Origin of the sequence: Pseudomonas entomophila, assembly GCF_013523165.1 — a bacterium.
Classification (GTDB): Bacteria; Pseudomonadota; Gammaproteobacteria; order Pseudomonadales; family Pseudomonadaceae; genus Aquipseudomonas; species Aquipseudomonas entomophila_A.
In genome coordinates this window covers 282,165-390,089 of sequence record NZ_JAAMQI010000001.1, presented here as the reverse complement: position 1 = coordinate 390,089, position 107,925 = coordinate 282,165, and the positions used below count along the sequence as shown (strand labels likewise).

The window sequence follows — 107,925 nt, the reverse complement described above, 5'->3', positions numbered from 1 at the left end:
GATAATCTATCTGACTATCAGTCCAAACTCACAAGCACCCACACGAATTGCTTGATTCAAATTGTTAAAGAGCGGTTGGCTGAGAAGCTTTCGTCTCAACCGAGGCGCGCATTCTACGCTGTCCTCGTTGCCTGTCAAGCGTTTATTTTGAAGTTCTTTTCGGGAAACCCTAACAACTTCAACCACTTGACTCGCTGCGATCTCTCGAAGCGGGAGGCGAATCATACAGCGTTACAACCTGCTGTCAACTGCCTTTTTTCACCGCTTCCGGTCGAGACCGGAGCACTTCCCGCTTCGTCCTGATTCACGCAACCTGTTGATTAACAAGGCGTTTATCGTTCCGTCTGCGTTGGAAGTGGTGCGCATTATAAGGGGATCTGAAAGCCCGTCAACCCCTTACAGCAAAAAACTTCAGCCGGCTTCCTGCGAGCCGACGGTTTGCCTTCTCGCGCCAGCCGACACTATATTGCCTGCCCTGTCTTGAAGAACGCCTTTCGCTCATGAGTCCCGCCCATACACCTCTTTCTCGTCTTCTACTCCCTATCGGCATGCTGGTGTTCGCCATGGTGTCGATCCAATCCGGCGCGACCCTGGCCAAATCCATGTTCCCGCTCGTAGGCGCGCAAGGCACGACGACGTTGCGCCTGTTCTTTGCGAGCCTGATCATGCTGGTGCTGCTTCGCCCCTGGCGCGCACGCCTGAACGCCAGCGCCTGGCGCAGCGTCATCATCTATGGCATCGCCCTGGGTGGCATGAACCTGCTCTTCTATATGGCCGTGCGCAGCATCCCGCTGGGCGTCGCCGTCGCTCTCGAGTTCACCGGCCCCCTGGCCGTCGCCCTGTTCGCCTCACGCCGCCTGGTCGACTACGTGTGGATCGTGCTGGCGGTAGCAGGCCTGTTCATGCTCATTCCCCTCGGCGCAGGCCAAGGCAGCATCGATGTGTCCGGGGCCGCTTGCGCCCTGGGTGCAGGAGCATGCTGGGCGCTGTACATTCTGTTCGGACAGCGCGCCGGCGCCGAGCATGGTGTGCAGAGCGCAGCGCTCGGGGTGGTCATCGCCACGCTTTTCGTGGCGCCCATCGGCATCGCCCATTCTGGCGCGGCGTTGCTGGACCTGTCCCTGGTCCCCGTGGCCTTGGCCGTGGCCGTCCTGTCCACGGCCCTGCCCTACAGCCTGGAAATGATCGCGCTGACGCGCATGCCGGCGCGCACCTTCGGGATTCTGATGAGCGTCGAGCCGGTCGTGGCCGCCTTGGCGGGCCTGGTCTTTCTGGGTGAGGTGCTCAGCAGCGTGCAATGGCTTGCGATCGGCGCCATCATCACCGCGTCCATTGGTGCAACCCTGACCACCAAGGCGTCTCCTGTCCCCCCGGTGGCCGCCGATTGACGGGCGATATTTGTCATTTGAAAGCCCGTGAGTCATTGTAGAACCCTGGCGGTCTATGCAAACGGTCACAAAGCCGTCATCTTCGAAGGCTCTACTGACCGCGCACGGACGCCCAGGTTTTTCAGAGAGAACGATCATCCACGAACTCCAGGCCACAGGTCGGGCTGGGTAAGGACAGGAATGAAGCGGATTGTTATCGTCTTGGCCATGCTGGCGATTGCCGGATGCGCTGCCACAGCCAAGACAGAAGTCAAACGCGGCAAGAAAGGCCTGCACATCAACTGCAGTGGCCTGTCATCCTCCTGGGACCGCTGCTATGACAGAGCGGCCACCGCGTGCAGCAAGAAAGGCTACCGGGTGGTTGCCCGCTCTGGTGATACCGATCAAGAAGAAGGCGACTATCTCTTCGGCATCAACCCAGCGGGCTACACCAGCCGCAGCATGATCGTCATCTGCAAGTAGCCGATCGTTCGACGACGCATTGCGACGCCGTCGAACCCCCCACCTGTCAGACAGCCTGCGTGCGCGTCTCTAGCCATTGGCGTGCAGCACCCTCGACCCACGGCAGCAATCGCTCTCGCACCTGCGCATGGTAGTCATTGAGCCATTGCCTTTGCGCCGCGTCGAGCCGTTCGATCATCAGGCAGCGCGTATCGATCGGGCAGAGCGTGAGGGTCTCGAATCTCAGGAACTGCCCGAAAGCGCTCTCCCCTGCCTCACGGTTGATCACCAGGTTCTCGATACGCACACCCCATTCGCCCGGCCTGTAGGTCCCTGGCTCGATCGACGTCACCATGCCTGGCAGCATCGCCATGTGCGCTGCGGCGCGCGCCTGATACGCGATGACCTGCGGGCCTTCGTGGACGTTGAGGAAATAACCCACGCCGTGGCCGGTGCCGTGGCCGTATTCGACTTGGTCAGCCCACAGCGGGGCCCGGGCGATGGCATCGAGCGCGGGCGAGAGGATGCCCCGTGGAAAGACTGCGCGCGACAGGGCAATGACCCCTTGCAGCACGCGTGTGCAGTCCAGCTTCTGCGCCTCGCTCGGACGACCGATCGGCACCATGCGCGTGATGTCCGTAGTGCCTCCCTTGTATTGCGCACCCGAATCGATCAGCAGCAGCCCGTCACCCTCGATCACCGCGTGAGCACGCTCGGTGGCTCGATAATGGGGCATGGCGCCATTGGCATTGAAGCCAGCGATGGTGGCGAAGCTTGGCGACACGAACCCGGGTCGCTTGCGTCTGGCGGCCAGGAGCTGGGCATCGACGTCGAGTTCGGTGACGCCGCCTCGGCCCACCTGCGCCTCGAACCAGGCAAAGAATTCGCACAACGCCGCGCCATCCTGCTCCATCGCCTGCCGAATCTGCAGGCGCTCGGCCTCTGTCTTGCAAGCCTTGGCCAGGGTGGTGGGGTTGAGCGCCTCGACCTGCTGCACGGCGTTGTCCAGTCCGTCCAGCCAGGCGCAGGTGACCTTGGCAGGATCGAACAGCAGGTGACTGCCTGCTGGCAACATCGTCAGCGCCTGCGCCGCCTGATCATAGTCCTGGAGCGTGACCCCATCATCATTCAGCCGCTGGCGTACGATCGGATCGAGCTTGCCGGGCGCGACGAACAGCACGGCCTGGGTATGCCCGATCAGTGCGAAGGACAGAAACACCGGATTGTAGGGCACATCACTGCCGCGCAGATTGAACAGCCAGGCAATGTCGTCGAGCGTCGCGAGGAAGTGCCAGTCCGCCCTGTGCGCCTGCATGGCCTGGCGAAGTGACGACAGCTTCTCCTGACGCGTGGTACAGGCTTCGGGCGGCAGGTGTTCGACGATCATCGCGTCTGGCAATGCCGGACGCTCGCACCAGGCCTTGTCGAACAGGTCATGATGGGTCATCAGGCTGGCCTGCCGCTGCGCCAGGCGGTAGCGCAACTGGCGCGCCAGGGCCAGCGACAGCGCCCGGCCATCCACCGCCACCACCTGGCCGGGCTCAGCGTGCGCCACGAGCCAGTCGAGCGCGTCCGGCTGGCCCGAGGTCCACTTCATCAAGGTCACGCCAGTGCCGAGCAATTCGCTCTGCGCCTGCTCCCAGTAACGGCTGTCCACCCACACACCGGCGAACGTATGGGTGACCACCAGCATCCCCACCGACCCGGTGAACCCTGACAACCAGCGACGAGCCTGCCAGTACTCAGGCAGGTATTCAGACAGGTGAGGGTCGGCCGACGGCACCAGCAGGGCCTGCACACCGCGTTGACTCATCAATTCACGAACACGTGCGAGCCGGGCGGGAATGACAGAAGAGGTGACAGCCTCGGTATTCATGCGTACTCCTGAGCCACGTCGAAAGGTCGGCCCACGATGATAACAGCCTGCGCGCTGTCGCACCGTGCGCTCGACCTGACAGAGCGAATGAACCTCACGTGCGCCACCGAGTCAGCACTGGGTAGCCTGCGCTGCGCGAAAAACGCGAGGCCACGGGTGCGAAGCCACCTCGCTTGAAATTAAATGTTATAAAAAACCCCATCACACCTACGTATTTACACGCTTGCCGTGTCGCTGGCGGGTTGGTGATGGCTGTCGCCACACGTATGATTCTGGCAAACCTTTTGCAGACTGGGACGCTATGTCTTTGATAGTGCTATTGCTCCTGCCCTTTATCGGCAGCTGCCTGGCGGCTGTCCTGCCGCACAATGCGCGCAACACCGAGTCCCTGCTGGCGGGTGCAGTCGCCCTGGCAGGCACGGTGTACGTGGCGCTGCTCTATCCGCAGATCGCCCATGGCGGCGTCATCCGCGAGGAGATCCTCTGGCTCCCCAGCCTGGGCATGAACCTGATGTTGCGCCTGGACGGCTTCGCCTGGCTGTTCGCCCTGCTGGTGCTGGGCATCGGCACGCTGGTGTCGCTGTACGCGCGCTACTACATGTCGCCTCAGGACCCGGTGCCGCGCTTCTTCGCGTTCTTCCTGGCGTTCATGGGCGCCATGCTCGGCGTGGTCATGTCCGGCAACCTGCTGCAGATGGTGTTCTTCTGGGAGCTGACCAGCCTGTTCTCGTTCTTGCTGATCGGCTACTGGCACCACCGTACCGATGCACGTCGCGGGGCCTACATGGCGCTGATGGTGACGGGCGCAGGAGGGCTGTGCCTGCTGGTGGGCGTGTTGTTGCTCGGGCACGTGGTCGGCAGCTACGACCTCGATCAGGTCCTGGCCTCCGGCGATCGCATTCGCCAGCATGCGCTGTACCCGGTCCTGTTGCCGCTCATCCTGCTGGGCGCCCTGACCAAGAGCGCGCAGTTCCCCTTCCAGTTCTGGTTGCCCCATGCCATGGCCGCCCCGACGCCGGTGTCGGCGTACCTGCATTCGGCGACCATGGTCAAGGCAGGCGTGTTTCTGATGGCGCGCCTGTGGCCAGCGCTGTCCGGCACCGAAGAGTGGTTCTGGATCGTCAGCGGTGCCGGTGCCTGTACCTTGCTGCTGGGTGCATTCGCGGCCATGTTCCAGAACGACCTGAAGGGTCTGCTGGCCTACTCGACCATCAGCCATCTTGGCCTGATCACGTTGCTGCTGGGGCTCAACAGCCCACTGGCGGCCGTCGCGGCAGTGTTCCACATCCTCAATCACGCGACGTTCAAGGCCTCCCTGTTCATGGCCGCCGGCATCATCGACCACGAGAGCGGTACGCGTGACATCCGCCGCCTCAGCGGGCTGTTCCGCCTGCTGCCCTACACCGCGACGCTCGCCATGGTCGCCAGTGCTTCCATGGCCGGTGTGCCCTTGATGAACGGGTTCCTGTCCAAGGAGATGTTCTTCGCTGAAACCGTGTTCATCAGCGCCACGGCCTGGGTGGAGATCGCCCTGCCGATCATCGCCACGCTGGCGGGAATCTTCAGCGTGACCTATGCCCTGCGCTTCACGGTCGACGTCTTCTTCGGCCCTCCTGCCGAAGACTTGCCCCACACGCCCCACGAACCCCCTCGCTGGATGCGCGCACCGGTCGAACTGCTGGTGCTCACGTGCCTGGTCGTCGGGATCTTCCCGGCGCAATCGGTCGGCCCCCTGCTGGCCGCCGCGGCCTTGCCGGTCGTCGGCGGGACCTTGCCCGAATACAGCCTGGCGATCTGGCATGGCTGGAACCTGCCCCTGGTCATGAGCCTGGTGGCCATGAGCCTCGGTGTGGTGCTGTACCTGGTGCTGCGCAAGCAGTTCCGACGCGGGCGCCTGGCGTACCCTCCCCTGATCGAGCGTTTCAACGGCAAACGCCTGTTCGAGCGCGGCCAGGTTCACCTGATGCTGCTGGCGCGGCATGTCGAGAACGCGCTGACCAGTCGGCGCCTGCAGATGCAACTGCTGATGGTGGTGATCGTCGCGTTCTTCGCCGGGCTCTTCCCTCTGCTCGACAGCGGTCTGACCTGGGGCGATCGACCGAAGATTCCGGGCTCGAGCGTTTTCGTGGCGCTCTGGTTGATCGCCATCGCCTGTGCGATCGGCGCCGCCTGGCAGGCCAAGTATCACCGTCTGGCGGCCCTGATCATGGTCGGGGTCTGCGGGCTGATGACCTGCATCACCTTCGTCTGGTTCTCCGCACCCGACCTGGCCCTCACGCAACTGGTGGTGGAAGTGGTGACCACGGTGCTGATCCTGTTGGGCCTGCGCTGGCTGCCGCGGCGCCTGGAAGGGGTGCCTCGCGCGACCACCCACATCGACCGTCCCCGCTTGCGGCGTCTGCGCGACCTCGTGCTGGCAGGGCTGGTCGGCGGCGGCATGGCGCTGATCTCCTATGCCATGCTCACCCGCCCCACGCCCAACGATATCTCCTCGTTCTACCTGAGCCGGGCCTTGCCCGAGGGCGGCGGCACCAACGTGGTCAACGTCATGCTGGTGGACTTCCGCGGCTTCGACACACTCGGCGAGATCACCGTGCTGGTCGCCGTCGCGCTGACGGTCTTCGCCTTGCTGCGTCGTTTCCGCCCGCCCAAGGAAAGCATGCAACTGCCGTCACAGCAGCGGCGCATGGCCCCAGACGTGGTCACCGACCTGGTGAACCCGCGCCAGGCTGCCGACACCGCCCTGGGCTTCATGATGGTGCCCGCGGTCCTGGTGCGCCTGCTCTTGCCGATGGCCCTGCTGGTCTCGATGTACCTGTTCATGCGCGGCCATAACCAGCCGGGTGGCGGGTTCGTGGCAGGCCTGGTGATGTCGGTGGCGTTCATCCTGCAATACATGGTGGCCGGTACCCAGTGGGTCGAGGCCCAGATGAGCCTGCGCCCACTACGCTGGATGGGCACCGGGTTGCTGTGCGCCACGCTGACGGGCGTCGGCGCCCTGCTGTTCGGCTACCCGTTCCTCACCACCCATACTGCCCACCTGCATCTGCCGGTGCTGGGGGAGGTGCACTTCGCCAGCGCGCTGTTCTTCGACGTCGGGGTCTACACGGTGGTGGTCGGCTCGACCCTGCTGATCCTGACCGCCCTCGCCCACCAGTCGGTACGCGCCTACCGCCCAGGGCTTACCGCCAAGTCCCGTCCTGCAGGAGCTCGTTGATGGAAGAAGTCATTGCCGTCGCCATCGGTGTCCTGGCCGCCTCGGGTGTCTGGCTCATCCTGCGGCCTCGCACCTACCAGGTCATCATGGGGCTCTGCCTGCTGTCCTACGGCGTCAACCTGTTCATCTTCAGCATGGGCAGCCTGTTCATCGGCAAGGAGCCCATCATCAAGGACGGCATCCCACAGGACCTGCTGCACTACACCGACCCGCTGCCCCAGGCGCTGGTGCTGACCGCCATCGTCATCAGCTTCGCCATGACGGCGCTGTTCCTGGTGGTGATGCTCGCCTCGCGCGGGCTGACCGGGACCGACCACGTCGATGGCCGGGAGCGCGAGGAATGAGCGACATGAACCCCCTCATCGTGGTACCTGTCCTGTTGCCGCTGCTGACCGCCGCACTGCTGCTGCTGATCGGTGAAAAGCATCGTCCCCTCAAGGCCCGCCTGAACCTGCTGTCGAGCCTGCTGGGCCTGGGCGTGGCCATGACGCTGCTCTTCTGGGTACGTGCACATGGGCAAGCCGAATCGATCGGGGTCTACCTGCCCGGCAACTGGCCCGCGCCCTTTGGCATCGTGCTGGTGGTGGACCACCTGTCGGCCCTGATGGCCACGTTGACCGGGGTGATCGCCGTGTGCGCGCTGCTGTTCGCACGTGCCCGCTGGGATGCGGCCGGCGCCAGCTTCCATGCTTTGTTCCAGATCCAGCTGATGGGACTGTACGGGGCCTTCCTGACCGGCGACCTGTTCAACCTGTTCGTGTTCTTCGAAGTGCTGCTGGCCGCGTCCTACGGGCTGCTGCTGCACGGCTCCGGACGTGCGCGGGTCAGGTCGGGGCTGCACTACATCGCCATCAACCTGTTCGCCTCGTCCCTGTTCCTGATCGGCGCCGCCATCCTGTACGGGGTAACGGGCACCCTCAATCTGGCCGACCTGGCAGTGAAGATTCCTCTGGTACCGGAGGCCGACCGTGGCCTGCTGCATGCCGGCGCAGCCATCCTGGCCACGGCCTTCCTGACCAAGGCCGGCGTCTGGCCGCTGAACTTCTGGCTGGTGCCGGCGTACGCGTCGGCGAGCGCACCCGTCGCGGCGCTGTTCGCCATCATGACCAAGGTGGGGCTGTACGCCGTGTTGCGCGTCTGGACGTTACTGTTCTCGTCCCAGGCCGGCGCCTCGGCCTTTTTCGGCGGCCAATGGCTGGTCTATGGCGGGCTGGCGACACTCGCCGTGGCGGCCGTCTCGATGCTGGCAGCGCAGCGCCTGGAACGCATGGCTGCTCTGAGCATTTTGGTCTCGGCAGGCACGTTGATCGCAGCCATCGGGTTCGGGCAGCCGATCCTGACCGGAAGCGCGCTGTTCTACCTGGTCAGCTCGACCCTGGCCCTGTGCGCCCTGTTCCTGCTGGCCGAGCTGATCGAGCGTTCGCGTTCGGTCAACGAGATGCCCCTGGACGAGGAAGAAGGACCGATTCCTGCGCTGCTCGAGTCGCTGCATCCGCCCAAGGGCATCAACCTGGACGATGAGCAGAAAGCCGTGATCGGCCAGGTCATCCCGTGGACGATGGCGTTCCTGGGCTTTGGCTTCATCGGCTGCTCACTGTTGATCATCGGCATGCCACCGCTGTCCGGGTTCATCGCCAAGCTCGGGCTGATCAGTGCCCTGTTCAACCCGGCAGGGCTCGGAATGCCCACCGAAACGCCCTTGACCGCCAGCGGCTGGATGCTGGTGATCCTGCTCATCCTGTCAGGCCTGGCATCGCTGATCGCCTTCGGCCGCATCGGCATCCAACGCTTCTGGAAGCCGGAGGAGCGCCCCTTGCCTGTCCTGAGGCGGTTCGAGTGCCTGCCCATCGCCATCCTGCTTGCACTGTGCATAGGCTTGAGCCTGAAGGCGGAGCCGCTACTGCGTTACACCCAGGACACGTCGGCGCAGTTGAGCGCCCCCGAGAACTACATCCATGCCGTCATGAGCACACGCCCGATCCCAGGCCCCACCTCGCTCGACACGGAGGCCACGCCATGAAGCGGCTGTTCCCTGCGCCTTTGCTTTCGCTGGCGTTGCTGGTGTTGTGGCTGATGCTCAACGTGTCGATCAGCCCTGGGCAGATTCTGCTCGGCGTGGCCTTGGGCGTACTGGCCCCTCTGCTGCTGGCGCCATTGCGTCCACAGCAGGCGCGCATTCGCCGTCCAGCGGTCATCCTGCGCTTGCTGGGCCGTGTCGGCCTGGACGTCATCCTGTCGAACCTGCAGGTCGCACGCGGCGTGCTGCGCATGCGCAGGCGCCCACCCCGTTCGGTGTTCATTCACGTGCCGCTGGATCTGCGCGACACCCATGGCCTGGCAGCGCTGTCGATGATCACCACCGTGGTGCCTGGCACCATCTGGTGCGAATTGGCCCTGGACCGCAGCATGCTGCTGATGCACGTGTTCGACCTGAGCATGGAAGAGACTGCGTTCGTCGAGCACTTCAAACGCATCTATGAACGCCCACTCATGGAGATCTTCGAATGATCGGCTTGCTGCCCGGCGCCCTGATCGTGACCCTGTTCATCTTCATCATCGCCATGGCACTGGCGCTGGTGAGGCTCTTCCGTGGTCCGTCCGCCCAAGACCGGGTGCTGGCGCTGGACTACCTGTACATCCTGGCGATGCTGACCATGCTGGTGCTGGGCATACGCTACGCGAGCGACACCTATTTCGAAGGTGCCTTGTTGATCGCGCTGTTCGGTTTCGTCGGCTCGTTCGCCCTGGGCAAGTTCCTGCTGCGTGGAGAAGTGATCGAATGAATGAAACCGCGGTACTGCCCTTCTGGCTCGACCTGACGATCTCGGCCCTGCTGGTCACCGGTAGCCTGTTCGCATTGATCGGTGCGTTCGGCCTGGTTCGGCTCAAGGACTACTTTCAGCGCATGCATCCACCTGCCCTGGCCTCAACCCTTGGTGCATGGTGCATCGCGCTCGCCTCGATCCTGTACTTTTCCTGGCTCAAGGAAGCGCCCGTATTGCATGCCTGGCTGATTCCCGTGCTGCTGTCGCTCACGGTTCCGGTCACCACCTTGCTGCTGGCCCGCGCCGCCCTGTTCCGCAAGCGCGCTGCCGGCGACGATGTGCCTGCGGAAATCAGCGACGGCGACCGCAGCGGCAACTGAGCGCAGCGTGCGGTCTTGACGCTGCATCGGCCTATTCGCTGGCCTTGAACGTCGTCAGCTCGCCCTTGCGCCATTTGGCGACCTTGCCGGTGACGGTCTTGAGCAGCTTGGCCAGGCCCTCGCGCACTTGCTCATGGGCGGCGAACACCAGCACGGCGGTGTGGGCCTCGCGAAATACGATACCTTCGCCGTCTGCAGTCGACACGAAGGCGTAATCGCCCACGCCATAGACACTCAGCTTGATATCACGAAAGCGTATGTCCAGCTTGCCACCGTCACGGCTGGGCAACACCGCCGCGCGGAAGTGATCGCCTACCTTCAGTTCCAATCGTTGCTTGTCATCGACCACCAGCGCACTCTCGGTGTCGATTTCCGCCATGTAGAGACCTTCGGCGTTCTGCTCGGTCACGTACACGTAACGCCCTTGAAACAGCTTGACCAGTTTGGCCCGCAAATCACCCAGCACGAAGAGTGCATGGGTATCCAGAGTACTGACTGCCAATGAACAATTCCTCACATCATGTCTATCCCGTGCTTCGCGAACAGACGGACGCGAAGCGACGGCGCTTCAATCGAAGATAAGGGGTCGGCGCCCAATCGTCTGTACATATCGGCAACAGCGGACGCAGGAAAAGGGACTGGTGCCAGCCACGTGTGACGCTGTTCGGACGGTCGGCGACGCCTGGGTCCGATGTCGTCTCGTATGACATCGCGACGGCCGAAAAAGCTGCACTCGCCAGGCATTCGAAGTGCATCCAAAGGGCCTGGTCGTCGACAAGGGGGAGAATATGCACGAAAACAGCGAAACACGTCGAGTGACTTCGGGGATTTCTTGTCCGCCGGGCATTCTTGGCGCTCTGACGGAACGCGCGCTTGCCCCAATGAGCCCCAGGATGACGTGGTTTGTGTCGTATTGCCCAGGTGGCCTGGGCGCATCGAGGTGCCTGCGCCCGCCTGAAGAAGCACCTGTGCCGGCTTGGTGCATTGCCCCTTGATCGATCAAGGCTTGGCGGCCACGCTTCATCCATCACCTGCCACGGTCGGGTCGTGCGGCAGGCAGCTTGCGAAAGGCGCGCCGCGGCGAATCAGATCTGACGCTGGTGACGATCGAGCTGCTCGTGCCGCTCCTGGGCTTCGATACAGTACTTGGTCGTGGGGCTGATCAGCAGACGCTGCAAGCCGATCGGCTCGCCGCTGTCGTCACACCACCCGAAACTTTCGTCCTGGATGCGGCCCAACGCCATTTCGAGCTGAGGCAACAGCCGTTGATCGCGCTCGATGGCGTTGACCAGCCAGTGACGCTCCTCTTCGACCGACGCCACGTCGGCCGGATCGGACGGCGTGTCGAGGCTTTCAATGGTGGTGCGGCTCTGCTCGATGCGCTCATGGGTATCGACTTTCATCGACTGCAGCAGCTCGGTGAAGAACGCGAGTTGCTCGGCGTTCATGTAGTCATCGGCCGGCATGGCCAGCAACTGTTCCTTGGTCATCGATTTCTCTATGAAAATACGTGCATTTAGGCATTGCGGATGCCATCGGGGACCGCGCCCCGACAGCGGAATGAGTGGAGCGCCGTGCAGCGCTCCTTTACAGGGGGCGGCAGTCTAAGACGCCACGTCGTGCCCGGCAACCGAAATGAGGTGTAAATCGACCGAAGTGGTCAGCGGCTGCCTGCGCCGATCAGCACCAGGCCTGCTTCCTGTCGTGATGGCAGCGTGACTCCACCCAGCCTTTTACCTACCAGGCGACCGCCCAAGGAAGTCGCCAAGGCACGGGGTGTGAGCGCCTACCGGTGCTTGAATGCCGGCTCGCGCTTGTCCATGAACGCCTGCATGCCTTCCTTCTGGTCGTCGGTGGCAAACGCTGCATGAAACACGCGTCGCTCGAACCGCACGCCTTCGCTGAGCGACACCTCGAAGGCGCGGTTGACGCACTCCTTGATCATCATGCTGACGGGGAGCGATTTGCTGGCGATGCGCTGGGCCGTCTCCAAAGCGTCTTCCAGCAGGCGGGCCTGCGGCACCACCCGTGCGACGAGACCTGCACGTTCGGCCTCCTCGGCGCCCATCAGTCGACCGGTCAGGCACAACTCCATGGCCTTGGCCTTGCCCACCGCACGGGTCAGCCGCTGTGTACCGCCCATGCCCGGCAATACGCCCAGGTTGATCTCAGGTTGTCCGAAACGCGCCGTGTCGGCCGCCAGGATGAAATCACACATCATCGCCAGTTCACAGCCGCCCCCCAGGGCGAAACCGCTGACCGCCGCCACGATGGGCTTGCGTCGGCTGGCGACTTTGTCGGACTCGCTGAACAGGTCGTCCAGGTAGATACGGGGATAGTCCAGCGTGGCCATTTCCTTGATGTCGGCCCCGGCCGCGAAGGCCTTGTCGGAGCCGGTCAGCACGATACAACCGATGTCTGGGTCACGTTCGAAACGCTCGAGCACCTGGTTGAGCTCTTCGATCAGTTGCGCATTCAAGGCGTTGAGCGCCTGGGGTCGGTTCAGGGTGATCAGGCCGACGCGGCCCTGGACCTCGACCAACACGGTGTCGAACGTCATGTGCAAAGCTCCTCTACAGGTTGCGCGCAATGACCATGCGCTGAATGTCGCTGGTGCCTTCGTAGATCTGGCACACCCGCACGTCTCGGTAGATGCGCGCCAGCGGGAAGTCATTCAGGTAACCGTAGCCGCCCAGGGTCTGCAAGGCATCGGAGCACACGCCCTCGGCCATTTCCGAAGCGAACAGCTTGGCCATCGAGGCTTCCGTGAGCGCCGGACGGCCTGCATCACGCAGGGCGGCGGCGTGCAGGACCATCTGCCGGGCCACGGCGATGCGCGTGGCCATGTCGGCCAGGCGAAAGGCGACGGCCTGGTGCTCGAACAGTGGCTTGCCGAAACTCTGGCGCTCGCGCGCATACTCGCGCGCCACCTCGAACGCCGCGCGTGCCATGCCCACGGACTGGGCCGCGATGCCAATGCGTCCCCCTTCGAGGTTGGCCAGCGCAATGCGGTAGCCTTCTCCTTCCTCGCCCAGCCGGTTGGCCACGGGCACACGCAGGTCCTCGAACACCAGATGGCAGGTGTCGGAGGCATGCTGGCCGAGTTTTTCCTCGACCCGGGCCACGGTATAACCCGGCGTGTCGGTCGGCACGATGAACGCGCTGATGCCGCGCTTGCCTGCGCTGGGGTCGGTGACCGCAAAGACGATGACCACACCGGCGTGCTGGCCTGAGGTGATGAATTGCTTGCTGCCATTGATCACGTAGTGATCGCCTTCGCGACGCGCGCGGGTCTTCAGGCTGCTGGCGTCCGATCCGGCGTGGGGCTCGGTCAGGGCGAAGGCGCCAATCATGGTGCCCTGAGCCAACGGTGTCAGGAAGCGCTGCTTCTGGTCCTCGTTGCCGAAGGCCAGAATCGGCACGCACCCTACCGAATTGTGGACGCTCATGATCGTCGAACAGGCACCGTCGCCAGCGGCCACTTCTTCGACCGCCATCGCGTAAGCCACATAGCCGGTGTCACTGCCACCCCATTGCTCGGGCACCAGCATGCCGAACAGGCCAAGTCCGGCCATTTCATCGATGGCCTCGCGCGGAAAGCGGTGCTCACGGTCCCAGTGTTCGGCGAAAGGCTTGAGGCGTTCTTGGGCAAAGTCGCGCACGGCCTCGGCAATCTGTTGTTGTTCTTCACTGAGCAGCATGGGGTTCACCTCGTCTCAATACAGGCATTCGACGGCCATGGCCGTAGCCTCGCCGCCACCGATGCAGATGGCCGCCACGCCGCGCCGCAAGCCGTTCTGGCGCAAGGCGGACAGCAAGGTGACCAGAATGCGTGCCCCCGAGGCGCCGATGGGGTGACCCAGGGCGCACGCACCGCCGTGGACATTGACCTTCTCGTGAGGAAGCTGCAGATGCTTCATGGTCGCCAGCGTGACCACCGCGAACGCTTCGTTGATCTCGAACAGGTCCACCTCCTCCAGCGTCCAGCCAGCGCGCTGCATCAGGGCACGCACGGCGCCGATCGGGGCCGTCGGAAACAGCGCAGGCGCGTCGGCGAAGGCCGCATGGCCGTGGATGACCGCCAGCGGCCGCAGGCCCAGACGTTCGGCCTGCGTGCGGCGCATCAGTACCAAGGCTGCGGCGCCGTCGGAAATGGAACTGGCGTTGGCGGCCGTGACGGTGCCGCCCTCACGGAAGGCGGGCCGCAGTTCAGGAATCTTTTCCAGGCGCGCCTTGGGCGGCTGCTCATCATGCTCGACGCGCTTGGTTCGTTTGCCATCGGGTGCCTCGAGCGCCACGATTTCCGCAGCGAAACGCCCTTGATCGATCGCTGCCTGGGCGCGTGTCAGCGAGGCGATGGCGAACGCATCCTGGTCCTGCCGGGTAAAGCCGTTGTCCTGGGCGCAGTCTTCGGCGAAGGTACCCATCAGCCGCCCGGTGTCGTAGGCATCCTCCAAGCCGTCCAGGAACATGTGGTCGAGCACCCGGCCATGCCCCATGCGATAGCCGGCGCGCGCCTTGTCCAGCAGGTACGGCGCGTTGCTCATGCTTTCCATGCCACCGGCGACGATGATGTCGGCACTGCCTGCCAGAAGCGTGTCATGCGCCAGCATGACGGCCTGCATGCCGGAGCCGCACATCTTGTTCAGCGTCGTACAGCTCGTGTGCCGTCCCAGTCCGGCACCCAATGCGGCCTGTCGCGCAGGCGCCTGGCCCTGACCGGCAGACAGCACGCACCCGAACAGCACCTGATCGACACTGTCCGGCGCCACGCTGGCGCGCTCGACGGCAGCACGGATCGCCGCCGCACCCAGTTGCGGCGCGGTCAACCCGCTCAAGTCGCCTTGAAGACTGCCCATGGGCGTGCGCACGGCGCTGACGATGACGATGGGATCGGTTTCTCGGTTCACGGTAAGGGCTCCTGAATGATTAGCGGGCTGCCATGCGCAAGGCGCCGTCGAGGCGGATCACCTCGCCGTTGAGCATGCGGTTCTCGATGATGTGACGCACCAGCGCCGCGTACTCGTCGGGCCGCCCCAAGCGTTGCGGAAAAGGCACGCCTGCGGCCAGCGACGCACGGACATCGTCAGGCATGCCGGCCATCATGGGCGTCTCGAAAATGCCGGGGGCAATGGTCATGACGCGGATGCCATGACGCGCCAGTTCGCGCGCCGCAGGCAAGGTCATGCTGGCCACCCCACCTTTGGAAGCGGCATAGGCAGCCTGGCCGATCTGCCCATCGCTGGCGGCGATGGACGCCGTGTTGATGATGACGCCCCGCTCGCCATCCTCGCCAGGTTCGCCTTGGGCCATGGCCTCGGCGACCAGCCGCAGCAGGTTGAAACTGCCGATCAGGTTGATGCCGATCACCCGCGAAAAGCTGTCGAGCCGATGCGGACCGTGCTTGCCGAGCACCTTTTCGGCACCGACGATGCCGGCGCAGTTGACCAGCCCCTGAAGACTGCCGAAGGCCTCCATCGCCGTGGCGATGGCCGCGCGAACCGCGTCCTCCTCGCTGACGTCGGCCACGGCGAAACGCACGCGATCACCCATCGCCTCGGCCTCACGCGACAGCGCCTGGGCATCGACGTCGATCAGCATGACCCTGGCACCGGCCTCGACGAGCATGCGCGCGGTCGCCGCTCCCAACCCGGACGCAGCGCCGCTGACGACGAAATGCTGGTGTTCGATCTGCATGGTGGGGACTCCGCTGGCGACTGATGAACGGATGGTCGCGCCAGCCTCGTCCCGAAACAATGGCCAAATCCGCCAATCACATTGACCGATTTGGCCAAAGCGCCTTCAGTGCTGCGGATGACGCGCGAGCGCCTCTTCGGTCAGTTGGAACGCGACGGCCTGAAACGCGGCCGCGCGCTCGCTCTCGAGTGTGCGCCAGCGCTCGTGGTACTGCTCGCTGGTCAACGTACTGGCCAGATCGTCGAGCGCGCTGCCGCGTGCCGCGAATGTCTCGCGTATGGCTGCGAAAGCGTCAGGATGACTCGCTTCCAGGTATTCCCGCCAAAACGATCGACGGCTCACGTTGTCCGCCAGTTCCCATGAACGTTCCGCGGTGCGAACCGTCTCCAGCGCCTCGTCGAGGTCGATCGTGCTCACGTTGGCAACCTGTTCGAACAGCATGTGCGCAGGCTGCGCAGGAAGATCCAGGTCAGCGGCAAGACGAATCCTGTAGGCCAGGCTCACTTCGATTTCATCGACGCCCCGCCCCGAAGCGGTACGCGCAGCGATATCGCCCCGGACGTGCTGATTGAGCCGGTCCAGGCGGAACAAGCGCCTGCCCAGGTTCAACAACATCTCCTCGCGCTGCGGCCCTGTGGCTCGGTGAGCGTCGGACACCAATACCTGAAGCCGCAGCTCGGCAAACTGGTCAGCGGCGCAATCGACGCACGTTCGTGGCTCGTTGGCGCGGGTGAAGATGGCTGCCCGCAGATCGCTATCGGCATCAATGCGCTCGAGCAATTGCCACACCTGCCCCTGCAGGGCTTCACGTGCCTGACGATAATCCGCCGAGTGGGTCAGTTCGCTCAGCAAGGCGATGAATCCCGATGCGTCAGGCAGGGCGCTGACCCGATCCCACAAGGCGATACGCTGCGCTTGGTCGGTCATGGACAACTCGCTCAACCACAGCGCACGGATGTTGTCTGTATCGCCAGGCATGCTCCAGTCCGGGCTTACGACCGCAGGGTCACGGGCAGCCAGCCGCAGCAGGTCCCAGCGCGCGAGTGGATTGTCATCGACCAAGAATGCGCGGCGGTAGTTGAACGGTGTGTCCAACAGCCCCGGTGGCAATGCCTGGATTCGATTGGATCGCAGGTTGACGTATTCAAGGTGCGTGCATTCCAGCAGACCTGCAGGCCATTCTCGTAGTTGTGCATGAGCGAGCAGTAGCGTACTCAGGCGCTCGCGTGGATTATGACGCCAGGTGAACTGTCTCAATGGGTTGTAACACAGGTCGAGAAGGCGCAAATTGGGCAAGCCGAACACAGGGTCGACGAGCGACTGTGAGTAGACGATACGGTTGTTCGACAAGCGCACGCTACGCAGCATGGTCAAACGAGCGATCCCGGCAGGGATCTGTGTCAATCGGTTGTCTGACAAATCCACGTGCTGCAGTGTCCCGAAGGCGTGCAGGAACGAATCCGGCACCTCGTCCAAGTCCATGTACCTGAGTGTCAGCTGCGTGACATGGCCCAGGTCGGTCCGCTCAGGTAATGCCGGCAGTGCCCCGACCGGGTACTCGCGAAGGTCCAGCAGCATGCCCTCGACGCGCCCGTCGGCTGCGAACACGGTAGGGCCTTGCAACCGCCAGCAACGCCGTAGAGCGGCGCTCATGCGACGACGCACGGCACGGAGCCTGAATTCGGAGGGCCTGGCCGCCCATGCACTCAAGGCTTCGTCAAAGTACTGGTAGTTGAGTTCCTGATTGAGGAGCAGGTCGAACGCCGTGCCTGGCGAGCGCATCAGCAGGTTCAGGTAACTCTCCACCTGTTGATCCGTGAACCCCCAGTACAGTCGACGTATCCGAATGCGTAGCAATTGCGCTGTGTTCTCACCGGCCCTGCGGCCGCTGAGCAGATAACCGACGCGACCATCGGGCAAGCGTTGGCCTGGATTGAACCACCCAGGCTCGGACGGCCACCCTGCGAGCCGACGACAGGATGCCGGTTCCGCCGGCAGATGATCGAGCAAGCGCTGCCTTAAATCCTCGGCAGCGGTAGGCCCATGACAGTCAAGTGCGGCGAGCTCCTGCGGCGTCAGCAAGGCGACCAATACCTGGAAAATCGTACGCGGCGGCGCTACCGACTGCTCGTGCGCCAGCCCGCGTTCGTCGTAGAGATGAACGCCATCGTCCTCGTGCACCATCACCCACGGCGTCTCGGAGGTCGTACCGGGATCGAGCCGTGCCAGCAGAATGCCGTCGCGGCCATCGCGAAGCTCCAGGTTGAGGCGTCTGGGCCAGCGCACGCGCCGCAACAGCGCCAGCACCAGCTCACCCGTCCCCTGGGCGTAGGTGTTGTGCAGGTACAGACCTGCCAGTGCCTTGTTCAACCGCGCCAGTTGCAACAAAGCGCGTGCCCGGGTAGCCCAACGCAATGGGAGACGCCGTTCTGCGACCGCGACCGCTCGCTCGGTATCGGTGGCGCTCTCCAGTACCGCCTGCACGTAGACACGCGGCAAGCCGGGAAAATCGCGCTCGACCAGCGCATGCAAAGGGTCGGAAGCGGGCTCGCCCGTCATCAGGTAGTCGAACAGACGAAGACGTATCCAGCCCTGCTCTTCGATCAACGCGTCGCGCAGCCCGGCCGTCTCGAGCTGCGCCAGCGCAGGGTGCGCCTGGCACCAGTGCCAGAGCTCGACATCGCCGGGAAGCTCCGCGCGGGCCACGTCGGCGTAGAAGGCCTCGACTCGCTGGTCCGCAGCGACCGCCTGGATCGCCCATTTCAAGTTGCACGGCGCATGACGGTGCTCGACCAACAGGCCGCGCAGCTCATCCTCGTCCATCGCCGCGATGCGTAGGATGCGCCTGGCGCGCTCAGGCGTCAGTGGCGGGTCATGAGGCCACAACGTGTCCAGCAGGTTCGCCGTGTCGCTCCACTCGAGCGGGCAATGGTCGCGCAAGCGCCAGGAACGTTCGCCGTCGAACTCCACCACCGGTTCGAACGCGCCCTCGCCGCGTGGATGCCTCAGCCGCCAACCGCCCCCGGATTCAGGCTGGTGGATTCGATAGAAGCGGCCTTCGAGGCGAATCCAGTCGCGCGCGCCGTCACTGAAGCGGCCATCGTCCTGCAGCGCGGCATTGTCCGGCTGCTCGATGAAAGGCTCCAGGTCCCTGTGCCACAACAGTCGTCGCCCTTGTGACGTGCACACAGGCTCCAGCGCATCGACGAAGGCGCTTCGCGTGAAGCCCCGCGCAATGACACCGACGCCGACGGCTGTCGCAGCCGTGATCGCCACGGTTTCCGCTACACCCAACAGGTGCTGGAGCGCTTCATGCCGATGTCCACGCCGCCAATGCGCGATGCCTTCATAAACGTCGGACGCTATCTGCACGACCAGTTGCGCCAACAGAACGGCACCAATGGCTGGCACGAACAGACCCGCCAGGTTGAGCAGGTCCAGCCCAAGCGTCTCCCAGCGGTCCAGGCGCGCTTTCGCCGCGACACTGTCGGCATCGGCACTGCTGACCAGCAGAACCGCGGCGTCCGCCTTGACACGTTGCACCTGCTGCGCCGCCAGATGGTCGAACAGGCTCCCGCCGACGGTAGGGCCGTCGAGCTCCAGATCGCTGTACTGATCCGTCAGGCGCACCGTCAACCGCTCGAGAAACTCGGCACGCTGCGCCAGTTCGACGCCCTGGCTGAAGCGACGTCGGTAGGCTGGCGCCTTCAGCGAGGCGGCCAAGGCTGCATTCATGGCCTCCCAGCTGGTGAAACGGCGCAGTGGCTGGTCCGTCTCGGTAGGAACGTACAACACCACGCCATGATGCGCCCCTTCGGCCCCACGCAATTGAATGGCCAAGGCATCCTCGATCGACGCACCCAGCACCGTGAACGCTCCTGGATAGGCCGTGACGGCATGCTCATCGACCGGCGTCGGTGCGCCCATCAGTCGCTGCAACGCGGCCGCCTCATCGCCCGTGAGCCGTCCTTGCAACAGCGCCATCTGCACGCACAGTGCGAAGGCGGCGCGCTTGTCCTCGGCAAGCGCATGCTGCGCCTCGGACGTGAAAAACGCGTTCAGGTGCGCCTGGTACTGCGCCCCCAGGTCCAGGGCACGAACGGCGGCGGCACATGCATCGGCATCACCCGACAGGATGCGATCCTCCCCCTTGCGCGCCAGCCCAGTGCCTGCGTAGAAGGTGGCGCTCTCGTGGAAGTTCTGCATCAGCCGCAACAAGGCAGGTTGACGCAGCACAGTGAGCGTGTCGGTCGGTAAGCCAATACCCAACGGGGGCCTGAAAGCCCGTCGCACCTCGCACCACTCGAGGTCTGCCAGCGCGGCAGATTCGGACAGATGCGCCGTCACGGCCGCACTCACATGCGTTTCGGCGAAGCGGTCGATCGGGGTCAGCGCGGCCAGGCGCTCCTGCACGCGGTGCTGAGCCGTGTGGTGCGCCGCGAACAGGTCGCGTAACAGGTTGATCTGCGCAGGCGTCGCCTTGCGCAACCATTCAGGCAGGCGATCACGAATGAAATGATCGGTCGCATGCTGGATTTTCTCGGCGGTGCCCGGCGTGGGCGCGATGGGGACAGGCGAGAGTACGGAGAGAATGGACATCGAGGCACTCCTTCTGGGTAGGAGCCGCCACCGTCGACTACGGCTTGAGTGGATGGCAGACGGAAGCGGTTGCCAACCCGACGAGAGGCATTCTACTTACCGCATCCCTTCACAGTGTGTCGGTCGACAAGCGCTCACGTGGCGCAGGCCAGAGCCCGGTACTGCCCCGGGTTGCACCCGAACCACTTGCGAAAGGCCTTGTAGAACGAGCTGGCGTCCGCAAACCCGAGGCGCTCGGCCAGGTCGCTCATGCCCTGCCGCCCTTCACCCAACCAGGCGATCGCCAGTTCACGCCGAACGCTGTCCTTGAGGCTCTGGAACGAAGTACCTTCTTCGGCCAGTCGGCGGCGCAAGGTGGACGCAGACAAATACAGCTCGCGGGCCACCGCATCGGCATCTGGCCAGCGAGCGGGCTCGAGCTGCAGCAGTTGGCGACGCAGCCGGCGACTCAGGCTGTCCGGATCCCGGTATTTGACCAGGATATTGCCAGGCGCCTGGGCCAGGAACTGTTTCAACTCCGCCGTTCCACGACGAATGCCGGCTTCCAGGCCGTTATCGGCGATGAGCATGCGTGAGTGGGGCCGCTCGAACCGCAGGTTCTCGGAAAACATCACCCGATAGTCCTCGCAGAACGACGGCTCGGCACAGCGCAGGTCGATGGCCATGATCGGCAAGCGACGCCCTGCCAGCCAGCACAGTACACCGTGAATGAACATCCAGAGCGTGAAGTAGGTGAAGGCTCGCCGGGGTGTGGCCAATGGCTCGCCGAGCACGATTTCGACCACCCCGGCGTGGCGCACCAGGTGTGGACGCAGATCGGCCAGCATCAGCCGGAGGAACGCCAGAAGGGTATCGAGCCCCTCCCCCAGCGTTGGTTGGGCCATGCTGGCTCGACAGATGAACGCCAGGCTGCCATGGCGCAAACCGCGGCGATCCATGCCGAAGAACTCGTCGTCGCCTTGCCGAGCCAGCAGACGCCACAGGCTCGAGTAGGCCTGCACCGACACGCGCGCGGTCGAACGCTCGAGCGACGCAGGGTCGATACCGGCCTGCTGCAGCAGCGCATCGACGGACATGTGTGCGGTGCAGGCCTGTTGCAGCGCCTCACGGACCAGATGGATCGAAATGGTGTCTTTGTCGCTCATGGACACGGTTCAGGCCTGTACCCGTGGGGTGTGCACGCCGACACGCCGATCACGCAGCGTGAGTGCGCTTCACCCATTGGGCGAACGTGTCGATGAAGCCCTGCAGGAAGGGACGCGTTTTCTCGCTCAGGTTGTCCTGTTCGTCGAACAGATCGGCCACCCCACCGATGTAGGCCTCCGGCATCTGCATGCACGGCATGTCGAGAAAGACCAAGGCCTGACGCACGTTGTGGTTGGCACCGAAACCGCCGAGACCGCCTGGCGATGCACTTACCACGGCGCTCGGCTTGCCGTTCCAGGCACTGTCGCCATAGGGGCGCGAGCCGACGTCGAGGGCGTTCTTCAGGGCGCCGGTCATGGTGCGGTTGTATTCGGGCGTCACGAACAGCACCGCGTCGCTGGCCTTGACCGCCTGGCGAAACGCCGTCCAGGCCTCGGGCGCCTGGGCTTCGAGGTCTTCGTTGTACAAGGGAAGATCACCGATCTCCACGATCTTCAACGCCAGACTGGCGGGCGCCAGCGACGCCAACGCCTTGGCCACCTTGCGGTTGTAGGAAGCCTTGCGCAAGCTGCCGACGATCACTGCTACCGAGTACACCTGGCTCATGGACTGACACCTCTATGAACGGAAGGAAAGAAGTCGTTATAGCTGACCGCCCTGCACCTGCTTAAGTTTTTTTCCACCGCTGGAAAACTTCCCGCGCCGCCCGAGGGTCTATCGCTGCAGAAATTCAATTTATCTCGTAGAGGTTGTACGCTAAATGGCAGCAGTACTGGTCGGTCGGTTCCATGCACGGGACGCCGAAGGACGTATCTACCCAGTCCATCAATTCGAGGAGGCGCCTGCAGCCGTGGAAGGTGCTGCGGCCTCGTCGCCGGTGACCGTCTACCGTCTGGCAATCGGCGACCGCGTCAACCACTTGGGCGATGACCGTTTCGAACTGGCGCAGACAGGGGTCGAGCTGATCCGCGTGCCCTGACAAGGGGCCGCTCCCTGCGGCCCTGCCCCCGCTTCACCGCCTGCCCGAACGACGCAACGCGTCACCCCATCAGCGTCTGCCAGATCGCCGGCCCACCGGCCGCCTTGGCGATGGCGTCCAGCCGCGCCACGTGCGCCTGCTCCTCGTCCGCCGTTGCCCGAATGATCGGGCCTGGCACGCGATCGGCCGGCAGGCGACGAACCTCGGTAGCCCTGCCCTGCTGACCTGAAGCGTCGTCTTCGTTGCCATGCCCGGCCAGGGACAGGCTGGTCTGGCCACCGGTCATCGCCAGATAGACATCGGCCAGCAATTCCGAGTCGAGCAAGGCGCCATGCAATTCGCGCCCGGAGTTGTCGATGCCATAGCGTTTGCACAACGCGTCGAGGCTGTTGCGCTGCCCGGGGTGACGCGAACGCGCCATCATCAAGGTGTCGAGAATGCTGCAGTGCCGGCTGATGTCAGCGCGCTCCTGCTGCCCCGACAGGGCGAACTCGTTGTTGATGAAGCCTACGTCGAACGCCGCGTTGTGGATGACCAGCTGGGCACCCTGGATGAAGTCGAAGAATTCGTCGGCGACCTCGGCGAAGCGCGGCTTGCCGACCAGGAAGGCATCGGTGATGCCGTGCACGCCGATGGCGCCTTCGTCACTGTCGCGATCAGGCTGCAGATAGACATGGAAGTGGCGTCCGGTCAGGCGGCGACCGATGATCTCGACGCACCCGATCTCGATGATGCGGTGGCCATCGCCGACCGGCATACCGGTGGTCTCGGTGTCGAGAACCACCAACCTGCTCAACTGCTGTTCCACTGTAAGGCCTCCGTCGGCTGCAAGGAATAGAATCAGGAGGCGGCGTGACGCCGTGCACGCACTTCGTCGACGCCGCGGTTGGCCAACTGGTCGGCGCGCTCGTTGCCTTCGTGGCCAATGTGACCGCGCACCCACTTCCAGGTCACCTGGTGACGGTTGACCTGCTCGTCCAGCAGCTTCCACAGGTCGGCGTTCTTCACCGGCTCCTTGGCCGCCGTCTTCCAGCCGCGCTTCTTCCAGTTGGTCATCCACTCGGTGATGCCCTTCATCACGTACTGCGAGTCGGTAACCAGCAGCACCGCGCACTCGCGCTTGAGCGCCATCAGGCCCTGGATGGCGGCCATCAGCTCCATGCGGTTGTTGGTGGTGTTGGGTTCGCCGCCCCAGAGTTCCTTCTCGGCGCCTTTGTAGACCATCAGCACGCCCCAGCCACCTGGGCCCGGGTTGCCCTTGCAGGCGCCATCGGTGTAGATCTCGATGCTATCGCTCATGTACCGCTCAGTGTTCGATTGAAAAGTCAGGACCGTGGCCTGGTCAAGGCTCGCTGGAGCGGCGATTGGCCTTGGCCAACGGCAGGGGCAGCAGCGTGCCCATGGGTTCGCGCCGTGGTCGGCACAAGGGCCGCAGACCACTCACCATCTTGCGTGCGATGAGCAGGTAGACACCACCGCCAGCACATTGCCAGCCTCCAGCAGTGCGTTCCCAGCCCGCCAGCCGGTGCTGCCAGGCCGCCGAGGCGAGCGGCGGACGATAACACCCGAAGCGCCGTTTCTCCAGCGCGAACCCCAGCAGGCCCAGCCAGTCGGCGACCCGCGAAGGGGAAATGCAACGGGCGCGCCGCAAGGCGCCACGGGCGAACAGGTGGCCTGCGCCCCAGGCGCTCCACGGGTTGATCCCGACGATCAGCATGTGGCCACCCGGGCGCACGGCCTGCGCCGCCTCCCGCAGCAGGCCGTGAGGCGAAAGGCTGAAATCCAGCCCGTGCTGCAGCACGACCAGGTCGGCGGCATGCTCGCCCAGTGGCCAGGCCTGCTCTTCGCAGACGATGTCTACGCCAGGGAACGGTGCGCCCAGGCACACGTTGCGCTGGATCCGCGATGCGCCGGGGGAAGGCTCGGCGCAGGGCCCGTAATGAATGGAAAAGCCACCGAAGTAGCGGGTCAGCTCGTCATCGAGCAATCGCTGCTCTTCGCGCAACATCAATTGCCCTTGCGGCCCCTCGAACCAGTCGCGCGCCATCGCGATCAGCTCGATCCACTCGCGGTCGGCCTGGGCAAATGCCTGGTCGGTCATGGTGATCTCCTCGGATCGGTTGTCAGGTCTGGCCTCGTGTGAAGGCGCCAGCGCCGCACGGGTCGACCAGAGCCTGGCCGTCGCCCCTTCGATCACCCGGCAAACTTGGCGGTGCCTTCGACGGTCCATAAGATGACTGCCCTGCCCACCGTCAGGCGAATCGGACCTTGCTCATGATACAGATCGATGCGTTACCTGCTTTCTCGGACAACTATATCTGGCTGTTACAGGATACGGACACGCGCCGATGCGCGGTGGTCGATCCGGGGGACGCCCAGCCGGTCCTCGACTGGCTCGAGGCGCACCCTGGGTGGACATTGACGTCCATCCTGATCACCCACCATCACCACGACCATGTCGGCGGCGTCGAGCGCCTCAAGCAGGCCACCGGCGCTCAGGTCAGCGGGCCGGCCAGAGAAACGATCCCGGCGCGCGATCGCGGGCTGGTCGAAGGCGACCGTGTCGAGGCCCTGGGGCTGACGTTCACGGTCATCGAAGTGCCAGGCCACACCTTGGGCCATATCGCCCTGCACGCCGTCAACGGCCAGACGCCCATTCTGTTCAGCGGCGACACCCTGTTCGCCGGTGGTTGCGGGCGGCTGTTCGAAGGCACACCGGCCCAGATGCATGCCTCGCTCGAGCGCCTGGCCGCCCTGCCAGACGCCACGCAGGTGTATTGCGCCCATGAGTACACCTTGAGCAACCTGCGCTTCGCCCAGGCCGTGGAACCCGAAAATCCGGCCATTGCCGCCCGCCTGGCGGAGGTCGAGCAGTGGCGGGCTGTCGGCCGTATCACACTGCCTTCGACGCTCGCGCTCGAGCGGTCGACCAACCCCTTCCTGCGCTGCGCTGAAACATCTGTTAAACAAAAAGCGGACGAACGGGGCGCGATGGCCGGTGGCGATGCGAGCACCGTGTTTGCTGCCCTGAGGCGCTGGAAAGACAGCTTCTGAAAGCCTCAAGTTCCATCGGGTTATTGGTCAAAGGTTGACCAGACGGGACGCGGTTCCTAGAATCGCCGAAATTTTTTGCCCGGAAACCCGTCCCCGCCGATGTCTACTCGAAGCCGAAGGACCGTCCAATCCGCCGCCCTGACCCGCCTGGCACAGGCCGCTGCCCTGGCGCTGGCCGCCACGCTGGTGGGCTGCCAGAGCACCTCGCGGGTCAGCGAGGCCGACAGTGTCCAAGTGCCCAACTACCAGGCCAGGATCAAGCACAAGCCGGTGCTCATGACCGCCGCGCCCAAGCCGGTGGAGCAGGCACCTCAGGACGTCTGGGAGCGCATGCGCCGCGGCTTCGTACTGCAGGACAGCATCGGCGTCAATCCGCGCATCGAGCAGCAGCGCCTGTGGTTCTCCAGCAACCCGTCGTTCGTCGAGACCGCCGGGGAGCGTGGCAGCCTGTACATGCACTACATCGTCGAGCGGCTCGAGGAACGCGACATGCCGCTGGAGCTGGCCCTGCTGCCGGCGATCGAGAGCGCCTACAACCCCATGGCCTACTCCCGCGCCCACGCGGTCGGCCTGTGGCAGTTCATCCCCACCACAGGCAAGTATTTCAACCTGCGCCAGACCAACTTCTACGATGGCCGGCGCGACATCACCGCATCGACCAACGCGGCCCTGGACTACCTGAGCAAGCTGCACGACATGTTCAACGGCGACTGGCTGCTGGCCCTGGCGGCGTACAACGCCGGTGAAGGCACGGTAAGCCGGGCCATCGAGCGCAACCAGAAGCTCGGCCTGCCGACCGACTACTGGAACCTGCCGCTGCCGCAGGAAACCCAGAACTACGTGCCCAAGCTGCTGGCCCTGTCGCAGGTGGTCATGACGCCGGAAGCGTATGGCGTCAACTTGACCCCCATCGCCAACGAGCCCTACTTCGAGGCCGTGGTCATCAACGATCGGCTGGACCTGACCCGGGTCGCCGCCTTCGCCGACATCGACGAGGACGAGCTGATCCAGCTGAACCCGGCCTTCAAGAAGCGCATGACCGTCGACGGCCCGCAACGCCTGCTCGTACCGACGGCCAAGGCCGAACTGCTCAGCGCCAGCCTCTCGAATCTCAAACCCGAGCAACTGGTGTCGCTGCAACCCCGGAAAGGCGCTTTCGAAGCGGCGCTGGCCGAGGCGTCCGCACCGGTCGCCAAGACGCGCAGCTACCGCGTCAAGCGGGGCGACAACCTGGGCGCCATCGCACGCGCCAACAAGGTCTCGGTCAAGGACCTGCAACGCTGGAACCGTCTGCCAGGCAATCGCCTCAAGGCAGGCCAGGTCCTGGCGCTGCGCGGTGGCAGCGCTCCGTCGGCAGCAGCCAACCGCGTGGCGGCCTCCAAGCAGCGCACCACGCAGTACAAGGTCCGCAAGGGCGATTCGCTGTACATGGTGGCCAAGCGCTTCAACGTCGAGATGAAGCACCTCAAGCGCTGGAACCCCCGCAGCGGGCAGGCCCTCAAGCCGGGCCAGACCCTGACGGTCTACGTCAGCCGCTGAGACGCCGAGGCCTGGCGGATCCCCTCCCCAGGCCCACCTCGTGCGCCATATGAAAGCGGCCTTTTTCGAGGCTGAACAAGCTGTTACTGTAGCCCGATCGAAGCCCAAGCTGCCTGGATCGGATCGCCGACTTGATACGCCCTCTCCTGCTGCTCATCAGCCTGGCCTTGAGCTTTCCCGTCGTCGCGGCCGTCAGCGAAAGCCACGGCTACGCGCAATTCGGCACACTCAAGTACCCGGCCAGCTTCACCCACTTCGACTGGGTCAACCCCCGTGCGCCCAAAGGCGGCACCCTGCGTGCCATGGCCTTCGGCACCTTCGACACGCTCAACCCTTACACCTTCAAGGGCAGCAGCCCGGTCACCACGCCGAACTTCCTGCAATATGGCGTCAACGAGCTCAACGAGCCGTTGATGGTCGGCACGGGCCAGTACGACCCTTCGGGCGACGAGCCGACCTCCAGCTACGGCCTGATCGCCCGCTCGGTGGAGTACAGCGAGGACCGGAGCTGGGTGGTCTTCAACCTGCGACCGCAGGCGCGCTTTCACGATGGCCACCCCATCACCTCGGCAGACGTGGCGTTCTCGTACCGCACCTTGCTCAAGGACGGTCACCCGACCTATCGCACCAGCCTGCAAGAGGTGCAGCGTGTCGACGTGCTCGGCCCGCTGCGCATCCGGTTCGTGTTCAAGCGTGCAGACAACCCCCTGCTGATCCTGCGCCTGGGTGAAATGCCGGTGCTGCCCGAACACTACTGGAAAACCCGCGACTTCAAGGCGACCACCTTCGAGCCCCCCCTGGGCAGTGGTCCCTATCGCATCACCGACGTCGTGCCGGGGCGCCGCCTGGTGTTCGAGCGGGTCAGGGACTACTGGGGCAAGGACCTGGCCGTCAACCGAGGCAAGTACAACTTCGACCGCGTCGAGTACGAGTTCTATCGCGACTCGACCGTCGCCTTCGAAGCCTTCAAGGCCGGTGAATTCGACCTCTACATCGAGCACCAGGCCAAGAACTGGGCCAATGGCTATCGGTTCCCGGCCGTGCGTCGTGGCGAGGTGATCAAGGCGCAGATCCCTCACCGGATCCCGACGCAGACACAAGGGTTGTTCATGAACAGCCGCCGTGGCGCGCTGGCCGACCCTCGGGTGCGGCATGCCCTGGGGTTGATGCTCGACTTCGAGTGGGCCAACCGGACCTTGTTCAGCGACGCCTACCGACGCTCCACCAGCTACTACCCCAACAGCGAATTCGCCGCCACTGGCCTGCCCACGGGTCAGGAATGGCTGCTGCTGGCGCCCTACCGCGGGCAATTGCCAGACGCCTTGTTCACCCAGCCGTACAGGGTCGGCACGACCCACGGCCACGGGATCGACAGAGTCACGCTGCGCAAGGTGCTCGGCCTGCTCGCCGACGCGGGCTGGACCCTCAAGAACCAGCGCCTGGTCGATGCGAAGGGGCAGCCCCTGCGCCTGGAGCTGCTGCTGGTCAACCCCAACCTCGAGCGCATCTTCCAACCATACATGGAGAACCTGGCCAGCATCGGTGTACAGGCGCGCCTGCGCACCGTCGACCGCGCCCAGTACAAGCAGCGCCTGGATCAGTTCGACTTCGACATGGTCCTCATGACCCTGACCCAGACCCTCAGCCCAGGGCTCGAGCAGTGGCAGTACTTCCACTCCAGCCAGGCCACGATCAAGGGCAGCAAGAACTACGCAGGCGTCCAGGACCCTATCGTCGACCACCTGCTCGAGACCTTGCTGGCCGCCAGCACCCGTGACGAGCAGGTCGCTGCGGCCAGGGCGCTCGACCGCGTCCTGTCGTGGCACGACTACATGATCCCCAACTGGTACCTGGACACCCATCGCCTGGCCTACCGCAATCGGTTCGCCTTCGTCGCCACGCCGCCCTACACCCTGGGCCTGAACAGCTGGTGGCTCAAGCCTTCGGAGACCCCCCAATGATGCCCTTGCACCGTCTGCGCCAGTGGGCCGGCAGCCTGTTGCTGGCCTGCCTCGCCCTGCCGACGCTGGCCGCGCCCCAGCACGCCCTGACGCTTTACGACGAGCCGCCCAAGTACCCGGACGGGTTCACGCATTTCGGCTACGTCAATCCGGATGCGCCCAAAGGGGGTGTGTTCCGGCAGTCCGGCACGGGCAGCTTCGACAGCCTCAACCCCTTCAGCAACAAAGGCACCCCGGCCGAAGGCCTGGAGCTGGTCTACGACACGCTGATGCGCCAGAGCCTGGACGAGCCGTTCACCGAGTACGGGCTGTTGGCCGGCAGGATCGAAAAAGCCCCCGACAACAGCTGGGTGCGCTTCTACCTGCGCCCTGAAGCCAGGTTCAACGACGGCACACCGGTCACGGCCGACGACGTGGTGTTCTCCTTCAACACGCTGACGACCCAGGGCGCCCCGTTGTACCGCATGTACTACGCCGATGTGGCCGAGGCGGTGGCCGAAGACGCGCACCGCGTGAGGTTCATCTTCAAGCACAAGGACAACCGCGAGTTGCCGCTGATCCTCGGGCAGTTGGTCGTGTTGCCCAAGCACTGGTGGGCCGACCGCGCGTTCGACGGCACCAGCTTCGAGCCGCCACTGGGCAGTGGCCCCTACCGCGTGGCCGAGGTCAAGCCGGGCCGCTCGATCCGCTACGAGCGTGTCGAGAACTACTGGGCCAAGGACTTGCCGATCAACCGCGGCACGTTCAATTTCGGCCAGATGACCTTCGACTACTACCGCGACAATGCCGTGGCGCTGGAAGCGCTCAAGGCCGGGCAATTCGATTACTGGCTGGAGATGAGCGCCAAGAACTGGGCCACGGCCTACAACGTGCCGGCCGTGCGCGACGGTCGATTGATCCGCGAGGAGCTGCCCAACGGCAACCCGACCGGCATGCAGGGCTTCGTCTTCAACCTGCGTCGCCCCCTGTTCCAGGACGTGCGGGTCCGCCAGGCGCTGAACCTGCTGCTGGACTACGAATGGACCAACAAGCAGCTGTTCAACGGCGCCTATACCCGTACCGGCAGCTACTTCGAGAACTCCGAGATGGCCTCGCGCGGGTTGCCAGGCCTCGAGGAGCTGAAGATTCTCGATCCGCTGCGCGGGCAGATTCCCGAACCGGTGTTCACCACTGCCTTCCACAACCCGGTCACCGATGCCAGCGGCATGATCCGCGACCACCAGCGCGAAGCCTACCGACTGCTGCTCGAGGCCGGCTGGAAGATCGTCGACGACAAGATGGTCGATGCCCAGGGCACGCCCGTATCGATCGAGTTCCTGCTGGTACAGACCGAATTCGAACGTGTCCTGTTGCCCTTCAAGCGCAACCTGGCCGACCTGGGCATCGACCTGAGCATCCGCCGCGTGGACGTGTCGCAGTACATCAACCGCATGCGCTCGCGCGATTTCGACATGATGGTCGGCAGCTTCCCGCAGTCCTCATCGCCCGGCAACGAGCAACGCGAGTTCTGGTCCAGCAGCAGCGCCGACAAACCGGGCAGCCGCAACCTGATCGGCCTGCGTGACCCGGCCATCGATCACCTGGTCGAAGGCCTGATCAACGCCGACTCGCGCCAGAGCCTGATCGCCCACACCCGGGCGCTCGACCGCGTGCTGCTCTGGGGCTACTACGTCATCCCCAACTGGCACATCAAGACCTGGCGGGTCGCCTACAGCAACCGGGTCGGCCACCCCGAGCAGTCGCCGCCATACGACGTCGGCCTGAACACCTGGTGGATCAAGCCTGATGCCACCGCTGCCACGGCCCCGTCTCACCCGGCAGACGCCACTGCCGCTGCCGGAGCGCACTGACATGCTCGCCTACATCCTGCGCCGCCTGCTGCTGATCGTGCCGACCCTGTTCGGCATCCTGGTCATCAACTTCATCATCGTCCAGGCCGCACCAGGCGGTCCTGTCGAGCAGATGATCGCCAAGCTCGAAGGCTTCGAAGGCGCCACCAGCCGGATCGCCGGCGGTGGCGGCGAAGTGGCCGTGGCCGGCTCGAACTACCGCGGGGCCCAAGGCCTGGACCCGGCCCTGGTCGCCGAGATCGAGCACATGTACGGCTTCGACAAGTCGGCGCCCGAACGGCTGTGGATCATGATCAAGAATTACGCACGGCTGGACTTCGGCGAGAGCTTCTACCGTGACGCACGGGTGATCGACCTGATCGCCGAAAAGCTGCCCGTGTCGATCTCGCTGGGCCTGTGGAGCACGTTGATCATGTACCTGGTGTCGATTCCACTGGGCATCACCAAGGCCGTGCGCCACGGCAGCCACTTCGACGTGTGGACCAGTTCGGCGATCGTCGTGGGCTATGCGATTCCGGCGTTCCTGTTCGGCATCCTGCTGATCGTGGTGTTCGCCGGCGGCAGCTACCTGGACTGGTTCCCCCTGCGCGGCCTGACCTCGAACAACTTCGACGAACTGTCGCCCCTGGGCAAGGCGCTCGACTATTTCTGGCACCTGGTGCTGCCGATCACGGCGCTGGTGATCGGCAACTTCGCCACCATGACGCTGCTGACCAAGAACAGCTTCCTCGACGAGATCAACAAGCAATACGTGGTCACCGCCAAGGCCAAGGGCCTGAGCCGCTCGCGGGTGCTCTACGGGCACGTGTTCCGCAACGCGATGCTGCTGGTGATCGCAGGCTTCCCGTCGGCCTTCATCGGCATCTTCTTCACCGGCTCGCTGCTGATCGAGGTGATCTTCTCCCTTGACGGGCTGGGCCTGCTGAGCTTCGAGTCGGCGATCAACCGCGACTACCCCGTGGTCTTCGGCACGCTGTTCATCTTCACGTTGCTGGGGCTGGTGGTGAAGCTGATCGGCGACCTGACCTATACCCTGGTCGACCCTCGCATCGACTTCGACAGCCGGGAGCACTGACATGGCCCTTTCTCCCCTCAATCGACGCCGCTTCGAACGGTTCAAGGCCAACCGCCGGGGGTGGTGGTCGCTGTGGTTGTTCCTGATCCTGTTCGGGCTGAGCCTGGGCGCCGAGTTGATCGCCAACGACAAGCCGATCGCCGTCCACTATGACGGCCACTGGTATTTCCCGGCGTTCAAGCGCTACCCGGAAACCACCTTCGGCGGCGAATTCCCACTGGAAGCCAACTACAAGAGCCCCTACATCCGCGAACTGCTGGCGGCCAAGGACAGCTGGGTGCTGTGGGCACCGATCCCGTTCAGCTACCAGAGCATCAACTACGACCTCAAGGTCCCGGCTCCTGCCCCGCCCTCCACGGAAAACCTGCTGGGCACCGACGACCAGGGTCGCGATGTGCTGGCACGGGTGATCTACGGGTTCCGCATTTCCGTGTTGTTCGCCTTGACCCTGACCGCCCTCAGCTCGGTGATCGGCGTGATCGCGGGCGCGCTGCAAGGGTTCTATGGGGGCTGGGTGGACCTGGCCGGGCAGCGCTTCCTGGAAATCTGGTCCGGGCTTCCGGTGCTCTACCTGTTGATCATCCTGGCCAGCTTCGTGCAGCCGAACTTCTGGTGGCTGCTGGGCATCATGCTGCTGTTTTCCTGGATGAGCCTGGTCGACGTGGTGCGCGCCGAGTTCCTGCGCGGTCGCAACCTGGAATACGTGCGCGCCGCCCGGGCGCTCGGCATGCGCGATGGCGCGATCATGTACCGGCACATCCTGCCCAACGCGATGATCTCGACCATGACCTACTTGCCGTTCATCCTCACCGGGGCCATCGGCACGCTGACCGCGCTCGACTTCCTCGGCTTCGGCCTGCCGCCGGGCGCGCCCTCGCTCGGCGAGCTGGTGGCGCAGGGCAAATCCAACCTCCAGGCGCCCTGGCTGGGCATCAGCGCCTTCGCCGTCCTGGCGATCATGCTCAGCCTGCTGGTGTTCATTGGCGAATCCGCCCGCGATGCGTTCGACCCGAGGAAATGACATGCACGACCGCAACCTGATCGAAGTCCGTGACCTGTCGGTCGAATTCGTCGGCGGCGACCGCGTGCAGCGGGTCGTCGAAGGCGTGAGCTTCGACATCCGGCGGGGCGAGACCCTGGCCCTGGTCGGCGAGAGCGGCTCGGGCAAGTCGGTGACCGCCCACTCGATCCTGCGCCTGCTGCCCTACCCGTTGGCACGTCACCCCAGCGGCAGCATCCAGTACGGTGGACAGGACCTGCTGACGCTGGGCGAAAGACCCCTGCGGCAGATCCGGGGCGACCGCATCGCGATGATCTTCCAGGAGCCGATGACCTCGCTGAACCCGTTGCACAGCCTGGAAAAGCAGATCAACGAGGTGCTGTTGCTGCACAAGGGGCTCAGTGGCAAGCAGGCGACCGCCCGCACCCTCGAGCTGCTCGACCTGGTGGGGATTCCCGAGCCTGCCAAGCGGCTCAAGGCACTGCCCCACGAGCTGTCTGGGGGCCAGCGGCAACGGGTCATGATCGCCATGGCCCTGGCCAACGAACCGGAACTGCTGATCGCCGACGAACCGACCACGGCGCTCGACGTCACCGTGCAGCTGAAGATCCTCGAGCTGCTCAAGGACCTGCAGGCACGCCTGGGCATGTCGCTGTTGCTGATCAGCCATGATCTCAACCTGGTCAAGCGCATCGCCCATCGGGTGTGCGTGATGCAACAGGGGCGCATCGTCGAGCAGGCCGATTGCCAGGCACTGTTCAGCGCCCCGCAGCACCCCTACACCCAGATGCTGATCAATGCCGAACCGAGCGGCGACCCGGCCACCACCGAGGCCGGCCCGCCCCTGCTGGAGATACGCGACCTGCGCGTCTGGTTCCCGATCCGCAAAGGCCTGCTGCGGCGTACGGTGGATCACGTCAAGGCGGTCCAGGACATTCGCTTCAGCCTGCCTCAGGGCCGTACGCTCGGCATCGTCGGCGAGAGCGGCTCGGGCAAGTCGACCCTGGGCCTGGCGATCCTGCGGCTGATCGCCAGCCAGGGCCAGATTAGCTTCGACGGCCAGGACCTGCAGGGCATGACACCGAACCAGGTCCGCCCCCTGCGGCGGCAGATGCAGGTGGTGTTCCAGGATCCCTTCGGCAGCCTGAGCCCGCGCATGAGCGTGGCGGACATCGTGGGCGAAGGGCTGCGCATCCACGGTATCGGTGATGCCCAGGCGCAGCAGGCGGCGATCATCGAAGCACTGCGCGAAGTCGGCCTGGACCCTGAAACGCGGCATCGCTACCCCCACGAGTTTTCCGGCGGGCAGCGCCAACGCATCGCCATCGCTCGCGCGCTGGTGCTCAAGCCGGCGCTGATCCTCCTCGACGAGCCCACCTCGGCGCTGGACCGGACCGTGCAGCGCCAGGTGGTCGAACTGCTGCGCTCGCTGCAGCGCAAGTACAACCTGACCTACCTGTTCATCAGCCACGACCTGGCGGTGGTCAAGGCGTTGAGCCATCAATTGATGGTGATCAAGCAAGGCCAGGTGGTGGAGCAGGGAGACGCCGAGACCGTGTTCGCCACGCCTCGGCATCCGTACACCCGGCAGTTGCTGGAAGCGGCGTTTCTGGTGCCGGAGGCGGCAGAAACGCCGAGGTAGAACGTCACGCCGCGACGCAATGTCGGTCAGGGCGGCGAGGACGGCGGCAGCGACCGGCTGTCGCGACTCCAGTCCAGCAATAGGCTGTACGCCACCGCCAGCAACGTCGGCCCGATGAACAGGCCGATGAAGCCGAAGGCGAGCAGGCCGCCGAACACGCCCAGCAGCACGATGACCAGCGGCAGGTTGCCCCCGCGGCTGATCAGGTAGGGCTTGAGCACGTTGTCCACGCCGCTGATCACGAAGGTGCCCCAGATCGCCAGGAAGATGGCCATGCCGTAGTGCTCCTGCCAGACCAGCCAGACCGTGGCCGGTATCCAGGCCAACGGCGGCCCCATGGGCACCAGGCTGAGCATGAACGTGACGACCCCCAGCACCACGGCGCCCGGGATGCCTGCGATCAGGAAGCCGATCATGGCCAGCAGGCCCTGGGCGGCGGCCGTGCCGATCACGCCGTTGACCACGCGCTGGACCGTGCCGGCCACCAGCGTCAGGTAGTAGTCGGCACGCTCACCGATCAGCCGCTGCAGCAAGCGCAGCACGAAGGCCGCCAGGCGCGGCCCGTCGCGGTAGAAGAAGAACACGAACACGATGCTCAAGGTCAGCTCGAGGATACCGCCCCCGATCTGGGCGCTGCGCGCCAGCAGCCAGTTGCCGACCTGCCCCAGGTAGGGCTTGAGCGACGCCAGCAGTGCCGCGCCTTGCTGGTCGATCGTGTTCCACCCATCGACCAGCCGTTCGCCGACCAGCGGCACCCGGCCCATCCACGGCGGCGCAGGCGGCAGTCCTTCGACCCGGATGTCGCGGATGAAGAGCGTGGCATCGCGAATGTGGTCGGCCAGGTTGAAGCCGAGCCAGACCAGCGGGAGCACCACCAGCAAGGTCCAGACGCCTGTCAGCAGCCCAGCGGCCAGCGTTTCGCGACCGCCCAGCCAACGGGTCAGCACGCGCATGGCCGGCCAGCTGGCGAAGGCGAGGATGGCCCCCCACAGGAGCGCGGAAATGAATGGTGCCATGACCCAGACACCCGCGCCCAGCAGTGCCAAGAGCAGGATCTGGACCAGCAGGCGGTCGTTGTTGGGCAGGAGGGGCGTGCTCAGCGGATCAACTCCACGTGTAGGCCCTTGTCAGCCGTTCGGTTGGTTTCCAGTCGAGTGCCGCGCACGCCGGCGTCGATCAGCTGCTGACGCCAGGCCTCGGGCTGTTCACCGCCGAGCACGACCCGCAGCGTGCTGTCGAGGTTGAGGCTGCGCGCCAGCAACGCGATCCAGGCCGGGCGCACCGTGCCCAGCTCCGGGTAGTCCAGGTGGCCGATGTCGCGCAATTCGCGCAGGACCGTCGCTGGCGTCGGCAACAGCTCGCCCAGGGGGCTGTCGGCGACGAACTCTTCGACGTGCAGGTAGGCACGCCCATTGCCCCGCGTGACGCTGTAGAGCGACACCAGTGCGTCGGGCTGTTCGGCGGAGCGCCGTAGCAGGATGAACGCCTGGCGTTCGTCGCCCCCGTTGAGGCGTGCATTCTTGAACACCTCGTTGGCCCACAGGCTGGCTTCGCCACAGTCGCGACTCTGGCACCAGAACAAGGGATAGCCCCCCTCACGCTGCAACTGCTCGCGTGCGGCGGTGAACGCCTCGCGGGCAGTGCGTTCCTGGGGCAGCTCATAAGTGATCGAGCTGACCTGCCCCCGGCTTTCGACCTTGCCTTCCATGCGCAGACGACCGCTGATCTTGCGCAGTGCGCCCAAGGGATAGACGCGCTCCTGCTGCACGGCAGGCCGCTGGTCCACGACGCGTGCATCGGCTGGCGCGGGCAGTGCATCCGCCTGGCACACCGCTGCGGACACGGCCAGCGTCAGGCCTGCTGCCAGGTACTGTGCGCACGCTCTGCTCATCGATCGCCTGCCGGGGTCGGCTGGCCGTTCGGGCCGTATGGATTGTCTGACATGTACATGGTCGTCTCCCTGATGGACCTGGCAAGCCTCGACACTTGCCCGGCTCAAGTCAAGCGACCCGCAGGAATCGATTGAAACAGTCTGCAACAAGGCAGGCGCCCGCCTCGTCATCCAGGTGCAGGTGATGCCCTCCTGGCAACCACGCACAATCGAACGGCAATGACGTCAACCTCTCGGGTGCATGCGCCAGCAGGCCCTCGGTCGCGATGATCAACTGCGTCGGACAGGCGATACGCTGAACGAACGACAGGGCCTGGCCTTGTGTGAGCCGAACGGGCGAAGGCAAGGTCAGGCGGCTGTCGCTGCGCCAGCTGAAACCCTCGGGGACAGGCTCTAGACCACGCAATGCCAACAGCTCGGCGGCCTCCTGGCTGACCGGTATCTGAGCGTTCATGCGTGCCCTCACGCCCTCCTCGAAAGACGCATAGACCCGCTTGCGGCCTCGCTGCGGGCGCAGGCGGGCCTGCAAGGCCATGCCCAATCGACTGGCGGCCTCCTGTTCCGCCGTCACAGGCGGCAGTACGCCATCGATGAGCGCGAGCTGGCTGACCCGTTCAGGCAAGGCACCGGCCAGCTGTACCGCGATCACCGCACCCAACGAATGGCCCAGGAGGCCGAACCGCTGCCAGCCCAGGCAGTCGGCGGCCCTCACGACGTCCTCCACGTAGCCTGGCAGGTGGTAGTCAGCGCCTGCAGGCCGATGCCCGGAGCGTCCATGCCCGGCCAGGTCGAGCGCGACGATGCGCAGGCCCTCCAGGCGCGGCGCCAGGCGGGCGAAGCTGTCGGCATTGTCCAGCCAGCCGTGCAGCGCCAGGACCGGCAAGCCGTCTGGCGGCCCATACACCCGTGCCGCCAACGTCAGGTGACCGAGGTCCAGGCTCGACTCGCTCGACACCACGCTCATACCTGGCTCCAGCGATCGCACAGCCCCTTGATCAGGCTGGCCGTGTCCACCGGGCGCTCCAGCGGGAACATGTGCCCACCCGGTACCGTGTGATATTCGCCCTTGGGCATCGCACGAATAGCCAAGGCATGGCGAGGCCGTACCACACGACTCTGCCGCCCACCGATCATCGCCACCGGCACCTGCATCTGACGACCAGGCATGGGCAGCTCATGGGGCACGCTTCGATAGATGCCGATCTCGGTCGCAGGATCGAACCGCAGATGCCAGCCCTGCGCGGCCTGCGCCAGCCCATGCTTCAGGTAGGCCTCCAGGCACTCTGGGTCGAAACCTTGGAACAGCGCCTTGCTGGCAAAGTAACGACGCGCGGTCTCGGGGTCGGGGAACGACGCCCGTCGCCCCAGGGTACGCCCGGCAGGCGTGATGCGATCGATCAGGCCGATCTGCTTGGCCCCTCGAATCAACCAACGCTCGATGCGTGTGAACACTGGCGAGTCGAGCATGATCACGCCCCGGTACAGATCGGGTCGTCGCATGGCAGCGTGCAGGTGCAACACGCCGCCCAGGGAATGACCGACCCCCCACACTGGCGCTGGCTGGCCTTGCACATGGTGCAGCAACTCATCGACCAGACCGTGCCAGTTGTCATCCACGGGAAAGCGTGGGTCATGCCCCTGGCAGGCCACGTGGCTCACGCTGTAGTCCGGCGCGAGCGCGGCGAACAGCTTGCCGTAGGTCGCGGAAGGAAACCCATTGGCATGGGCGAAGAAGATCGGCTGAGGCATGGCCATCTCGGTTGTCGACAACGAAGGGCTCATTGTCGAAGGACCGCGCCACCCGAGCAACGTCTGGACAAGTCATCGTCAAGGGCGATCAGGTCAGGCGGATGATTTCACCGTCGAGCGCGACCGGCGCAAGCACGCCTGCAGATAGACCATCTGCTGATCGAGGGCCTCGTATGCCAATCGACGCTGCTCCGCGGACATCTCCAGACGTCGCACCAACAGGCAACTGGCTTGCAGCAGCTGGGCCATGCGTTGGCTGGCCTGGTACAACGCTTCGAACTCGTCATGTTCGGGAAACGCACGCACCAGCTGATCGAGCCGGGCAGTGGCGCTGTCACGCAGCACCCCGTACTCGGCGAAATCCAGGACGGTGTCGTCGCGCACCTTGTCCTTGGTGGTCTGCAGGTTCAGCGAGCGCACCAGCCTCAGGTCGTGAATGGTCATCGAAAGCCCCCCGGCTCATCCGTTGCCCGGAACGTTAGCAAGGGGAAAACGGCCACCACAACTGACAGAAGTGTCAGGTTGCTTTATCAGCCAGGCTGATGCAGCGCTCGCAGTGTCATGCCCCCGGCCAATGCCCAGGCACCCTCCAGCTCGGCCAGACTGGCCGTGGAAAAGCCCACGGGCTGCTGCACGTGACCGTGCTCGAGCAGACTGGCCAGCTCACCCACCAGCGGTTGATGACTGACCAGCAGCACATGCTCCAGGGCCAGCGCATCGAGCTGGCTCAGGACCTCGCGAGGGTCGCTGTCAGGCGTCAGCCAGGCCACGGTGCGAACGGGCACAGGGGTTGCCAAGGCTTGATGAACCAGCGCCGCCGTCTGCTGGGCACGTACATAAGGGCTGGCGATGATCGCCTGCAGCGGCCGTCCGATCAGAGGCTCGGCAGCCCGCAGCGCCTGTGCCCGCCCATGCGCGGTGAGCCGACGCTCGGCATCGCGCTCGGCATGCGGCTGGGCCTCGCCATGGCGCAGGATCCAGACGTTCACGGCTTCGGCCGGTGGCTGGACGTCGAGGTCCCGGGCGTGTGGGGCGCTTCGCCCTCGGGCGCCCGCGGTGTCGGCCAGTCGGCGAAGGGCCAGGGCTTGCTGTCGGTCTGGAACATGCCGAAGCGACCGATCTGCGCCAGGTACTGGCTCAGGCTGTCGCCCAGGTTCATCAGGCCGGCATTGGGCGCGCCATACACCAGGCGATAGATCAGTTGCGCCAGCACCAAGGCCGCCAGCAGCAGTTCGGCCAGTTGCCAGACGACGAGAAAGAGCAGCATCCACAGGACGCGCAGGAGGATCGATTCGTGCTGCTCGGGACGGGAAGAAGGGTTCACGGTAGGCTCCAAGGTCAGTTGAAATCGCGGGTGGAGATGAAATCGACATCGGTCTTGGGTTCGGCACGCATCAGCCACTCGATCACCTGGTCGAGGGTCCGGCCCTCGAAGAGGATCGCGTGCAGCCCGGCGACCAGTGGCATGTACACCTCGAGCGCCTCGGCCTTGGCCTTGAGCACCTTGAGCGTGTTGACGCCTTCGGCGACTTCGCCCAGACGGTTGACGGCGTCGTCCAGGCTCAAGCCCTGCCCCAGGGCATGCCCGACCTGGTAGTTGCGGCTCTTGGGCGACGAGCAGGTGACGATCAGGTCACCCACGCCGGCCAGGCCCATGAACGTCATGGGGTTGGCCCCCTGGCTGACCGCGAACCGCGTCATCTCGGCCAGCGCGCGGGTAATCAGCATGCTTTTGGTGTTCTCGCCCATTCCCAGCGCCACGGCCATGCCGGCGATGATGGCGTACACGTTCTTCAGCGCCCCGCCCAGCTCGACGCCATGCCGGTCGGTGCTGGCATAGACCCGGAAGGTACGCCCGTGCAACACGGCCTGGACGCGCTGACACAAGGCATCGTCCTCGCTCGCCACGACGGTGGCGGTCAGGGCATGTTCGGCGATCTCGCGCGCCAGGTTGGGGCCGGACAGCACGCCGATCCGCGCCTTGGGCGCGATTTCCTCGAGGATCTGGCTCATCAGCTTGAAGCTGTGCGCCTCGATGCCCTTGGTCAGGCTGACCAGCATGCGCCCGTCGAGCAGGCCAGCATGGGGCGCCAGCACGCTGCGCAACGCGCTCGATGGCAGGGCGACGAACACCAGGTCGCAGGCCTGCAGCGTGGCCAGCAGGTCGGTGACCGGCTCGACGCCGTCGCGCAGGCGGATGCCCTTGAGGTAGCGGGGGTTCTCGCGGTGCGTTCGCATGGCTTCGGCCTGCGCGGGGTCGCGCATCCACTGCAACACGCGTGCGCCGTTTTCAGCCAGCAGGTTCGCCACCGCCGTGCCGAAACTGCCCCCTCCCAACACCGCTACAGCTTGCTGTCCAGTCATGTTCCATCCGTCAAAAGCGCTGTCGATAGGTGATGAAGGCATTATACGGAGCCTGCACCACAGGGCCAGTGACAATCACCGCTGGCCGGCGCTGGCAAAAGCCGCCGCGTCGGTTAACATGCCCGCCCTCACACTGACCAAGATCACACCGTGCGCGCAGGTTTCTCTTCCCGATCCCTTCTGCTGGCCGCTGCCCTATGCGGGCCGGCGTTGGCCGATGACTTGTTCGTCGACGATCAAGCCCTGCCCGAGGTGCTGACCGCGACACGGCTGCGGCAGTCGCCGGCCACGGTACCGGGCAGCATGACCGTGCTCGACAGTGCGCTGATCCACGCCAGTGGCGCACGGGACATCCCCGAGCTGATGCGGCTGGTGCCGGGCATGATGATCGGCTACGGCGCCGGCAACCAGCCGACCGTCAACTATCACGGCAGCAACGTCAGCGACGCACGTCGCATGCAGGTGCTGATCGACGGCCGCTCGGTGTACCGCGCCGGGCTGGCGACGGTGGACTGGAGCGACATCCCCGTCGCCCTCGAGGACATCGAACGCATCGAAATCTTTCGCGGCCCGAACACGGTGAGCTACGGCGCCAATGCCTTGATGGCGGTGGTGAACATCCTCACCCGCGCGCCTGCCGACAGCCAGGGCACACGGATGAAGGTGACCCGTGGGCAGAACGGTATCGCCGACTGGTACGCCAGCCAGGGCCTGGGCTGGGACGGCGGCGATGCGCGCCTGTCGCTGTCGGGCGCGGCGGACGATGGTTTCGATCAGGACGCGTCCGGCCACGACTACCGCGACAGCCGACGCTTGAGCCGCTTCAACCTCAGCGTCAGCCAGGCCCTGGCACCCGGACAGCGTCTCGACTGGCAGCTCGCGGCCAAGCAAGGCAGCAACCAGCGGCCCTACACCTACCAGGCGGTCTTCCCCAACGTCGCCGCCGCCGGCAAGGACGCCGACGTCGAAGCCGACGACTACGCCGGTTCGGTGCGCTGGAACATCGCATTCGATGCGCGGCACAGCCTGCACGTGCAAGCTTCGGCGCAGCGTTTCGAACGGCGCCAGGTCTGGCGGGCCTGCGATGCCGCGCTGTCGTTCAGTCCGGAGCTGACCCGTCTCTGGCAGCTGGATCCAGGCTTTGCCGAGCAGGTGGCGCGCGGCATCGCCAACCCGCCGAGCAGCGCCGACCCCGAGCGCCAGGCGCTACGTGACCAGGTCAAGGACCAGTGGGACCATCAAGGGGGCGACCAGGTGGTGTGCGGCGATGTCGACCAGAGCACCCGCGAGTCGCGCTACGACCTCGAGCTGCAGGACACCCTGAGCCTGACCGACAGCCTGCGACTGCTCAGCGGCCTGGGCTACCGCTACGATCGCGCCGATTCGCGGACCTATTTCGATGGCAGCCTGGACGACCAGACCTGGCGGGCGTTTGGCCAGCTGGAATGGCGTCTCGATGACCGCTGGATCCTCCAGGGCGGCGCCATGCTCGAGGACAGTCGCCTGTCCGGGGAGTCGTTCACGCCACGCGTGGCGCTCAACTACCTCATCACCCCGCGCCATGGCCTGCGCCTGGTGTATGCCGAGGCCGTGCGCTCGCCGGACATGTTCGAGAACAACGTCAACTGGAGCTACCGGGTCAACCACCTGACCCCAGCCGCGTTCGGTCAGCGTCAGGCCGAGTATTTCGTCAAGACGCGTGGCCCGGGCGACCTGGACCAGGAGCGCATGCGCTCGCGCGAGATCGGCTATAACGGCTATTTCACCGCCCTGGACCTGAACGTCGACCTCAAGCTGTTCCATGACGAGATCACCGGCATGATCAGCGAGCCGCTGCGCAACAACCAGTACATTGCCAGCAACGCCAACCGCGCGCGGTTCACCGGGAGCGAAGCGCAGCTCGATTGGCAGGCGACCCTCGAAGACCGGCTGCGCGTGACCTATGCCTACGTCGACGCCTGGGCCAGCGCGCCTGCCGATCGCCAGCTCACCGCGCGCAACAGCGGCTCGGTCGCCTGGCTGCGCGACTGGGGCGATGGCTGGTCGAGCGGGGTGTTCTACCTGGGCGACGATGCCCTCAACGGCTACCGTTACGAACGTGCCGACCTGCGCCTGGCCAAGCGCCTGCGCTGGCAAGGCAACCGCCTGGAACTGGCTGCGCTCTGGCAGCAGCGGCTGGACGACGAACCGACCACGCTCGCGCAGAATCGCTACGACAGCCGCCGTCGCCTGAGCTTCAGTGCGGAGCTGCAGTTCTGATGAGGCGCTGGTGGTGTCTGGCGCTGCTGACGCTGGTCTGCCCGCTGGGTTCGCTTTCGGCACACGAAGTGCTGGTGGTGGGCGCGCGGGAAGAGCCGAGCATGCGGGCGTTCGCCGAGGCGCTGCAGGCGCGTCGCCCTGCCGACCACGTGCGCTTCGAAACGGTGACGCAACTGCCGCGCCCTGCCCGGCTCACGCCCGAGACGCGGCTGATTCTGCTCGATGCCGACGCGCTCGAGTGGCGGCTGGGCGAAAATGCCGGCCCCCCTGCCCTGGCCCTGCGCGTCAGCCGCGTCCAGGCGCAGCGCCGCCTGGGTGCGGCGCGGCCTGGGTTCCTCAGCCTGCTGTGGAGCGACCCACCCCTGGACAGGCAGTTGCGCCTGATACGCTACCTGCTGCCCACGGCGCGCCGCGTCGGCGTCCTGCATGGCAACGACAGCGGCTTTCTGCTGGCCGAGCTCAACCGCGCCGCCGCACCGCTCGACCTGGAAGTCGTGGCCCAGGCCTGGCAGCAGCCGACCGACAATCGTCCGCTGCAACAGATTCTGGCCAGCAGCGACGTGCTGCTCGGCCTGGATGACCCTGACGTCTACAACTCCAAGACCGCGAAGAACGTGCTGCTGAGCAGTTATGGCCGGCAACTGGCCCTGATCGGCCCCAGTGCCGGCTTCGTGCGCGCGGGCGCCCTGGCCACCACCTACAGTGACCAGCAGGACTGGCTGAGCGAACTCGATCAGTTGCTGGATCGGCCGCCGAGCCTGTGGCCCCGCAGCCATTACCCTGCCCGCTTCGGTGTGCTCGGCAACCAGCAGGTGGCGCGGGCGCTCGGCCTGGGCCCGATCGACACGAAGGCCGCCGGGCTGGCCCTGACCGAAGAAGGCACGTCGCCATGAGCTTGCGCCTGAACTGGGGCATCCAGACCCGTACCCAGCTCATCAGCCTGGGGCCAGCGCTGTTGCTGACCCTGCTGCTGATCGGCTTCTTCACTTTCGTGCGTATCCAGGATCTGCGCCAGGAGCTCAACCACACCGGGCAGCTGATCGCCAGCCAACTGGCACCGGCGTCGGAATACGGGGTGATCTCCGGCAACAGCCAGGTGCTCGACAGCCTGATGCGCGCTACCTTGAGCATCCCGCACGTGCGCTTTCTCGAGGTGCAGGACAGCCGCAATCACATCCTGACCTATGTCGAGCAACCGGACGCAGGCACCCCGCGACCGCAGCGCATCGAAGTCTTTCAGGCTCCGATCCGCCTCCAGCGCATCGTCCTGGACAACGATTTTCTCGGCCAGGGCAAATACCCTGCGCCGCAGGTCGGCGACGATTACCTGGGCCGGGTGATCGTCGGCATGTCCGACGATGCGTTCAACGAACGGCAGCAGGAGATCGTCATCAAGGCGATCATCCTGGCGCTGTGCGCGCTGGCCTTCACCTTCGTCCTCGCGCGACGTCTGGCCCGTAGCCTGGCACAGCCGATCAGCGACATGGCGCAAACCGTCAAGGCGCTCCAGCAGGGTGATTTCGATACGCCCTTGCCGGTGGCGGACGACAACGAACTGGGGCGCCTGGCCCGTCACATCAACAGCCTGGCCAGCGCCCTGGACCGTGCCAGCCGCGAACAGCAGCAAGCGATCGCCCAACTGGTCCAGGCGCGCGAGGAGGCCGAGCAGGCCAACCGGGCCAAGTCCGACTTCCTGGCCATGATGAGCCACGAACTGCGCACCCCCATGAACGGGGTGCTGGGCATGCTGCAACTGCTGCAGACCACCGACTTGACCCGCGAGCAGGCCGAATACACCACGGTGGCCAGCGAATCGACCGGCCACCTGCTCAAGGTCATCAACGACATCCTCGACTTTTCGCGCCTGGAGCGCACGAGCGTGCAGCTGGAAGCGGTCGCGTTCGCCCCGGGCGACCTGGTCAGCCGATGCGTGCACGCCTTCCAGCACCTGGCGCGGGCGCGCGGCCTGCAACTGGAGACGCACCTGGCCAAAGGTGTGGACGCCTTGCAGGTCATCGGCGATCCGACCCGTATCCGGCAGATTCTTTTGAACCTGATCGGCAACGCGTTGAAGTTCACCGAACAGGGGCACGTCACCGTCGAGGTGCAGTGGCGCCGGCTTACCTCCCAGGCCCTCGAGCTGACCTGCGCGGTGTGCGACACCGGCATCGGCATCGACCCGTCGCGCCTGGAGGCGATGTTCGTGGCCTTCCAGCAAGCCGACAGTTCGATCTCCCGGCGCTACGGCGGCACCGGCCTGGGGCTGTCGATCGCCCGTACGCTCGCCGAACGCATGGGCGGCCGACTGCAGGCGCAGAGCCACGAACACCATGGGTCGACGTTCACCCTGACGCTGCCCTTGCGCTGGGCCTCTCCCGACGTCGAACCGGGCGAGCCTGCCGAAGGCGATACCGCACCGGGCCAGGACCGCGAGGTGCTGGTGGTCGAGGACAATGCCGTGAACCAGACCGTGACCCTCGCCATGCTCCACAGCCTGGGCTACCACACCCAGGTCGCCGGTGACGGGCAGCAGGCGATCGATGCGGTCGAGCAGCGGCGGTTCGACGCGATCCTGATGGACTGCCGTCTGCCCGGCCTGGATGGCTTCGCAGCGACGCGCCGCATCCGGCACCTGCCCCATGGTCAGCAGGTGCCGATCATCGCCCTCACCGCCAGTGCTGCGCCGGGCGATCGTCAGCGCTGCCTGGACGCAGGCATGGACGATTACCTCGCAAAGCCCTTCCAACGTAGCGATTTACGACGTGTGCTCGACCGCTGGACGTCCACTCGAACTGCCGTGACTGGCGATAAATGCTAAAGTGCGGCAGTCTTAAAGACTGGACAGGATGCCCGTCGCACCTGAAAATACGTCTTTTCAGTGCACACTTGTACCTGATCACCGATCCACTGTGACTTTCACCACAACGCAATAGTCTACCTGTAGGCTGCCGACCCGATGCTCATTAGGCTCGGGCCAGGCCGGGAAGATTGCCCCCGCCACCTTGGGGATTATTGAGGAGCTCGCATGACCAAACAAAACGCCTTTACCCGGGAAGACCTGCTGCGCTGCAGTCGCGGTGAGCTGTTCGGCCCAGGTAATGCGCAACTGCCCGCCCCCAACATGCTGATGGTCGACCGCATCACGCACATCAGTGCCGAAGGTGGCAAGTATGGCAAGGGTGAGCTGGTCGCCGAGCTGGACATCAATCCTGACCTGTGGTTCTTCGCCTGCCATTTCGAAGGCGACCCGGTGATGCCAGGCTGCCTGGGCCTGGACGCCATGTGGCAGTTGGTCGGTTTCTTCCTCGGCTGGCAGGACCTGCCGGGCCGCGGCCGCGCGCTGGGTTCGGGCGAGGTGAAATTCTTCGGCCAGGTCCTGCCGACCGCCAAGAAGGTGACCTACAACATTCACATCAAGCGCGTGCTCAAAGGCAAGCTGAACATGGCCATCGCCGATGGTTCGGTCAGCGTCGACGGCCGCGAGATCTACACCGCCGAAGGCCTGCGGGTCGGCGTGTTCACCTCCACTGACAACTTCTAAGGGTTATTCGCATGCGCCGCGTCGTTATCACTGGTCTGGGCATCGTGTCGTGCCTGGGCAATGACAAAGCTACCGTCACCGAAAACCTGCGCAACAGCCGTCCGGGCATTCGTTTCAACCCGGAATACAAGGAAATGGGGCTGCGTAGCCAGGTGTCCGGCTCGATCGACCTCAACCTCGAAGAACTGATCGACCGCAAGGTCTTCCGCTTCGTCGGCCATGCAGCCGCCTACGCCTACCTGGCGATGGCCGACGCGATCAAGGATTCGGGCCTGAGCGAAGAGCAGGTGTCGAACCCACGAACGGGCCTGATCGCCGGCTCCGGCGGCGCGTCGACCCTGAACCAGATGGAAGCGCTGGACATCCTGCGCGAGAAAGGCGTCAAGCGCGTCGGCCCCTACCGGGTCACCCGCACCATGAGCAGCACGGTCTCGGCCTGCCTGGCCACGCCGTTCAAGATCAAGGGCCTGAACTACTCCATCGCCTCGGCCTGCGCCACCAGCGCGCACTGCATCGGCACCGCCATGGAACAGATCCAGATGGGCAAGCAGGACATCGTCTTCGCCGGTGGCGGTGAAGAAGAGCACTGGAGCCAGTCGTTCCTGTTCGATGCCATGGGCGCCCTGTCGAGCAAGCGCAACGACACGCCCGAGCTGGCCTCGCGTGCGTACGATGCGGACCGCGACGGTTTCGTCATCGCCGGTGGTGGTGGCATGGTCGTGGTCGAGGAACTCGAACACGCCCTGGCCCGTGGCGCGAAGATCTACGCCGAAGTCGTGGGCTACGGCGCCACGTCCGACGGTTACGACATGGTCGCCCCGAGCGGTGAAGGTGCCGTGCGCTGCATGCAGATGGCGCTGTCCACCGTCGATGCACCGATCGACTACCTGAACACTCACGGTACGTCCACGCCGGTCGGCGACGTTGCCGAGATGAAGGGCGTGCGCGAAGTGTTCGGCGACAAGGCACCGGCCATCAGCTCCACCAAGAGCCTGTCCGGTCACTCGCTGGGCGCTGCGGGCGTGCACGAGGCGATCTACTGCATGCTGATGATGGAGAACAACTTCATCGCCGGCTCGGCCAACATCGATGAGCTGGACCCTGCGGTCGCCGATCTGCCGATCGTTCGCCAAACCCAGGAAGACGCCAAGATCGATACGGTCATGAGCAACAGCTTCGGCTTCGGCGGCACCAACGCCACCCTGGTGCTCAAGCGCTGGCAGGGCCAGTAACACCGCCCTGGCGACACGCAACGCCCCGCCCGTTTCGCGACCTGAGCGCCCTGCTCACGCGAAGCAGGCGGGGCGTTCGCGTTTCCGCCTGCCTGCGCTCGGTCATTTGGCTTTGGGCAACAGCGCCAGGAAGTTGTCCCGCGCCACCCGACGCGCCACGGGTTCGGGCAGCGCATCGAGAAACACGTCGAAACCGTGCATCTGCTCGCCCAGGCTGTCGAAGCGCCCGACCACGTCCGAGCCCAGCAGGAAGCGATCAGGAAAGCGCGTGACCAGCTCGACCCAGGCCTGGCGAGGCTTGCCCTGCGCGTCCAGCAGATAAGGCTCGCGCACGCTCCACGACAGGTCGATGAACAGGTTGGCATGGTGCTCGAGCAATCGAGTGACCTCAGGCAGCAGGAAATCCATCTGCGTCTGGTGGCGGTGGATTTCCAGGCTGGCACCAGCGTGCGCCCAGATGAAGCGCGTCTGCGGATGCTTGCCCAATGGCCCTTCGATTTCAGCCAGGTACAGCGGGTTGCGCTCGCGCTTGGAGGTGATGTTCGAATGCACCAGCACGGGCAGGTCGCGCTTGGCGGCCAGCGTGTAGATCAGGTCCATCGCTTCGTTGTTGGCCCGTGGTGTATCACCGCTGGTCAGGGCCGTCAGGTCGTCATGGCGCGTGAAGACCTCGCCCAGGCCTTGCCAGAAACCCGGGTACAGGTCGAGCATGCGCTCGACATGGGCGGCCGCATTCTTGTCGACCGGATTGAAGCCACTCAGAAAGGGATGAAAGCGCTGACGCTGCGCAGGCGGCAGGCCTTGCAAGGCAGCGGCCACGTACACGTCCGTGGCGCTGTACCAGTACGCCGCCGCATCGTCCCCGGCGTAGTAACGAGGGCGCTTGGGTTCGTCCTCGTGCCACTTCTTCGCCACCGGGATGCCCGAGATCATCGAATGCTCGATGCCGGCGGCATCCATGGCCTTCAGCAGCGCCGGCATGCCTTCGCTTTCCTGGAAGAAATCCACGTAATGCAGGTGGGCGTCACTGTAGCGATACTCACGCCCGAGCGCCGGCTGGCACAGCACGATGGCCAGCGCCATCAAGGTCAGGTTCTTGCCACGCATGCCTCGCTCCTCAGGGGTCAACCGCTGGGATAGACCGAGCGAGGCACGCGTCGGTTCAGCAACGTCGGCAAGGCCGCTCGACGACAGGTTCACTCGACCAGGCCGGCTTCCTTGAGCGCCGTCAGCGCCGCCAGCCAGCGCGGCTGCGCACGGTAGTCGATACCGGCCGTGCCACGGCCGCGCATCCGCGCGATACGGGGCGAAGGACTGACGCCGAGACGCTGGGCGGCCGACAAGGCCAGCTCGGCCGCCGCACGGTCGTTACAGACCAGCCCCATGTCGCACCCGGCCGTGAGCGCGGCCTCGATGCGACTGGCCGCATCGCCGACCACGTGGGCACCGGCCATCGACAGGTCATCACTGAAAATCACGCCGTCGAAACCCAGCTCACCGCGCAGGATGTCCTGCAACCAGCGGCGCGAGAACCCGGCAGGCAGTGTGTCGACCTGAGGGTAGATCACGTGGGCCGGCATCACGGCGGCCAGTCGATCACCCAGTCGCGCGAACGGCAGCATGTCGACCGCCCGCAGCGTCTCGAGGCTGCGCTCGTCGGTCGGAATGGCCACGTGCGAGTCCGCCTCGGCCCAGCCATGGCCTGGGAAATGCTTGCCGCAGGCCGCCATGCCTGCCGCCTTCATCCCGTCAATGAAAGCACCGGCCAGCGCCACCACACGCTGCGGATCACCCTCGAAGGCGCGGGTGCCGACCACGGCGCTACGCTGGTGATCGAGGTCGAGCACAGGTGCGAAGCTCAGGTCCAGGCCTGCTGCCAGCACTTCGGTCGCCATCAGCCAACCACAGGCTTCGGCCAACGACGAGGCATTGGCGCATTCGCCGATGGCGCGCATGGCGGGCAAGCGCACGAAGCCCTGACGCAGACGCTGGACCCGCCCGCCCTCCTGATCGACGGCCAGGATCAGGTCAGGCCGTATGGCGCGAATGGACGCGCACAGTTCACGCACCTGCCGGGGGCTGTCGATGTTGCGTGCGAAGATGATCAGGCCCGCTACTTCGGGCTGACGCAGCAGGTGCCGGTCCTCGGCGGTCAGCCAGGTGCCGGCGATGTCCACCATCAGGGAGCCTTGCAGGCCAATGGGCATGTTGAATCCTTAGCGTGAAACGCAGCGTACGAAAATGAAGAGGCGCCCGCGCCGGTCGCGTGATGAAGCCGCGAACGGAAAAGCGCCGCCGCGCAGCTTATCCGAGCTGAACGGGGACGCCCAGCCCTGCAACGATGCGCGGCGCAGGGCTCAGGCCTTGGCAGGGGTCGACTTGCTGCGCGGCCGCACCTGGGCGGCGGCCATGGCCGGGTCGGTCACGCCGCTATCGGCGCGCATGCCAGCAGCAAGGAACGGCACCATCAGGCGCATCACCTGCTCGATCGAGGTATCGACCCCGAACTCGGTTTCGGAAATGGCGCGCAAGGCCTTGATGCCGGACATGCTGAAGGCGGCGGCACCGAGCATGAAATGCACGCGCCAGAACAGCTCGAGGGGAGGAATGCGCGGCGCGGCGTCGTTGACCAGTTGCATGTAACGACGGAAGACCTTGCCGTACATGTCCTCCAGATAGCGCCGCAAGTGGCCCTGGCTTTCGCTGAAGGCCAGCCCCAGCAACCGCATGAAGATCGACAGGTCATTGTTGCTGCGCGGCTGCACGGCCAGCGCCTGCTCGACCAGCATCTCGAGCAACGCTTCGAGACTGTCCTGACGCTCGGGGCGTGCCTGGCGCTGCTCCAGCTCACGTTCCAGGCTGGCGCAGAACGGGCCGAGAAAGCGCGAAAAAACGGCCTGGATCAGCGCCTTCTTCGAGCCGAAGTGGTAATTTACCGCAGCCAGGTTGACACCGGCCTTGCTGGTGATCAGGCGCAGAGACGTCTCCGCGAACCCTTTTTCCGCGAACAGCTGCTCTGCCGCATCGAGGATGCGTTCGACGGTTTCCGATTGAGCCATGACCTTTCCACCCGCAAACAGTTGTTTGAAACATACGTTTCATTCCCTGCCCCTGTCAAGGCCATGTGACTGCCAAGTCACCCATCGTCTGCACCTGTCGTCGCGCGCGGGCCTTCTCTCGAGCCAAGGATTCGGACGACCGTTCGCAAGTTCCTGCTTGCAGCGCCCTCACCCCTGTATATAATCCCAGTCACTGTATAAAAAGCCAGAGCCAACGCCATGCTGAAACTGACGCCACGCCAAGCCGAAATCCTGGCCTTCATCAAGCGCTGCCTTGAAGACAACGGATTCCCTCCCACCCGTGCCGAGATCGCACAAGAGCTGGGCTTCAAATCGCCCAACGCTGCCGAAGAGCACCTCAAGGCCCTGGCAAGGAAGGGGGCCATCGAGATGACGCCCGGCGCCTCTCGCGGCATCCGCATCCCCGGTGCCGAGACCAAGGAAGAACCCGGCCTGCCCGTGGTCGGGCGCGTGGCGGCAGGTGCGCCGATCCTGGCGCAGCAACACATCGAGCAGTCCTGCAACATCAACCCGGCCTTCTTCCATCCTCGCGCCGACTACCTGTTGCGGGTACATGGCATGAGCATGAAGGATGTCGGCATCTACGACGGCGACCTGCTGGCGGTCCACACCTGCCGTGAAGCGCGCAATGGCCAGATCGTCGTGGCGCGTATCGGTGACGAGGTCACGGTCAAGCGGTTCAAGCGCGAAGGCACCAAGGTCTGGCTGCTGGCCGAGAACCCGGACTTCGCCCCGATCGAAGTCGACCTCAAGGACCAGGACCTGGTGATCGAAGGCTTGAGCGTCGGCGTGATACGCCGCTGACAGGAGGCACCATGCAACCCACCGCACAATCGGCCAGGCCTACACAATTGCCTTTGTTCGAAGCCTTCTTGGCACAACCGGTACTGCCCGGTTTCAAGACCCGGGAGCCCGCCGCCCCCGAGTACCGGCCCGAGCACTTCAGTGAACTGGCCCTGCGCGGTGCGCAGGCCCATTGTCAGAGCCTGCTCGCGCCGATACTGCGCGAGCTCAGCGAGGAACAGGATGCACGCTGGCTGACGCTGATCGCCCCACCGGTCAGCCTGACCCATGCGTGGTTCAGGGACGCCGGGCTGAACCGCGAACGCATTCTGCTGTTGCAACCACGGGGCATGCAGAGCGCCCTGCAACTGGCGAGTGAGGCCCTGCGTCTGGGCCGCAGCCATACCGTGGTGAGCTGGCTCGGCAACGTCAACGCCAGTGCACGTCAACAGCTGATCCGCGCTGCCATGGCGGGCAACGCACAGAGCCTGAACGTTCGTTTCGGCTGACAGCCAGGCGCTCACAACCGTCGAGCGCTTTCTCAAGGCAGGTTCGGGGCGCGCAGCCCCTCACCCCGATACCTCAATGCAGGACGCGCGGCCCTTCTTCCTGCTCCAGCTCGCCTTCGACCAGGCGACCCGCCATTTGCACGCCAACGCTCAACATTGCCTTGGCCACTTCGACATGCTGACCTTGCAGGAAGACCTTGGCGTCCTCGGAGAAATCCAGAATGACCAGGGACCCTTCATCTTCGGCACGGCGCAGCTCGATGCGGCCATCCGGCAATTCGACAATTTCCAGAAACGACGTTGACATAAAAGACTGTTCTCCACGTAAGGCGGGCATTGTAGCAGCCAGCGTTGCCCTCAGCACTCACTGAGCGCGTCACGGAAACGTCGAACCACGTCTTTCAAACTGTGCCGCCAGTGCTCCAGATCCTCGCGCGACAGCGTCGGCGACGCAGGCTCGTCCAGGTTGATCGCCTGGATCAGAGGCTGGGTCACATCCCCTTTGGGCGCCTTTTTGGCCTGCGCCGGCAGGTAGAGACCGCGGTAGGTGCGCAACAGGCAGGCCAGCCAGGTCTCGGGGTTATGGGCCAGTTCGAGCAGCTCAGCCACTTCCGGGATGGCGAGGTCACGCAGCGCCGGCTCGGCCAGCAACGCGTCGACACGTGGCTCGGCGGACGACGTCAGGCGGTAGAAGCCGGCAATCTCCTGACACAATCCCAACAGGGCGCCATACAGATGGAAAACGGCCGCTTCCCGCTCGGCCTGAACCAGCCCCTGGGCGTTCATGGCGTGACTCGCCTGCGCCTTGGCCATGGACTCCAGGGCAAGGCCTGCGAAGAACAGCTTCTGATTGGTACGGGTATAGAGTTCCTGGGCCATGACGGTGCCCTCCTGGGGCCTTCGAGCGATGGTCCAGTGTCGGTGATGAGGCGGTGCGCCGGCAAGCGTGAATGCGACCTGTACGTGGTCAGGGCTGACCTTGGGTCAATCTGGGGATAATGAGCGAAGGAGGCAGCGGCTGGGCTCGACCTGCACGCCAAACAGACTGCCTGCATCGCCCGACATCTGCCGGGCCGGCATGAACGGCATGCGATGAAGCCGTGAAAGACGGCGGGCGGTCACGACGAGGTGACCGCCCCCAGGTTCAACGCTTGTCTTCGACCTTCCACGCACCACCGTCGTAGAACGCCTTCCACCCCGTGGGCTTGCCGTCGACCTCGGACTGCACGTACTGCTCCTTGGTCTTGCGGCTGTAGCGGATCACCGTCGGGCGACCTTCAGGGTCTTTTTGTGGCGCTTCACAGAGGAAGTGGTACTTGGGATCGATCTCGTCCTTGTGCGGGACGATTTCCATGACCAGTGGCGCACGGGTCTCGCGGTTCTTCGGGAACTGGCTGGCGGCCAGGAACAGGCCCGATGCACCGTCGCGCAGCACGTACGTGTCGTCGACCTTCTCGCACTTGAGTTCGGGCATCTTCACAGCGTCCATCTTCGGCGGCGCCGCCTCGCCGCTCTTGAGCAGCTTGCGGGTGTTCTTGCACGCCGGGTTGGTGCAGCCGAAGAACTTGCCGAAGCGGCCCGTCTTGAGCTGCATCTCGCTGCCGCACTTGTCGCACTCGATGCTCGGGCCTTCGTAGCCCTTGATCCGGTAGCTGCCCTCTTCGATCTCGTAGCCTGGGCAATCGGGGTTGTTGCCGCAGATGTGCAGCTTGTGCTTCTCGTCGAGCAGGTAGGCATCCATGGCCGTGGCGCAGATCGGGCACCGGTGCTTGCTGCGCAACACGCGCGATTCGGACTCGCCCTCGTCGTCCTCGGCGATCTCATCGCCCGGCACCAGGTTGACGGTGGCCTTGCAGCGCTCCTTGGGCGGCAGGCTGTAGCCCGAGCAGCCCAGGAACACGCCCGTGGACGCGGTGCGGATCATCATCGGGCGACCGCATTCCTTGCACGGGATGTTGGTCAGGGTCGGCAGGTTGGCGCGCATGCCGCTCTCGGCGGACTCGGCGTGCTGCAGCTTCTTGCTGAAATCGCCGTAGAACTCGTCGAGGACGTTCTTCCAGTCGCGCTCACCTTGCGCCACGTCGTCGAGGTTCTCTTCCATGCCGGCGGTGAAGCCGTAGTCCATCAGGTTGGCGAAGCTTTCGCCCAGCCGCTCGGTGACGATGTCGCCCATCTTTTCCGAGTGGAAACGGCGGTTGTGCAAGGTCACGTAGCCCCGGTCCTGGATGGTCGAGATGATCGCCGCATAGGTGGACGGGCGACCGATGCCGCGCTTTTCCATCTCCTTGACCAGGCTGGCTTCGGTGAAGCGTGCCGGTGGTTTGGTGAAGTGCTGGCTCGGGTCGAGCTGAAGCAGCTCGAGCGCCTCGCCCTTGGCCATGTCGGGCAGCACGTCGTCCTCGCCAGGGCGGCTTTGCTGCGGCAGCACACGGGTGTAACCGTCGAACTTGAGGATGCGCCCCTTGGCGCGCAGCTCGAAGTCGCCAGCGGCCACGGTGACGCTGGTCGACAGGTACTGCGCCGGCGGCATCTGGCAGGCCAGGAATTGGCGCCAGATCAGCTCGTAGAGGCGCTCGGCATCGCGTTCCATGCCGCTGAGCTTGCTCGGGTGCGTGTTCACGTCGGACGGGCGAATGGCTTCGTGCGCCTCTTGCGCACCTTCCTTGCTGCCATAGACCACGGGCGACTCGGGCAGGTACTGCTTGCCGAACTCGTGCTCGATGTAGTCGCGCGCCATGCTCACGGCGTCCACCGACAGGTTGGTGGAGTCGGTTCGCATGTAGGTGATGTAGCCCGCTTCGTACAAACGCTGCGCCATCATCATGGTCTTCTTCACGCCGAAGCCCAGGCGGTTGCTGGCCGCCTGCTGCAGGGTCGAGGTGATGAACGGTGCCGATGGCTTGCTGCTGGTCGGGCGGTCTTCACGCTTGACGATGCTGTAGCTGGAGGCCTTGAGCTTCTCCAGCGCGGCCATGGCCTGCGCTTCGTTCAACGGGCGGAAGGCTTCGCCGTTCTCGCGGGCCACATCGAAGCGCACCTTGGCGCCGCGCTCGGTCCCCAGATCGGCGTGGATCTCCCAATACTCTTCCGGGTTGAACGCGCGAATTTCGCGCTCGCGCTCGACCACCAGCTTGACCGCCACCGACTGCACCCGTCCGGCCGACAGCCCGCGGGCAATCTTGGACCAGAGCAGAGGCGAGACCATGTAGCCCACCACGCGATCGAGGAAGCGGCGCGCCTGCTGGGCGTTGACCCGGGCGATGTCCAGCTCGCCAGGTTGGGAGAACGCCTCCTGGATGGCCTTCTTGGTGATCTCGTTGAAGACCACGCGCTTGTAGCGACTGTCGTCGCCCCCGATGGCCTCGCGCAGGTGCCAGGCGATGGCCTCCCCTTCGCGGTCAAGGTCGGTCGCGAGATAGATGGTGTCGGCATCCTTGGCCAGGCGCCGCAGCTCGTCGATGACCTTCTCCTTGCCCGGCAGGATCTCGTACTTGGCTTTCCAGCCGTGATCCGGGTCGACGCCCATGCGGTTGATCAGCTGCTTGCGGGCCTTTTCCTTCGGCGACAGAACCGGCCCCTCGGCCGCGGCCTTGCCGCGCTTGGCGGCCGGCTCCTTGGACGCGCTGGCCGAACCGCTGGTGGGAAGGTCGCGGATATGGCCGATACTCGACTTCACCACGTACTGGTTGCCCAAGTACTTGTTGATGGTCTTGGCCTTGGCCGGGGATTCCACTATGACCAGCGATTTGCCCATGGATCGGATAATTCCTGAAAAGCTGAAAAGAAAAACGCGCCAGGTGCTCGACGCGGCACCGCTATATATAGTGGCAACAGAGTGAGGTCAAGCGCGGGAGTTCAACCGGTCGCCTTGCCGAGCGTCGCCAGAGGGCTCTCCTGCGGCTCGACCAGGGCGAAACGCGCCACCGATTCCCCGTCGACGTCCACCTGCTCCTGGAACATGCTCAAGGGCCGTACCCAGAAGCCGAAATCACCATACAACGCCTGGTAGAACACCAGCCACTCTTCGGTTTCAGAGTGTTGCGTCATGCCCAGCACCCGATATTCGGGCCCTTTGTAGTGACGATAGATGCCTGGCTGAATGTGCATGCTGCCTTCCCGTGAATCGGATCGAAAAAAAACCGGGGCATCAGGCCCCGGTCATGGTCACGCGGTGAGAGTCAGACGCGCTCGAACACCGTAGTGATGCCTTGGCCCAGGCCCACGCACATGGTCGCCACGCCCAGCGTACCGCCCTTCTGCTTCATGACGTTGAGCAGCGTGCCTGAAATACGGGCACCGGAGCAACCGAAAGGATGGCCCAGGGCGATCGCGCCACCGTGCAGGTTGACCTTTTCGTCCATCTGGTCGAGCACCTTGAGGTCCTTGAGCACCGGCAGGGCCTGCGCGGCGAAGGCTTCGTTGAGCTCGATGAAGTCGATGTCGGCGATGGTCAGGCCCGCGCGCTTGAGCGCTTTCTGGGTCGCCGGCACCGGACCGTAGCCCATGATCGCCGGGTCCACCCCGGCCACCGCCATCGAACGGATCACCGCCATCGGCTGGATGCCCAGGTCCTGGGCGCGCTGTGCCGACATCACGATCATGCACGATGCACCGTCGGTGATCTGCGAGGAGGTCCCTGCCGTCACGGTACCGCCCTTGGGGTTGAACGCCGGCTTGAGCGCCGCCAGCCCTTCGAGCGTGGTTTCCGGACGGATGGTCTCGTCGTAATCGAAGACCTTGAGGAAGCCCTGCTCGTCATGCCCCTGCATGGGGATGATCTCGTCCTTGAACGCGCCCTCGACCGTGGCCTTGTGGGCCAGCTGGTGCGAACGCAGGCCGAACAGGTCCTGCTGCTCACGGGTGATGCCGTGCATACGGCCCAGCATCTCGGCCGTCAGGCCCATCATGCCCGACGCCTTGGCTGCGTGCAGCGACAGGTGCGGGTTGGGATCGACGCCGTGCATCATGCTGACGTGCCCCATGTGCTCCACGCCACCGACCACGAACACATCACCGTTGCCGGTCATGATGGCCTGGGCGGCGGTGTGCAGCGCGCTCATGGAGGAGCCGCACAGGCGGCTGACCGTCTGCGCGCCGCTGGTGTGCGGGATCGGCGTCAGCAGCGAGGCCATGCGCGCGATGTTCCAGCCCTGCTCCAGGGTCTGGTTGACGCAGCCCCAGATCACGTCCTCGACTTCCTTGGGATCGACCTTGGCGTTGCGTTGCAACAGCTGGGTGATCAGGTGCGCCGACATGTCTTCGGCGCGGGTGTTGCGGTGCATGCCGCCCTTGGAGCGGCCCATGGGTGTGCGACCGAAGTCGACGATTACCACGTCTCTTGGATTCAGGCTCATACGTTATCTCTCGCTCAGTCTCGAAGGGTCGCTCAACCAAAGAACCGCTGACCGGTGCGGGCCATTTCGCGGAGTTTCTCGGTGGGTTGGTAAAGCGGCCCAAGCTCGGCATAGCGGTCGGCCAGGGCAACGAACTCGGCGACGCCGATCGAATCGATGTAGCGCAATGCACCGCCCCGGAAGGGAGGGAAGCCGATGCCGTACACCAGACCCATGTCGGCCTCGGCGGCGGTCTCGACGATGCCGTCTTCCAGGCAGCGCACGGTTTCCAGGCACAGCGGGATCATCATCCAGTTGACGATGTCGTCGTCGCTCAGCTCGCGGTGCTCGGTGACGATCGGCTGCAGCACGTCGAGGACCGAGGGGTCGGCGACTTTCTTGGGCTTGCCGCGCTTGTCGGTTTCGTAGGCGTAGAAGCCTTTGCCGTTCTTCTGACCCAGGCGCTTGGCATCGTACAGGGCGTCGATGGCCGTGCGCTGCGTGTCCTTCATGCGATCGGGGAAGCCCTCGGCCATGACGTCACGGCCGTGATGGCCGGTGTCAATACCGACCACGTCCATCAGGTACGCCGGGCCCATCGGCCAACCGAAGCGCTCCATCACCTTGTCGATGCGCACGAAATCCACGCCGGCACCCACCAGGCGGGCGAAGCCACCGAAGTACGGGAACAGCACGCGATTGACCAGAAAACCCGGGCAGTCGTTGACCACGATAGGGTTCTTGCCCATCTTGCGGGCGTAGGCGACGGTGGTGGCGACCGCGACATCGCTGGACTTCTCACCGCGGATCACCTCCACCAGCGGCATCATGTGCACCGGGTTGAAGAAGTGCATACCGACGAAGTTTTCCGGGCGCTTGAGCGCCTGGGCCAGCAGGTTGATGGAAATGGTGGAGGTGTTGGACGCCAGGATCGCGTCCTCGCGCACCTGCCCCTCGACCTCGGCCAGCACGGCCTGCTTGACCTTGGGGTTCTCGACCACGGCCTCGACCACGATGTCGACGTTGCCGAAATCGCCATAGGACAGCGTCGGGCGGATGGCGTTGAGGGCCTCGGCCATCTTCTCGGCAGTCAGACGACCCTTCTCGACGCGGTTGCCCAGCAGTTTGGACGCCTCGCTCAAGCCGAGCTGAATGGCCTCTTCGCGGATGTCCTTCATCAGGATCGGCGTGCCCTTGACCGCCGACTGATAGGCGATGCCACCGCCCATGATCCCGGCGCCGAGCACGGCGGCCTGCTTGACGTCATGGGCGATCTTGTCGTGGATCTTGGCCTTGCGCTTGAGTTCCTGGTCGTTGAGGAACAGCCCGATCAGGCTTTCGGCAACCGAGGTCTTGGCCAGCTTGGCAAAGCCTGCCGCCTCGATCTCCAGGGCCTTGTCGCGCCCGAAATTGGCAGCCTTCTGGATGCTCTTGATCGCCTCGACCGGTGCGGGGTAGTTCGGCCCGGCCTGCCCGGCGACGAAGCCCTTGGCAGTCTCGAAGGCCATCATCTGCTCGATGGCGTTGAGCTTGAGTTTCTCGAGCTTGGGCTGACGCTTGGCGTGGAAGTCCAGCTCGCCGCTGATGGCGCGCTTGACCAGGTCCAGGGCTGCGGCGCGCAGCAGGTCAGGGGCGACCACGACATCGACGGCGCCGACTTTCAGCGCGTCCTCGGCGCGGTTTTCCTTGCCGGCGGCGATCCACTCGATGGCATTGTCGGCCCCGATCAGGCGCGGCAGGCGCACGGTGCCACCAAAGCCTGGGTAGATGCCCAGCTTCACTTCCGGCAGGCCGATCTTGGCACTGCTGGACATGACGCGGTAGTCCGCCGCCAGGCACATTTCCAGGCCACCGCCCAAGGCGATGCCGTTGATGGCCGCCACGGTGGGCACCGGCAGGTCCTCGAAGGCATTGAAGATCCGGTTGGCGTCCAGGCTGCCGGCCACCAGGTCGGCCTCGGGCAGCTTGAAGTTCTCGACGAACTCGGTGATGTCGGCACCGACGATGAACACATCCTTGCCACTGCTGACGATCACGCCCTTGATGGAAGCGTCGGCCTTCACCGCCTCGACGGCCTGGCGCAACTCTTCCAGGGTCAGGCGGTTGAATTTGTTGACGGACTCACCCTTGAGGTCGAAGCGCAATTCGACGATGCCGTTTTCGAGCGCCTCAACCGTGATGGCTTTACCTTCGTAAATCATCCACTGATCTCCAATATGGAAGCTGAACGTTACGCGTCGATCGCTGGTGGGGCGGGGCCTTGCCTGCCGTGGCACCAGGTGCACCCATCGCCGCGCGAATCGGGTCATGGCAGAGCGTCTCACCGACAAACGCTCAATTCATACGCCCGTTTGACTTGGGGTGCGCACACATTCTCCGAAATGCGGAGGCTTGTCAAATGATGGCGGATGCAGACGGTTTGCGACCTTTTGGTCACTTTGCGTCTGGTAGGACACGATAGCGGCTAGGGGGCATTGCGCCAGGACGCGCAGGGAAATGGAGACAGGGTGCCGGGAACGTGTGAGGCGTGCGGTCTCGTGGTTGATGTCGTCTTTTTGCCGCTGATCGGGGGGTGTCGCCGACAGATCGAACAATCATTTCCTGAGTCTGGCGTGGAGGCAAGGGCCCCATCGCGGGCAAGCCCGCTCCCACAGAGGGGGTCGCAGCGTTGATTTGCCAAGACACCGCCGGCCCATGTGGGAATGGCCCAGCCGGGGCGCCGGACCGGTCGCGATCGGGCCTGGGCAGGTCGGTCGTGCAAGCGCTCAGGCTCAGGCCAGCGTGTCCAGCGCCCAGGCGATGTCCTGCAGCACCGACGCCTCCCCGCGCTCCGACCAGCACAAGGCGATCATGCGCGTATCCGCTTCGATCTTGTAGACGCTCTGAGGCAGCCGCGCCAACACCTCGTTCATCCGGGCGTCAGTGCACGGCTCACGCCAGCGGTCGAGCCAGGTCCCTGGCGCGACCTGCCAGTAGCACCACTGATCCTGGCGCCCCCGGCGGCGTGCGCGGTGATACTGCGGGCAGGGGCTGGGGGCGTCCCGCTCCATCCAGTGTGGCCATGACTGGGCGGCCAGTTGCATGGTCATCCCCCTGCGCCGGGCCTCCAGGCGCAGGCTCATCTGCTCGCTCTGCTTGCGCGACGGCCGCAACCAGGCGAGCGGGCTGAGAATCAGCGCGAGGATTGACACAACCAGCCATACCGTCATATCTGTACGTCCTACAATACGTTGTGAATGAGCGGGTTAGCCGGCTCGACCACGGTCAGCCAGACACCGACTCGACGAGAATCATTGCACTTGCCAGGAGCACCTACCATGTCTTACGCCCACTTGTTGGTCGCGGTCGACCTGACCGAAGAATGCGACCCAGTGATCAAACGCGCGATGGCCCTCGCCCAGCCCTCCGGCGCCAAGGTCTCCCTGGTGCACATCGTCGAACCCATGGCCATGGCCTTCGGCGGCGACGTTCCGATGGACCTGTCGCAGCTGCAGCAGCAACAGTTCGACCAGGCCAAGGCGCGCCTGGACCGTCTGTTCGACAAGTACCCTGGCATCGCCCGTGGCGACTCGCACCTGAAGTACGGCCAGCCGCGCCAGGAAATCCATGACCTGGCGACCCAGCAGGGCTGCGACCTGATCGTGGTCGGCAGCCATGGTCGCCATGGCCTGGCCCTGCTGCTGGGCTCGACCGCCAACGACGTCCTGCACGGCGCGCCGTGCGATGTGCTGGCGGTGCGACTGCTGAAGAACTGAACGCCTGTGGCCGGCCCGGCACCTGCCGGGCCGACGAACCGACTCAGGCCTCGAGCTCGGCCCAGCGCTCGACCAGACCGTCGAGTTCGGCCTGAAGCGCCTCGAGACGCGCCAGCACTGCCGTGGTCTCGCCGATCGGACGCTGGTAGAAGGCGGCGTTGCCGACCTCCTCCTGCACCTGGGCGATCTGCTGCTCCACGGCGTCGATCTGGCCAGGCAGCGCCTCCAGCTCGCGCTGCAGCTTGTAGCTGAGCTTCTTCTTGGCACCGGCCTCGACAGGCGCTGACACCGGCGCCTCGACGGCCTCGGCTGTCGGCTTGACCACCGCGCTGTTGAGTTCCGACTTGCCGGACTTGCTTTCGGCCACGCCCAGCAGCTTGGCCGAGCCACCTTGACGGATCCAGTCCTCGTAACCGCCGACGTACTCGCGCACGCGACCCTCGCCTTCGAACACCAGGGTGCTGGTCACCACGTTGTCGAGGAAGGCCCGGTCGTGGCTGACCATCAGCACGGTACCCTTGTACGCCGACAGGACCTCTTCGAGCAGTTCGAGGGTCTCGACGTCCAGGTCGTTGGTCGGTTCGTCGAGCACCAGCAGGTTGGCCGGCTTGCTGAACAGCTTGGCCAGCAGCAGGCGTGCCCGCTCACCCCCGGACAGCGCCTTGACCGGCGTGCGCGCACGCTGCGGGCTGAACAGGAAGTCGCCCAGGTAGCTCAGCACGTGACGGTTCTGCCCGTCGATCTCGATGAAGTCCCGGCCTTCGGCAAGGTTGTCGATGACCGTCTTCTCGAGGTCGAGCTGGTGACGCATCTGGTCGAAGTAGGCCACTTCCAGGCGCGTGCCGCGCTCGATCTTGCCGCTGGTGGGTTCCAGGTCGGCCAGCATGAGCTTGAGCAGGGTGGTCTTGCCGGTGCCGTTGGCGCCGAGCAGGCCGATCCGGTCCTGGCGCTGCAGGACCATGGAAAAGTCCTTGACCAGGTACGGGCCGCCCGGGTGGGCGAAGCTCACGTTCTCGAGCAGCATCACCTGCTTGCCGGATTTTTCCGCCGACTCGATCTGCAGGTTGGCCTTGCCCTGGCGTTCGCGGCGCTGGCTGCGCTCGACACGCAGTTCCTTGAGCGCACGCACGCGGCCTTCGTTACGGGTGCGGCGCGCCTTGATGCCCTGGCGGATCCACACCTCTTCCTGGGCCAGGCGCTTGTCGAACAGCGCATTGGCGGTCTCTTCGGCGGCCAGCATGGCCTCCTTGTGGACCAGGAAGCTGGCGTAGTCGCCGTTCCAGTCGATCAGCCCACCGCGGTCCAGTTCGAGGATGCGCGTGGCCAGGTTCTGCAGGAACGAACGGTCGTGGGTGATGAACAGTACCGCGCCATTGAAGCTGCTCAGGGCCTCTTCGAGCCAGGCGATGGCCCCGATGTCCAGGTGGTTGGTCGGCTCGTCGAGCAGCAGCAGGTCGGGCTCGGACACCAGCGCCTGGGCCAGCAGGACACGGCGACGCCAGCCGCCGGACAACTCGGCGAGGGTCTTGTCGGCCGGCAACTGCAAGCGGCTGAGGGTGCTGTCGACCAGCTGCTGCAGGCGCCAGCCATCGCGGGCCTCGAGCTCGGTCTGCACGCGCATGAGCTTGTCCAGGTCATCGTCGCCCTGGATGTTCTGGCTCAGGTGATGGAACTCGGCCAGCAAGGCACCGACGCCATCGAGGCCTTCGGCGACCACGTCGAACACGCTGCGACCGTCGGCCACGGGCAGTTCCTGCGGCAGCTCGCCGATCTTCAGGCCCGGCGCGCGCCAGACGTCGCCATCGTCGGGCTTCTGCTCGCCCTTGACCAGGCGCAGCATGCTCGACTTGCCAGTGCCGTTGCGGCCGATGATGCACACCCGCTCACCACGGGCGATTTGCCACGATACCTTGTCCAGCAGCGGCATCGCGCCGAAGGCCAGGGACACATCGCTGAATTTGAGCAGGGTCATGATTCTCTCCAGAAACCGGGCGCGCATTCTACCTGACTTGGGCGCGCGAGGCATTACGCCACGCTGGACGGCCAGGGCGGCTGAAACCTGCGGTAAAACCATTGCGCCAGATACCGGCACAATGCTTTCTTCCAGCCTGGGCAACCGGCTAAGCTAAGGCCCGACCCATTTCACAGTGCTGGCCTGGCCGTCACTTCCCTGCCTTCCCTGCCTGGACGTATCATGCGCAGCCGTTTGCTTACCCTCGCTTCATGCCTGCTTCTGACCGCCGTCGCCAGTGCGCAGGCCGCAGACCTCACCCTGCAGCGTCAGTACTACGACGAAGCCAAGCGCGCGCTGGCCAAGGGCGACAAGGGCCCGTACCTGCGCAATGCCCAGGCCCTGAGCGACTATCCGCTCACGCCCTACCTGGCCTACGACGAGCTGACCGCACGCCTGAAAAGCGCCAGCAACGAAGAGATCGAAGCCTTCCTCGCCGCCCACGGCGACCTGCCCCAGGCCAACTGGATGAAGCTGCGCTGGTTGCGCTGGCTGGCCGAGCGTGGCGACTGGGCGACCTTCGCGCGCTACTACGACCCGAAACTCAACTTCACCGAGCTCGACTGCCTCAATGGGCAGTACCAGCTCGGCCATGGCCAGCGTGCCGAGGGCCTGGCCACGGCAGAGCGGCTCTGGAACGTGGGCAAGCCGCAGCCAGCGGCGTGCGACACGTTGTTCGGCTTGTGGGCGGCCGAAGGCCAGCTGACCGAAGCGCGGCGCTGGCACCGGGCCAAACTGGCGGCCCAGGCCCGCAACTACCCGCTGGCCACCACCCTGGTCAACGGCCTGAGCACGCTCGGCACCCAGGGCCGGCTGCTGATCGACGTGGCGCAGAAGCCTGAGCTGCTCAACCAGCCCTCGCGTTTCGCGCCGGTCGACGAAGCCATGTCGGACGTGGTCGGCCTGGGCTTGCGACGCCTGGCACGCCAGGATCCGCAACAGGCCATGAGCCTGCTGGACGACTACGCGCAGCGCATGCACTTCTCCAAGGACGAGCAGGTGGCCATCGCCCGCGAGATCGGCCTGACCCTGGCGCGCCGCTACGACCCGCGGGCGCTGGAGCTGATGACGCGTTACGACCCGGAATTGCGGGACGACACCGTCACCGAGTGGCGCCTGCGCCTGCTGCTGCGCCTGGGCCGTTGGGACGATGCCCATGCCCTGACCCAACGCCTGCCGGCCTCGCTCGCCAGCACCAGCCGCTGGCGCTACTGGCAGGCACGCACGCTCGAGCTGGCGCAGCCGAAGAATCCGCAGGTGCCGCGCCTGTACAAGGCAGTGGCCGACGAGCGTGACTTCTACGGTTTCCTGGCCGCCGAACGTGCCCACACCCCTTACCAGCTCAACCACAAGCCGCTGGTGCTGAGCCCGCAGCTGGTCAAGAAGGTACGCACCACACCGGGCATCGAGCGCGCCCTGGAATTCCATGCGCGTGGCCAGATCGTCGACGGTCGCCGCGAGTGGTACCACGTCAGCCGCCACTTCAGTCGCGACGAAATGGTCGCTCAGGCACGCCTGGCCTACGACATGCGCTGGTACTTCCCGGCCATTCGCACCATCAGCCTGGCCAAGTACTGGGACGACCTGGACATCCGCTTCCCGATGGCCTATCGCGACACGCTGGTGCGTGAAGCCAAGGTCCGCGGGCTGCACCCGAGCTGGGTGTTCGCCATCACCCGCCAGGAAAGCGCGTTCATGGAAGACGCCCGCTCCGGCGTCGGCGCCAGCGGCCTGATGCAGCTGATGCCGGCCACGGCCAAGGAAACCGCGCGCAAGTTCGACATCCCCCTGGCGTCACCGGCGCAGGTGCTCAACCCGGAGAAGAACATCCAGCTGGGCGCGGCCTACCTGAGCCAGGTCCATGGCCAGTTCAACGGTAACCGCGTCCTGGCCTCTGCGGCCTACAACGCCGGCCCGGGGCGTGTACGGCAATGGCTCAAGGGCGCCAAGCACCTGAGCTTCGACGTCTGGGTGGAGTCGATCCCGTTCGACGAAACCCGCCAGTACGTGCAGAACGTGCTGTCGTATTCGGTGATCTACGGGCAGAAACTCAACATCCCGCAGCCGCTGGTGGACTGGCACGAGCGCTATTTCGACGACCTGTGACGCTGCCTGCTTCCTCCAGCACCGAAGGCCTGCCCAGCAGGCCTTCGTGCCGTTCGGGCGTCGCGCTCGAAGTCAGGTAGGCGCCTGATCGCGCAGCAGGCACTCGCGCACCACTTCCACCAGACGGTCAGGCTGGAACTTGGACAGGAAGTTGTCGCAGCCGACCTTCTTCACCATCGACTCGTTGAAGCTGCCCGACAGCGACGTGTGCAGTACCACGTACAGGCCCCGCAAGCGCGCATCGTCGCGAATTTCGGTGGTCAGGCGATAACCGTCCATTTCCGGCATCTCGGCGTCGGTGAACACCATCAGCAGCTTGTCGCAGACGTTCTCGCCGGCATCGGCCCAGCCCTTGAGCAGGCGCAGTGCCTTGAGCCCGTCGCTGGCCATGTGCAGCTTCACGCCCAGTTGCGACAGGGTGTCGCGCAGTTGCGCCAGGGCCACGCTGGAATCGTCCACCAGCAGCACTTCGCGCCCGCGGGCACGCGCCAGCACCGGGTCCTCGAGCCGAGCCTGAGAGACCTTGACGTTGTACGGGACGATCTCGGCCAGCACCTTCTCGACGTCGATCACCTCGACCAGCTTGTCGTCGACCTTGGTGATGGCGGTCAGGTAGTGCTGCCGCCCGGCGCTGGCCGGGGGCGGCATGATCGATTCCCAGTTCATGTTGACGATACGGTCCACACCACCGACCAGGAACGCCTGCACCGAACGGTTGTACTCGGTGACGATGATGGTGCTGTCGGGGCCAGGCTGCAGCGGGCGCATACCGATGGCCTGGGACAGGTCGATCACCGGCAGCGTCTGCCCGCGTAGGTTGACCACACCACAGACGAAGGCATGGCGCTGCGGCATCAGCGTCAGCTTGGGCAGTTGCAGGACTTCCTGGACCTTGAACACGTTGATGGCGAACAGCTGCCGCCCGGCCAGGCGGAACATGAGAATTTCCAGACGGTTTTCGCCGACCAGTTGTGTGCGTTGATCGACCGTGTCGAGAATGCCGGCCATGGGGCCCCCAGGGTGTGGTAGCGGAGTGAAGGTGATACGGCTGTATCGGCGCGAGGGAGCGGAGCTTGATGGGAAATTGCAGGGGTATTTCCACACGCGGGCAGTAGCGGGTGTCTATGGCCTTGCACTCAGGCCTTTCAACGTCTTTGGAAAAGACCCCAAGATAGGGTCATTTATTGCACCCATGGGATTCACCGGCACGATACAGGCAAGCGCAGCCCCCCCCTGTGGGAGCGGGCTTGCCCGCGATAGCGTCCGGCCCATCACCGCCTGCATCGCGGGCAAGCCCGCTCCCACAGGAGGTTGAACCGCTCCCAGATCAGCAGTGTGATCTACATCGTGTCAGGTAAAGACGTTGAAGGGCCTGGACCTTGCAGCCCCTGCCCGCGGTTTGGTTCAGACGGGACTGGGCACCTGCCCTCGCCCCAGCAGCGCCGACCCTGGCGGCAGGTGCAGGCGCAAGGCGCCGGGACGCGCTTCGAAGCGCAGCTGATGCGCTTGCAATGGCTCACCGTCCAGGTTGATGTCGACACCCTGTGAACTGCGGATCTCGACCCAGGGCAGCCGCGCTCGCACATACAGGCCTTCGCCTGACAGCAGCTCGCGCAAGGCGCCGACCACTTCCTGGGGCGCCGGCAGGATGCTGACATCCAGCAGGCCGTCGTCGATCACCGCCTCCGGGCACAGCTCATGGCCACCCCCGGCTTGCCGCCCGTTGCCGATGCCCAGCGCCAGCAGTTGCCCCTGCCAGTGAAAGTCCGGCCCGGTCAGCTCGACCGACGCCGACTGCAGCTCGCTGAAGCGGCTCAGCCCGGTCAGCATGTAGGCCGCGGCGCCCAGCACCTTCTTCAGGTCCTCGGAGGTGTTGGCGGTCACGGTGCTGCCGAAGCCACCGGTGGCCATGTTGAGGAAGATCCGTTCCCCTGCCGCACCCAGGTCGACCGTCTGGGCAGGTTGCTCCAACAGCAGCAAGGCTTCTTCGGGTTCCAGGGGCACACCGGCCGCGTGGGCGAAGTCATTCGCCGTCCCCAGTGGCAACAGTGCCAGGCTGGCCGAGGCGCCCGCCATGGCCTCGGCGACGTCGCGCAAGGTCCCGTCGCCGCCCCCGGCGATGATGTGCGGGTAGCCCGCCGCCAGTGCCTCCTGAACCAGGCGCTCGGCATCGCCGCCCTCCCAGGTCAGCCGCACATCGAGCGTCCAACCGCGCTCGCGCATCTGCTTGACCGCTTCGCGAACCGCTTCATTCGTCGCTTGCTTGCCGTGCAGCACCAACATGGCCTTTCGAACGTTCATCGTGCGTCTCCTCCGTCGAGCGTGCGCAGATCTCGACCACGGGTTTGGCGGATATACTCCGCGTTTCGCGAAAAAGCAGCGTCAGCCCAGCAACTCGCTCAGCGGGATGAAGCGCACCGGCTCGCCCGCCTCCAAGGTTCGGCCTTCAGGCACCTCCACCAGCCCGTCGGCCCAGGCGGCGCTGCGCAGGACACCCGAGCTCTGATTGGGGTACAGACAGGCCTGGCCGCTTTCCAGCCGCGCACGCAGGTACTCGCGGCGTGTCCCGGCACGCGGCCAGTCGAATCCGGCCGGCACGTCGAAGCGCAAGGGCGCCACCGCATCGACCCCTTGCCGACGCAACAGGTAAGGCCGCGCCAGCAAGCCGAACGTCACCAGGGTGGAGGCCGGATTGCCGGGCAAGCCCAGCACCGGCACGCCCTGCCAGTGACCGAAGGTCAGCGGCTTGCCAGGCTTGATCGCCAGCTTCCACAGGTCCAGCTCGCCGGCTTCGCGCAAGACGATGCCCAGGTAGTCGGCCTCGCCGACCGACACCCCGCCCGTGGACAGAATCAGGTCGATACCGCGAAGGCTGGCCAGGCAGGCGCGGGTCTGCGCCAGGTCATCGGCCAGAATGCCGACGTCCACGGGCTCGCAGCCCAGGCGCCACAGCCAGCTGATCAGCAGTTGCCGGTTGCTGTTGAAGATCTGCCCAGGCCCCAGCGGCTCGCCGGGTTCGACCAGCTCGTCGCCGGTGGACAACACCGCGACCCGCGGACGCCGCACCACCGACACCGTCGGCACGCCCAGGGTCGCGGCCAGGGCAAGCTCGATCGGGCCCAGGCGCGTGCCGGCAGCCAGCACCTCTTCCCCGGCCCGAGTCTCCTGGCCTTGGGGGCGAATGTTCTGCCCGGTGCTGAGCGGCCGCGCAAACCGTACGCGCCCGTCGTCCAGCACCTCGACGTTCTCCTGCATCTCGACGCAGTCGGCCCCTTCAGGCACCGGCGCGCCCGTGAAGATGCGGGCACAGGTGCCCGGCTGCAAGGGTGCCGGTGCCTGGCCTGCGAAGATGCGTTGGCTGACCACCAGCGGGTCGCCTTCGGCCTGCGCACGACACAGGGCATAGCCGTCCATCGCGCTGTTCGGCCAGGGCGGCAGGTCCAGGCCCGCGACCAATGGCTGCGCCAGGACACGCCCATCACCTTGCGCCAGCGCGACCGACTCGGTCTCACGGATCGGCGCTGCAGCAGCGAACGCCAGCAGGCGCTCGAGGGCGTCCTCCACCGGCATCAGGGCCTGGCCCTGGCGCGCCTCAGCCACGGCTGTCACACGGAGCAGCCTGTTTCAGGTGCGGCACGAAGTTGCAGGGACGGTGGCGCGCATCGAGCTGCTCGCCGAGAATCCCGTCCCAGCCGGTACGCACGGCGTTGGTCGACCCGGGCAGGCAGCACACCAAGGTGCCATTGGCCAGCCCGGCCAGGGCGCGCGACTGCACGGTGGAGGTGCCGATGTCGGCGATGGAGATCTGCCGGAACAATTCGCCGAAGCCTTCCACCTGCTTGTCGAACAGGCAGGCGACCGCTTCAGGGGTGCTGTCGCGCCCGGTGAAGCCGGTGCCGCCGGTGATCAGCACGACCTGCACCACATCATCGGCGATCCACTGCGCCACCTGGGCGCGGATCTTGTACAGGTCGTCCTTCAGCAGGACGCGCTCGGCCAGTGCATGGCCCGCTGCCTTGAGCCGATCCACGTACAGTTGGCCAGAGGTATCGGTCTCGAACGTGCGCGTGTCGCTTACCGTCAGCACGGCGATATTGAGCGGAACGAAGGGCGTATCGGCCTTGGCTTTCATAAAGGGCACGGGATCCATTGCAGGGAAGACAGGCCACGGGTTATATCACAGCGCACGGCGGATCGGCGGGCGTGCATGACGATCCGCACCGTGCACGGTCGAACGTGGAACTTGTACCGTTCGTCCGCGTCTCAATGCCATCTTTCCACCTTCGCCTCGGAGAAACACCATGGCCCAACGTATCGTTCCCGCTTTCCTGCTCGCCCTCGGCCTGGCAACGCTCGCCGGTTGCGCCTCGCCGACCGTCATCACCCTGAACGACGGCCGCGAGATCCAGGCCACCGACAAACCGTCCTACGATGAAGACTCCGGCTTCTACGAATTCGAACAGCTCGACGGCAAGAAAACCCGGATCAACAAGGACCAGGTGCGTACCGTCAAGGAACTGTGATTCGGCGGTTTAACCTGTCGCATCAGGGGCTTGCACGGCATTTTCGCGTCGAGTAAGATCCTGTTCATCGGAGTGTAGCGCAGCCAGGTAGCGCGTCTCGTTCGGGACGAGAAGGCCGCAGGTTCGAATCCTGTCTCTCCGACCAGTTCTGCCCTGTCAGCGATGTCCAAACTGTCTCTGACAGCATAAAAAAGCCCAGTGCCAAGCACTGGGCTTTTTTGTGTCCGCACGCGGCGTTGTCGACCGTACGGCAGGCGCGGCTGAAACCGCCCTGCCCCCGTGTGCCGCTTAGAAGTCGTCCTCGACCTCGCCATCCTTGACCCTGAATTCGCGATTCTGCAAATAGGCGTTGCGGATGAAGATGTACTTGTCGCCCGTGATCAGCTTCTCGGCCGACAGCAGGTTGGCGCGGGTATCGACCACGTTCAGGGCGAACACCGAGTTGCGCACCGGCACGTCGTCGACGTAGCGATACGGCCGGGTGTAGGTGTCCGGGTACTTGGCCACGGCGTCGCGCACCGTGCTTGGCCCCAGGAAAGGAATCACCACGTACGGCCCGCTTCCGACACCCCAGTAGCCCAGCGTCTGACCGAAGTCTTCATCGCTGCGGGTCAGGCCCATGTGGGTCCCGACGTCGATCAGGCCACCCAGCCCGAACGTGGTGTTGACGATGAGTCGGGCAGTGTCCACACCGGCTTCGTAGGGCTTGAGCTGGAGGATGTTGTTGGCCAGATTGGTGACGTCGCCCAGGTTGTTGAAGACGTTGTGGATGCCGTCTTCGACGAATTGCGGGGTGACCGCCTGGTACCCTTTGGCCAGCGGCTTCAGGGCATAGGTGTCGAGGAAGTCGTTGAACTGGAAGATCGGGCGATTGACCGCCTCCCACGGATCGTCTTCCGTCGCCGCCTGGCTCGCCGTCCAGGGCGCCAGGACGAGGCCGGCACACACGCAGGCCTGGGTGATTCGCTGCATCACGCCGGCAGCAATCGCACGCATAACATATCTCCATCGAGTCACGGATCACGCGCCGGGCGCGTGGCTGATAAGGCATCAGTATAAAGACTGCGAGGTTCGAGAACAGTTTTACCTGTACGTCATGATCTTCAGCGAGGTACGCACCTGCCCGACAGTCGCCTGGCGCCGGGCGAACGAGGCAAACCTCTCGGCCTTGGCATACGCTGTGAACAGCCGTGCAAGAACCTTTGCCCTGCCGGCGAGGTCCATGGCTCTGACCATTTCATTGAGGGAGACGCCCCATGCCCGCCCGCGAACTGCAAGAGCAACTCGATAGCCTGCGCGAGCAGCTCAAGACCAATGCGCCTCTGTCGTTCGAAGAACGCGACAACCTGCACCAGCTGATGGAGCAGATCGAGGCCCAGCTCGCGCTGGAGACGGAGACCCAGGCCCAGGACTCGAACATCGCCGACGGGGTCAACCTGGCGGTGGAGCGCTTCGAAGCCGCTCATCCTGACCTGACCGCCACGCTGCGCAATATCGCGACACACCTGCACAGCATGGGGATCTGACGCCTCGACCAGCGGCACCGGGCCGGTGACGGCCCGGCCCTGTCGACTCTGCCGCGCCGTTACGCGGCTTGGCGAGCACGCCTCACTGCCGGGCCAGCCGTCCGTTGTCGACGGCCAAGGTCTCTGTGCTGCGGTAGGGGTTGATGTCCAACCCGCCGCGGCGCACGTAGCGGGCGTAGACCGTCAGCGAGGCCGGTTCGAGCAGACGCTGAAGGTCCAGGAAGATGCGCTCGACGCACTGTTCGTGAAAGTCCGAATGCTGGCGGAAGCTCACCAGGTAGGCCAGCAGGCTGGCCGGGTCCAGGCAACGGTCGGCCCGGTACTGCACCACCACGCTGCCCCAGTCCGGCTGATGGGTCACCGGGCAGTTGGACTTGAGCAGGTGGCTGTGCCACACCGCTTCCACGCCTGCCGCCGGCTCGCAACGCAACAGTGAAGGCCGCGGCGCGCTGTAGTCACTGACGTCCAGGTCCAGCTCATCGATGCACTGCCCTGGCAGGCCGACGAACCCCTGCGCCTCCACGTCCGCCAGGCTGCGGATGCGCACCTGCACCGGCTTGCCGGCCACCTGGGACAGGTCCTGTTCGAGGCAGGCCTGGACGGCGGCTGGCGTGGCGAAGGCCGTCTGGTTCAGCGAGTTCAGGTAGAGCTTGAAGGACTTGGACTCGATGATGTTCGGCGAGTCGGCCGGGATGGCGAACTCCCCGATGGCCACCACCGGCTTGCCCGAAGGCAACAGCCAGGACAGCTCGAAGCAGTTCCAGTAGTCGACGCCCTGCCATGGCAGGGTCTGCGCGGTGACCCCCAGCTCGGACCACTTGGCTTCACGGGGAATCGGGAACAGCAGCGACGGGGTGTACGTCGAGACGTACTCGCTGGTCTTGCCCAGCGGTGAATGTTCGGCAGCAGGGTGCATGGATCTGACCTGGGAAATCGAAATGCGCCATTCTACCGGGTTTTCCCTCTGCACTGGCACCTGCCGTCACTCGATGGTCAACGGGCCCACCATGCCCGCCTGGTAATGCCCCGGCACGTTGCAGGCGAACTCGATCGGGGCCGAGCCGCGGAACGTCCAGGTCAGTTCGGCGCGCTTGCCTGGCATGACCAGCACCGTGTTGGCAGCGTCGTGACCGTGGGCCGTCCCTGCGTGCACGTGCCCTGCCATGGCCAGCATCTGCTTCTGGTGCTCGACGTGCATGGCCTTGTCGCCCAGGTTGAACTCATGGGGCAGCTGCCCCTGGTTGATCAGCACGAAGCGCACCGTTTCCCCGGCCTTGACCTGCAACCGACCCGGTTCGAACGCAATGTCCTTGAGCAGCACCTCCACCGTGCGGTCGGCCTTGGCAGGGTCGCCCGGTTCGCCGAACGCATAGGTGTGGGCAGGATCGGCGAGGGCCGACGCACAGCTCAGGGCCAAGGCGCAGGCCAGTAACGTGGATTTCATCGGAAACGCTCCGCAACAGGGAATGGCGACAGTCTGGCAGACCAGGCTGGCAGCCACCTGACGTGCGCATTACAAGATTGTCAGCTTCGCGCAGCCGCCGATGCCTGGCGTATCATGACGCCCTGCCACACTGACACTGACACGGGCTGCGGCCCTTCGCCCCCTGCCACGAGCGTTGCCATGAGACTGCTAGTCGTCGAAGACCAGGCCAAGACGGGCCATTACCTGCGCCAGGGCTTGAGCGAAGCGGGCTTCGTCACCGACCTGGCAGAGGATGGCGACACCGGCCTGCACCTGGCGCTGACCGGTGAACACGACCTGTTGATCCTCGACGTGATGCTGCCCGGGCGCGACGGCTGGCAGATCCTCCAGGCCGTGCGCGCCGCCGGGCTGGAAACGCCCGTGCTGTTCCTGACCGCCCGCGATGCGGTGCAGGATCGCGTGCACGGGCTGGAGCTGGGCGCCGACGACTACCTGGTCAAGCCTTTCGCGTTCGCCGAACTGCTGGCGCGGGTTCGCACCCTGCTCAGACGCGGCAGCGCGCCAACCCAGGAGCCGTCCCTGGGCCTGGCCGACCTGCGTCTGGACCTGATCCGCCGCCGCGTCGAACGTGGAGACCTGCGGATCGAGCTGACCGCCAAGGAGTTCGCGCTGCTCGAACTGCTGTTGCGTCGCCAGGGCGAGGTGCTGCCCAAGTCGCTGATCGCCTCGCTGGTCTGGGACATGAATTTCGACAGCGACACCAACCTGGTAGAGGTCGCGATCCGGCGCCTGCGGGCCAAGGTCGACGACCCACACGAGCACAAGCTGATCCATACCGTGCGCGGCATGGGCTATGTCCTGGAGGCGCGCGGGTCTTGATCCATCGCCTGTCCCTGGGCAACCGCCTGGCCGTGCTGTTCGCCGCATGCACGGCGCTGGTGTCGCTGACGGCCGGGGTGCTGTTCAGCCGCGCCAGCGAACAGCACTTCATCGAACTGGACCAGCAGTGGCTGTCGCCTCGCCTCGCGGCGATCGTCACCCGCCTGGCGGACGTGCAGCGGCCCGAGGACCTTGCCGCCTACCTGCCGGCGCTGCGTCAGGACCTGGGGCACCCGGCCGAGCTGGCCGTGCGCATCCAGGCCCACGACGGCACCGCATGGTTCGACAGCCGCCCCGACCTGCCCGCCACGCCTGCTGCTGCGGGCTTGACGACCCTGCACGCCGACGGCATCGACTACCGCAGCCTCGCGGCGCCCTTGCGCCCCACCGACGCGGGGTCGCCCCGGGTGATCCTGCTGCTGGACATCACGCATCACCAGCACTTTCTGCAGCACATGCAGCGCCTGATCTGGCTCACGGTCGGGCTGTCCGCACTGGCCACGGCACTGCTCGGTGCCTGGGCCGTACGCCGCGGGCTGCGGCCCTTGCGCCAGATCGGGCGGATCGCCGCCGGCGTGTCGGCCCACTCGCTGACCACACGCTTGCCGGTGGCGCACATGCCCGAGGAGCTGGCCCGTCTGGCCGAGGCCGTGAACGCCATGCTGGAACGCCTGGAAAGCGCGTTCGAGCGCCTGTCCGGGTTCTCCGCCGACATCGCCCACGAACTGCGCACGCCCCTCTCCAACCTGCTGACCCACACCCAGGTCACGCTGTCGCGGCCACGAACCCTGGAGACCTACCGCGAAACGTTGCACGGCAACCTGGAAGAGCTGCAATGGATGGCGCAACTGGTCAACGACCTGCTCTACCTGGCCAAGTCAGACCACGGTTTGCTGGTGCCTCAGCGCCAGCCATTGGCGCTGCACGAGGAGCTGGAGGCGCTGCTGGAGTTCTACGCGCCCCTGGCCGAGGAGCGCGAGGTCGAGCTGCGACGGGTGGGACAGGGCGAGATGACGGGCGATCGACACATGCTGCGCCGGGCGTTCTCCAACGTGCTGGACAATGCGCTGCGCTTCACGCCCGCCCAGGGGCAGGTCGTGGTGACGGTGGACACTCGCGGCGACCGGGCGCGCGTGCACATCGCCAACACCGGCCCGGCGATCCCGGTCGATCGGCTGCCGCGCCTGTTCGACCGCTTCTATCGCGTCGATCCGGCACGCCGTGAGGGTGAGCAGGAACATGCAGGGCTGGGGCTGGCCATCACCCATTCCATCGTCCAGGCCCATGGCGGCCACCTTCAAGTGCACTGCAAGGCAGGCTGGACCACGTTCGTCTTCGAGTGGCCGCAGGCCTGAAGCCTGCAAGATCAGCCAAACACCTCGGGGCATTGCTGCATGACCTGCGTCAGCGCTTGCTCCACATCCAGGCCTGCCTGGATACAGTCGGCGAATGCCTTCAAGGCAGCGGGCACGGTGGCGCGCGCCAGGCTGGCGGTGACGAACCGGGTGGCCAAGGTGTCCAACCGGGCCTCGGGCTTACCGCGCTGACCCAGGTGTGCGAACAGCGCCAGCACCTGATCGCCCGTGCTGTACTCATCGATGTCGAAACGTGCCAGGAACACCATGCCCAGTGCGCCTGCGATGTGCGGCTCCGGTCGTGACCAGTCGTTGCGCAATGTCTGGCTAGGTTCGGCCAGCTCCAGTTGCTTGCGCAGCTTGCCAGGCAATGTCGCCGCGGCCTTGGCATGGTTGTAGTAGCTGCGGCTGGCCAATGCTGCGGCATCCCGAACGATTTTCCAGCTCATGGCCCACACCTGGGCCACGCTGTAGGTGTGCAGCGCCTGCCGGATCGTGCCGACCAGCTTGTCGACGGCCTCAGGCTCTGGGACCAGGCTGTGGATGTCGCACTGCCCTCGCAGGTAACGCAGTACATCCTGCGTGGCATAGTCCAGCCACAGACGCGTCAGCGCCTGCGTGTCGCAAGGAGTGCGGTCCATCAGGACGTCGAGCGCCTGTTCGGAGCGGCCCAGGTCAGCGTCGGGCGACAGTCGGTAACGCGCCTGGTGCTTCCTGACCCATACCTGGTCCTCTTTCAGGAAATAGGCATTGGGCATGACCGCGGGGTCGTCCAGCAGCACGCCCTGCTCGCACAACCGGTCGATGAAGTCATCGGCGCCCAAGGCGGTGAGTTCGCTGCAGTCGGCACGGCTGAACGTGCCCTGGCTCAAGCGCGGGCCGATCAGGGCACGGATGGCCTGGAGCACCAGCACCGCATCGTCCGGCAGCTCGGCATAGCATAGGGTATGGGTCTGCAGGTGCTCGATGTAGGGAGCCAGCTTCTGGGTCAGGGCGGCGCGCTCCTTGGCCTCGCGCTCGAGGCGCGCGCGCTGTTCTTGCGCCTGGCAGTCGTGGCAGGCCGTGCGGGCCACCTGATGCATCCGACGCGCCTCGCTGCGCCCCTTGATGCGCACAGGCCCGTCGCAGCGGGGGCAGACCTGGTTTTCGTCGTAGGCCTCGCAGAACGTGCGCAGGTAGGCCGCCAGGCTGCCGGCCTGGGTGACCTCGCGAAACGGCAGCAGGTCACGTACCCGCTCCAGAAACAGGCCTTCCTCGTCCATCGCCCAATAGCGTTTGGCCAATGCGATCTGTTCAGGGTCTGTGGTCTGAACCTCCAACCTGACAGCCATCGTCTCCTCCTCGTATTCCAATGGTCGGTGTCCCCAAGGACAGGGTGGAGCGAAGCCTAGGCAGCATCGACCGGCTGCACAATGCAGGCCGGTGGCTGGAGCAATCTTTGGGAAATGCCCTACGCCGGATCACGAAAAGCGGAAGCAGAAAAGAGACAAAGCCGATAGCAGGATGCTTGTCGAGCACATTCGCGCCCCCCTGTTGTCGCAGCCGAGAGGGCAGCGTCTTCGCGTCTTCAGTCCGTGGCATCCGGCGCCAGGCATCGATCAACGCAAGGGCACTTAATCGATCGAACCTGGCTCCAAGTTGAACGCGCAGATCCCCCTGCGCCCTTCACTGGAGGCCGTCATGGACATCAACCCCAACGCACCCGGTAACATTTCGCAAAAAGGCAAGGCAGGCGCGACCGACAACGAGACCGGGTTCGATCCCACTTCCGAAACGCATGTCGACCCTGCGGTCGATTCGCGGCACCCGGCCGAGAACACACGCGATCCGAACACGCGCAAGTATGACGTGGGGGACGAGGAAGGCCCGAACCCGGGCGATGGCGCCATCTGACCGCACGAACACCTGCTTTCAAGCGCATTGAAAGGGGGCCAACGCCAGTGCCGGTCGGACCTGGCGCCCCCTGGGATGACCCGTTACCGGAGCGGGACCAGCTGCTCGCGCTGAGCCATGCTGAGGTCGTGGATGACAGCGATCTTGAGCGTGGTCCTCCGCCCGGCGCCGGCCAGCGGCTGCCCCATGTCCACCGAGGCATGCTCTGGCAACGTGTACATGGCGCCGGTCAAGGGGTCGACGATCAGCATGCCGATCACGCCGCCGATCAGCAGGTTGCCCCAGTACCAGCCACTCAGACTGGAATCCAGTTCGAGGGTCCGATCAGGGTACCCGTCCTTGCTGAAACGAAGCGTGTAGGTCTGGCCGGTGAAATAGCCCTTGCCGGACTTGAGCGTGACCGTGCTCGGCGTCTGACCGGTGTGCACCACCGTGCCGTTCTTGTCCGTGATCTCGAACGTCGCTCCAGGCGGGGCGCTGGACACCGCCACCGGATAGCGCGATTCACCCACGATGCTGGCGCACCCTTGAACGCCGATCACCGCCGCAATGACCATCGCCCCCATCATTTTCCGAACCATCGATATTCGCTCCCGTGCAGTGTATTGAGTCGGCCATGGCTTGGCCGAGGCACAGGGTAGCGAGTTGTAATCAAGGTAATTCTTTGCTTTTAATTCAACATGTTAAGACTGAAAAATGATGTATCGAAACAGAACTGGCATTAATATGACGCCGTGTTTCATGCATCTATTCGTCCATGACGTCAGGCCGTGATCGGCCACGCAACCCGTCGTATTCCCGAGCGCATTGCAGCCCCGCTATTCGAGCCTGGTCATACGCTTTCGCCAGCGTTCCCGCTCGAGCATCAGCCCGTGCGAGCAGGTCGGAGAGCACCATGGCGGCGCGGGTGGCTGCCTGGCCTCGGGCGACAGCGGCGGGATCCGGGCCGGCGCAACTGACGGCGGCGGCGAGCTGGGCGGCGTCGTGCTGCAGCCGCTGGCCAGCAGCATCGGCGCCAGCAGCGCCAGCGTCAGCCACCTGGGTTTGTTCGTGTGCATGGGCTCTTGCCTCCTCCTGTGCCTGGGCGCGTCGTCGTTCTTCCTGGCGGGCATCGCGCTGGCCCTGTGCCTCGGCCAGGTGGTCATCACTGTCGCGCTGGGCCCAGGCAGCCTGCGCCTCGGCACGCGCCACCGACCGACCGTGCTGATAGGCGCCCCAGCAGGACGCCAGCACCAGTGCCAGCAGGCCAGCCCGTAACGGCCAGCTCATGCGAGCGCCCGTCGTACGCCTTCGTCGATGACCGCCGGCAGGTACGGGTTGCCGCCGTTCTCATGGACGATGATGCCCAGCACCATGCCGCGCAGGGTGACGGGGTCCTGGATGTCGATCGGCGCCGTGGGATGCACCCCGAGACGAGCGGCCACGGCCTGGGCATAGGCCTGGGTATCGTTCTCGTTGCTCGGCGCCCAGCGGGCAATGGTCTCGAGTACCGTGTCGATACCCGGCCCGCCGACACCGGGCAGGCCGTCCTTGCCGCGGTAGTTGATCAGAAGCTTGCCGAGGGCGCGGATGCCGTTCTCCGGGGAGTCGAAGCGGGCGAAGCGCGGGTTGGGCACGCCCTCCTCCAGGCCGAGCTGGCCGATCCAGGCGTTGCGGGGGTTGTAGTCGATGTTGCCGGGGTTGTTGTTGCGGATGCCGCGTGCGGTCATAGGGCGTCTCCAGGTGTGAAAAAACCCGCGCGGGGCGGGCTGGGTGGGTGCATCTACAGAGAAAAGACAGGGCCCGCTTGGCACCTCGCTCCCCGGTAATCCCTTCAGTACTTCTCGGACACGACGGCCTCTAGCGTCCAGAAAAAGAAAGCTCATGTCCCAAGGACAGTCGACCGAGTAGCCTCGTGCGGATCACATGCACATCGATCCATCAGGTGCTGCCTCCTATGCGCGGCCGCAGCCGGGCGATCTCTTCGCTCTGGGTGGTGACCTTTTCGGTCAAGCGCTCGACCTGGCCGGTCAGGGCCTCGATCTTGCCCTCCATGCGACCTACGGCCGCGGCGAGCTCGTTGCGTTCCTTGGCGAACTGATCGGCACGCGCCTCGGCCTGCAAGCGCGCCTCCCGCTCGGAATCGAGCAGCTCGTTGAGGCGCCGGACCACGCCGATGTCGGCCGTGTCCATGGCCCGGTCGGCGGCATCCTTGGACAGAAACTTGCGCAGCCAGAGAAAGCCGCCCAGCAGAACGGTGCCCGTGCCGCCCAGCCAGGTGGCTGTGCCCGGGCCGAAATCGGAAGGGTCCATGGGATCTGTCCAGAAGCAGGGACTGCACGGGGCAGTCGAGGGAAAGAAGCGAGCCTGTCGGTGCGCTGAGGCCGTACGAAGCAGGAGGCGCGTGGTCCTCCCGGCATCAGCCGAACGGGGGCCGAGCCTTTTCGCAGGCACAAAAAAACCGGCTCATTGGCCGGTTTCTTGATCCGCTTCGCGCTGGGCGAAACTTCGAAAGTGAGGAAATCTTGCCACCAGCCGCACCGGAGTGCAACCCCCTTCACGCACTTTTTTTCATGACCTGCAACGCGTCCATGACCGGCGCCAGCACCACGGCATCGAGGTCCTCGCAGCAGGCGAAGATCAGGCTCACGGCGCCGCCCCAGTTGCGTGTCCAGTTGGTCGACTCCAGCGCCACGCCGTAATGCGCGTCCAGCCAGGCACGGAAAGCTTCCGGCGCAGCCAGTGGGTCTGCGTTGGCTGATTGCCCACCTTGGTGCATGTACCGATAACGGGCCATGACGCCCTTGACCACGTATTCGAGCTGCTCGCGCTTGGCGGCCGTCATGCGTGGCGAACGTTGCTGCACCAGCGTGAACACCACCTCCTGGGCGAGTTCCTGGGTGTCGATGTCCAGGTGCGGGCAGTACAGAAAGTCGCCGAACGCCTTAAGCGGTCGGCGCAGGGTGGCGATGGCGGCCTGGACCCTGCCGGCCAGGGCCTGATGCACCGCACGGCCGGCGCCGCGCTGTCGGGTGGTGACCTGCATGCGCGCGCCCAACGCGCCGAGCCGCTCGAGGGCGCGGCCCTGCTGGTCTGAAGGGGTGTGGTAGCAGTCGTGCCAGGCTTGCCGTGCGGTGTTCAGGCGCATGTCGAGATCTCCAGAGCTGGGCGATCCGATCGGGCGCAGAGGGCGCCGGGAGCGGAGGCCGAGAGGACGCCAGGGCGTCACGGGATGGATGGGGCTCATGGACAGGCACCGAAAGGCACCTTGATAAGCATGCTTATACTGTAGAAAGAAGCGTGCTTATTGGCAAGAGGATAAGCAAACTTATACACTGCCGCCATGAAGACACTCGCCGAACGCATCAAAGCTGCTCGCCAGCACGCTCAGCTGACCCAGAAGGCCCTGGCCCAGCAGGTGGGCGTGGAGCAGCCGGTCATCTCTCAGCTGGAAACGGGCAAGAACCTGCAAAGCGCCCATCTGCCGAAGATCGCTCACGTCTGTGGCGTGAGCGCGATCTGGCTGTCCGAGGCGCTCGGCCCCATGCTGCCCGAGCGCGCGACGTCTGCGCCGCAGCCCAACGTCGCGCAGACCGAACAACCCACCCTGACCTTCCGCTACCCCGTGATCAGCTGGGTCGCCGCCGGAGCCTGGGCCGAAGCGGTCGAGCCCTTCCCGCCCGGGTTTTCCGACCGCTACGAGTTGTCCGAATACGATGCCAAGGGCACGGCGTTCTGGCTGGAGGTCAAGGGCGATTCGATGACGGCGCCGGTGGGTCAGAGCATCGCCGAAGGCACGTTGATCCTGGTCGATACCGAGGCCGACGTGCAGCCTGGCAAGCTGGTGATCGCCAAGCTGGCGGACAGCAACGAGGCGACCTTCAAGAAGCTGGTCGAGGATGGCGGGCGGCGCTATCTCAAACCGTTGAACCCGGCCTACCCCACGGAAATGTGCGTGGGCGACTGTCGGATCATCGGGGTGGTGGTGCGCGCCTTGATGAAGCTCTGAATCCGAGCAACAGGCACGTTGGAACGCCAGGCACCGAGCCAGGCGCTCATACAGTCCTACATTTCCGTTGCCAATTTCCTACACCTTCACTACTGTATGCATATACAGCAGTAGAAATGGAGGTTCACATCATGCTTCACCAGCCCGACTTCACCCAGAGCAAGCCCCGCACCTATGAACAGATCGGTCACCGCGTCCAGCGGCTCATCGCCGACCCGCGCGTGCAGCGCATCCAGAGCATCACGGTGTCCAGACTGCCCAATGAAGACCTGGCGGACTGGCGACGCGTGTTGCAGGAATTGACCGAAACCGCCGGGGTGCGTGTCGACGAAGTGGAAGACGGTGCGGTGAAGATCGGCTGGCGCGACTACTGCGAAGCCTGAGGCGCGATCCACGCGCCCGGTAGCAAGGCGCCAGGACGTCGTCGCGCGACGTCCCGGCGCCCTGCCCTCACACCTTGAAACGCCCCACCAAGGCTTGTTGCTGTTCGGCCAGGCGGGCCAGCTCGCGACTGGTCGCCGCCGTCTGTTCGGCACCGGCGCTGACCTGGATCACCAGGTCGTTGATGTCGTTGACGTTGCGACTGATTTCCTCGGCCACCAAGGTCTGCTCTTCGGCCGCCGAGGCCACCTGAATGTTGCGATCGCTGATGGTGGCGATGCCTTCGGCGATCTCCACGAGGCGTTGGCCGGCACGCTCCACGTTGCTGGCGCCGGCCTTGGCCTTGTCGAGGGTTTCCTGCATCGAGCAGGCCGCCCGGTCGGAGCCGTTCTGCAGCTTGCCGATCATCGCCTGGATGCTGACGGTCGACTCCTGGGTCTTCTGCGCCAGGTGCCGGACCTCGTCGGCGACCACGGCAAACCCCCGGCCCTGCTCGCCGGCACGGGCCGCTTCGATGGCCGCGTTCAACGCCAGCAGGTTGGTCTGCTCGGCCACGCCACGGATCACGTCCACCACCGAGGAGATCGAATCGCTCTCGCGCTTGAGCTCGTCGATGATCGTCGCCGTCTGCTCGGCCTGATCCGACAGCGCCTGCACCAGTTGCACCGATCGCTCGATCTCGCTGCGGCCCTGGGCAGTGTTGACGTTGGCTTGCTGCGACATTTCCGAGGCTTCGGTGGTACTGCGCGCCACGTCCCTGACCGTCGCACTCATCTGGTTGATGGCCGTGGCGACCTGGTCGGTGCCGGTGCGCTGCTGGGCCACGTTCTGGCTGGTCTGCACCGCCACGGCCGACGCTTCCTCGGCCGCGGTCGCGACCTGCGTGGTGGCGCTGCCGATCTCCTGGATCACCTGGCGAATCTGCACCGCCATGTTGTTCAGGTTGTTCGCGATCTGGCCGAACTCGTCGCTGCCCTCGTACGGCACGCTGGCAGTCAGGTCGCGTCTGGACAACGCCACCAGCGCTTCGTTGATGTCGCTCACCACCTGCTTGATGGCGCGAATGATGATGAACGACAAGGCCAGCACCAAGGCCAGCACGATCACCACCGCTCCCAGGGTCAGCCACAGGCTGTGGGCGGCGCCATCGCGGGTGTGCAAGGCCAACTGGCGCACGCTCTCGCTCTGGTTGGCCTCGACCTTGCCGATCTGATCGATCCGTGCGGTGGCCAGGTTGAACCACGCTTCGGGCTTGACGTTCAGCGGGTCACCTAAAGGGGTGGTATAAGCCAGCTGTTGCAGGCGCGCCACCTCCTGGGCGTCCGGCTGCTGCAGCACGGCCTGGAGCTCGGCGCGGACCTGGGCCGTGGCGCGCTGTTGCGAGGTGTCCAGGTAGGCCGAGAATTCGCCCAGGTTGCTGGCGAAACGCGACAGTAGCCCGGCGTCGAAGCGGTTCTGGCTGAAGGCCAGGCCCAGCAGGACACGCTCGCGCCCGGCCCGCTCTTTCATTTCGATGAACTGGTTGAGCGTGCCCATGGCGCGCAGGATCGTCGCGTTCTCGACACCGGCCTCCAGGGAGTGGGTGAAACCGATCAGCACCTTGATCAGGCCCGTGAAACGTGTGCCGGATTCGGTGTTGTTGATCGCCTGCGCATCGACCTGCGAACGCAGGCCGGCCAGGCCCTCCAGCGCGCGGTACACATCGGCCAGGCCTGCGTCGGTCGGTGCCGACCCCTGGCGCACGGCCTGGACAGCGGCATCGGTCTCCCGGCGGAAGGTGACCAGCTTGTCCTGCATGGAGGTACCGCCGCTGCCGAGGAAGACGCCGCTGGCACCACGCTCGCGCTGCAAAGAAGTGATCAGATGGCTGAGCCGTTGCGCCGTTGCCGTGGCTTCGACGGTCTGGTTCATGGTGGTGAGGGTCTGATACTTGTCCACGACGTTGCTGCCAGCGAAGAACAATAGCCCAAGCAAAGGGAAGATCAGAATGAGCAACAGCTTCGCGCTCAGAGGAGCGTTCTTTAGCATACACGGGCCTTCATTAGGATGGACGGCGGCAGGTGGTGCGCCCTGGCAGGACCAGAGCCACCGGAATCGACGGGTGACTGGCGCCTGCACAAGACATCCCGGCGCGTCATCGTTCGCTGCCCAACCTGTCGGCGGCGCGTCTGCAAACTTTACCTGCGCGTTGCAGGCATCTTGCAAGACACCACGGCGACATGCCCGCGTCGCCGTGAACCCATGCCCCTCAGTGGCTCGGGGCGTCCTTGCTGCGCAACCGCTCTGGCAAGGCCCAGAACAGCAAGGCCGCCGCCACCAGGCTGGTGACGCCGATCACGTACAGCGCCGGGGTCGTGCTGCCGGAGACGTCCTTGATGTAGCCCACCATCACCGGGCTGACGATGCCGCCGAACTGGCCCAGCGTGTTGATCAGCGCGATCCCGCCCGCTGCACCGGCCCCGGCGCCGGCCAGCAGCTTGGGTGGCAGCGCCCAGAACGCGGGAATCGAGGCGATGATGCCTGTCCCCAGCAAGGCCAGGGCGACGATCAGGAAGGTGGTGTGCTGGGCGAAGATGCCGGCGCTGAAGAAACCGATCGCGCCCAGCGTGACCAGGCCGCAGACGAACAGGCGCCGCTCGCCCGTGGCATCGGACAGCCGCCCGATGACCACCATGCTGATCGCGCCACAGATGTAGGGAATGGCGGTGAGCAGCCCGATGGCCACCGGGCTTTCGGTGCCGGCGCTGCGAATCAGCTGCGGCGCCCAGAAGTTCAGGCCATAGGAGGCGACCTGGATGAGGAAGTAGATCAGCCCCAGCATCAGGAACCCTGGCAGCCGGACGGCCGCCAGCAACGAGCCGTGCGTGTTGGCTTCATGCCGGGCGATGCGGCTGGACAGCAGCGTCTTCTCCGCCGCCGTCAGCCAGGGCGCATCGGCGACGCGGTCCTTGAGCACGCCCAGCACCAGCACCCCCAGCAGCACACAGGGCACGCCACCGAGCAGGAACAGCCAGTGCCAGCCGCGCAGGTCGAGCAGCCCGTCCATGTGACCGAGCACCAGCCCCGACACCGGCGCGCCCAGCAGCCCGGCGAAGGCCGAGGCCAGGAACAGTGTCGAGGTGATGCGCCCGCGGTAGCTCTGCGGGAACCACAACGTCAGGTAATACAGCACCCCCGGCGCGAACCCGGCCTCCATGGCGCCGATCACGAAGCGCAGCACGTAGAACTGCCACTCGGCGGTGACGAAGACCATCAACGCCGTGGCGATGCCCCAGGACATCATGATCCGCGCGATCCAGCGGCGTGCGCCGACCTTGTAGAGCATCATGTTGCTGGGCACCTCGAACAGCACGTAGCCGACCACGAACAAGCCGGCGCCCAGCCCGTAGGCCGTGTCGCTCAAGGCCAGGTCGGCCTGCAGCTGGAACTTGGCGAAACTGATGTTGATGCGGTCGAAGAACGCGAACAGGTAGCAGATCATGATCAGCGGCATCAGGCGCCAGGCCACTTTGCGCACGATCGCCTTTTCGGCGCTGACATCGTCGACGATGCCGCCGGTGGAGGTAGCGGACAGACTCATGTGATTCTCCAGAGAGCTTCCCCAGGGGGAGCCCGATTGTTGTTGTAGTCTGGAAACGCCCTGCAGCCGGACAGTCGACCTGCCCGGCCTGCGGCGTCAGGTCTCGGGGAAGACGGGCGCTGGGTGCAGGTCGCTGTTGCGCCCGGCCTTGGCCACCTGGCCGGGCAGCGCGTGGCCGAGCAACGCCGGCAGCGTGCGCGACAGGGTGATCAGGTGGGCCAGGTCGATACCGGTCGGGATGCCCACTTCATCGCACAGGTTGACCAGGTCCTCGGTGCAGATGTTGCCCGACGCGCCCGGCGCGAACGGGCAACCGCCGAGCCCGCCGAGCGCGGCATCGAAGCGCCGCGCGCCGGCTTCGTAGGCGGCCAGCACGTTGCATAGCCCCAGCCCGCGGGTGTTGTGGAAGTGCAGCGTCAGCGCCGACGCCGGCACCCGCTCGAGCACGCGGTTCACCAGGCGCGTGACCTGGCGCGGGTTGGCCATGCCGGTGGTGTCGGCCAGGGTGACGCCGCCCATGCCCAGCTCGAGGTAGCGGTCCACGATCCGGCAGACATCGTCCTCGTCGATCGGCCCTTCGAACGGGCAGCCGAAGGTGGTGGCGATCGAGCCGTTGAGCCGCTGTGGCGTTCCGCGCACCGCCTCGACGATGTCACCGAACGCGGCCAGCGACTGCTCACGGGTCATGCGCAGGTTGGCACGGTTGTGGGTCTGGCTGGCGGACATCACCAGGTTCAGCTCGTCCGCCCCCGCCTGCATCGCCCGCTGCGCGCCCTTGAGGTTGGGCACCAGCGCCACGTAGATCACCCCTGGGCGCCGTCGAATGCCGGCGAAGACCGCCTCGCCGTCGCGCAGCGCCGGGATGGCCTTGGGCGAGACGAACGAGCCTGCCTCGATGCGCGAGAACCCGGCCAGCGACAGCTGGTCGATCAAGGCGATCTTGTCGAGGGTTTCGACCCAGGTCGGTTCGATCTGCAGGCCATCGCGGGGCGACACCTCCTGCACGATCAGCCGTTGAGCATAGTCCGAGATCATTGCACCACACCCTCTTGTTTGAACCGTTGAATGTCCGCGGCGCTGAAACCCAGCGTGCCCAGCACGTCGTCGGTGTGCTGGCCCAGCGCCGGGCCCTGCCAGTTGATCTGGCCCGGGGTGTCCGACAGCTTGGGCACGATGCCCGGCATCTTCACCTGCGCACCGCCTGGTAGCGTGGTCTCGAGCAGCATGTCGCGGGCCTGGTAGTGCGGGTCGGCGACGATGTCGGCCGCCGAGTAGATGCGCCCCGACGGCACTTCGGCCTGGGCGAGCACGTCGAGCACATGGGCGATGGGGTGCGCCGAGGTCCAGTCGGTGATGGCCGCATCGAGCATCTCGCTCTGGGTCGCCCGGCCATCGTTGCGGGCCAGGTCCTCGCGTTCGGCCAGGTCGGTGCGACCGATGGCCTGCATCAGCCGTTTGAAGATCGGGTCGCTGTTACCGGCAATCACCACGAAGGCGCCATCGGCGGTCGGGTAGGTATTGGACGGTGCGATGCCTGGCAGCGCCCCGCCGGTGCGCTCGCGGACATGGCCGAGCATGGCGTATTCGGGCACCAGGCTCTCCATGACATTGAACACGCTCTCGACCAGCGACACGTCCACGACCTGGCCGTCGCCCTGCCCGGTCTTGACCCGCAGCACCGACATCAAGGCGCCGATGACCGCGTGCATGGAGGCCAGCGAGTCCCCCAGGCTCACGCCGACTCGTGCGGGCGGGCTGCCTGGGGTGCCGGTGGTGTAGCGAATGCCGCCCATGGCCTCGCCGATGGCGCCAAAGCCGGGCCGGTCACGGTAAGGGCCGGTCTGCCCGTAACCGGAGATCCGCACCAGGGTCAGTTTCGGGTTGAGGGCATGCAGGACGTCCCAGCCCAGGCCGAGTTTTTCCAGCGCGCCGGGGCGCAGGTTCTCGATCAGCACGTCGGCGCCTTCGACCAGCTGCTTGACGATGGCGATGCCGTCCGCCGACTTCAGGTTGAGCGCCAGGGACTGCTTGTTGCGCGATTGCAGGTACCACCACAGCGAGGTGCCGTCGTGCATCTTGCGCCAGGTGCGCAGCGGGTCGCCCGCTCCCATCGATTCGATCTTGATCACCTCGGCGCCGAATTCGCCGAGCAGGCGCGCGGCGAAGGGCGCCGCGATCAGGGTGCCGATTTCGATGACGCGAAGGCCACTGAGTGCAGTCATGGGCTGATGCCTCGTTGTTCTTGGAATGTGCGGCCAGCCTAGGCGAGACCGTGGGGGTCGGGCCAACCGTAAATCCGCAAGGTGCCTTCGCGAAACACGAAGGCTCGTCTCATCCCGCTTGCAGGTGGCGGTAGAGCAAACGGCTCACGGGTGACAGCTCGGCAGGGTCACGCACCACCAGCAGCAAGGTGCGCAGGGCCCAGTCGTCGTTCAAGCTCGCGGCGGTGAGGCCCAAAGGCTGGCCGATCAGCTCGAACGCCTTGCGCGGCAGCACGCCGAGGCCGAGGTTGGCCTGGACCATGCGGCACACCGCATCGAAGCCCGGCACGTGGATCCGCAGCCGCAGCGGCTTGCCACAGGCACGTGCCGCCGCATGGGTGCGCAGGTTGATGAAGCTGTCGGCGTGCAGCCCGACATGGTCGAAGGCCAGGGTCTGGGCGAAGTCGAGGTGCACCTCGCCAGCCAGGCTGTGCTCGGGCCGCATCACGACCACCAGTTCGTCCTGACGGTAGGGCACGGCCAGCAGGCCTTCGATTTCGGTGTCGGCCGAACAGATGCCAAGGTCGGCGAAGCCGTCGAGAATGCCCTTGACCACGCCGGCGCTGGGGCGCTCTTCGAGGTTGATCCTGACCTGCCCATGACTGGCGATGAAGGCCTGCAGGTCTTCGGGCAGGAACTCGATGATCGCGGAAATGTTGGCCAGCATGCGCACATGGCCCCGCACCCCATGCAGGTGCTCACCGACGTCGACGCTGATCTTCTCGAGGTCGCTCAGAATGCGCCGGGCGTAGTGCAGCAAGGTCTCGCCTGCGGCGGTCAGCAGCATGCCCTTGGCGTTGCGCTCGAACACTTCGATGCCCAACGCCTGCTCCATGTCGTTCAGGCGCTTGCTGGCCGCCGACAGGGCAATCATCTCGCGATCGGCGCCACGCGTGAGCGTGCCTTCCTCATGGACCGAGACGAACAGTTGCAGGGTGACGAGGTCGAGGCGGCGGACGAGGTGACGTGGAAGCATAGCGGCCTCTTGAGCAGGAAAGGGCTTCAGCCTGACACAAGGACGCGATCCTGGGCGATCACCTGCCTTCACGGAAGGACTGACGTATCTGGCACTGTGGCAGCATTGTACAAAATCGGCTGAAGTGGCCAAAAGTTGTACAAACATGCCCATTGGTCCGAGCGAGACAACGGGTGGGCGGCAGGCGGCTCAATCGTCTATCGATTGTCTGGCTCATGCTCATGGAAAACACGCTTGTACTGATCATCGAAGACGAGCCCTCGCTGCGCGAATTTCTGGTCACCCTCGTGGAGGACATCGGTGGCTGCGCCGTCGCGGTCGATACGGTCGATGCGGGCCTGAGCCTGTTGCCCGGGCAACCTTGGAACCTGCTGGTCACCGACGTGAACACACCCGGACGGGGCGATGGCTGGGACGTGGCCTGGGCGGCGTACAAACAGGACGCTACCCTGCCCGTGCTGGTCACCAGTGGTGGCAACGGCGACCTCAACGGCACGCTGCCGCCCACGGCGCTGTTCGTGTCGAAGCCGTGGTCGCTCGAGCAGATGACGGCGCTGCTGGAAAGTCGGCTGTGCAGGACGGACGCTGAACGACAGCATGCGTTCCAGGCCCCTGAAGCGTAGAGCACACCGGATCGCGCTCGAACTTCAGCGCGTGCATTGCCGTGGCGTGGCCACACATGCCCCGTCTTTCGTGGATGAACGTCCAGTAGCCGCCCTGAAGTCTTCCGTAGTAGCGTTGAACCTCACCTGCCTGGAGAGACGCCCGATGAGCCTTCGCAGCTTGGCCAGAAACCTGCCGCCAGACCCTGAACGTGCCGGCTGGGTACTGGGCTGGGGCGTGCTGCGGGACCGGCACCCCTGGCATTTCGTGGACGTGTATGCCGACCGGCAGACTGCCTGCGTCGAGGCGGACCGGCGCGGCGAGGGCTATGTGGTGGAGTACGGATCGCACCGGCTCGGCTCGAGCGAGTTCATCTGCGGGGTGACCTTGCCCGAGGGGTGATGGCACGCCCTTGCGCTGCCGGCCGCGCCTGGCGCGGGAGACACTGCCCTCTTCACCCATGCCGACCCAGGCCGCTGCTGCCTGCCCTCCCCCTCGCCCGCCTTCATCGCCTTCGTGACAGCTTCGTCGACGCTGCTGGTCGAAGGCAGCTCATAAACGTCCGGCCAGCAAGAGCAGGAAGACGATCAACCCGCCGAACGTCATGGCGAACGATGCGATGGTCGCCAGCACGAGGCAGACAAGCGTCAAGGCCGGCACATGGGGCGCCACTTCCAGCTGATACTTTGCCCGTATCGTCTCCGGGTTCAGGCAGGTGACCACGATGTCGCCCGGCACCGTACAGTCGAACGCGCCCAAGGGCGTGGATTGATTCCCGGACATGTCCGTTCGCTGGACGCTGAACAACGAACGGCCATAGGAGCGGTACGCCAAGGGGATGCCGCCAGGCGAGGTAGCAACGGAAAACCGGGCGGCGAAATACGCCACGCCGGTGATGAAGGTCAAAGGCGGGATCACGAGGCTGATCACGTAGCGGCCTGGCTGCGGCAAGGTCAGTGTGTAGGGGGTGGCGCTGGCTGAAAACCGGATACGCACCGCCGGGAAGATGACCCGTCGCATTCGTGCGATGCAGCGCACCAGGCCGTAGAGACCCAGGAGCACGATGACGGGGAGGGCCAGGTGGAGCACTGTGGTCGGAGTGGTCACGGAGCATCTCTGTGGAGAGGAACCGTCATCGTAATGACGTGCTTCGCTCGAGGCAATCAGGGCCGGGCCTCATTGGAGTGGCCGCAATACTCGAAGGAAACGTCTGGGAGAGGGTCACGTGGTAAAACGGCGGACAAAGAAAAGCCCGCTGGGGAAGGCGGGCGAATGTATTTCACGGATGTGGCTTCATCGTGCCAAGGTCGAGGTGAAAATGTCGTGAAGACGGTGTCGCAAATGTCTGGCGTTGAAAAGAACGTAGGGATGCTCTGATCGACTTGCCTCGCAAAGCCTCTGGTCACAAAATCGCCTGGCTGCTTTCTCTGTGAGAGTCGACTTGCTCCCACAGGGAAAGTCTTTGGATTGAACGCAGGCAGCTCAACCCTCGAAGTTGATCACCATACGGCCCTTGATCCTGCCTTCGAGCATCTCATCGAAAATGTCGTTGATGTCTTCGATCGGGCGCAGCGTCACCTTCGGCACCACCTTGCCTTGCGCCGCGAATTCGAAGGCTTCGAGCAGGTCCTGACGTGTACCGACCAGCGACCCCACCACTTCGATGCCATCGAGCACCAGTCGCGGGATGTTCAGGTTCATGGCTTCGGAGGGTAACCCCACCGCCACCAGCCGCCCGCCCGCCCGCAGCGCATCCACCGCCGAATCGAAGGCGCTTTTCGACACGGCCGTGACCACGGCCGCGTGGGCACCGCCGGTCTTTTCCTGAATGATCTTCGCCACCTCCTCGCTGCGCGGGTTGAGCACCAGGTCTGCGCCCATCTCGCGGGCGAACGCGAGCTGCTCATCGTTCACATCGATCGCGATGACGCGAGCGTTGAAGACATGCTTCGCGTATTGCAGGGCCAGGTTGCCCAGCCCGCCCAGCCCGTAGATGGCCATCCACTGACCCGGGCGGATGTTGGAGGACTTGACGGCCTTGTAAGTGGTCACCCCGGCACAGGTGATGCTGCTGGCCGCTGCCGAGTCGAGACCCTCCGGCACTTTTACCGCGTAGTCGGCCACCACGATGCAGGACTCGGCCATACCTCCGTCCACGGTGTAACCGGAATTCTTGACCTGGCGGCACAGCGTCTCGTTACCGCTGTTGCAGTACTCGCAGTGCCCGCAGCCCTGGTAGAACCACGCCACGCTGGCCCGGTCGCCTGGCTTGAGCGAGGTTACCCCGGGCCCGACCTCGACCACGACACCCACCCCTTCATGGCCTAGCACCACGCCGGTCTTGTCGCCGAAATCGCCGTTTTTCACATGCAGGTCCGTATGGCAGACGCCGCAGCACTGCATCTTGAGTAACGCTTCACCGTGCGCCAACGGCCGGAGTGTCTTTTCCACCACCTCGACGCGGCGATCTTGGGTAACAACTGCAGCTTTCATGGATGCTCCTTGCTTACCTGAGTGGGCTTGAGTTGAAGGCATCAGCATAGAGGTGATTGGGGCAAGGAGATTGCTTTAGGTCAATAGGTGGATGCTCAGTTCAGGCTTTCACAAGGTTAGGCTTTGTACAAAAGTCGTTGTGGCTAAGATTGCCGCCATGCCCGGTTGGAGGCCCGCATGGCAAGGCGTTACGAAATCTCTGATGCCTGCTAGGGATGGCGGTCTCAGTGATCAAGTGCAACACCTGAGATAAGGTGCTGCATGACTACCCACTACACCCACTTGACCATCGAAGAGCGCGTAACGCTGATGATCATGCGCATGCAAGGCTCCTCGCTGCGAGCCATCGCCCATCTTCTTGGGCGTCAGCCCAGCACGCTGAGTCGAGAGGTTCGGCGCCAGTCGCAGCCTGAGCGTTATAACGCCAGCGACGCCAGTGCCCGCGCCTGTGCCCTCAGACATGTCCCGAGGCGCAGCAAGATGCTTGCCCCTGGCTCTGAACTGTTCCAGGTCGTGCACAGCCTGTTGGCCAAAGGCTGGTCTCCTCAACAAATTGCCGCCAGACTCAAGGACTACTGGCCTGATAATCCCGAGCGGCATGTGAGTCACGAAACGATCTACCTGACAATCTATGCATACCCACGCGGCGAGCTTAAGCGCCAACTCATCGGTTACCTGCGCCAGGGCGGCAGCAAGCGGCGTACTCGCAGCACTGCGCCAGCCCGCCGCGAGCGCTATCCGGCCGAACAGAACATTCGCTACCGGCCCGAAGAAGTCGAAGGCCGGCAAGTGCCAGGTCACTGGGAAAGCGACCTGATCATGGGCGCGAACAATCGTTCGGCAGTGGCGACGATGGTCGAGCGCACGAGCCGTTTCGTGACCCTGGCCAAGTTGGATGCGCCCACCGCAGACGCCGCGCTGGAGGCGATGACGCGAGAACTTTCTCGCATGGCACCGGCGTTGCTGAAAACCATGACCCATGACCAAGGCAGCGAGATGGCCAGGCATGCGGAGCTGACAGCGCGCACGGGGATGAAGATCTACTTCGCTGACCCGCACAGCCCTTGGCAAAGAGGCAGCAACGAGAACACGAACGGTCTGCTCCGGCAGTACTTGCCCAAGGGCACCGATTTGTCGCTGGTGAGCCAGGAGCGGCTGGACGAGATTGCCGACTTGCTCAATACCCGACCTCGTCAGACACTGGGCTGGAAATTTCCCGTTGAGGTGTTGACGGATCATCTGCAATTACTGGCGACCAACCGGCTCGACATCGTTAATTGACTGTTGCACTTGGAACCTGAGGCCGCTAAGTCGGATAAATAATTGATACATAAAGAAAATACTCACCTCGCAAGAGGTGCGTGATGTGTATTGAGATTTTGCTCCTGTTAAGGAGCGAAAAATCATGCTGAAAAAGGGCGTATTGAGCAGGTAGACCGTAGGTCGTAAGGATGGGTGCCAAAGGGGTGCAACTTGACTGCAAATAGGATGCAAGAAGGCGGAAAAAAGGGTGCAGATAGGGTGCAAAAACACCGGCGCAAGACCGGTGTCTAAAGTGTCAGATCAGCTCGATACGAGACTTTTACAGATAAATCAACATCAGCGCGACAATACCAATGTGATACTACCTCAAGAACATATCGATATCGTCTAGAGCATCCGCAATTTGCCCTGAGATGATGTTGTCATCTAAATGCTCACGAAGAGCAATGAGTACTTTTTCTTTATCAAGCTGGCGGTGAATCCTTGCTATATGCCCAAGACACGTTGCTGCAAGCCCTCTAACATCAGGGCTTTCGTTGCTGAGGAATTCTAAGCATTTATTCTGTGCCCACCTCCAATCAGAATCATTTAAAGCAACGGAAACAAGTGCCTCACAAATACTCTTAACATCCCTCGAAGCAAAAGCTTTTTCTAAAGCTCGCTTATTATAAGACTGGGAATCTTGATAGTTCATTAACGCTTCCCACCAGTAAGAATATTACCTTTACGATCAGCCATCCCGGCCTGTTGCAGGGCTTTTTGCATGTCTGGATGCAAATCACTCCAAGAGCGGACATGGCCGTGGTAAGTCGTATCTAGCGTTTTGTCAAAAACAACAAAATCTTTAGAATCGTAGTCAATTCCGACTCGGCGGGGGGATGTCGGTTTAACTTGAATCGAAAAATCTAGCGCTTCTTGACCATTAACCGGAGCACGACTCTTAACTGCATTATCGACTTTCCCGTGGTAGGGAGCAGCTTCATAGTCCAATCGGCGCATGGCGCCTGCACTTTCGCCGGCAGCTCCTGTCGCTTTTGGACCACCAGTAATCCCCCCAGCAACCTTCCTATAAGCTCTCTCAGCCGCTCCAAGCGCAGTAGCTCCCGCCCCCACTATAGCCGCATCCTTGAGCAACTCAGTCGTCGCGCTTTCGTCTCCTGGGAAGGTACCCAACTGGAAGGAATCCGCAACCCTTTGTGGCTCACTAGACTGAAAGTCAGCTGTGATTCCTTTAGCCGATTCCCATGCATCCTGCAGCGACAGGGTACCCAGCGTACCGAGAGCAGCAGGTACCGTACAGGTTACGATACCCACGCAAGCGGGCGATGTGGCGATCATACCGCCGTATCCTCCCGCCCCGCCCACAAGCCCGACGGCTGTATCTCGAGCTGCGCCTATTTTCTGCACAGCGTTGCCGTAAGCGCCGAACTGGTCGTCACTCCAATCGATGAAACTACGCCCGTCGAATTGACCCGTTTCTTTGAGGAGCGCGACTTCTTCCTGGTACGTCTCGCCTTTATCCTGAAATGCTTTCCACTGGCTGTATTGGGGATCATTCGTAGGAATCGACGCCGCGCATTTGGTCAGCGCACAAGCTGCAGCAGTTAGGCGGTCAGCCTGTTCAGGTCGCGCTTTTCTTTGCTCGTCGAGCACCTGCGTCTGGGACAGATGCAACATGTGGTTATACTGAGTGGCATTGCGCGCCACCCAACCGCCTTTTTCGAGTGAGCTAGCGTTGGCATCCTCCTGACTGGCTGCAGCCACCACACCCACTACCTGGGAGCTCATGGACAACAGCGTCTTGTTGCCATCGACCAACGTCCGTAGATAGCCAACCGCCGCTTCGTTGATGCCTGCCGCCAATGCTCCTGTTTTGAAATCGCCACCAGTGGCTTCTGCAAGTAATCCGCCGACCATGGCATGAACGATGATTTTCGGTGGATAGCCCTCGGTCAGACGGTTATGCGTGTAGTCGCCCACAGCGTTGAAACTGACCGCTGCCAAAGTATTGAAGAGCGCGCTCTTCAACGCGTCACTGCCGCTTCCGCCCTGGCCCAAGGCCTTGCTCAATAAGGTTGACGTGCCGTTCTGCAGCGTCTGATTGGCAGCGAACTGCCCCACGCCAGACCAGGTGTTCAACGGCGCGGAAGTGATTTGCCCGGTCGCGTAGTCGGTCTCGGTTCCGGTCCAGCCGTCAAAGTAGGTTGCGGTCAGACCTGCGGTGGCGCCGGCAACTGCATAGCCTTTTATGGCATCTGAAGATGTGACGTCCTTGAATACCGCACCCAGGTTGCCTCGGTTGTTGACGACACTGACGGTAGCCTTGCTCGCAGCGCCTGCGGCCACGGCGCCTGTAGCGGCTGACACGCCGGCGGCCGTCTCTGCGGTAATGGCCCCTGAAGCCACCATGCCACCGGTGGCACCACCCATCGCACCTGCCGCCATCGGGCCGACCACTGCGGCCATGACGATGGCGATGATGATCTGCGAAGCCGGGCCGAGACCCGAGTTGCTGTACTTGAAGCTGTCGTGGATCTCCTTGACCTGCCGCCAATCGACGTCGCCACGTTGTTCCGCGGCTTTAAGCCATGCCAACTGCGGATCGGCCTTGACCATCGCGTCGATGGATCGACTGACCGTCTCACCGTTGACTTGATTGATATCGATCTTCAGACCAGCGACCGCATTGATCGCTACTTCTCCCTGAGCGATCAGGTGGCTCTGGCGAACGGTTTCGTCTGTGTTGCCCTTACCTTTGGAAGAGACCCAGAACGCATTGTTATTGGTCTTCTCGTGACTTTCCTGATGCAGGTCGTTGGCAGCCTCGAAGGTGATGGCGTCCCCGCTGTCCAGCGTGATGTTTCGTCCACTTTGCAGTGTGGCGAGTTGATAAAGCTGGTCCGCACCACTTTTGAGAACCATGTTGCTGCCGGTAGTGATGTCAGTACCGACGTTGGTAACTTGAGTGACTTCATCCCGCTGGGTCTTTTTGGCGCCCCAGCCACTCTTCTCCTTCATGTCATAAAGCGTATGCGTACTGTCCTGCGCAGCTACCAGACTCAGTTGATTGCCACTCACCAGATACGCTTCATTACCCGCGCTGATCTTGCTGGCCACCAACGTGGTATCGCGTACGGCTTCGGTACGCAGATCGCGTCCAGCCGTCAGTGCACTGGCCAACTGGGTGCTTTGGTCGTTGGCTTCGGAGATGCGTTTTTTGCCTTCCTTGATCCGTGTTTGGACGTTATGCACCTCGGCCGCCGAGGACACGTTGAGGTCCTGCCCGGCGCTCAAACGCAGGTCTTGGCCGGCGTTGGCCTGGCTAGCGAGCACATTGATGTCGCGGCCCGCTTGGATATTCAGATCTCGCCCGGCATCGACAGTCGACGACAGTTGTTTGGCTTGGGTGGTGACGACGTAGCGGTGACCGCCTTTGAAGATTTCGTGCTTCTCGCTGGAATCCGTCTTCGCCAGCAAGTTCACGTCATTACCCGCCTGCAACGCCACATCCCGCCCCGCCTGCAACGTCCCGTAGTTGGTCACATCCCGACCCGCCGACATCGCCAGATCCTGCCGAGCGCTCACCCCACTCCCGGCATCCGTCACCGTGCGATACCCCGCCCCATCGCGCACCTTAATCGCCGTGCGCTCGTTGATGACGTCGCCACGCACCGCCGCCAGGCTCACGTTCTCCCCGCGAATCTGCCCCGCCATGGCGTTGCGGATGCTGTCTTGCGCGATCAGTTGCAGGTTGTTGCCCGCCTCCACCAGGCCGCCCTGGTAGATGCTGCCGCCACTGCTCACGCTCAGGTCGCGGCTGGCGTGCAGGGTGCCGACGTTGACCAGATCCCCGCCGCTGATCAGGTTCAGGTCGCGACCCTGGATCAGGCTGCTGCCTCGCACGTTGCGGGCGTCCACCTGGGCCAGGTACAGGGTCGGCACCAGCACGGTCTGGCCGTCGATGACGCGGTTTTCCATCCACACGATGTCGTGGGTCAACGCGCCGACCTGCGCGCCGGTCAGGGCCACGCCGAGGCTCAGGTTGAGGGCGTCCTTGCTGGCCAGGGCGTTGTCCATCAGGTAGCGGTACTGGTCGTAGTCGCTGATCAGGCCGTCGGCGAGGAAGCGCTGGCCGGTCTGGGCCAGCACGGCGTCGCGGATCAGGCGTTGTTCGTAGAGGCCGTCGCCCAGGCGCCGCCAGTTGGTGTCGGGGCCGATGTCCAGGCGTTCGAGCAGGTAGTCGGAGCCGAGGAAGCGCGACAGGTCGGTGAGGTTGGGGTTGGTTTCGATCAGGTAGTGGCCGTTCGGGTCGGGGTTGCGCACGAACAGGCCGTAGTCGCCCTGGGGCAACTGGAAAGTGGGGCCGGCGGTGGGGTCGACCGCCGCGAACGGAATGCCGCTGTAGTCCACCGGGACGATGGTGGTCTGGCCGTTGACGTCGGTGACGCGCTGCACGCTGGGCAGTGCGCCCACGGTGGCGGCGCTGGCGTCGACGGCCTGTTTGTTGAGGGTGATGTCGATGCCGCCGACCGGCACGCCGGTCTGGTCGTCGCCCAGCGTGCCGGTGAGGATCTCCCGTGCGTTGTGCTCGCTCACCGAGCCGTTCTGCACACTGCGGGCGACGTTCAGGTTGACCGTGCCGCCAGCTTGCAAGGTGGCGGCATAGAGCGGCTTGGTGCTCTCGCTCCAGGTGGTGACGTTGCTCTCTTCGCTGAAGCGTGCGTCGGCCGAACGGGCCTTGAGCAGCTCGAAGCGCGCCAGGTCGAAATTCCCGGCGGCCACGGCGGCGTTGAAGGCCGGGACGTCGATATATTCCATCTGGTCCCAGTAACCAGTGTCGATGCGCCCGGGCGTGCCGATGACGATCTTCTGCTGGCCGGTGCGCTCGGTAGCGCCAAGGTTGAGCAGGTCGTTGGCGGTGATGCTCAGGTTGCCGTTGGCCGCCAGCAGGCTGTAGCGGTTCTGCACGTCGCCGGCCTGAATGCTCAAGTCTTTGCCGGCCACCAGGCGCGCGCCGGGGCTGTCTTGGGTGGCGCGTTCCAGCAGGGTTTGTTCGAGGGTAATGGTGCCGCGCTTGAACGAGTCATGGCCGCCGCAGTGCTGGCCGCAGACCCAGCTCAGGCTACCGCTGACGATCGACTCGCCCAGCTCGAAGCTGGCCTTGGCGTTTTCCACGCTGGCGGCATTCAGGGTGATGGCACCTTCGCTTTCGACGGTGCCCGACAGGTTGCTGAAGCGCTGCGCGGCGCTGCCGTCGCGGTTGGCGACGCTCAGGTCGCCACGGCTGTATACATCGCCATACCGGTTCTCGAACACCTGCGCACGCAGCGCCATGGCGCCGCCGCTGAACAGCAGGGTGTCGGGGTCGTTGCTGATGCGCTCGGCGTTGAGCGTGACCGCGCCCTGAGCGCCGAGGGTGCCGCGGTTGAGGATCTGCGCGGCGTCGATGGCCAGGGCCTGGCGGGCGGTGAGGTAGCCGAGGTTGTCGAGGCTGCCGCTCAGGCTCAGGCGGGCGTCCGTGCCAGCGCCGATGCGGCCGCCGTTCTGCGTGACATTGGCGGCGCTGATGGCCACCAAACCCTGGGCCGACAGGCGTCCGCGGTTGTTCAGGTCGCCGCTGAGGTTGAGGGTCAGGTCGCCGTCGCTGAGCAGCTCGCCGCCGTTGTCGAGGCGGGCGAGGTTCAAGGTCAGGCCGCTGGCGCTGGCCAGTCGGTCGCCGGCTTGCAGGGCCAGCGCGTCGCTGGTGTAGGTCAGGGCGCGGTTGAGCTGCACGTTGCCCAAGCCCTCGACCTGGCCGAACTGCCAGTCGCCGGCGCCCAGGGCGGTGATGCGGCCACCGGCACCGCTGACGCGGTCGAAGGCCAGGCTCAGCAGGCCGTCGCCGGCATGCTCGATACGCCCGCCGCGGTTGTCCAGCAGGGCGGCCTTCAGGCTGAAGTCGGTGCTGCCGGCGGCGATGTGTCCGTTCTGGTTGAGCAGGCTGTCGGTCAGCGCGAGGCGGCTGATGTCGTTGCCGGCGATCCGCGCCGTGGCCGTGCCTGGCCGGCCATTGCCGAGCGCGCGCAGTTGACCGTCGCGGTTGTCCAGGGTCGCGGCATTGAGCATGAGGCGGTCATTGGCTTCGATCAGGCCGCCGCGGTTGTCCACCTGAACGGCGTTCAGGTCGAGGGTTTCGCCGCTGATCTGCCCACCCTGGGTATTGTCGAGCGTGGTGCCGTTCGAGCGCAGCACGGTCTTGGCGAACAAGGTGCCGGCGATATTGCTGAGGGTGTCGACGTTCAGCGTCAGGCCGCCCAACAGACTGGCCACGGAGCCGGCCTTGCCATCCTGGCTGCCGTTGTCGATGCGCTTGGCGGTGATGTCCACGCTGTCGCCCTGGAGGATGCCGCCCAGGTTACTCAGCGCGGCCTGGCCTAGTTGCAGGACGGTGGCGCCCCCTGTGGCTAGCACCATGCCGTTGTCGTTGTTCAGCGCACCGCCGGTGTAGCGCAGGCCGTCACTGCCGGCGACCAGTTGGCCGCGCTCGGCGTTGTTCAGGGTGTTGGCCTGCAGGTCCAGCTGCTGACCGCGCAGGCTGCCGCCGCGATTGTCCACCGCTGCGCCGCCGCGCAGCATCACGCTGTGTTCACCGGCGTCGATGATGCCGGTGAGGTTGCTCAGCACATCGCTCACGGTGAGCTGCACGTCGCCGCCATCGCTGACCAAGGCGCCCTTGCCGTCGTTGTACAGGCGCAGGGTGTCGAGGCTCAGGGTACGGCCGATCACCGTGCCGCCGCTGTTTTCCAGCCAGGCACCGCGCAGCAGCAGGCTGCCGTCGCTCTGCACCCGCCCCCCGTCGTTGAGCAGCTGGGCCTGGGTGGCGCTCCGGGCGAAGTCCAGGGTCAGGCCCTGGGTGCCGGCGGCCAGCAGGCCCTGGTTGCGGTTGTCCAGGCGTGTAGCGGTGATGGCGAGCTGTTCGCCGACGATCTGGCCCTGGCGGTTGTCGAGCTGGCCGACGCTGAGGTCGAGGCGGCCACCGATGATCTTGCCCTGGCGGTTATCGATGTCGGCCTTGGGCGCGGTCACGGCGATGGCGGTGCCGAGCAGGCTGCCGTTGCGGTTGTCCACGCCGGTGGTGGCAAGGTCGAGGTTGCCTGTCACGGCCAGCAGACGCCCGCTCTGGTTGTCGACCTCGCCTGTGGACACGCCCAGGTGCTGCTGTGCCTGTACGGTGCCGCTGGCATTGTCCAGACGCTTGCGCGCAGTGATCTGCGCGTCGCCGCCGCTGGCCGAGAGCAGCCCGGCATGGTTGTCGAGAGTGTCGCTGCTGACGCTCAGTGTCTTGGCGTCGATCTGCCCGCCAGCGTTCCCCAGCGTGCCGGCATTGATGGCCAGCTTGCCGTCGACGACCTGCAACAGACCTTGCCGGTTGTCCAGACGCTCGAGGTTCAGGATGACGTCCTGGCCGTTGCCGAAGAGGATCACGGCGCCGAGGTTGACGATGGCAGGCGCGGCCACGAACAGCGCCTGCTCGCCGACCACACGGGCGGCCTTGCCCTGGTTGCTCAGGGTGGTGCTGGTCAGTCGGGTTTGCGGGGCCTGGAGGATGCCGCTGTTGTCGAGCGAGGCAGCGCGCACGGCGACGTCGCCGATGGCGTTGCCGCTGTTGTCGGTTTCGATGCCGGCTGCCACGGTGCCGGCGTTGCTGACCTTGCCAGCGTTGATTTCGACCCGCTCGCGGGCCGCCAGGCTCTGACGGTTCACCAGCTCGCCGGGGGTGCGCACGTTGACGTTGCTGGCGTAGGCCTTGCCGGTCATCTCGATGTGGGGTGCGATGACGTTCAGCGCACCCTTCGCCGAGGCCTGGGCCATGTTCAGCCGGCCGTTGGCGTCGATCTGGATGTCGCCGGCGCTGGCGGCCAGGTTGCCGGCGGTCTTCACGCCCACGCCCTGCTCGGTGCCCACCAGCGTGATGGTGTCGGCGTACATGCCGCCGAGGGCCGAGGAGTCGATGGCCAGCTGCGGTGTGTCGGCCGGGTCGCCCTGACGTGGGGTGGTGGCCAGGGTGTCGGCATTGACGTCGTTGGCGCCGGTGATGACGTTGAGCCGCCTGGCGTGCAGGTCGGCGTTGAGCTTGGCCGCCCGGGTGATCAGGTCGAACTGGTCGATGTTGCTGGCATCCAGGCCCTGCCCTTCGATGCTGATGCTGCCACCGTCGACCGCGAAGTGATCGAGCTTGCCGGTCGCGTCCAGCACGGGCTTGCCGGTGCTGAGGGTGACCCGTGGGGTGTTGATGAAGCCGCAACCGTTGCACGTCACGCCATGGGGGTTGGCGACTATGACCCGCGCCGCCTGCCCGGCCACTTCGGTGTAGCCCTTGAGCTGGGTGGCGTTGGCGCCGTTGACTTCGTTGAGGATGGTGCTCGCCGCGCGCCCGCCCAGCTGCTGGTTGCCGAGGATGTTGCCGCCCAGTTGAGTGCCCTGGATGGCTTGGGTCGAGTTGTTGAGGATCAACCCTTGGCTGTCGACGTTGTAGCGCTGGTACTGGTTGTGCGACAGGCCGGCGGCGTTCGGCGCGGCGATATTGACCACCGGTACGCCGTTGCCGGCCTGGCCGACACGGGTGTTGGTGGTGCCGCTGACGGCGATGCCATCGGCCATCGCCCAGATCGGTTGCCAGAACATGACGTTGGCCAGCAGCACGGCCAGCAGGCGCTTGGGAATGCCGAGAAAATTCGGCCGCTCGGCCAGCGTGTCGGTGGGCTGGGCAGCCGGGGTCAAGGGGCGAACGTCCATGTGGTCAACCTCGGAACAACGTCGTTAAAGATAGAAATCCAGGCGGAAGTAGATCGGTGCTTCACGGTCGAGCACGTCCGGACGTTCCAGGGAATGGGCAAAGGTGACCGCAGCCGCGACATGCTCGCCGCGGGCGAACAGCTCCAGCGAGTGGCTGCTCAGGCGGCCGTGTTCGTCGCCGTTGTAGCGGTCGTTGCGGATCACCCCCTGGTCGTAACCCAGAGCGACGCCGTATTCCCCAAGCACCGGGCGCAATGCGTCGAGGGTGACCGGACGGGTCCAGCGCAGTTCGTTGCGCCAGTAGCCACCGCTGTCGCCGGCCAGAAACTGGTCCTTGTACCCGCGCACCGATGACGACCCACCCAGGCTGAGGCGCTGCGGGCTGTACAGCACGTCCTCGCTGCGCTGGCCGGTGGCCAGGCTGGTGAACGCTAAGCGCTCGCCCCACAGCTCGAACGGCTGCAGGTAGCTGAGGGTACCGGTGTACTTGCGGTAGCGCGCATCGGCCTCGCCCGGGCCTGGATCGTGGCTGCCCTGGGCGTCGAACAGGCCGATACCCTGCTGCATGCCCAGGTCGAGGTTGACGAACGCCGAGCCGATGCGTCGGCCGTGGTTGAGGCCCACCTGCGCTTCGCTGATGCGGTTGCTGCTCAGGGCCAGCTTGGTGTCGTCGAAGAAGTTGTTGGTGCGGATGTGCGCCAGACCCAGGCTGACCGAGGTCTTGCTCAGGGTATCGCGGTGGATCACCCGCTCGGCATTGAACTGATGGGTCTGGCTGTCGCCGTCCTGCTTGAGCGTGCTGCCTTGCACGTCGAGGTGCGAGCGGTAGCGGCTTTCGCTGTAGAAATAGCTGAACGTCCACCAGCCCCAGGGAACACTGTACGCCAGCAGGCCGTTGCGCGAGCTACGCTGGTGGTCGCTGACCGCATCGTGACCACCGCGCACGCTGAACTGGTCGGCCAGGCCCAACGGGCTGTCCCACTCCAGGCCGGCGTTCCACTGCTGCTCGCCGGTACTGCGCAGGCCGTCGTTGTTGCGTGAGAGGTAGGCGCGCCAGGGCTTGTCGGCCTCGTTGCGTACCCGCACGTCGCTGCCGCCGACGTTCTGTCCGGGCGACAGCTCCATGCGCACGCGGTTGGACGGCAGGCGGTTGAGTTGATCGACCATCTGCTCGATGTCGCGCAGGTCGAGAGGCTGGCCTTCTTCACCCGGGAACGCCATCGCCAGCTCACGCTCGGTCAGGCCGCCATCTGCGTCGCTGCGCAGCTTTTCCAGCGTGCCTTCGATCACCAGCACGTCCAGCCGACCTGTGGAGAGGTCTTGTTGCGGCAGGTAGGCGCGGGTGGTGACCCAACCCTTGTCGAGGTAGTGGTCGGTGATGGCCTTGAGCAGTTCGTTGAGCTGCGACACGCCCAGGCACTTGCCTTGATAAGGCGCGATCAGTGCCTGGCGTTCGGCACTGGACAGCGCCTTGGCACCTTGCAGTTCGATACGCTCGATGTCGAAGCAGCGGGTGTCGGCAGGCGTTTCGGGCGCGGATGGGGTGACCTGTTTGCCGGGCAGGTCCTGCAGTTCCTGCAGACGGCGGCGCTGCTGCTCGAGCAGGCGGTCCTGCCGGTCGCGGATCAGGTCTTGTTCGCCAGGGGTTGCGGCATGGACGGAGACGCAGGCTGCGAAGACCAGCAGCCCCACAGTGGGGGCCATCCACATCCTTGTAGAAACAGGCATAGAGATTTCATTTGTAATACGGCAGATGAACGCGGGGTATCAAGGTAGCAGCGATGCTGGCAATGCCAGCTATCTGCCATCATCTTTGAGCGCGGTGAGATGGACCGCTTCTTCGATGGAAAATTCCTTGGAGGTCACGCGATGGATCTGGAGCGCGCGAAGATGTGACGTACAGCACAGGTCCGTCGACTACGTCGGCTCTATGACCGCGCTGCCTGCCTACAGGGTGAATGAGGGTCCGCCTGAAACAGACCGCCCGCCATGCAAAGAGTAAAAGCCCTGTTGGTCACCTACATGCGAGCCTCGCACGCCGTGGATCGATTCTGACGATGCTGAAGAGAAAGTAGGTGTAGCACGGGAAAATCACGCACACTGAAGAGGAGGACTGGATGAGGAAAAAGCGAAGTTACTCGAAAAGTCACTATGCCTAGAAATGATTAAGCCACCCGGAGGTGGCTTAATCATTGGGATTAGTTGGTCGGGACGGAGTGATTCGAACACTCGACCCCTTGCACCCCATGCAAGTGCGCTACCGGGCTGCGCTACGCCCCGACAAGTACAACCGCTTCCAAAACCTCTGAAAGCGTTGAGAAATGTACCCTAACCATCTGATAAGTGAAAGCTTTTTTTCAAAAAACTTTCACCCCTCACCGGGTCACTTCTTCAAGACCCCCAGCACATCCTCCAATTCGACGATCATCTGCCGAATCATCTGCTTGTACTGGGAAGAATCTTCCTTGGCTTCGTCACTGGACATGCGCAACCGCGCACCGCCGATGGTGAAGCCCTGCTCGTACAACAAGGCACGGATCTGGCGGATCATCAGCACGTCCTGGCGCTGGTAATACCGCCGGTTGCCACGTCGCTTGACCGGGTTGAGCTGCGGGAACTCCTGCTCCCAGTACCGCAGCACGTGGGGCTTGACCGCGCAGAGCTCGCTGACTTCACCAATGGTGAAGTAGCGTTTGCCGGGTATGGGCGGCAGCTCGTCGTTATGGCTTGGTTCCAGCATAGGCCTCAACCCGGGCCTTCAGCTTCTGCCCTGGACGAAAGGTGACGACTCGGCGAGCGGTGATCGGGATCTCTTCCCCTGTCTTGGGGTTGCGGCCCGGCCGCTGGCGTTTGTCACGAAGGTCGAAGTTGCCGAACCCGGACAGCTTGACCTGCTCGTTGTCTTCCAGCGCGTGTCGAATCTCTTCGAAGAAGAGTTCGACCAGCTCCTTGGCTTCGCGCTTGTTCAGACCCAGCTCTTCGTACAGCCTTTCAGCCATCTCAGCTTTCGTCAGAGCACCCATACGCTATTTCCTTAACGTGGTGTTCAACCCTTGTTCGAGCGAGGTGAGGATTGTCTGCAAGGTGGCGTTCACCTCATCGTCATTAAGAGTGCGCGATGGATGCTGCCAGGTCAAGCCGACCGCCAGGCTTTTTCGATCCGGATCAATGCCTTTGCCTTGATACACGTCGAACAACCGCAGGTCGGTCAGCCACTCGCCCGCGTGTGCGCGGATCGTGTCGAGCACGGCGCTGGCCGAGACGTCGCGACCGGCGATCAAGGCCAGGTCGCGCCGCGTTTCGGGGAAGCGCGACAGCTCGCTGAAGGTCGGCAGGCGACCTTCGGCCACTTCGCCCAGGATCAGTTCGAAGGCGAACACCGGACGCTCCAGACCCAGGGTCTTGGCCAGCTCCGGGTGCAGAGCACCGAGGTAGCCGACTTCCTGGCCGTCACGCTCGATACGTGCCGTCTGGCCCGGGTGCAGCGCCGGGTGCTTGCCTGGCACGAACGTGAAGGCGTCCAGAGCACCGGCATGACCGAGCACGGCCTCGACATCGGCCTTGACGTCGAAGAAGTCCACCGCATCGTGTCCGTTGGCCCAGCCTTCGGGCAGACGGCTGCCGGTGACCACGCCTGCCAGCATGGGTTGTTGCTTGAGTTCACCCAGCTGACCGACGAAACGCAGCCCGCTTTCGAACAAACGCACGCGATCCTGCTGACGGTTGAGGTTGTGCTGGACGGCCTTGACCAGACCGGGCCATAGCGAAGCGCGCATGGCGGCCATGTCGCTGGAAATGGGGTTGGCCAGCAGCAGGGGCTCGACCCCTGGCGTGAACAGCCCGAACAGTTTCGGATCGATGAAGCTGTAGGTGATCGCTTCCTGGTAGCCGCGGGCGACCAGCAGGCGACGCAGGGTCGGCAGCTCGCTGCGTGCTTCGCCACGTGCCTGCGGGGCCAGGCGGGCCTGCGGGTAACGCACGGGCAGGCGGTTGTAGCCGTATAGGCGGGCCAGTTCTTCGATCAGGTCCACTTCCAGGCTGATGTCGAAGCGGTGGCTGGGCACCTCGACGGTCCACTGCCCTGCCCCGCTCGCGCGAGTCGTCAGGCCCAGGGCGTTGAGCAGTTGCTCGACCTGGTCGGCCGGCATCTGCATGCCGAGCATCTGGTCGATGCGCTCGGCGCGCAGGGTGATCGGTGCGACCGACGGCAGGTGTTGCTGGCTGACGCTCTCGATGATCGGGCCCGGCTCGCCGCCGACGATCTCCAGCACCAGGGCCGTCGCGCGCTCCATGGCTTCGCGTGCCAGGTGCGAGTCGACACCACGCTCGAAGCGGTGCGACGCATCGGTGTGCAGGCCGTAGGAACGGGCCTTGCCGGCAATGGCGATCGGGTCGAAGAAGGCGCTTTCCAGGAACAGGTCGCGGGTGCCGGCGCTGACGCCGCTGTGCTCGCCACCCATCACGCCGGCGATCGCCAGGGCGCGGGCATGGTCAGCGATGACCAGCGTGTCGGGGCGCAGGCTGACTTCCTGACCGTCGAGCAGGACCAGCTTCTCACCGGCTTCGGCCATGCGCACACGGATGCCGCCGTTGATTTCGGCCAGATCGAAGGCGTGCAGGGGCTGACCGAGTTCGAGCATCACGTAGTTGGTGATGTCCACGGCCGCATCGATGCTGCGCACGTCGCTGCGGCGCAGCCGCTCGACCATCCACAGCGGCGTCGGGCGGGACAGGTCGACATTGCGGATCACCCGCCCCAGGTAGCGCGGGCAGGCATGCGGCGCAAGCACCTCGACCGGGCGGACCTCATCGTGCGCGACGGCGACCGCAGGCACCTCGATGCGGCTGACCGGCGCGCCGTACAGCGCACCGACCTCGCGGGCCAGACCGGCCAGCGACTGGCAGTCGCCGCGGTTGGGGGTCAGGTCCACTTCGATGCTGGCGTCGTCCAGGTTCAGGTAGGCACGGAGGTCCTCGCCCACGGGCGCGTCGGCAGCCAGTTCGAGCAGGCCATCGTTCTCTTCGCTGATCTGCAGCTCGGCCGCCGAGCACAGCATGCCGAAGGACTCGACACCGCGCAGCTTGGCTTTCTTGATCTTGAAGTCGCCGGGCAGCTCGGCGCCGATCATGGCGAACGGGATCTTCAGGCCCGGGCGCACATTGGGCGCGCCGCAGACGACCTGGAAGGTCTCGCTGCCGTTGCTGACCTGGCAGACGCGCAGCTTGTCGGCGTCCGGGTGTTGCTCGGTGGCCAGCACTTCGCCGACCACGATACCGCTGAACTGGCCCGCCGCCGGGGTCACGCTGTCGACCTCCAGACCGGCCATCGACAGACGAGCGACCAGCTCGTCGCGGGAAACCTGCGGGTTGACCCAACCGCGCAGCCACTGTTCACTGAATTTCATGCTGTTCTCCTGGAATATGCGTCGGGTACGGGCCTAGCGGAATTGCGCGAGGAACCGCAGGTCGTTGTCGAAGAACAGACGCAGATCGTTGACGCCGTAACGCAGCATGGCCAGGCGCTCGGCCCCCATGCCAAAGGCGAAGCCCTGGAACTCTTCCGGGTCGATGCCGGACATGCGCAGCACGTTCGGATGCACCATGCCGCAGCCCATGACTTCCAGCCAGCCGGTCTGCTTGCAGACGCGGCAGCCCTTGCCTGAACACATCACGCACTGGATGTCGACTTCGGCGGACGGCTCGGTGAAGGGGAAGAACGAAGGCCGGAAACGCACGGCCAGCTCCTTCTCGAAGAACACCCGCAGGAACTCTTCGATGGTGCCCTTGAGGTCGGCGAAGTTGATGTCGCGATCGACCAGCAGGCCCTCGACCTGATGGAACATCGGCGAATGGGTGATATCCGAGTCGCAACGGTACACGCGGCCCGGGCAGACGATACGGATCGGCGGCTGGCTGGACTCCATGGTGCGCACCTGCACCGGCGAGGTGTGCGTGCGCAGCAGCATGTTCGCGTTGAAGTAGAAGGTGTCGTGCATCGCCCGCGCCGGGTGGTGGCCGGGGATGTTGAGCGCTTCGAAGTTGTGGTAGTCGTCTTCGACCTCGGGGCCTTCGGCGATGCCGTAGCCGATGCGGGTGAAGAACTGCTCGATGCGCTCGAGGGTACGGGTGACCGGGTGCAGGCCACCGGTGGTCTGGCCACGGCCTGGCAGGGTTACATCAATGCACTCGGCGGCCAGGCGCGCGCTCAGGGCGGCCTCTTCGAACGCGGCCTTGCGGGCGTTGAGCACGACGGTGACGCGCTCCTTGGCGTCGTTGATCAGCGCCCCGACCTTCGGTCGCTCGTCGGCCGGCAGGTTGCCCAGGGTCTTCATCACCTGGGTCAGCTCGCCTTTCTTGCCGAGGTAGTGAACCCGGATCTGCTCCAGGGCATTGATGTCTTCAGCGCGCTCCACGGCCTCCAGGGCTTGGGAGACCAGCGCATCCAGGTTTTCCATGTACAGACTCCAGATACGAAATAGGGGAAGAGCTTTACAGGCTCTTCCCCTATCGATGACGTTCAATACCCGACGTCGCGAACGCCGCCGGGTGATTGTCGTGGGTACTTAAGCCAGAACGGCTTTAGCTTTCTCGACAATCGCAGCAAACGCCGCTTTTTCGTTCACTGCCAGATCGGCCAGAACCTTGCGGTCGATTTCGATCGACGCTTTTTTCAGGCCAGCGATCAGACGGCTGTAGGACAGACCGTTAGTGCGGGCACCAGCGTTGATACGAGCGATCCACAGTGCGCGGAACTGACGCTTCTTCTGGCGACGGTCACGGT

Annotated in this window: 95 protein-coding genes, 2 tRNA genes and 2 pseudogenes (1 of these 99 cut by a window edge); 37 read left to right on the top strand and 62 right to left on the bottom strand. The window is 64.8% G+C overall.

Annotated elements, in window-relative coordinates:
• The 3 genes and pseudogenes from G7Z99_RS19720 to G7Z99_RS01760 form a co-directional block, all read left to right on the top strand.
• Window positions 1-303: pseudogene (locus G7Z99_RS19720) on the top strand (hypothetical protein); the annotation flags it as partial.
• A 197-nt stretch (window positions 304-500) separates the two neighbouring features.
• Window positions 501-1,388, top strand: coding sequence for a threonine/homoserine exporter RhtA (rhtA, locus tag G7Z99_RS01765; RefSeq protein ID WP_181091453.1), 888 nt, complete (start codon window positions 501-503; stop codon window positions 1,386-1,388).
• 180 nt (window positions 1,389-1,568) lie between these two features.
• Complete coding sequence (locus G7Z99_RS01760; RefSeq protein ID WP_060393318.1) at window positions 1,569-1,850, top strand: hypothetical protein; 282 nt, start codon at window positions 1,569-1,571, stop codon at window positions 1,848-1,850.
• Window positions 1,851-1,896: 46 nt separating this feature from the next.
• Here G7Z99_RS01760 and G7Z99_RS01755 read toward each other — a convergent pair whose 3' ends face one another.
• Window positions 1,897-3,705 (bottom strand): aminopeptidase P family protein, encoded by a 1,809-nt coding sequence (locus G7Z99_RS01755; RefSeq protein ID WP_181091451.1) that lies wholly within the window; start codon window positions 3,703-3,705, stop codon window positions 1,897-1,899.
• 301 nt (window positions 3,706-4,006) lie between these two features.
• Between G7Z99_RS01755 and G7Z99_RS01750 the strand changes: the two genes are divergently transcribed.
• The 6 genes from G7Z99_RS01750 to G7Z99_RS01725 are packed head-to-tail and all read left to right on the top strand — an operon-like array spanning window position 4,007 to window position 10,067.
• Window positions 4,007-6,922 (top strand): monovalent cation/H+ antiporter subunit A, encoded by a 2,916-nt coding sequence (locus G7Z99_RS01750; protein ID WP_181091449.1) that lies wholly within the window; start codon window positions 4,007-4,009, stop codon window positions 6,920-6,922.
• A complete protein-coding gene (locus G7Z99_RS01745; RefSeq protein WP_060393315.1) occupies window positions 6,922-7,266 on the top strand; it encodes a Na+/H+ antiporter subunit C in 345 nt (114 codons plus the stop codon). The genes G7Z99_RS01750 and G7Z99_RS01745 overlap by 1 nt, the downstream gene beginning before the upstream one ends.
• Window positions 7,263-8,942, top strand: coding sequence for a monovalent cation/H+ antiporter subunit D (locus G7Z99_RS01740; RefSeq protein WP_181091446.1), 1,680 nt, complete (start codon window positions 7,263-7,265; stop codon window positions 8,940-8,942). Before G7Z99_RS01745 ends, G7Z99_RS01740 begins: the two co-directional genes overlap by 4 nt.
• Window positions 8,939-9,430, top strand: coding sequence for a Na+/H+ antiporter subunit E (locus G7Z99_RS01735; RefSeq protein ID WP_181091444.1), 492 nt, complete (start codon window positions 8,939-8,941; stop codon window positions 9,428-9,430). Before G7Z99_RS01740 ends, G7Z99_RS01735 begins: the two co-directional genes overlap by 4 nt.
• Window positions 9,427-9,705, top strand: a complete 279-nt coding sequence (locus G7Z99_RS01730; protein WP_181091442.1) for a K+/H+ antiporter subunit F — start codon at window positions 9,427-9,429, stop codon at window positions 9,703-9,705. Before G7Z99_RS01735 ends, G7Z99_RS01730 begins: the two co-directional genes overlap by 4 nt.
• Window positions 9,702-10,067, top strand: coding sequence for a Na+/H+ antiporter subunit G (locus G7Z99_RS01725; RefSeq protein WP_181091440.1), 366 nt, complete (start codon window positions 9,702-9,704; stop codon window positions 10,065-10,067). Before G7Z99_RS01730 ends, G7Z99_RS01725 begins: the two co-directional genes overlap by 4 nt.
• Before the next feature lie 31 nt (window positions 10,068-10,098).
• Here the strand turns inward: G7Z99_RS01725 and G7Z99_RS01720 are convergent, their stop codons facing one another.
• The 9 genes from G7Z99_RS01720 to G7Z99_RS01680 all read right to left on the bottom strand — a co-directional run bounded on the left by G7Z99_RS01720 (window position 10,099) and on the right by G7Z99_RS01680 (window position 22,115).
• On the bottom strand, window positions 10,099-10,569 hold the full coding sequence (locus tag G7Z99_RS01720) for a hypothetical protein (RefSeq protein ID WP_181091438.1): 471 nt from the start codon (window positions 10,567-10,569) through the stop codon (window positions 10,099-10,101).
• 583 nt (window positions 10,570-11,152) lie between these two features.
• Window positions 11,153-11,557 (bottom strand): TraR/DksA family transcriptional regulator, encoded by a 405-nt coding sequence (locus G7Z99_RS01715; protein WP_181091436.1) that lies wholly within the window; start codon window positions 11,555-11,557, stop codon window positions 11,153-11,155.
• A 296-nt stretch (window positions 11,558-11,853) separates the two neighbouring features.
• Window positions 11,854-12,627, bottom strand: a complete 774-nt coding sequence (locus tag G7Z99_RS01710) for an enoyl-CoA hydratase (RefSeq protein WP_181091435.1) — start codon at window positions 12,625-12,627, stop codon at window positions 11,854-11,856.
• A gap of 13 nt (window positions 12,628-12,640) precedes the next feature.
• Window positions 12,641-13,768, bottom strand: a complete 1,128-nt coding sequence (locus G7Z99_RS01705; RefSeq protein ID WP_181091434.1) for an acyl-CoA dehydrogenase — start codon at window positions 13,766-13,768, stop codon at window positions 12,641-12,643.
• A gap of 15 nt (window positions 13,769-13,783) precedes the next feature.
• Window positions 13,784-14,977 carry an acetyl-CoA C-acyltransferase gene (locus tag G7Z99_RS01700; RefSeq protein WP_181091432.1) on the bottom strand — a complete coding sequence of 398 codons (1,194 nt, stop codon included), beginning with the start codon at window positions 14,975-14,977 and terminating at the stop codon, window positions 13,784-13,786.
• 19 nt (window positions 14,978-14,996) lie between these two features.
• Complete coding sequence (locus G7Z99_RS01695) at window positions 14,997-15,764, bottom strand: 3-hydroxyacyl-CoA dehydrogenase (RefSeq protein WP_181091430.1); 768 nt, start codon at window positions 15,762-15,764, stop codon at window positions 14,997-14,999.
• 105 nt (window positions 15,765-15,869) lie between these two features.
• Window positions 15,870-20,363, bottom strand: coding sequence for an NEL-type E3 ubiquitin ligase domain-containing protein (locus tag G7Z99_RS01690; RefSeq protein ID WP_181091428.1), 4,494 nt, complete (start codon window positions 20,361-20,363; stop codon window positions 15,870-15,872).
• Between the two features lie 134 nt (window positions 20,364-20,497).
• Window positions 20,498-21,508, bottom strand: a complete 1,011-nt coding sequence (locus tag G7Z99_RS01685; RefSeq protein ID WP_181091426.1) for an AraC family transcriptional regulator — start codon at window positions 21,506-21,508, stop codon at window positions 20,498-20,500.
• 49 nt (window positions 21,509-21,557) lie between these two features.
• Complete coding sequence (locus G7Z99_RS01680) at window positions 21,558-22,115, bottom strand: NADPH-dependent FMN reductase (protein ID WP_181091424.1); 558 nt, start codon at window positions 22,113-22,115, stop codon at window positions 21,558-21,560.
• Between the two features lie 154 nt (window positions 22,116-22,269).
• Between G7Z99_RS01680 and G7Z99_RS01675 the strand changes: the two genes are divergently transcribed.
• Window positions 22,270-22,488: a hypothetical protein gene (locus G7Z99_RS01675; RefSeq protein ID WP_181091422.1), complete on the top strand. Its 219-nt coding sequence runs from the start codon at window positions 22,270-22,272 to the stop codon at window positions 22,486-22,488.
• 61 nt (window positions 22,489-22,549) lie between these two features.
• Here G7Z99_RS01675 and dnaQ read toward each other — a convergent pair whose 3' ends face one another.
• From dnaQ to G7Z99_RS01660, 3 genes are read right to left on the bottom strand one after another with little or no spacing between them, the layout of a single operon-like run.
• Window positions 22,550-23,284 (bottom strand): DNA polymerase III subunit epsilon, encoded by a 735-nt coding sequence (dnaQ, locus tag G7Z99_RS01670; protein WP_258196914.1) that lies wholly within the window; start codon window positions 23,282-23,284, stop codon window positions 22,550-22,552.
• A 44-nt stretch (window positions 23,285-23,328) separates the two neighbouring features.
• Window positions 23,329-23,787: a ribonuclease HI gene (gene rnhA, locus G7Z99_RS01665; protein ID WP_181091418.1), complete on the bottom strand. Its 459-nt coding sequence runs from the start codon at window positions 23,785-23,787 to the stop codon at window positions 23,329-23,331.
• A 43-nt stretch (window positions 23,788-23,830) separates the two neighbouring features.
• Entirely contained in the window at window positions 23,831-24,589 is a 759-nt protein-coding gene (locus tag G7Z99_RS01660) for a methyltransferase domain-containing protein (RefSeq protein ID WP_181091416.1), read from the bottom strand.
• Window positions 24,590-24,762: 173 nt separating this feature from the next.
• On the opposite strand from G7Z99_RS01660, the gene gloB reads away from it, so the two are divergent.
• The 7 genes from gloB to G7Z99_RS01625 all read left to right on the top strand — a co-directional run bounded on the left by gloB (window position 24,763) and on the right by G7Z99_RS01625 (window position 34,609).
• Window positions 24,763-25,542, top strand: coding sequence for a hydroxyacylglutathione hydrolase (gene gloB, locus G7Z99_RS01655; protein WP_181091414.1), 780 nt, complete (start codon window positions 24,763-24,765; stop codon window positions 25,540-25,542).
• A 99-nt stretch (window positions 25,543-25,641) separates the two neighbouring features.
• Window positions 25,642-27,081, top strand: a complete 1,440-nt coding sequence (locus G7Z99_RS01650) for a transglycosylase SLT domain-containing protein (protein ID WP_181091412.1) — start codon at window positions 25,642-25,644, stop codon at window positions 27,079-27,081.
• A gap of 131 nt (window positions 27,082-27,212) precedes the next feature.
• The gene (locus G7Z99_RS01645) at window positions 27,213-29,042 is read left to right on the top strand and encodes an extracellular solute-binding protein (RefSeq protein WP_181091410.1); all 1,830 of its coding nucleotides are present in this window, start codon (window positions 27,213-27,215) and stop codon (window positions 29,040-29,042) included.
• A complete protein-coding gene (locus tag G7Z99_RS01640; protein ID WP_181091408.1) occupies window positions 29,039-30,892 on the top strand; it encodes an extracellular solute-binding protein in 1,854 nt (617 codons plus the stop codon). Before G7Z99_RS01645 ends, G7Z99_RS01640 begins: the two co-directional genes overlap by 4 nt.
• A 1-nt stretch (window position 30,893) precedes the next feature.
• The gene (locus tag G7Z99_RS01635; RefSeq protein ID WP_181091406.1) at window positions 30,894-31,967 is read left to right on the top strand and encodes a microcin C ABC transporter permease YejB; all 1,074 of its coding nucleotides are present in this window, start codon (window positions 30,894-30,896) and stop codon (window positions 31,965-31,967) included.
• A 1-nt stretch (window position 31,968) separates the two neighbouring features.
• Window positions 31,969-32,988 carry an ABC transporter permease gene (locus G7Z99_RS01630; RefSeq protein ID WP_181091404.1) on the top strand — a complete coding sequence of 340 codons (1,020 nt, stop codon included), beginning with the start codon at window positions 31,969-31,971 and terminating at the stop codon, window positions 32,986-32,988.
• A gap of 1 nt (window position 32,989) precedes the next feature.
• Window positions 32,990-34,609, top strand: a complete 1,620-nt coding sequence (locus G7Z99_RS01625; protein ID WP_181091402.1) for an ABC transporter ATP-binding protein — start codon at window positions 32,990-32,992, stop codon at window positions 34,607-34,609.
• A gap of 26 nt (window positions 34,610-34,635) precedes the next feature.
• On the opposite strand, the gene G7Z99_RS01620 is transcribed toward G7Z99_RS01625, so the two are convergent.
• The 8 genes from G7Z99_RS01620 to G7Z99_RS01585 all read right to left on the bottom strand — a co-directional run bounded on the left by G7Z99_RS01620 (window position 34,636) and on the right by G7Z99_RS01585 (window position 40,613).
• Window positions 34,636-35,694 (bottom strand): AI-2E family transporter, encoded by a 1,059-nt coding sequence (locus G7Z99_RS01620; RefSeq protein WP_181091482.1) that lies wholly within the window; start codon window positions 35,692-35,694, stop codon window positions 34,636-34,638.
• An 11-nt stretch (window positions 35,695-35,705) separates the two neighbouring features.
• On the bottom strand, window positions 35,706-36,500 hold the full coding sequence (locus G7Z99_RS01615) for a DUF4892 domain-containing protein (protein ID WP_181091400.1): 795 nt from the start codon (window positions 36,498-36,500) through the stop codon (window positions 35,706-35,708).
• A 109-nt stretch (window positions 36,501-36,609) separates the two neighbouring features.
• On the bottom strand, window positions 36,610-37,464 hold the full coding sequence (locus tag G7Z99_RS01610; RefSeq protein ID WP_181091398.1) for an alpha/beta hydrolase: 855 nt from the start codon (window positions 37,462-37,464) through the stop codon (window positions 36,610-36,612).
• Window positions 37,461-38,249, bottom strand: a complete 789-nt coding sequence (locus tag G7Z99_RS01605) for an alpha/beta fold hydrolase (RefSeq protein WP_181091396.1) — start codon at window positions 38,247-38,249, stop codon at window positions 37,461-37,463. The genes G7Z99_RS01610 and G7Z99_RS01605 overlap by 4 nt, the downstream gene beginning before the upstream one ends.
• A gap of 93 nt (window positions 38,250-38,342) precedes the next feature.
• Window positions 38,343-38,693, bottom strand: coding sequence for a hypothetical protein (locus G7Z99_RS01600; protein ID WP_181091394.1), 351 nt, complete (start codon window positions 38,691-38,693; stop codon window positions 38,343-38,345).
• An 86-nt stretch (window positions 38,694-38,779) separates the two neighbouring features.
• A complete protein-coding gene (gene sixA, locus G7Z99_RS01595; protein WP_181091392.1) occupies window positions 38,780-39,238 on the bottom strand; it encodes a phosphohistidine phosphatase SixA in 459 nt (152 codons plus the stop codon).
• On the bottom strand, window positions 39,235-39,573 hold the full coding sequence (locus G7Z99_RS01590) for a DUF4389 domain-containing protein (protein WP_181091390.1): 339 nt from the start codon (window positions 39,571-39,573) through the stop codon (window positions 39,235-39,237). Before G7Z99_RS01590 ends, sixA begins: the two co-directional genes overlap by 4 nt.
• 14 nt (window positions 39,574-39,587) lie before the next feature.
• Window positions 39,588-40,613: an NAD(P)H-dependent glycerol-3-phosphate dehydrogenase gene (locus tag G7Z99_RS01585; RefSeq protein WP_181091388.1), complete on the bottom strand. Its 1,026-nt coding sequence runs from the start codon at window positions 40,611-40,613 to the stop codon at window positions 39,588-39,590.
• Between the two features lie 150 nt (window positions 40,614-40,763).
• Here G7Z99_RS01585 and G7Z99_RS01580 point away from each other — a divergent pair, with 150 nt between their 5' ends.
• The 5 genes from G7Z99_RS01580 (at window position 40,764) to fabB (ending at window position 47,645) form a co-directional block, all read left to right on the top strand.
• Window positions 40,764-42,872, top strand: a complete 2,109-nt coding sequence (locus G7Z99_RS01580) for a TonB-dependent receptor plug domain-containing protein (RefSeq protein WP_308812267.1) — start codon at window positions 40,764-40,766, stop codon at window positions 42,870-42,872.
• The gene (locus tag G7Z99_RS01575) at window positions 42,872-43,765 is read left to right on the top strand and encodes an ABC transporter substrate-binding protein (RefSeq protein ID WP_375139123.1); all 894 of its coding nucleotides are present in this window, start codon (window positions 42,872-42,874) and stop codon (window positions 43,763-43,765) included. Before G7Z99_RS01580 ends, G7Z99_RS01575 begins: the two co-directional genes overlap by 1 nt.
• The gene (locus tag G7Z99_RS01570; RefSeq protein ID WP_181091386.1) at window positions 43,762-45,690 is read left to right on the top strand and encodes an ATP-binding protein; all 1,929 of its coding nucleotides are present in this window, start codon (window positions 43,762-43,764) and stop codon (window positions 45,688-45,690) included. The genes G7Z99_RS01575 and G7Z99_RS01570 overlap by 4 nt, the downstream gene beginning before the upstream one ends.
• A 207-nt stretch (window positions 45,691-45,897) precedes the next feature.
• Window positions 45,898-46,413 (top strand): 3-hydroxyacyl-[acyl-carrier-protein] dehydratase FabA, encoded by a 516-nt coding sequence (gene fabA / locus G7Z99_RS01565; RefSeq protein WP_181091384.1) that lies wholly within the window; start codon window positions 45,898-45,900, stop codon window positions 46,411-46,413.
• An 11-nt stretch (window positions 46,414-46,424) separates the two neighbouring features.
• Window positions 46,425-47,645, top strand: a complete 1,221-nt coding sequence (gene fabB, locus G7Z99_RS01560) for a beta-ketoacyl-ACP synthase I (protein ID WP_181091382.1) — start codon at window positions 46,425-46,427, stop codon at window positions 47,643-47,645.
• Between the two features lie 102 nt (window positions 47,646-47,747).
• Here the strand turns inward: fabB and G7Z99_RS01555 are convergent, their stop codons facing one another.
• From G7Z99_RS01555 to G7Z99_RS01545, 3 genes are all read right to left on the bottom strand, one after another.
• Entirely contained in the window at window positions 47,748-48,752 is a 1,005-nt protein-coding gene (locus G7Z99_RS01555) for an amidohydrolase family protein (protein WP_181091380.1), read from the bottom strand.
• Between the two features lie 89 nt (window positions 48,753-48,841).
• Entirely contained in the window at window positions 48,842-49,840 is a 999-nt protein-coding gene (gene nagZ / locus G7Z99_RS01550) for a beta-N-acetylhexosaminidase (protein WP_181091476.1), read from the bottom strand.
• 162 nt (window positions 49,841-50,002) lie between these two features.
• Complete coding sequence (locus G7Z99_RS01545) at window positions 50,003-50,704, bottom strand: TetR/AcrR family transcriptional regulator (protein WP_181091378.1); 702 nt, start codon at window positions 50,702-50,704, stop codon at window positions 50,003-50,005.
• 219 nt (window positions 50,705-50,923) lie between these two features.
• Between G7Z99_RS01545 and lexA the strand changes: the two genes are divergently transcribed.
• Window positions 50,924-51,529 carry a transcriptional repressor LexA gene (lexA, locus tag G7Z99_RS01540; protein ID WP_181091376.1) on the top strand — a complete coding sequence of 202 codons (606 nt, stop codon included), beginning with the start codon at window positions 50,924-50,926 and terminating at the stop codon, window positions 51,527-51,529.
• An 11-nt stretch (window positions 51,530-51,540) separates the two neighbouring features.
• Window positions 51,541-52,017 carry an SOS-induced cell division inhibitor SulA gene (gene sulA, locus G7Z99_RS01535; protein ID WP_181091374.1) on the top strand — a complete coding sequence of 159 codons (477 nt, stop codon included), beginning with the start codon at window positions 51,541-51,543 and terminating at the stop codon, window positions 52,015-52,017.
• Between the two features lie 73 nt (window positions 52,018-52,090).
• Here the strand turns inward: sulA and G7Z99_RS01530 are convergent, their stop codons facing one another.
• The 7 genes from G7Z99_RS01530 to G7Z99_RS01500 all read right to left on the bottom strand — a co-directional run bounded on the left by G7Z99_RS01530 (window position 52,091) and on the right by G7Z99_RS01500 (window position 60,559).
• Window positions 52,091-52,324: a hypothetical protein gene (locus tag G7Z99_RS01530; protein WP_060393276.1), complete on the bottom strand. Its 234-nt coding sequence runs from the start codon at window positions 52,322-52,324 to the stop codon at window positions 52,091-52,093.
• A gap of 50 nt (window positions 52,325-52,374) precedes the next feature.
• Window positions 52,375-52,896 (bottom strand): DUF6586 family protein, encoded by a 522-nt coding sequence (locus tag G7Z99_RS01525; RefSeq protein WP_181091372.1) that lies wholly within the window; start codon window positions 52,894-52,896, stop codon window positions 52,375-52,377.
• Between the two features lie 265 nt (window positions 52,897-53,161).
• Entirely contained in the window at window positions 53,162-55,771 is a 2,610-nt protein-coding gene (topA, locus tag G7Z99_RS01520; protein ID WP_181091370.1) for a type I DNA topoisomerase, read from the bottom strand.
• 101 nt (window positions 55,772-55,872) lie between these two features.
• On the bottom strand, window positions 55,873-56,124 hold the full coding sequence (locus G7Z99_RS01515) for a DUF1653 domain-containing protein (RefSeq protein WP_181091368.1): 252 nt from the start codon (window positions 56,122-56,124) through the stop codon (window positions 55,873-55,875).
• Window positions 56,125-56,195: 71 nt separating this feature from the next.
• A complete protein-coding gene (gene fadA / locus G7Z99_RS01510) occupies window positions 56,196-57,371 on the bottom strand; it encodes an acetyl-CoA C-acyltransferase FadA (RefSeq protein ID WP_181091366.1) in 1,176 nt (391 codons plus the stop codon).
• Window positions 57,372-57,403: 32 nt separating this feature from the next.
• A complete protein-coding gene (gene fadB, locus G7Z99_RS01505) occupies window positions 57,404-59,551 on the bottom strand; it encodes a fatty acid oxidation complex subunit alpha FadB (RefSeq protein ID WP_181091364.1) in 2,148 nt (715 codons plus the stop codon).
• Between the two features lie 570 nt (window positions 59,552-60,121).
• Window positions 60,122-60,559 (bottom strand): hypothetical protein, encoded by a 438-nt coding sequence (locus G7Z99_RS01500; protein WP_181091362.1) that lies wholly within the window; start codon window positions 60,557-60,559, stop codon window positions 60,122-60,124.
• A gap of 108 nt (window positions 60,560-60,667) precedes the next feature.
• Between G7Z99_RS01500 and G7Z99_RS01495 the strand changes: the two genes are divergently transcribed.
• Window positions 60,668-61,105, top strand: coding sequence for a universal stress protein (locus G7Z99_RS01495; RefSeq protein WP_181091360.1), 438 nt, complete (start codon window positions 60,668-60,670; stop codon window positions 61,103-61,105).
• 43 nt (window positions 61,106-61,148) lie between these two features.
• On the opposite strand, the gene G7Z99_RS01490 is transcribed toward G7Z99_RS01495, so the two are convergent.
• Window positions 61,149-63,077: an ATP-binding cassette domain-containing protein gene (locus G7Z99_RS01490; RefSeq protein WP_181091358.1), complete on the bottom strand. Its 1,929-nt coding sequence runs from the start codon at window positions 63,075-63,077 to the stop codon at window positions 61,149-61,151.
• A gap of 222 nt (window positions 63,078-63,299) precedes the next feature.
• Between G7Z99_RS01490 and G7Z99_RS01485 the strand changes: the two genes are divergently transcribed.
• Window positions 63,300-65,222 (top strand): transglycosylase SLT domain-containing protein, encoded by a 1,923-nt coding sequence (locus tag G7Z99_RS01485; protein ID WP_181091356.1) that lies wholly within the window; start codon window positions 63,300-63,302, stop codon window positions 65,220-65,222.
• Window positions 65,223-65,294: 72 nt separating this feature from the next.
• Here G7Z99_RS01485 and G7Z99_RS01480 read toward each other — a convergent pair whose 3' ends face one another.
• The 4 genes from G7Z99_RS01480 to moaB all read right to left on the bottom strand — a co-directional run bounded on the left by G7Z99_RS01480 (window position 65,295) and on the right by moaB (window position 69,354).
• Complete coding sequence (locus tag G7Z99_RS01480) at window positions 65,295-66,230, bottom strand: chemotaxis protein CheV (RefSeq protein WP_181091354.1); 936 nt, start codon at window positions 66,228-66,230, stop codon at window positions 65,295-65,297.
• 396 nt (window positions 66,231-66,626) lie between these two features.
• On the bottom strand, window positions 66,627-67,523 hold the full coding sequence (yegS, locus tag G7Z99_RS01475; protein WP_181091352.1) for a lipid kinase YegS: 897 nt from the start codon (window positions 67,521-67,523) through the stop codon (window positions 66,627-66,629).
• 81 nt (window positions 67,524-67,604) lie between these two features.
• Window positions 67,605-68,831: a molybdopterin molybdotransferase MoeA gene (locus G7Z99_RS01470; RefSeq protein WP_181091350.1), complete on the bottom strand. Its 1,227-nt coding sequence runs from the start codon at window positions 68,829-68,831 to the stop codon at window positions 67,605-67,607.
• A complete protein-coding gene (gene moaB / locus G7Z99_RS01465; protein WP_181091474.1) occupies window positions 68,815-69,354 on the bottom strand; it encodes a molybdenum cofactor biosynthesis protein B in 540 nt (179 codons plus the stop codon). Before moaB ends, G7Z99_RS01470 begins: the two co-directional genes overlap by 17 nt.
• A gap of 169 nt (window positions 69,355-69,523) precedes the next feature.
• Here moaB and G7Z99_RS01460 point away from each other — a divergent pair, with 169 nt between their 5' ends.
• Both G7Z99_RS01460 and G7Z99_RS01455 read left to right on the top strand, forming a co-directional pair.
• Window positions 69,524-69,745: a YgdI/YgdR family lipoprotein gene (locus tag G7Z99_RS01460; protein WP_060393262.1), complete on the top strand. Its 222-nt coding sequence runs from the start codon at window positions 69,524-69,526 to the stop codon at window positions 69,743-69,745.
• Between the two features lie 68 nt (window positions 69,746-69,813).
• Window positions 69,814-69,890 (top strand) — tRNA-Pro (locus tag G7Z99_RS01455).
• Between the two features lie 143 nt (window positions 69,891-70,033).
• Here the strand turns inward: G7Z99_RS01455 and G7Z99_RS01450 are convergent.
• Window positions 70,034-70,741: an MlaA family lipoprotein gene (locus tag G7Z99_RS01450; protein WP_060393261.1), complete on the bottom strand. Its 708-nt coding sequence runs from the start codon at window positions 70,739-70,741 to the stop codon at window positions 70,034-70,036.
• Between the two features lie 260 nt (window positions 70,742-71,001).
• Between G7Z99_RS01450 and G7Z99_RS01445 the strand changes: the two genes are divergently transcribed.
• Window positions 71,002-71,271, top strand: coding sequence for a DUF4404 family protein (locus G7Z99_RS01445; RefSeq protein ID WP_060393260.1), 270 nt, complete (start codon window positions 71,002-71,004; stop codon window positions 71,269-71,271).
• An 82-nt stretch (window positions 71,272-71,353) separates the two neighbouring features.
• Here the strand turns inward: G7Z99_RS01445 and queF are convergent, their stop codons facing one another.
• Together queF and G7Z99_RS01435 are read right to left on the bottom strand one after the other, a co-directional pair.
• On the bottom strand, window positions 71,354-72,187 hold the full coding sequence (queF, locus tag G7Z99_RS01440; RefSeq protein WP_181091348.1) for an NADPH-dependent 7-cyano-7-deazaguanine reductase QueF: 834 nt from the start codon (window positions 72,185-72,187) through the stop codon (window positions 71,354-71,356).
• A 66-nt stretch (window positions 72,188-72,253) separates the two neighbouring features.
• Window positions 72,254-72,715 carry a cupredoxin domain-containing protein gene (locus tag G7Z99_RS01435; RefSeq protein WP_181091346.1) on the bottom strand — a complete coding sequence of 154 codons (462 nt, stop codon included), beginning with the start codon at window positions 72,713-72,715 and terminating at the stop codon, window positions 72,254-72,256.
• Between the two features lie 180 nt (window positions 72,716-72,895).
• Between G7Z99_RS01435 and G7Z99_RS01430 the strand changes: the two genes are divergently transcribed.
• Complete coding sequence (locus G7Z99_RS01430) at window positions 72,896-73,576, top strand: heavy metal response regulator transcription factor (RefSeq protein WP_181091344.1); 681 nt, start codon at window positions 72,896-72,898, stop codon at window positions 73,574-73,576.
• Window positions 73,573-74,931, top strand: a complete 1,359-nt coding sequence (locus G7Z99_RS01425) for a heavy metal sensor histidine kinase (protein WP_181091342.1) — start codon at window positions 73,573-73,575, stop codon at window positions 74,929-74,931. The genes G7Z99_RS01430 and G7Z99_RS01425 overlap by 4 nt, the downstream gene beginning before the upstream one ends.
• Before the next feature lie 11 nt (window positions 74,932-74,942).
• Here G7Z99_RS01425 and G7Z99_RS01420 read toward each other — a convergent pair whose 3' ends face one another.
• Complete coding sequence (locus G7Z99_RS01420) at window positions 74,943-76,262, bottom strand: hypothetical protein (RefSeq protein ID WP_181091340.1); 1,320 nt, start codon at window positions 76,260-76,262, stop codon at window positions 74,943-74,945.
• Window positions 76,263-76,611: 349 nt separating this feature from the next.
• On the opposite strand from G7Z99_RS01420, the gene G7Z99_RS01415 reads away from it, so the two are divergent.
• On the top strand, window positions 76,612-76,824 hold the full coding sequence (locus G7Z99_RS01415; RefSeq protein ID WP_181091339.1) for a hypothetical protein: 213 nt from the start codon (window positions 76,612-76,614) through the stop codon (window positions 76,822-76,824).
• Between the two features lie 83 nt (window positions 76,825-76,907).
• On the opposite strand, the gene G7Z99_RS01410 is transcribed toward G7Z99_RS01415, so the two are convergent.
• From G7Z99_RS01410 to G7Z99_RS01390, 5 genes are all read right to left on the bottom strand, one after another.
• Window positions 76,908-77,405 (bottom strand): hypothetical protein, encoded by a 498-nt coding sequence (locus tag G7Z99_RS01410; RefSeq protein ID WP_181091337.1) that lies wholly within the window; start codon window positions 77,403-77,405, stop codon window positions 76,908-76,910.
• A 166-nt stretch (window positions 77,406-77,571) separates the two neighbouring features.
• The gene (locus G7Z99_RS01405) at window positions 77,572-78,093 is read right to left on the bottom strand and encodes a DUF2514 domain-containing protein (protein ID WP_181091335.1); all 522 of its coding nucleotides are present in this window, start codon (window positions 78,091-78,093) and stop codon (window positions 77,572-77,574) included.
• Window positions 78,090-78,533, bottom strand: coding sequence for a structural protein P5 (locus tag G7Z99_RS01400; protein ID WP_181091333.1), 444 nt, complete (start codon window positions 78,531-78,533; stop codon window positions 78,090-78,092). Before G7Z99_RS01400 ends, G7Z99_RS01405 begins: the two co-directional genes overlap by 4 nt.
• Before the next feature lie 211 nt (window positions 78,534-78,744).
• Window positions 78,745-79,116, bottom strand: coding sequence for a chemotaxis protein (locus G7Z99_RS01395; RefSeq protein ID WP_181091331.1), 372 nt, complete (start codon window positions 79,114-79,116; stop codon window positions 78,745-78,747).
• 244 nt (window positions 79,117-79,360) lie between these two features.
• On the bottom strand, window positions 79,361-79,951 hold the full coding sequence (locus tag G7Z99_RS01390; RefSeq protein ID WP_181091330.1) for a hypothetical protein: 591 nt from the start codon (window positions 79,949-79,951) through the stop codon (window positions 79,361-79,363).
• A 195-nt stretch (window positions 79,952-80,146) separates the two neighbouring features.
• Here G7Z99_RS01390 and G7Z99_RS01385 point away from each other — a divergent pair, with 195 nt between their 5' ends.
• Together G7Z99_RS01385 and G7Z99_RS01380 are read left to right on the top strand one after the other, a co-directional pair.
• Window positions 80,147-80,812 carry a LexA family protein gene (locus G7Z99_RS01385; protein WP_181091328.1) on the top strand — a complete coding sequence of 222 codons (666 nt, stop codon included), beginning with the start codon at window positions 80,147-80,149 and terminating at the stop codon, window positions 80,810-80,812.
• 131 nt (window positions 80,813-80,943) lie between these two features.
• Complete coding sequence (locus tag G7Z99_RS01380; RefSeq protein ID WP_181091326.1) at window positions 80,944-81,195, top strand: DUF1654 domain-containing protein; 252 nt, start codon at window positions 80,944-80,946, stop codon at window positions 81,193-81,195.
• Window positions 81,196-81,262: 67 nt separating this feature from the next.
• Here G7Z99_RS01380 and G7Z99_RS20065 read toward each other — a convergent pair whose 3' ends face one another.
• The 6 genes and pseudogenes from G7Z99_RS20065 to G7Z99_RS01355 form a co-directional block, all read right to left on the bottom strand.
• On the bottom strand, window positions 81,263-82,126 hold the full coding sequence (locus tag G7Z99_RS20065) for a methyl-accepting chemotaxis protein (RefSeq protein WP_375139126.1): 864 nt from the start codon (window positions 82,124-82,126) through the stop codon (window positions 81,263-81,265).
• Window positions 82,118-83,104 (bottom strand): annotated as a pseudogene (locus G7Z99_RS20060) (nitrate- and nitrite sensing domain-containing protein); the annotation flags it as partial. The gene G7Z99_RS20065 and the pseudogene G7Z99_RS20060, both read right to left, overlap by 9 nt.
• Before the next feature lie 337 nt (window positions 83,105-83,441).
• Window positions 83,442-84,773: an MFS transporter gene (locus G7Z99_RS01370; protein ID WP_181091322.1), complete on the bottom strand. Its 1,332-nt coding sequence runs from the start codon at window positions 84,771-84,773 to the stop codon at window positions 83,442-83,444.
• A 96-nt stretch (window positions 84,774-84,869) separates the two neighbouring features.
• A complete protein-coding gene (locus tag G7Z99_RS01365) occupies window positions 84,870-85,808 on the bottom strand; it encodes a hydroxymethylglutaryl-CoA lyase (RefSeq protein ID WP_181091320.1) in 939 nt (312 codons plus the stop codon).
• A complete protein-coding gene (locus G7Z99_RS01360) occupies window positions 85,805-86,995 on the bottom strand; it encodes a CaiB/BaiF CoA transferase family protein (protein ID WP_181091318.1) in 1,191 nt (396 codons plus the stop codon). Before G7Z99_RS01360 ends, G7Z99_RS01365 begins: the two co-directional genes overlap by 4 nt.
• A gap of 109 nt (window positions 86,996-87,104) precedes the next feature.
• The gene (locus G7Z99_RS01355) at window positions 87,105-88,010 is read right to left on the bottom strand and encodes a LysR family transcriptional regulator (protein WP_181091316.1); all 906 of its coding nucleotides are present in this window, start codon (window positions 88,008-88,010) and stop codon (window positions 87,105-87,107) included.
• 221 nt (window positions 88,011-88,231) lie between these two features.
• Here G7Z99_RS01355 and G7Z99_RS01350 point away from each other — a divergent pair, with 221 nt between their 5' ends.
• Window positions 88,232-88,633: a response regulator gene (locus G7Z99_RS01350; protein WP_181091314.1), complete on the top strand. Its 402-nt coding sequence runs from the start codon at window positions 88,232-88,234 to the stop codon at window positions 88,631-88,633.
• Window positions 88,634-88,778: 145 nt separating this feature from the next.
• Window positions 88,779-89,015 (top strand): hypothetical protein, encoded by a 237-nt coding sequence (locus G7Z99_RS01345; protein WP_181091312.1) that lies wholly within the window; start codon window positions 88,779-88,781, stop codon window positions 89,013-89,015.
• Between the two features lie 150 nt (window positions 89,016-89,165).
• Here the strand turns inward: G7Z99_RS01345 and G7Z99_RS01340 are convergent, their stop codons facing one another.
• The gene (locus tag G7Z99_RS01340) at window positions 89,166-89,720 is read right to left on the bottom strand and encodes a hypothetical protein (protein WP_181091310.1); all 555 of its coding nucleotides are present in this window, start codon (window positions 89,718-89,720) and stop codon (window positions 89,166-89,168) included.
• 375 nt (window positions 89,721-90,095) lie between these two features.
• On the bottom strand, window positions 90,096-91,106 hold the full coding sequence (gene adhP / locus G7Z99_RS01335; protein ID WP_181091308.1) for an alcohol dehydrogenase AdhP: 1,011 nt from the start codon (window positions 91,104-91,106) through the stop codon (window positions 90,096-90,098).
• Window positions 91,107-91,367: 261 nt separating this feature from the next.
• On the opposite strand from adhP, the gene G7Z99_RS01330 reads away from it, so the two are divergent.
• Window positions 91,368-92,387, top strand: coding sequence for an IS30 family transposase (locus G7Z99_RS01330; protein ID WP_181091306.1), 1,020 nt, complete (start codon window positions 91,368-91,370; stop codon window positions 92,385-92,387).
• Between the two features lie 343 nt (window positions 92,388-92,730).
• Here G7Z99_RS01330 and G7Z99_RS01325 read toward each other — a convergent pair whose 3' ends face one another.
• From G7Z99_RS01325 to rplT, 9 genes are all read right to left on the bottom strand, one after another.
• The gene (locus tag G7Z99_RS01325; RefSeq protein WP_181091304.1) at window positions 92,731-93,063 is read right to left on the bottom strand and encodes a hypothetical protein; all 333 of its coding nucleotides are present in this window, start codon (window positions 93,061-93,063) and stop codon (window positions 92,731-92,733) included.
• On the bottom strand, window positions 93,063-101,144 hold the full coding sequence (locus G7Z99_RS01320; protein ID WP_181091302.1) for a two-partner secretion domain-containing protein: 8,082 nt from the start codon (window positions 101,142-101,144) through the stop codon (window positions 93,063-93,065). Before G7Z99_RS01320 ends, G7Z99_RS01325 begins: the two co-directional genes overlap by 1 nt.
• Window positions 101,145-101,168: 24 nt before the next feature.
• Window positions 101,169-102,848 (bottom strand): ShlB/FhaC/HecB family hemolysin secretion/activation protein, encoded by a 1,680-nt coding sequence (locus G7Z99_RS01315; protein WP_258196913.1) that lies wholly within the window; start codon window positions 102,846-102,848, stop codon window positions 101,169-101,171.
• A gap of 499 nt (window positions 102,849-103,347) precedes the next feature.
• Window positions 103,348-103,424 (bottom strand) — tRNA-Pro (locus G7Z99_RS01310).
• Window positions 103,425-103,527: 103 nt separating this feature from the next.
• Complete coding sequence (locus tag G7Z99_RS01305) at window positions 103,528-103,884, bottom strand: MerR family transcriptional regulator (RefSeq protein ID WP_060393187.1); 357 nt, start codon at window positions 103,882-103,884, stop codon at window positions 103,528-103,530.
• A complete protein-coding gene (ihfA, locus tag G7Z99_RS01300; protein ID WP_009394049.1) occupies window positions 103,865-104,167 on the bottom strand; it encodes an integration host factor subunit alpha in 303 nt (100 codons plus the stop codon). The genes G7Z99_RS01305 and ihfA overlap by 20 nt, the downstream gene beginning before the upstream one ends.
• A 3-nt stretch (window positions 104,168-104,170) precedes the next feature.
• Complete coding sequence (gene pheT / locus G7Z99_RS01295) at window positions 104,171-106,549, bottom strand: phenylalanine--tRNA ligase subunit beta (RefSeq protein ID WP_181091298.1); 2,379 nt, start codon at window positions 106,547-106,549, stop codon at window positions 104,171-104,173.
• Window positions 106,550-106,582: 33 nt separating this feature from the next.
• On the bottom strand, window positions 106,583-107,599 hold the full coding sequence (pheS, locus tag G7Z99_RS01290) for a phenylalanine--tRNA ligase subunit alpha (protein ID WP_181091296.1): 1,017 nt from the start codon (window positions 107,597-107,599) through the stop codon (window positions 106,583-106,585).
• A gap of 108 nt (window positions 107,600-107,707) precedes the next feature.
• On the bottom strand, window positions 107,708-107,925 hold the 3' portion of the coding sequence (gene rplT / locus G7Z99_RS01285) for a 50S ribosomal protein L20 (protein WP_003250671.1). Its footprint extends 139 nt past the window's final position; the window shows 218 of its 357 coding nt (coding positions 140-357); its start codon lies beyond the right edge, outside the window; the stop codon is at window positions 107,708-107,710.

Bases quoted from the DNA above. Each gene is read 5' to 3' on its own strand.
- rhtA (WP_181091453.1), top strand. From the start codon at position 501: ATGAGTCCCGCCCATACACCTCTTTCTCGTCTTCTACTCCCTATCGGC.
- G7Z99_RS01760 (WP_060393318.1), top strand. From the start codon at position 1,569: ATGAAGCGGATTGTTATCGTCTTGGCCATGCTGGCGATTGCCGGATGC.
- G7Z99_RS01755 (WP_181091451.1), bottom strand. From the start codon at position 3,705: ATGAATACCGAGGCTGTCACCTCTTCTGTCATTCCCGCCCGGCTCGCA.
- G7Z99_RS01750 (WP_181091449.1), top strand. From the start codon at position 4,007: ATGTCTTTGATAGTGCTATTGCTCCTGCCCTTTATCGGCAGCTGCCTG.
- G7Z99_RS01745 (WP_060393315.1), top strand. From the start codon at position 6,922: ATGGAAGAAGTCATTGCCGTCGCCATCGGTGTCCTGGCCGCCTCGGGT.
- G7Z99_RS01740 (WP_181091446.1), top strand. From the start codon at position 7,263: ATGAGCGACATGAACCCCCTCATCGTGGTACCTGTCCTGTTGCCGCTG.
- G7Z99_RS01735 (WP_181091444.1), top strand. From the start codon at position 8,939: ATGAAGCGGCTGTTCCCTGCGCCTTTGCTTTCGCTGGCGTTGCTGGTG.
- G7Z99_RS01730 (WP_181091442.1), top strand. From the start codon at position 9,427: ATGATCGGCTTGCTGCCCGGCGCCCTGATCGTGACCCTGTTCATCTTC.
- G7Z99_RS01725 (WP_181091440.1), top strand. From the start codon at position 9,702: ATGAATGAAACCGCGGTACTGCCCTTCTGGCTCGACCTGACGATCTCG.
- G7Z99_RS01715 (WP_181091436.1), bottom strand. From the start codon at position 11,557: ATGACCAAGGAACAGTTGCTGGCCATGCCGGCCGATGACTACATGAAC.
- G7Z99_RS01710 (WP_181091435.1), bottom strand. From the start codon at position 12,627: ATGACGTTCGACACCGTGTTGGTCGAGGTCCAGGGCCGCGTCGGCCTG.
- G7Z99_RS01705 (WP_181091434.1), bottom strand. From the start codon at position 13,768: ATGCTGCTCAGTGAAGAACAACAACAGATTGCCGAGGCCGTGCGCGAC.
- G7Z99_RS01695 (WP_181091430.1), bottom strand. From the start codon at position 15,764: ATGCAGATCGAACACCAGCATTTCGTCGTCAGCGGCGCTGCGTCCGGG.
- G7Z99_RS01690 (WP_181091428.1), bottom strand. From the start codon at position 20,363: ATGTCCATTCTCTCCGTACTCTCGCCTGTCCCCATCGCGCCCACGCCG.
- G7Z99_RS01685 (WP_181091426.1), bottom strand. From the start codon at position 21,508: ATGAGCGACAAAGACACCATTTCGATCCATCTGGTCCGTGAGGCGCTG.
- G7Z99_RS01680 (WP_181091424.1), bottom strand. From the start codon at position 22,115: ATGAGCCAGGTGTACTCGGTAGCAGTGATCGTCGGCAGCTTGCGCAAG.
- G7Z99_RS01675 (WP_181091422.1), top strand. From the start codon at position 22,270: ATGGCAGCAGTACTGGTCGGTCGGTTCCATGCACGGGACGCCGAAGGA.
- rnhA (WP_181091418.1), bottom strand. From the start codon at position 23,787: ATGAGCGATAGCATCGAGATCTACACCGATGGCGCCTGCAAGGGCAAC.
- G7Z99_RS01660 (WP_181091416.1), bottom strand. From the start codon at position 24,589: ATGACCGACCAGGCATTTGCCCAGGCCGACCGCGAGTGGATCGAGCTG.
- gloB (WP_181091414.1), top strand. From the start codon at position 24,763: ATGATACAGATCGATGCGTTACCTGCTTTCTCGGACAACTATATCTGG.
- G7Z99_RS01650 (WP_181091412.1), top strand. From the start codon at position 25,642: ATGTCTACTCGAAGCCGAAGGACCGTCCAATCCGCCGCCCTGACCCGC.
- G7Z99_RS01640 (WP_181091408.1), top strand. From the start codon at position 29,039: ATGATGCCCTTGCACCGTCTGCGCCAGTGGGCCGGCAGCCTGTTGCTG.
- G7Z99_RS01635 (WP_181091406.1), top strand. From the start codon at position 30,894: ATGCTCGCCTACATCCTGCGCCGCCTGCTGCTGATCGTGCCGACCCTG.
- G7Z99_RS01630 (WP_181091404.1), top strand. From the start codon at position 31,969: ATGGCCCTTTCTCCCCTCAATCGACGCCGCTTCGAACGGTTCAAGGCC.
- G7Z99_RS01625 (WP_181091402.1), top strand. From the start codon at position 32,990: ATGCACGACCGCAACCTGATCGAAGTCCGTGACCTGTCGGTCGAATTC.
- G7Z99_RS01615 (WP_181091400.1), bottom strand. From the start codon at position 36,500: ATGAGCAGAGCGTGCGCACAGTACCTGGCAGCAGGCCTGACGCTGGCC.
- G7Z99_RS01610 (WP_181091398.1), bottom strand. From the start codon at position 37,464: ATGAGCGTGGTGTCGAGCGAGTCGAGCCTGGACCTCGGTCACCTGACG.
- G7Z99_RS01605 (WP_181091396.1), bottom strand. From the start codon at position 38,249: ATGCCTCAGCCGATCTTCTTCGCCCATGCCAATGGGTTTCCTTCCGCG.
- G7Z99_RS01600 (WP_181091394.1), bottom strand. From the start codon at position 38,693: ATGACCATTCACGACCTGAGGCTGGTGCGCTCGCTGAACCTGCAGACC.
- G7Z99_RS01585 (WP_181091388.1), bottom strand. From the start codon at position 40,613: ATGACTGGACAGCAAGCTGTAGCGGTGTTGGGAGGGGGCAGTTTCGGC.
- G7Z99_RS01575 (WP_375139123.1), top strand. From the start codon at position 42,872: ATGAGGCGCTGGTGGTGTCTGGCGCTGCTGACGCTGGTCTGCCCGCTG.
- G7Z99_RS01570 (WP_181091386.1), top strand. From the start codon at position 43,762: ATGAGCTTGCGCCTGAACTGGGGCATCCAGACCCGTACCCAGCTCATC.
- fabA (WP_181091384.1), top strand. From the start codon at position 45,898: ATGACCAAACAAAACGCCTTTACCCGGGAAGACCTGCTGCGCTGCAGT.
- fabB (WP_181091382.1), top strand. From the start codon at position 46,425: ATGCGCCGCGTCGTTATCACTGGTCTGGGCATCGTGTCGTGCCTGGGC.
- G7Z99_RS01555 (WP_181091380.1), bottom strand. From the start codon at position 48,752: ATGCGTGGCAAGAACCTGACCTTGATGGCGCTGGCCATCGTGCTGTGC.
- G7Z99_RS01545 (WP_181091378.1), bottom strand. From the start codon at position 50,704: ATGGCTCAATCGGAAACCGTCGAACGCATCCTCGATGCGGCAGAGCAG.
- lexA (WP_181091376.1), top strand. From the start codon at position 50,924: ATGCTGAAACTGACGCCACGCCAAGCCGAAATCCTGGCCTTCATCAAG.
- sulA (WP_181091374.1), top strand. From the start codon at position 51,541: ATGCAACCCACCGCACAATCGGCCAGGCCTACACAATTGCCTTTGTTC.
- G7Z99_RS01530 (WP_060393276.1), bottom strand. From the start codon at position 52,324: ATGTCAACGTCGTTTCTGGAAATTGTCGAATTGCCGGATGGCCGCATC.
- G7Z99_RS01525 (WP_181091372.1), bottom strand. From the start codon at position 52,896: ATGGCCCAGGAACTCTATACCCGTACCAATCAGAAGCTGTTCTTCGCA.
- topA (WP_181091370.1), bottom strand. From the start codon at position 55,771: ATGGGCAAATCGCTGGTCATAGTGGAATCCCCGGCCAAGGCCAAGACC.
- G7Z99_RS01515 (WP_181091368.1), bottom strand. From the start codon at position 56,124: ATGCACATTCAGCCAGGCATCTATCGTCACTACAAAGGGCCCGAATAT.
- fadA (WP_181091366.1), bottom strand. From the start codon at position 57,371: ATGAGCCTGAATCCAAGAGACGTGGTAATCGTCGACTTCGGTCGCACA.
- fadB (WP_181091364.1), bottom strand. From the start codon at position 59,551: ATGATTTACGAAGGTAAAGCCATCACGGTTGAGGCGCTCGAAAACGGC.
- G7Z99_RS01500 (WP_181091362.1), bottom strand. From the start codon at position 60,559: ATGACGGTATGGCTGGTTGTGTCAATCCTCGCGCTGATTCTCAGCCCG.
- G7Z99_RS01495 (WP_181091360.1), top strand. From the start codon at position 60,668: ATGTCTTACGCCCACTTGTTGGTCGCGGTCGACCTGACCGAAGAATGC.
- G7Z99_RS01490 (WP_181091358.1), bottom strand. From the start codon at position 63,077: ATGACCCTGCTCAAATTCAGCGATGTGTCCCTGGCCTTCGGCGCGATG.
- G7Z99_RS01485 (WP_181091356.1), top strand. From the start codon at position 63,300: ATGCGCAGCCGTTTGCTTACCCTCGCTTCATGCCTGCTTCTGACCGCC.
- G7Z99_RS01480 (WP_181091354.1), bottom strand. From the start codon at position 66,230: ATGGCCGGCATTCTCGACACGGTCGATCAACGCACACAACTGGTCGGC.
- yegS (WP_181091352.1), bottom strand. From the start codon at position 67,523: ATGAACGTTCGAAAGGCCATGTTGGTGCTGCACGGCAAGCAAGCGACG.
- moaB (WP_181091474.1), bottom strand. From the start codon at position 69,354: ATGAAAGCCAAGGCCGATACGCCCTTCGTTCCGCTCAATATCGCCGTG.
- G7Z99_RS01460 (WP_060393262.1), top strand. From the start codon at position 69,524: ATGGCCCAACGTATCGTTCCCGCTTTCCTGCTCGCCCTCGGCCTGGCA.
- G7Z99_RS01450 (WP_060393261.1), bottom strand. From the start codon at position 70,741: ATGCGTGCGATTGCTGCCGGCGTGATGCAGCGAATCACCCAGGCCTGC.
- G7Z99_RS01445 (WP_060393260.1), top strand. From the start codon at position 71,002: ATGCCCGCCCGCGAACTGCAAGAGCAACTCGATAGCCTGCGCGAGCAG.
- queF (WP_181091348.1), bottom strand. From the start codon at position 72,187: ATGCACCCTGCTGCCGAACATTCACCGCTGGGCAAGACCAGCGAGTAC.
- G7Z99_RS01435 (WP_181091346.1), bottom strand. From the start codon at position 72,715: ATGAAATCCACGTTACTGGCCTGCGCCTTGGCCCTGAGCTGTGCGTCG.
- G7Z99_RS01430 (WP_181091344.1), top strand. From the start codon at position 72,896: ATGAGACTGCTAGTCGTCGAAGACCAGGCCAAGACGGGCCATTACCTG.
- G7Z99_RS01420 (WP_181091340.1), bottom strand. From the start codon at position 76,262: ATGGCTGTCAGGTTGGAGGTTCAGACCACAGACCCTGAACAGATCGCA.
- G7Z99_RS01415 (WP_181091339.1), top strand. From the start codon at position 76,612: ATGGACATCAACCCCAACGCACCCGGTAACATTTCGCAAAAAGGCAAG.
- G7Z99_RS01410 (WP_181091337.1), bottom strand. From the start codon at position 77,405: ATGGTTCGGAAAATGATGGGGGCGATGGTCATTGCGGCGGTGATCGGC.
- G7Z99_RS01405 (WP_181091335.1), bottom strand. From the start codon at position 78,093: ATGAGCTGGCCGTTACGGGCTGGCCTGCTGGCACTGGTGCTGGCGTCC.
- G7Z99_RS01400 (WP_181091333.1), bottom strand. From the start codon at position 78,533: ATGACCGCACGCGGCATCCGCAACAACAACCCCGGCAACATCGACTAC.
- G7Z99_RS01395 (WP_181091331.1), bottom strand. From the start codon at position 79,116: ATGGACCCTTCCGATTTCGGCCCGGGCACAGCCACCTGGCTGGGCGGC.
- G7Z99_RS01390 (WP_181091330.1), bottom strand. From the start codon at position 79,951: ATGCGCCTGAACACCGCACGGCAAGCCTGGCACGACTGCTACCACACC.
- G7Z99_RS01385 (WP_181091328.1), top strand. From the start codon at position 80,147: ATGAAGACACTCGCCGAACGCATCAAAGCTGCTCGCCAGCACGCTCAG.
- G7Z99_RS01380 (WP_181091326.1), top strand. From the start codon at position 80,944: ATGCTTCACCAGCCCGACTTCACCCAGAGCAAGCCCCGCACCTATGAA.
- G7Z99_RS20065 (WP_375139126.1), bottom strand. From the start codon at position 82,126: ATGGCGGTGCAGATTCGCCAGGTGATCCAGGAGATCGGCAGCGCCACC.
- G7Z99_RS01370 (WP_181091322.1), bottom strand. From the start codon at position 84,773: ATGAGTCTGTCCGCTACCTCCACCGGCGGCATCGTCGACGATGTCAGC.
- G7Z99_RS01365 (WP_181091320.1), bottom strand. From the start codon at position 85,808: ATGATCTCGGACTATGCTCAACGGCTGATCGTGCAGGAGGTGTCGCCC.
- G7Z99_RS01360 (WP_181091318.1), bottom strand. From the start codon at position 86,995: ATGACTGCACTCAGTGGCCTTCGCGTCATCGAAATCGGCACCCTGATC.
- G7Z99_RS01355 (WP_181091316.1), bottom strand. From the start codon at position 88,010: ATGCTTCCACGTCACCTCGTCCGCCGCCTCGACCTCGTCACCCTGCAA.
- G7Z99_RS01350 (WP_181091314.1), top strand. From the start codon at position 88,232: ATGGAAAACACGCTTGTACTGATCATCGAAGACGAGCCCTCGCTGCGC.
- G7Z99_RS01345 (WP_181091312.1), top strand. From the start codon at position 88,779: ATGAGCCTTCGCAGCTTGGCCAGAAACCTGCCGCCAGACCCTGAACGT.
- adhP (WP_181091308.1), bottom strand. From the start codon at position 91,106: ATGAAAGCTGCAGTTGTTACCCAAGATCGCCGCGTCGAGGTGGTGGAA.
- G7Z99_RS01330 (WP_181091306.1), top strand. From the start codon at position 91,368: ATGACTACCCACTACACCCACTTGACCATCGAAGAGCGCGTAACGCTG.
- G7Z99_RS01325 (WP_181091304.1), bottom strand. From the start codon at position 93,063: ATGAACTATCAAGATTCCCAGTCTTATAATAAGCGAGCTTTAGAAAAA.
- G7Z99_RS01320 (WP_181091302.1), bottom strand. From the start codon at position 101,144: ATGGACGTTCGCCCCTTGACCCCGGCTGCCCAGCCCACCGACACGCTG.
- G7Z99_RS01315 (WP_258196913.1), bottom strand. From the start codon at position 102,848: ATGGCCCCCACTGTGGGGCTGCTGGTCTTCGCAGCCTGCGTCTCCGTC.
- G7Z99_RS01305 (WP_060393187.1), bottom strand. From the start codon at position 103,884: ATGCTGGAACCAAGCCATAACGACGAGCTGCCGCCCATACCCGGCAAA.
- ihfA (WP_009394049.1), bottom strand. From the start codon at position 104,167: ATGGGTGCTCTGACGAAAGCTGAGATGGCTGAAAGGCTGTACGAAGAG.
- pheT (WP_181091298.1), bottom strand. From the start codon at position 106,549: ATGAAATTCAGTGAACAGTGGCTGCGCGGTTGGGTCAACCCGCAGGTT.
- pheS (WP_181091296.1), bottom strand. From the start codon at position 107,599: ATGGAAAACCTGGATGCGCTGGTCTCCCAAGCCCTGGAGGCCGTGGAG.